Source organism: Rubripirellula reticaptiva (genome assembly GCF_007860175.1).
Taxonomy (GTDB): domain Bacteria; phylum Planctomycetota; class Planctomycetia; order Pirellulales; family Pirellulaceae; genus Rubripirellula; species Rubripirellula reticaptiva.
In genome coordinates this window covers 692,056-807,398 of record NZ_SJPX01000004.1, presented here as the reverse complement: position 1 = coordinate 807,398, position 115,343 = coordinate 692,056, and the positions used below count along the sequence as shown (strand labels likewise).

The following is a 115,343-nucleotide window of genomic DNA, read 5'->3' as shown; positions in this document are numbered from 1 at the left end:
TGGCGAAGGCAAGCTTTACATTCGAGTCTTTCCCGACAAGTCCGTAACCAGCACACCGCTGGAAACTCGGATGGGTAAAGGTAAGGGTGAGCCTGACTTCTGGGCCGCGGTCGTAAAGCCGGGAACGATTCTCTATGAGCTCGGTGGTGTGACTGAACAACAGGCCAAGGTCTGTTTCGCTCGTCTAGCGAGCAAGTTGCCGGTTAAGGTTCGATTCGTCGAACGACGTCCGGCGTAACGAGATAGGTAACAGGTATTTGGGATCTGCTTTACGGTCAAACCGGCCGATCCCCACCGTGCCTGTCATTTATTTCCTGCAAACCTGACACCTGCAAACTGATATAACCCTGCCATGAGCAACATCACTGAACTTCGCGAGATGAGTGACGAGCAGTTGGAAGCAACCTCGAAAGAGGCAGCTCAAACGCTGTTCCGCTTGCGATTCCAGTCGCAGTCTGAGCGTCTAAACACGCCCAGCGAGATCATGAAAAACCGTCGCACGATTGCCCGGATCAAAACGATTCAAACGCAACGTCAAACGGCAACCGCCAAGTAGTAGCAGAACCGCTGCTAGACAAAGAAACACCAGACTAAGAAACCTCGGACAGAAGTTCCATGCCCAAGCGCGTCGTCTCCGGAATCGTGACCAGTGACAAGATGAGTAAAACTCGTCGTGTCGAAATTGCCCGTTTGGTCAAGCACCCGAAGTACAAAAAATACATTCGTCGCCGTACCGTTTGCCACGTCCATGACGAGAACAACGAGTCCGGAACGGGTGATCGCGTGGAGATCATCGAATCCGAGCCATTGTCGAAGCTGAAGCGATGGCGTTTGGTTCGTGTGCTTGAAAAGAGCACCGAAGTTGACGTTGCTGCACTGCGTGCTGCTCGTAAGCAAGCTGAACTTGAAGCCGTTGCCGCTGCCGGTGGCGAAGAATCGAGCGAAGCATAATGCTGAAGTAGGCCAGGACTTGCCCTGGCACATTGAAGTTGCCAGGGTGAGTCCTGGCCTACGAAGGCCGCTAGAAAAGATCAAACAAGACAAACGAAAATGATTCAACAAGAAACCCGACTCGACGTAGCTGACAACACTGGCGCCCGCCAAGTGATGTGCATCAAGGTCCTTGGTGGCAGCCGCCGCCGAGTGGCTGGCTTAGGTGACATCATCGTGTGTAGCGTTAAGAGCGTTATTCCGGGCAGCGAAGTCAAGAAAAAGGCGATCGTTCGAGCGGTGATCGTTCGCACAAAACAGCCAACCCGCCGTCCAGACGGAAGTTACATCAAATTCGACAGCAATGCAGTCGTTTTGATCGACAAAGACAAAGGCCCCCGCGGAACGCGGATCTTCGGTGCGGTTGCTCGCGAATTGCGAGATCGTAGCTTCATGAAGATCGTTTCGCTTGCCAACGAAGTGGTCTAAGAGGAGAGGCAACAGCGTACAGGTGAGAGGGAACAAGTTTTGTTTTTGCTCACTGGTGTCGCCAAGCTCATCACCGCTTTAAATCCTGAAACCTGAAACCTGTTACCTAAAACCTACCCGCCATGAATTTCCGTGTTGACGACGAAGTCGAAGTGATCGCCGGTGCCGACAAAGGGCATCGCGGTAAGATCTTGAAGATCGATCGCACAGCCAACAAGTTGGTTGTCGAGGGAGCTGGCAAGGTGTGGAAGCACGTTCGTCGCAGCCAAAAGAACCCTCAGGGTGGCCGTCTAAACAAAGAAATGCCAATTGCAGCCAGCAACGTGATGTTGGTGGACCCAAAGGATGGCGGAAAGACACGCGTTGGTGTACGATTCCTCGCCGACGGCAGCAAAGAACGATACGCAAAGAAGTCTGGCAACAGCCTCGGCAAAATCGCCCCGGCACGAGCACAGCACGCGAAGAAAGACTGATCTGGTTTCTTGATGCTGATAACCGGCTGAGAGAAAACTGTTTTACGGCGTTGTATTTTCCAACGCTAACAACAAAACACCGATAACTGAACACTGAAATTTCGATGTCCGAAAAACCCCGCATGCAGGTCCGTTACGAGGACACCATTCGCAAAGCGATGGTGGAGAAGAACGGATACAAGAATCCTCACCAGATTCCAAGACTGGAAAAGATCACCCTGAACATGGGCGTCGGCCAGGCCATTGGTGACAAGAAGATTCTTGACTTGGCTTACGAAGCCATGACCGAGATCGCTGGTCAGAAACCAGTGACAACGCTTGCTCGCAAGTCGATCGCGAACTTCCGTTTGCGTGAAGGCATGCCAATTGGCTGCATGGTCACGATTCGTCGTCAACGGATGTACGAGTTCATGGACCGCTTGGTTTCGATCGTTTTGCCACGGGTACGTGACTTTCGCGGGATCAACCGCAAAGCGTTCGATGGACGCGGTAACTACACACTCGGTTTGACCGAACTATTGGTGTTCCCGGAGTTAAATCCGGATAAGTTCACCCGCCCGCAAGGGATGAATATCACAATCGTGACGTCCGCGAAGACCAACGACGAAGCTCGCGAGCTTTTGACTTTGTTCGGCATGCCGTTCAAAGCTGAGAAGAAAGCAAGCGGCGCTGCATAACCGATGGGTCTTCCATCGGTTCTACTAAACAATCATTGGACCTGTAACAAGAAACCTGAGTCACCCTGTGGCAAGTAAATCGAAAATCGCGAAGTCGAAGCGTCCGCCGAAGTTCAGTTCTCGCAAAGAGAACCGTTGCAAATTTTGTGGACGTCCTCGATCGGTTTACCGAAAGTTCGGGCTGTGTCGCATCTGTTTCCGCGAGAACGCAAACATGGGATTGATCCCAGGCGTTCGCAAGGCCAGCTGGTAATAAGGTTCAACAGGGGAGCTGACAAACATTATGATGACTGATCCAATTGCCGACATGTTGACCCGGATTCGTAACGCTGTGCGTGTCGAAAAGCCGTACGTCGATATTCCGACCAGCCGCTTCAAACGCGGTATTGCCGACGTGCTAAAACGCGAAGGTTTCATCTGGGACTGGAAGGAGATCGATGAGGAAAACCCATCGGCTACCCTTCGCCTAGAACTCAAGTATGGCCCTAACGGCGAACGTGTGATCCAAACGATCAAACGCGTCAGCTCTCCTGGTCGTCGGCTTTACAGCCGTGGCAAGGAGCTGAAGCCAGTCCTTGGCGGTTTGGGAATTCGCATCATCAGCACCAGCCGTGGTGTTTTGAGTGATCGCGAAGCCCGTCGGGACAATCTCGGCGGCGAAGTGCTTTGCGAAATCGCCTAAGCACATGAGTCGTCGGTGTTACGACGACTGACGACACGAAGACAAAACAAACCTGATTGAAACAAAGCATTAGACATGAGTCGCGTTGGAAATAAGCCAGTCGAAGTCACGGGCGGTGCGAAAGTATCGTTGTCCGGCCGCACCGTCGAAATCGAAGGTGCCAAAGGCAAGTTGTCGTTCGAACACCGGCCAGAAGTGTCCGTATCGGTCGATGAAGACGGCAAACAGTTGGTCGTCAAGCGATCAAACGACGAGCGAACTTCACGCGAGTTGCATGGTCTTACCCGTGCAGTCCTTGCCAACATGGTCGAGGGTGTCACCAAGGGGTACGAAAAGAAGCTCGAGATCGTCGGCGTTGGCTATTTGGCGGCGATTCAAGGCGATATGATTCAATTGCGAGTCGGTTATGCGAACGAACTGCATCGCAAGATCCCAAGTGACCTGACTGTCACTTGCCCGGATCAAACACACATTGTGATTCAAGGTTGCGACAAGCAATCCGTCGGCCAATTTGCAGCTGAGATTCGTTCGCTACGTAAACCTGAGCCCTACAAGGGCAAGGGCGTTCGCTACCAAGGCGAACAGGTCAAGATCAAGGCTGGTAAGTCCGCGACGAAGTAACGTTACGACCTGCTTAACAACACAAAATTACGTGGCTCGTTGCATCAACGGGACACACAACAAACCATTGCCTAGGCCGATTCACAAACGATCGGACATAAGATGGATAAGAACAGAAAGATCCAGAAGAGACGACTTCGCCGACGTAACCACGTTCGCAATAAACTGCGTGGTTCGGCGGATCAACCGCGGCTTTGCATTCACCGTTCGCTAAAGCATTTCGGTGCCCAACTGATCGATGACCTTTCCGGCACGACGCTGGCGAGTGCCAGTTCGCGTGACAGCGGCGTTTCGGTAAAGTCCGGTGGAAACTGTGACGGGGCTGCAGCCGTCGGTAAGTTGATTGCTGAGAAGGCAAGTGCCGCTGGCATCACCTCGGTCAAGATGGATCGTGGCCACAACAAGTATCATGGACGCGTTAAAGCGTTCGCTGAAGCAGCTCGCGAAAGCGGACTTAAGTTTTAATCAACGCGATTTAACGCAACCTAACAACGATCAAACGTCCTGAAAGAGGATTGATACTATCAGTAATTCATCACAAAATCGCGGCGGCGGCGGTGGCGGCGGACGCGGCAAGCGAAAGCAAGAAGAATCCAACGTACCGGAGGGCATGCTCGATCGTGTCGTGAAGATCAAACGCTGTGCAGCGGTGGTCAAGGGCGGTCGACGTTTCAGCTTTGCAGCGATGGTCGTCGTCGGTGACGGCAACGGTAAAGTTGGCTATGGTTACGGCAAAGCAAACGAAGTTCCGCCGAGCGTCCAAAAAGCACAAAAGCAGGCCAGCCGCAGTTTGATCGACGTTCCAGTCGTCAACGGCAGCATTCCTCACCAAGTCGTCGGAAAGTACGGCGCCGCGAAGGTATTGTTGGTTCCTGCAGGTGCAGGTACCGGTATCATCGCCGGTCAAGCAGTTCGTGCCGTGTGCGAAGCAACTGGCATTCACGATATTTTGACCAAGTCATATGGGACCAATAACCCTGTGACCTTGGTGAAAGCGACCGTCGACGCGCTCTCGAAGCTGCGAACGGCTGACCAAGTAGCAGCTCTTCGCGGTTTGACCGTCGAAGAATTGACTGCCTAAGTAATAAATTCAATCTACACAGATCAACGTTAAATCGGTTTTGTCATGCAACTTAACGATGTCCACCGCGGCATTTTAAAGAAACGTCCTCGCAAGCGGATCGGTCGCGGCCCAGGCAGTGGTACCGGCAAGACAGCTGGACGTGGTCACAACGGCCACAAGAGCCGCAGCGGTTACAGTCGCAAGCCTACCTTCCAGGGTGGTGCGATGCCGATGATTCGCCGAGTGCCAAAGCGTGGTTTCAATAACCGCTGGGCGTTGACTGTTTTCGCGGTCAATGTTGCTCGCTTGAACGAATGTTTCAACGATGGTGAGGAAGTCACTTTGGAAGCATTGGCTACCAAGGGTTTGGCCAAAGGCACATTCGACGAAGTGAAGATCCTCGGGGATGGCGAATTGTCGAAAAAGCTGAAAGTTTCGGCTCATCGGTTCAGCAAAACAGCTGAAGAAAAGATCGCGGCTGCCGGTGGAACGGTTAACAAGATCGTTACCCGTCGCACACCAGACGAACGAGTCGCGGCGTTGAAGGCCGAAGCAGCAAAGAGCTAGTACGCTGTTGCGTATCCAACATTTAAAGGGCAAGCCTTAGGCTTGCCCTTTTTTTATGTGTCGATCGTAAGCTTGAAGCAATCGCGTTCCAGGCCTGAACTTCGGTGGCTTACGGCGTCCCTTTGCATCGCGTTGGAACGAACCAGTTGGCGCAGCTATGATGGTGCGACATCGCGGCATCATCAGCAGCGACGGTATGTCCTTCAACGTGGGTTTGTCACATGATGCGTCTTCTTGGTCCGCTTCTGATAGCGGTTTGGTGGTGTGGTTCGCTAGCCTTTGCATCGACCCAGCCGAATGTTGTGTTTATCCTGGTTGATGACATGGGTTACGGCGATGCAAGTTGCTTCAACCCGGATTCAAAGATCGCGACACCCAACATCAATGGTCTGGCACGCGACGGGATGCGGTTCACGGATGCTCATGCCGCTGGTCCGTTGTGCCACATGTCGCGTTACGGCTTGATGACGGGACGGTATCCGTTTCGAACAGACGTCTCGAAGTGGCCGGAACAAGCGTTGATCACGTCTGGTCAAGGTACCACTGCGAGTGTGCTGAAACATCGCGGATATCAGACAGCGATGGTTGGGAAGTGGCACCTGGGTTTCAACGAAGACGGATACGAAAAGCGGCTGCCCGGCGGGCCAGTAGACTGCGGCTTTGACTCGTTCTTTGGAATTCGCGCCTCGACTGATATTCCGCCCTACTTTTATATCTCAGGCGATCGAGCGGTGGCTCCACCGACAGATCGAATCGAAGCCAACGCCAGCGAGGGATGGTCACCGATTCAAGGCGAGTTTTGGCGAGCGGGCGGGATTGCGCCAGATCTTGAACTGCACGATGTCTTGCCACGATTTACCGACGAAGCTGTCTCGGTGATCACGCAGCATTCGGCAAGCGGACCGAGCGACAAACCGTTGTTCTTGTACCTTGCCTATCCAGCACCCCACACGCCTTGGTTGCCATCGCAGGAATTTTCCGGCAAAAGCGGTGCAGGGATGTATGGTGATTTTGCAATGATGGTCGATTCAATGGTCGGCCGGGTTCTCAAGTCAATTGATGACGCCGGGATACGAGACAACACCTTGGTCATTTTTTCGTCGGACAACGGCCCTGTCTGGTACGCAGAGGATGTCGAGCGTTTTGGGCACGACAGCGTTGGGGGACTTCGCGGGATGAAGGCGGATGCGTGGGAAGGCGGTCACCGAATGCCGTTCATCGCTCGCTGGCCAGGCCATGTCGAATCCGGCACTCGCAACGACCAGACAATATCGTTTGTTGACGTGATGGCAACACTTGCCGACGTCGCTGGCGTCCCTCTTGGTGATGACGAGGGGCCAGACAGCTTTAGTTTTCTTTCGCTGCTCGAAGGCAACCACAAACCAACTCGCGATTCCCTGGCGATTTCAAGCGGGAAAGGTCTGAAGACAATTCGAAGCGGTAGGTGGAAATTGATCCTCGGGGCCGGTTCAGGTGGATTTTCAAAACCAAGTCGATCGAATTCAAACGAGGTTCAAGCAAAGGGTCAACTCTATGACTTGCATGCCGACCTTTCCGAATCCACGAACCTATACGATTCGATGCCCGATAGGGTCGCCGAACTGACTGCCATCTGGAAAACCATTGATGAAGAAGGCCGCTCGCGGTCTGGTCCGCCCTCGGTTTCGCTGCTCGACTTGTCTAACGATACCGATCGCCAAGTTGTTATCGCCGAAGGCACCACCGAGACTTACCAGGGACACCCGACGACCGAGTTGTTGGCGGACGGCAAAACCATGTTGGCCGTTTGGTGCGTCAACCACGGCGGATCGGCTGGCCCGATGGCTCGTAGCGACGACGGTGGAAAGACTTGGACACGGATCGACGAAACACTTCCACCGGGCTACTCAAGGCATCAAAATTGTCCCAGCATTTATCGGATGTCCGATCCAGCGGGCAAAGAACGAATCTGGGTTTTCTCGGCGGCCCTTGGCAAACGAGGCGGACCTGGAATGCCCAGCATCGTCAGTGAGGACAATGGCAAGACTTGGACCGAGAAACCGCCGCTGGGTTTCCCCTGCGTGATGACGTTCAGCAGCGTCGTGAAGTTGACCGACGGTCGCTATTTGGGGATGTACCACAACGGAAAAGATGGAGAGGACCAACCGCCGCTCGGTGTCTTTCAAACGATCACGGATGATGGCGGCGTGACTTGGTCCCAGCCCAAGGTGGTCGCTGAAGTTGGCCAGAAAAACCCTTGTGAACCGTTTGCGTTTCGGTCGCCGGACGGCAGGGAACTTTGTTGCCTGATGCGAGAGAACACGCACACCGGAAATAGCTTGATGATGTTCTCGAAAGACGAAGGCGAGCACTGGACGACGCCAATCGAGACATCATGGGAATTGACGGGCGACCGACATGCCGGCGTGCAACTACCAGATGGCCGCTGGTTCATCGCGTTTCGCGATGTCGCATTGGACAGTCCAACCAAAGGACATTTTGTGGCTTGGGTTGGCACCTACGACGACATCAAGAACGCTCGACCCGGTGAGACTCGAATCAAGTTGCTGCATTCCCATGCCAAGCGAGTCAACGACTGCGGATATCCAGGAATCGAATTGCTGCCTGATGGTACGATTGTCGCAACCACCTACATCAAGTATCGGCCTGGACCTGAAAAGCACTCAGTCGTCAGTGTTCGACTAACGACGGACGATTTTTAGAGTGAAATCTCCCCAATCTTTGCACCAATCTCTGCCGCTGCGCTCTTTCGCCAGCGTCGCGATCGTGGTCGCCTTGATGGTTGTGATCCTGCGTTCGATGGGGCGAACATGGTGGTGTGCCTGTGGGAGTCCGATTCCTTGGGCATGGGACATTTGGTCCTCGCATGCTTCACAGCACTTGATCGACCCTTACTTTTTCACTCACGTGTTGCATGGCGTCATCTTCTTTGCTGTGCTCACTAGGATCAAGCGGATTCCTGCTAGCGCAAGGTGGACGATCGCAACAGTCATCGAAGCCGGCTGGGAAATCTTGGAGAATTCTTCCATGATTATTAATCGGTATCGCGAGGCCACGTTCTCGCTCGACTACTACGGCGACTCCATCGGCAATTCGCTCTTCGATGTCGTCGCATGTTTACTTGGCTATGGTATTGCTTCGCGCGTGCGTCCGATTCGGGCGTTGCTGTTTTTTATGTTCGTCGAAGTGGTAATGCTAATCGCGATCCGCGACTGCTTGCTGCTGAACGTGATCATGCTGATATCGCCAATCGAGGCGATCAAGACCTGGCAAATCGCCGGCGCCTGACTCGATTTCGAGAACAATCGACTTGGCGCAACTCAAAGCGTCAAAACTCTTGGCGAGTTCCGCTACGCCAACCAAGTTTCGATGGAAACGCTACCCTTTCGCGTTCTTGTTCACGTGCGGGTGGTCTCTAAGATGTTCTTCGCAATACGCGAAGTGACCGTCGCATTGGCTGCAGTATCGAAATTCCATTTTGGGGTGCGTGTTGCTATCGATTTTACAGACATGGCAGACGTGACGAGGAACCTTTGCCTGGGCGGTCTGCTTCTTTTTCCACGTCAATTGGCGATGGAAATTTGCACCTTTGCCGAATAGCCCGCGGCCGAAGAACAGCAGGTAGTTTCCGACCGACGCCAGTACCAACATCTTCCCAGCCATTGGCGCGGCGATGAACGTCAGAACATATACAGCAGCTTGCAGCCATGCCAAGTACTTGATTTTAACGGGCAATACAAAGAACAACAGGAACTCAAAGTTCGGATTGTAGGTTGCAAAGGCCAAGAAAACCGTGGCCTCTAAAAAGAAACCGGTCACAGCTTGGTCGTGAGCAATTCCGGCCGCGATCAGGCTCAGAAGAATTCCGACATAGATGAACGAACAGTATCGAATGTTCCCCCACTGTTGTTCGAGCGCGGTCCCCATCATGTAGAAGATATAGAAGTAGAAAACTGCAAAGATCGGATTTGATGTCGGCGCGATTAGTAAAAATGTTCCTAGCCGCCATACCTCGCCGGCAATCACCAAATCCCAAACCAGTTTCCCACGTTCAATCATCGTCGGATCGACCAAAGACAGAACCCAAAACACGAACTGGCACCCGACCAATGTTATGGTCAGGTTAGGAATCGCAATCGGACGCACGATTCGGTCAATTCGATCAAGCACATTCATATTCGGAAGCAAACGTTTCGAGTGGATTTACAAGTTGTTTCTGAGCGCAGCGACGGTTTGATTCAGGACATTTGATGCTGCATTTCCGGTTAAAAGCATGTCGCCATGCCGAGCACAGTAGACCGCAATTGGACGAAAGAACCGATCGGCGACTGCTAATTCCAGCAAATCTTCGGCAGACAACGTTTGGCGTCCGGCTCGTTTCTTAAGTTCGAACTTGACGCCGCCCAAGCCCTCATAGCTTCGATAGACGACTTCTGTACACACCATACGGTCGGCACGAGTGAAATCGAAATCAAAATCGTAGGGTTTACCAACGTGCGAGTGGGCTCGAAGGATCGCTCGATCGATCAGCCCGGTTTCCAACGAGGGTCGAATCAGCGCTACGGCGTCGTTGCCGAGCGGCGAATCCATAGTCCGCACCCGAACACCGTCCTTTAACGATTCGACGACGCTATCGCTGCCGACGTACATCGCGGCATGTGGCCAGAATCCCGGCAAGAAATAATTTGTGACCGCTGCATCTTTGCGAGTCACAAATACGTCGCCTGGTTTCAACAAGTTCGACATGGCGCTGACGACGTGATCCGGCAATCGTGCGATGTGACCAGGTTTAATAGAAAAGCTGCTGACCAATCGCGAACCCCATTCTTGGATCGCATAGACGGCACGACCAAAACTTTGGGTCACGATTCGATCACGAGCATCGTGGCGAAGTTCTTTGGCACGAGCCTTCAAATAACGAGTGGGCCCAATGGAAACTCGGTCTCGTAGTCGATCAATCAGTGAAACCACAGACGCGACCTTCGCATCCTCGCCGGCCAATCGTGAAAACAGCTCGGCATGGTCTGTGTAGAACTGGTCGGCTTGTCGTACACCAATCGCATTGACCGGATTGGTCAGTGACAACTGGATCATGTCGAAACTTCCCTGTTCGATTCCATACATTGAATTTGATTCGTTCAGTTTCCGTCGCACCAACAGGTCGTCGGAATACAAATCTCGAAGCGTTCGTGCTGCGTCGATCAGGATCAGCGCGGCAGCATAGGCGAGCGAGAATTCGGCGGCGTTCTCTTCGCTTGCTTTTCCTGCGGTCGTGCGAATCGAATGCAATGTCTCGAGCAGTGCCGCTCGCGCCATGTGGTACGAAACCCACAATTGCACGACCTGATCATCTTCGGTTGGCGTAAAGAATCCACGCTGTCCAGTTTCAAATGAAGCCTTCATCGCTTGGGCCCGCAATCGCATTTCGCGCATGTGATCAGCCAAGTGGACAATCGTCGAAACATCGGATGCGGATAATGAAGTCATGGCGTTCTACTTGCCCAGCGTTCGGACGCACTCGCCGACGCTGGCAGCGCCGATCTCGGCCAGCGCGGCGGGCAATTCGTCGATCAACCGTGTCGAAACCGTCGGGTCATAGTAATTTGCCGTTCCAATCTGAACCGCACTGGCGCCCGTCACCAAGAACTGCATCACATCATCGATCGTTGCGATGCCTCCGATGCCGATGATCGGAATGTCGACTGCCGAGGCGACTTGATGCACACAGCGAAGCGCGATCGGCTTGATCGCCGGACCACTCAAACCGCCCATGCCGTTGCCCAGCATTGTCTTTCTTTTTCGCCAATCGACGGCCATCCCAAGAACCGTGTTGATCAAGCAAACCGCGTCGGCGCCACCGTCGGCAGCACCTCTAGCGATGTCGGCAATGCGAGTGACGTTCGGCGTCAACTTGGCCAAGATCGGGACTTGAGTTGCCTTGCGAGCAGCCGCGACGACGCTGCGACATGATTCGGCGTTGGTGCCAAAGTCAATTCCTCCGCTGACGTTCGGACACGACAGATTCAATTCGATCGCCGCTACGCCCTTATACTCGCCAACGCGCCGAGCCAACTGAACAAAATCGTCTTCCGTGCGACCGGCAACGCTAACCACGATCGACGTGCCCAGCGAAGTCAAATACGGCAAGTGATGTTCAATGAATGTATCAACGCCGTCATTATCAAGCCCGATTGCATTCAAGAGCCCGGCGGTTGTTTCGACCGTACGCCACGGGGCGTTACCGATCCGCGGTTCGGCGGTGATCGTTTTGGGCAACACCGCGCCAAGCCGAGGCACGTCGACGATGCCCTCCATTTCACGCGCATATCCGAACGTCCCTGACGCCACCATGATCGGATTTTTCAGTTGCAAGCGGCCGAGCGAAACAGATAGGTCCACGAGAATCGTTATTAGGTTTTAGGTTTTGAAGATTGATGAATTAAGCGATCGTCGATTTGCGCGAGTAGTCGGTCGGCGACGTGTTCTTTGGTTCCATGAATCGCCTCGATCACGATCCCATTCGAGTCAAGCAATTCGACCTCGTTCGTTTCCGCGTCAATCGCGGCGGGGCCATTGCTGACCATCAGGTCACAGTGCTTGCGTTCCAATTTGACGATCGCGCGAAAGTGTCGGTCTTCGGTTTCGAGTGCGAAACCAACGACCCACTGGCCATCACGTTTGCTTTGGCCGAGAGTTGCCACGACGTCGGCTGTCTCGACCAATTCGATAGTTAGCGGCTTGCCCGTCTTTGAAATTTTCTGGGTTTGAATTTCGCGAGGCATGTAGTCGCATGGCGCTGCGGCACCGATTGCGCCGTCGCACGTCTTGAAAGTTTCCGTCGCGGCCAGCAACATTTCATCGGTGGTGAGGACTGGAATGACGGTCGCGGCGCCGGGATACTCGACCGCCACCGGTCCCGAAACGATCACGACTTCGTGGCCAAGCTTCAGCACCGCAGCCGCCAGGGCCGCACCCATCCGGCCGCTCGATGCATTGGTGATGTAGCGAACCGGGTCAAGGTACTGACGGGTAGGACCAGAGGTAATCAGAATTCGAGCCAACTTATTGCTCACGACCTAAGCGTTTGGTCGATCAACCGTTGGACATCTGTTGTCGAAATCGACATTTTTGCAGCCGCCAAAGCGAACAATCGCTTTTCGCTTTCATCCAAGTGGCCGTCGGCAGCCATCATTCGAATCATGTCGCAAAGAAGTTCTTCTCGGGCAGCCGTGGACTGGGGCAGCTCGAGAGCCGCGTCGTCGCCTAAACCGAACTCGACGGCCTTCTGCAGGTCGTACTCATCCAGGCCAAGTTCAGCACAACGGTCTGCCACCAAGTGGACTTCGCGTTCACCCAACTGGCCGTCGGCAAACGCCATCACAACCAAGTTCCGAAGCTGCTGTCGGCGGTGTTTGATTTCTTCGATGCTCATGCCGAAATCGTACCCCGCCGGAGTCGGTCAATCCAGATCCCAAACCGCGACCTGGATCGCGATTTAGCGGTTATTGAGGGGTTCGAACGGCCTGGGACGCCAAGACATGAGGCATATTTAAGCCCGGCAGGTAGCCTGCCGTTCCAATCACATTGACGTGGCTGTTCAAATGAGTTCGCAGATTCACTCCCGGAATCGGTGTCACATAGGCAACCGTTCGTCCCGTATTGTCGGTCAACGCAAACGGGGGGCTGTTTGGACGGGCCGAGTAGACTTGGACCAATTGGCCGCTGAAGGCGGGTACAGCTTCCGACGCCGAGGGGGCCTGCGGTGCTCCCAGCCCAATGGCAGAAGCGATCGTCCCCAACCCCGACGGAATTTCCAGCGAATCGATCTCAGGCGTCTGGGCGTCGGCCAACATCAAGTCGCCTTGGTTGCGGATCATTGCGTTGCCGTCGCGGCGGTTTGCTAGGCGAGCGTATTGGTCGGCTCGCTCGGCCAACTTTCTCGCGCGAGTCGCGATCGCTGTATCATTTGCGGTACCAACCAACTGACGAGCCGCAGCAGCGACCGGTTCCGTTTCCAAACCCGACGCCTGTGCGGACATCAGCCGCGACAAAAGAAGAGTCAGCGTATCAATATCGGCGCCGCTGGCTTCCTGGCGAATTTGTTCAATACGCTGCGATGAAACCACGTTCATTGGCTTCGCGTTCACTTGGTTCAATATCGGTGCTACCACCGCAGGTGCCATCCCGTTCGACGGAGCCCATCCAGAGGCAGCCGGCGATAACTGTTGAGCCGGCATCGGCAACGATCCCGAAACTTGCATGACAGGCGACGGCGCACCAAGCGTTGCAGGTGACTGCACGGGCTCACTTGGCGATGCAAACGCTTGCATCGACGCGGCCTGAGTCTGGGGAGCCATTGGTGGTTCGGTCGTCGTCGCAGCAGCGATCCGTCGACCGATTCCGGACACCCAACTATCTTCGGATGCAGGTTCGATTTGCGTCGCGTTTTGCTCAGCACCAATCGGCCCCAACTTCGGACGCCCCAAGAAAGCGACGGATGCAATCAGCCCCTTGCGTTTGGTTGGTTCGACCGATGACGCATCGTTTGATGTCCCCGTGGAAAGGCTGGGCGGCGAATGCAACGCAGCAAGATCCTCACCCGATCCAGACTGCTGAATCGACCCAAGTGGCTGATCCGTCGTGCGGCGTATTTGGTTCGCTTGCCAAGACTCCTTCAGCCCACTGCCGATTGGCATCATTTCAACACCATTGTCATAGGCCGCATTATCCAAAACGGATTGTCCCGATGCCTGAACCAGTTCCGGTTCATCAATCACGCGACGACTCGACACCGGCTTGGTGTCTGCTACCGACGATCGCGACGCAGGCCGAGACGTCGGCACCGATTGCGGTTTTGTGTTGGCCCCGACTTGCGAACGAGGATCTCGGATTCCCGATCTTTGGCGCGATGTGCTTTCGATCGAATTGCGAGGCGAAGTGGGCCCAGCTTCGGCAAACATGATTTCTTCGCGAGGTACTTCACGATCAAGTGAGGCGATCAGTTCTTCGCTATTGGTGACAACTTGATCACGGTGAACCCAACGGAATTCGCCCGACGGTGGCACGATGCGGTACCACAATTGAGGTCCATCGGGCCCTTCACGCTCACTCTTGCCGATCACGGCAACCGGTTCACCTTCGGCCAATTGAACTTGCCATTTGTAGGAACGAGCACGCCCCAGATGGGTTCCAATCCAAGCAACAGTATGGTCTTCGATCACCAGACCGTTGTCGCCGCTGGCATCAAGCTTGACGGTTTCGGCGGGAATCCAACAAAACGCAGACTCCGGCGGACGAATGCCCAACCACCCGTCTTTGGCTTCGAAGTAGACCTCTAACGCTTGCCCATGACGAAGTTCGTCAGTCCGATAGGCGTCGGCCGACGGACCACATCGAGCGTGTGATTCTTCCTGAGCGACGTAAACCGTGTAGGGTTGGAACGTTGCGTCATCCTCGGCCGTCACCGGAGTCCCCCACAGGATCCCTAGGGTGAGGAGCAGAATGAGCATAGCAGTGGTTGTTCGACGTCGTGACGAGTGCATCGCGAGCGAGTCCTGAAAGGCGAATTTGAGCTTCTTTCAGTCCCCGATAGCCGAATCTGCAGCTTCAAAGCAAGATCATTCCCACAATCCAGCGTCTTCCGAAGCCCGGCCAACATCTCAAGCATGCGATCGATCGGCGTCTACTTGGTCGCCGTATACGCATAACGGTTGTTGACTGCGGGATCCATCAAGCCAGCCGTGTTCCACGGCGCAATGGTTTCACGAACTTGCGTTTCATATTTGTCGTTCGAGCGATCGGCGATCATTGCACACGCATTGTCCGTTGCCGCGACAAACAGCGGATCGTCGGCGTTCCACAATGCCGTCGGTGTCTCGCCTTTTTGCAACCGTTCTTCGCAGGCAATGGCACCGGCAAAATACAACATGCATGCTGCGGTGAATCGCGGAAAGTCATCCATCACGTCGTAGGCAGTACTAACCAATCGGTCCAGCAACATCGTTTCGCGATGAAAACTGGTGGCGTAATCGTTCGCCGAGTGATCATCTAAGATGATGCCCGCCACCCGTTCCACACCGGCAAGCGCATGAGCGATTCCTGTGCTATGCAGCGGATCCATCGTTAGCGCCGCGGTCGGCAACATGATCGCACGCTCGGCGCAAATGGGATCAAACCATCGCTGCAGTCGATCAGTTTGCTGCCATCCAACTCCGGGACGAACCAACCACGCAGGTTTCATCATCGCTTCGATCGACGGGTATCCCGACCATTCGAGAGGTCGCCCTACGGTTGTCGTGTAACCAACGCTTGTTATTCCGCTGACAAATCGCAGCATCCACATCCAGCCATTGCCTAATAAATGATGCTGGGCGGCATCATCGCAATTGAACGGCTCGGAACCGTCGATCCCACTGGCTTGCAGAGTTTCTTGCCAGCTAGGCACACCATGAAAGTGCGTGAAGGTACTGTGCGTTTGAGTTTGCAAACGATCCGCCATATCGCGGGCACCCAACAATCTTGCCAGCGCAGCAGATTGCCCTGACGCATCAATCACCCATCGTGCCCGCATCGTCAATTGCTTAGGACTGTCATCGGGCCCTGACAATTGCAACACCCACTGGTCGCCGGAGCTTTCAATCGATGCCACTGAAAAACCAGCTGCCAAGGCGACGCCTTCTGTGGTCGCTTGCTGACAAAGGTAGTGATCCACATCGGCGCGAAACCAATGGGTATCCGCCACATCGTCCTCAGGACTGGCAGCGGCCAATAAACTTCGCTCGCCAATATGCGATTCCGAAAACGGTTGACCTTTTGGATGAGCAAAATAACTGAAGCCTCGTTTGCGACCGCAATCCAAATCAGCATGATCCCACTGCCAACTTCCCCAGGTCGACAACGAAATCAAGTCCTTCAGTCCGTATCGCGTCCCCAGCCTCCGCAGTATCGCATCCGCGATCGGCGTCGAAGATTCACCGATCGCAAAGCGTGGATGCATCTGAGGATCGATCATCGCGACCGTCATCCCTTTTGATGCCAACACCCGAGCAAGTATCGATCCCGAAAACCCGGAACCGATGACGGCGACATCGATTTCGTTCATAGCCGCCATGCCCTTTGATTCAAATTCATTTCGTTCATCCATACAACTTCATCGCAATCGGGATCCTGATCCCAAAGATCCATCGTGACACAAGCACGACCTTTGGCATCTGCGACCGATTCGCTCAAAAGGTTCGCCAGCATTGACGGGGCGAGCGCTGGTAATTCGCCCGACTGACCGTTCCAACCGTATCCCTCTCGCGCAGGAATCAAGCTGACGTGCCGTGCTCCGGCGTGAATGGCATGTCGCACTGATAACCTTGCCCAGCGAATCGCCTCATGCTGGCCGATCCCAGGCACGCCCACGATTAAAAACACACGTAAGTCAACTCGTTCCTTGGCAAGCCAATTCGCGTAAGCATCAAAGTCACCGCGCGACATCTGTTTGCCCAGCCGACCGAGCCACCGCGGTTGGACGGTTTCCAATCCAACGGCGACCTCCAAGGATGCGTCGATTAAGTCGCGAAACTCCATTAGCCGGCGACGCCCAATCTTGGGATGATTCTCGACAATCACACGTTCATAACCGGCAACACGCTTGGCAATCGACGAATAATCAGTCGGAGGAATACTGCGTCGATCAAAAAAGTTGCCGCTGTTGTACAGCTTGATCCATCCAGCGGGTTTCGAATCACCGATCGCCGAATCAAGCTGACGAACGATTGCACCGGAGGGCGTTGGTGTTTTCAATGTGTTCTTCCACAGGTCGCACATCGAGCATCCGATCGGACACTCCGACGCCGTCAAGAACACCGTCAAGACATTGGCCAGACCACCATCCCCATCGGGCTCGCGCTCGCGGACCACCAAGTACGGCTTATCGGGCGACAGCGAAGGGTTGCGAACCATCACTTCCTGTTTCCCGCCTTCAACGTTTGGGCCAAGTATTTTCCAGTCGCATTATTCTTCGTTTTCGCAACCGTTTCAGGCGTGCCAGCAGCCAAAATTTCTCCACCACCATCGCCACCCTCGGGCCCCAGATCAACAATCCAGTCGCAAGCGGCCAGCAGATCGAAATTGTGCTCAATCACCAGCACCGTGTTGCCCGCGTCGACCAACCGCTGCAATACTCCGACCAATCGCTCGACGTCCGAAAAGTGAAGCCCAGTGGTTGGCTCGTCCAGCAAATAGAGTGTTTTACCGGTCGATACTCTTGCAAGTTCCGTCCCCAATTTGATCCGCTGGGCTTCGCCACCGCTAAGCGTCGTGCTGGCTTGACCAAGATGCACGTAACCGAGTCCAACGTCTTGCAGTGACACGAGTTGTCGATGAATCTTGGGGACGTTTTCAAAGAACTCGGCCGCGCCATCAATCGACATTTCTAAGACGTCCGCCACGCTGGCACCTTTGAAACGCACTTGCAATGTTTGTCGATTGAAACGTTTTCCACCACATCGCGTGCACGTGACGAACAGATCGCTCAAGAAGTTCATCGAGATTCGCTCGACGCCATGCCCCTTGCAAAGCTCGCACTGTCCTTCTTTTGAATTGAAACTAAACCGACTGGTCGAAAAGCCTCGCGTCTTGGCTTCGCGGGTCTTGGCGAACACCTTTCGCACCTCGTCGAGCACACCTGCGTACGTGGCCGGGCAACTACGTGGACTACGGCCGATCGGTGCTTGATCAATGGGAATTAGTTTGTCGATCTTGGTTGCGCCGCGCAGACTTTTGAACGGGCCTGGCTTTACCGACACCAATCCCAACTTTTTCGCGAGTGCCGGATACAACGTATCGTTGACCAGCGAACTCTTGCCGCTGCCCGACACGCCGCTAATTCCGACCAACATTCCCAGAGGAAACTCGGCAGTGACCTTTTTCAGATTGTGAGTCGTCACATCCGTGATCGTTAGCCAGTCTTTAGGTTCCCGCCGAGTCTTCGGAATCGGTACCGAGCGAGTGCCCAGCAAGTAGGCGCCGGTGAGGCTGTTGGGATCGGACGCGACTTCGTCGGGTGTTCCCTGACTGATGATTTTTCCGCCGTGTTTCCCCGCACCAGGACCGATGTCGACTAGAAAGTCAGCATGCCGCATCGTCGCTTCGTCGTGTTCGACGATGACGACTGTGTTGCCCTGAGTTTGCAATTGTCGAATGCAGTCGATCAATCGATTGTGGTCGGCAGGATGCAAACCGATCGATGGCTCGTCCAAGACATAACAAACACCGACCAAACCGCTGCCGATACTGGTCGCCAAACGGACGCGTTGCAATTCACCACCGCTTAACGAATCGGCGGCCCGATCGAGAGTCAGATAAGTGACGCCGACTCGCATCAGAAACTCAAGTCGCCGCGTCACTTCGCGAACAATCGGATCGGCAACTTTCGCGTGCAGCGCCGACGTGTGTTGGACGACTTGATCCATCCAATCCTTTGCGTCGCAAAGCGACATGGCCGTCAGGCGATCGATCGACAGACCACCGATCGTGACTCGGCGGGCTTCCGGACGCAGCCTTGATCCTTCGCACGACTGACACATGTCAGTGTTTTCGCCCTCGCCCATGGTGCCAAGCCCGTCGCAGGTTGGGCAGGCGCCGTAGGGGCTGTTGAAACTGAACGTCCGCGGTTCCAGTTCTTCGAAACTGGCACCACATTCGACACAGGCCATCGATGTGCTAAAAATCGTTTCGGTCTCGTCCGTCCCAGGCTTCTGGACTAACGCTGACATCAAGCCTTCGCCCAATCGCAAAGCCAAATCGACCGAATCATGCAACCGCGACTCGATACCTTCGCGAATGACCAGCCGATCGATGACTGCTTCGATCGAGTGATTTTTACGGACCGCCAACGGTGGAATGTCTTCGAGCAGATACATTTCGCCGTCGACGCGAGCCCGGACTAGCCCGGACTTCTGAATCGTTTCGAGCACTTCGCGATGTTCACCGCGGCGGCCGCGCACCATCGGCGCCATCAAAACCAGTTTCGTTTTCTCTGGCATCGCCAATAACGTTTCGCGAATGTTGTCCGCCGACTGTTGGGCGATCGCACTGCCACAGTTGCTGCAGTGTGGCGTGCCGACGCGTGCGAACAGCAGCCGGAGATAGTCATAGATCTCGGTGACCGTAGCGACGGTGCTGCGAGCGCCGGAATTACCAGCTTTTTGGTCGATCGCAAGCGTCGGTGCCAGCCCGTCGATCGAATCAACGTCGGGACGCGGGATCTGGTCCAAAAACTGACGTGCATACGCGGAAAGACTGTCGATGTATTGCCGCTGGCCCTCGGCATAAAGCGTATCAAACGCCAGCGAGCTCTTGCCGCTGCCCGACACGCCAGTGATCACGGTTACCGCGTCTCGAGGAATGTCGATATCGACACTTTGCAGGTTGTGGACGCGAGCGCCACGAATTTCGATCGCTGCGGACAAGGCGGCGTAGTCCTGTTGGTAGGGCGTTTTCAGTGTGGGCGTTTTTGAAGCCGGGTGGTACGATCGTAGGAATAGTAGGAGCCTGGGAATATTCACATCCCAGCTTCTTTCCACGACCTAGACTTCCAAAACGGCCTATTCCGGCGATGGCCGATTCAGCACCTAACATGACACCCCGAGGCGACCGTTGGAACAGGCGGAAATTCAGCCGATGATCGACCTGCGACGCTTCGCCGATCGCGAACACTTGTTGCTAGCGTCGTATGCGATGCACAGCCGTGACAGCGAAGGGCGAATCTATGACGAGCCAATCCACTCTTACCGCGGCCCGTTTGCTCGTGACCGAGACCGAATCCTGCACAGCAGCGCGTTTCGGCGACTGAGCGGCAAAATGCAAGTCTTCACCGGCGAAATGGGCATCTACCACCGCACACGTTTGACCCACACGTTGGAAGTCACGTCGGTGGCTAGAACGATCGCTCGAGTGCTGCGTCTGAACGAAGATCTTACCGAGGCTCTAGCTTTGATGCATGACGTCGGCCATCCGCCGTTCGGGCACTGTGGCGAAGATGTCTTGAGCGAAGCGATGGAATCCGTTGGTGGGTTTTCGCACAACGGTTTCGCCCTTGTGATTGTCCAAGAATTGGAACAACGATACAGCCAGTTTAGCGGCCTAAATCTGTCGCGAGAAACCTTGGCTGGCCAAGACACGCGAGCCCACAAAGCCGAAGCAGCCGTCGGACGTGCGCCGATTCTGGAAGTCCAAATCGTCGATCTGGCGGACTCAATTGCCTACGATGCGCACGACATGGACGACGCCTTACAAATGGGTCTGTTGTCGATTGACGAACTGTCGGAACTCGCCGTGGTTCGCCGAGCGCTCGAATCGATCCGTACCAAGCATGGCATGTTGCCAACGACACAGTTACGACAGTTGCTCGTTCACGAATTGATCGATTTGCAAGTCAGCGATTTGTTGCAAGTTGCGATCGAACAACTGCGTCCTTATGAAGGCCATCGATCAGGAGAAGTTTGCCACGCAGGTTTACGTCTCCGGCACAGTGACTTGGTGGGCAGCGAACGTAGCGAACTGGAAGCCTTTCTATTCGATGCCGTGTATCGCCACAAACGACTGATCCCGGTCCGTGACGCCGCCGGCAACCGACTGCGAACGCTTTTTGATCTGCTTACGGAAAATCCTGGCCGTCTGCCGCTGCGTTTTCGTGTCCGCGCCGAACGGTCGCCCATCAAAAAAGTCGTCGGCGAGTACCTCGCCGGAATGACGGACGAGTTCTGCGACAAGCAATACCAACACGTGACCCAGCACAGTACCGGTCCACTAGCGGATTGGTAAGAACCGCGGATCGCGTCTACCCTGCTCCGCAGCCCCCACCGACCCGATTGACGCGTTAGCTCGATTTCTTACGAAGCCTTGCGATGTCACCTTCGACGGATTCTCGCTGCTTGGACAAGTCCGACAAACTGTCACGTTCGGCTTGCACGACTTCGTCCGGAGCTCGCGACACGAAACTCTCGTTGTTGAGCTTCTGTTGCTTTCCGGTGATCTGCTTGATCAAATTGCCGTGCAGTTTTTCCAACCTGGCCAGTTCTGCCTCAACGTCGATGAACTTTTCCAAGTCCACATGAACGTCAACGTCAATCGATGGAATCGAAAGTGGCCCATCGGTTTCAAACGGCTTGGCATCCGGTCCAAGCTCGACCACTTCGGCACCCGCCAAGCCTTCCAGATACGTTCGCATCGGCGACAACAATTCGGTTGACGATGGACTGCACCGGATCGCAACCGGCAACGTTTCGCGTGGTGCGATGTTCTGGCTAGCACGGATCTTGCGAATTGCACCAACGACTTCTTGGAACTCGGCGAACTGACGTTCAATCGATTCATCGTGGTGTTCTGCAATCGCTTCAGGCCACGCAGCCGTCATCACAAACGGGCCAGCCTTCGTCGTCTCAGTAAGCCCACGCTCGGGCGCCAGTTCGTTCAGATAGCCCCAGATCGATTCGGTCACAAACGGCATCGTGGGATGCAGTAAACGCAACAGCGTATCGAGTCCGTACGCCATCACGGACTGCGTCAACTCGCGCTGATCATCGTCGGCTAAACGAGGCTTTGCGATTTCGACATAGAAGCTACAGAACTCATCCCACGCAAAGTCGTACAGCACACGCGTGACTTCCGCGAACCGGTACTTCTCGATGCCTTCGGTCACCTGTGATGTCACGGTCGACAATCGGCTCAACAACCAACGGTCTTCGAGCGGCAACTTTGCGACGTCAATCGCTTGCGGCTTGTATCCGTCCATATTCATCATCACAAAACGAGCCGCGTTCCACAGCTTGTTCACGAAGTTACGAGCCGTTTCAAATCGCTCGCTAACCACGGCGCCCTTCGGCAATGCCTTATCCGCTTCGGTTTCCGCCCACTGAGTCGAGAATTCTGCCTTGCATGCCGGGCAAGCCATCTTCGGCAACGAGCGATTCTTTTTCGTTTGATCGATCAGTTTTTCGCAGGCCGGGCATTCGTACTGGACCGGCATGCGAACGTCTTGCGTGTCGGTTGCCAAACGAGCCAATCCGTAACGCAGTGCGTCAGGACCGAACTTATCAACGATATCATTGGGGTCGACGCCGTTCCCCTTGCTCTTGGACATCGTCTCGCCGAGACCGTCCAGAATTTTGGGGTGAATGAACACTTCCTTGAACGGAACCACGCCCAAGTTGTTCCAGCTCATCAACACCATCCGGGCAACCCACAGGGTGATGATGTCGCGCGACGTAATCAACGTATCGGTGGGATAGAAGTATTCAAGTTCCGGTGTTTTCTCTGGCCAACCGAGCGTGCTGTGCGGCCACAACGCCGACGAAAACCATGTGTCCAAAACATCCGGATCACGTTCGAGTCCGAGCGCCTCGATCGCGGCCTCTCTCGCATCGCCTTCGAATTTCAAACAAACAAACACACCGCGCGTTCCATCGTCGGCGGTGTCAACTTGGTAGCTCGCCGTATCCGCAGCATCGCCAATCACTTCCACGATTTTTGCGACCGTTGTTTTCAGTTCGGCGTCGGACAAACCGGTCTTGGACCAGATCGGGATTTGGTGTCCCCACCACAGTTGTCGGCTGACAGGCCAATCCCGTTTTTCGCTCAACCAATCCAGATAGCTCTTGCGATAACGTTCCGGGAAAATTTGGACCTCTTCATTTCGGACTCGCTCCATCGCCGATTCGGCTAATTCGTCCATTTTGACGAACCACTGATCCGCCAAGTACGGTTCGATCGGTGTCTTGCTGCGATCGCTGTGTGGCAATTCAATGTCGCGATCTTCGATGTCACCGAGCAAGCCAAGTTCGTCGAGTGCGGCGACAACCGCGATCCGAGCCTTCGGAATGGTCAATCCTTCGAACTGGCCAGCTTCTGCGTTCAGCGTTCCGTCGGGGTTAAGAATGTTGATCATCGGCAAACCAACTCGCTTGCCCACTTCATAGTCATTGGGATCGTGCGCCGGCGTGATCTTCACACACCCGGTGCCTAGTTCCGGCTTGGCCCAAATATCCGACACCAACGGAATCGGTCGATCAACCAGTGGCAACTGCAGCATCCGGCCAGCGGCCGCCATGTCGCGCAGCACGATCAGCCCGGGCAACATCGCTTCGCGACGCGCAGCAAGTTCGTCGATCTGCTTTTGCACAATCGGCTGCTCTTTTGCCGTCGCTTCGGTGAACTTCGATTGCAATTCAGCGGCAACCTTGTCGAAGGCGCGCTCGGGATCCGGGTGCACCGCCACCGCCGTATCGCCCAACATCGTTTCCGGCCGTGTCGTGGCGATCTCGATTTGTGTGGGTTCACCTGCCTGAGGATCGATCACGTTGTAAAAGAAGTGATAGAAGTGTCCCTTGCGAGTCACATTCTCGACTTCATCATTCGATACCGCCGTTTGCAGGAACGTATCCCAGTTGACCAATCGTTTGCCGCGGTAAATCAGCTGCTTGCCAAACAGATCAAAAAATGTCGCGCGGACAGCGGTCGCACAACGATCATCCAGCGTGAATCGAACGCGTTCCCAGTCGCAACTGCATCCCATTCGCTTCAGTTGGCCGAGAATGCGTTTTTCGTACTGGTCCTTCCATGCCCAAATGCGTTTGACCAATTCTTCGCGGCCAAGATCATGCCGTGTCAGGTTTTCGTTTTCCTTCAGACGCCGTTCAACAACCGCTTGCGTAGCAATCCCGGCATGATCAGTCCCCGGCATCCACAACGCTTCGTAGCCCTGCATTCGCTTGGTCCGAACCACCATGTCCTGCAGCGTGTTGTTCAGTCCGTGTCCCAGGTGCAGTGCGCCGGTGACGTTTGGCGGTGGGATCACGATCGTGAACGGTTTCTTGTTCGGATTGACCTCTGCGTGGGCGCACTTAGCGAGATCCCACTGAGCAGCAATTCGGTCGGCTGCTTCGGAGTGTTCAAAGCGAGTTGGAATCGTCGAGTCGTCGTTCATCGTGAATCAAAATTGATAGAGGATACTTCTGGCTCCCAGACTCCTGTCTGAGAACGATTCGGTTTGGCCGTAAAAATCAATCTGGGAAGTGCTAGAAACGTTACGTCTTATGCAGCTTGTACTCCACCGCATCGGTCAAAGCTTGCCAACTTGCTGCGATGATATTGTCGCTGACGCCAATCGTGCCCCATGTCTCGTTTTCGTCGCCGCTTTCAATATTCACTCGGATCGATGCCGCTGTTCCGGCGCCGGAATCAACAACCCGAACCTTGTAGTCGATCAATCGCATGTCGTGCAGACACGGGAATGCACCCGAGAGTGCCTTGCGTAGACCAGCGTCGAGCGCGTTGACTGGTCCATGCCCTTCGGCGGCGTCGAACCATAATTCGTCGCCGACTTTCAACTTGATGATCGCCTCGGCGAACACGCTCCCTTCGACCGAATCACGATCACCGGCCACGACACGATACTTGATCGGCGTAAAGTGCGGCGTAAAGGTGTCAGACACCTTTTTGATCAGCAAATCGAAGGATGCGCCAGCGTTTTCGAACTGATATCCCTTGTTCTCTAGCCGCACCACTTCGGCCAAGATTTTGTCCATCAAAACTCGGTCATTTTGAATGTTGTGCTCGGTCGCGACTGCCACAATATTGCTGCGACCGGACAACTCGCTGACCAAAATCCGACGTTCGTTGCCGACCAGTGCCGGGTCGATGTGCTCGTATGTCTTGGATGCTTTGTTGATTGCATGAACGTGCATGCCGCCTTTGTGCGCAAACGCACTTTGACCGACAAAGGGTTGTCCGCCACGCCATTGCAAATTGGCGGTCTCGTAGACATATCGACTCAGCTCGGTCAGATGCTTCATGTCGCGACCGCCCAGCACTCGGTAACCCTTTTTCTTCAGTGCCAAGTTGGCCATCACAGAAATCAAGTCTGCGTTGCCACAACGCTCGCCAATGCCGTTGATCGTGCCTTGCACTTGCGTGGCACCTGCGTCGACGGCCGCCAGCGAATTGGCAACCGCAAGCTCGCCGTCGTTGTGAGTGTGGATACCAATCTGAACGCCGTAGTCTTTCGTTCCCTCAATCGCCGCACGAGTAATCTCGGCAACCTGTTCAGGCAACGTTCCACCGTTGGTATCGCACAACACCATGTACTTTGCGCCTGCCGCCGCAGCGGCTCGCAACGTTTCAATTGCGTACTTAGGGTTAGCGTTGTAGCCGTCGAAAAAGTGTTCGGCATCGTAGATCACTTCAGCCCCACGGCCGAGAAATTCAGCGCTCTCGCCAATCATCGCCAGGTTTTCGTCCAGCGTCACGTTCAATACATCAGTCGCGTGATAGTCCCACGTCTTGCCAACCAAAGTGATGCAAGGTGTTTCTGCGGCAACCAAGGCCTTCATGCCGGGGTCGTCTGCAGCCTTCATCGAGCGACGCCGAGTCATTCCGAACGCGCACACTTTAGTATCACCAAGGTTGTCCTTGCGAATCTGTTGAAAGAAAGCCACGTCCTTCTCGTTCGACAACGGGTAGCCGCCCTCGATGAAGTCGATACCGATTTCTGCCAAGCGACGGGCGATGTTCAACTTGTCCTGCAACGAAAAACTGACGCCTTCGCCCTGCGAACCGTCGCGGAGGGTCGTGTCGTAGATCTGAATCGTTCGATCGGTCATGGTCGCAATCTGTTTTTGGCGAGACTGTTTTTGGCGAGACTTGGTGATGGAAAATCACGGGAAAAGCAGGAATACGAAAAAACCCCCGAACCCATGGAGGCCTCGGGGGTGAAACATGAAGTTCGTCGTAAAATGGCTCTTGAATCAGTGCCGAAAGCATAAGGACGCTGGTTTCGGTGTCAATCACGGTCTAAAGCAACGCCAGGCAGGTGAACACAAAGCCACTGCAGCATCAGCGAATTTCGTGCAGTTCGACTTTGAAGTGCAAAGTCGAATTGGGCGGAATTCCTGGTGTTCCACCCGGTCCATAGCCCAAGTTGGACGGTATTTCGAGCTCGATCATCCCACCCTTGCTGACATATTGCAGTCCCTCAGTCCAACCAGGGATCACTTGGGTCAGCAAGAACGTGGTCGACTCGTTGCGGTTGTAGGACGAATCGAAAATCTGGCCATTATCGAGCCAGCCTGAGTAATCGACCGTCACCCGGTTGGTTGCGATGGGCTTTTCGCCCGATCCCTTGCGCAAAATTCGATACTTCAGGCCTGAATCCGTCGTCGTGAATTCCGTTTCGGCATCCGCATCAACGGCGCTGGGACCACGTTTGGGGCCCGAACAGGAAACAGCCGTCAAGCATGCCAAAGCAGCTATCAGAAACGTGAACCGGTGAAAAGAAAAGAAGGTTTGCATCGGAGTAGTCGGTCTATTCGTATTGGGCAATCAAGTTTGGACAAACCGTATCTTAGCAACGATCAAGGCTGGTAGGGATTCCCGGTTTCGGGTCGTGCGAGGTCCGCGGTAATCGGTTCATGCGCTGCCGGTGCCCCCCGGCCAACCACAATCGCGGCAACGATGAAGCAAGTTGCGATCATGCTGAGAATCGCGGCACCAAGATTCATCCATCCGATGCCCATCGCCATCGACTCGGCCGTCAACATTTGCCCCATCATGATCGGCGATATCGCGGTAAGCACGGTAATGAACAGTTGCATTCCGAATCCGGTAATCGCATAGGTCTTCGCAGCGGACTGATCCTTCACCTTGCTCACAATGAAAACGACTACGCCTAAGGTAAAGACGAAGCCGAGGAGAGTTGCGATACTGTAGATCCACGCAAGGGCTTGATAGTTCACGGGGTTCTCCGCTGGTGATGTTCTTCGCGTTAGTGCCGAGGTTATCCTAGCACTGCTGCTGCCCCCGCGCAATTTTCTATTTTCCGACGGCAATTCGACGCATGTACTTGGCGACCGAGCTTCTCTTTTATTCCGGGCTAATCCTGATGCTGGCCGGACTGGCGTGGTTGCTGGTCATGTTTGTGTCGGGACACTTTGTTTTGGGACACTGGGGCCGATTGAAATGGCCACTCGTCATGATGGCGATGGGCTTTGCCGCGGTCGTCACACCAGCGATTTACACGCGGATCGGTGACGTCGATCTCGGCCCGCGTGTCAAATTGGTGCAAGGTGAAAAGCACATCACTTTGACGGGCTGGGATCGGGATAGCTATGCGATACTGGCTCAACATCCCGAAACGACAGTCCTGCAAATGGCGAACGCCGACGTCACCGACCAAACACTCGACTACATCGAGGGAATGGCCAACCTTCGCGAGCTCGATCTGAACGACTCGCAAGTCAGCGACGACGGACTCGACAAACTGGCGTTGCTGACCGGTTTAGAAGTGATCCGATTGCGAGCCACGAAAGTGACGGACGTGGGACTGGAACAGCATCTTTCACGATTGCCGAATCTCAAACGGCTTGACCTACGCGGAACCTCAGTGTCGGATGCCGCGATTGCAACCTGGAAACAGGCGGGCGAAGGCCGACGCGCACTCCAGTAATGTTGCCGATTCCTTAAACCTCAAAATTCGAATCCCTGCTTTCCCTATGGCAACCTGGTACGACCACCCGCAGTACTTTGACATGGTCTTCCGCGACGAAACGGATGCCGAGGTCGCGTTCTTTGAACAAGCATTCGACAAGTTTGCCGACGGTAAAGTCAAACGACTGCTCGAACCGGGCTGCGGCAGCGGCCGATTAGTCGTCGGGATGGCGGCCAAGGGCTATGACGTCACCGGACTGGACCTCAGCAAACCGATGCTGAAATACCTGCGCGACCGGATGAAGCGTCGAAAGTTGCCGGGCACCTACGTGCTTGGCGACATGACGGAAATGAATTTCGACGAGCCATTCGATGCAACGTTTTGCACATTCAACACCTTTCGTCACTTACTGGACGAAGCCGCTGCCGAAAAACACCTGCGCAGCGTCGCGGCCAACCTGCGAGTCGGTGGGATCTACATCTTGGGTTTTCACTTGATCCCGATGGATGCCGACCCCGAATGCACCGAGCGCTGGCGAGCCAGTCATGGCGGGACGAACGTCAGCGTCACACTGCGAGTGATGGATTTCGATCGCAAAAAACGCCAAGAACTGCTGCGAGTGTCCGTCAAAGCCGTCAAACGAAACGGCAAAGTCGAAAAGATCCGCAGCGAGTTTCCGCTACGCATTTACACGCCCACCCAGGCAAAAAAACTGCTCGCGAAGGTGTCCGACGTGCTGGCGATCGAGGGCATCTACGACTTCGACTACGAAATCGACGAACAACGCGAATTCGACAACGATCTTACCGACGCGGTGTTCGTGCTGAAGAGAATCTAAGAATCGCGATCTCGCTCGCCTCTCGTGGCAGTCGAACCCAAAGACCGAAACTACGCGTAAACAAAATCGATGGGTGCATCGATGTCGGTGTGCAGACTTTGGTGGACGGGACACTTCCGAGCAGCGGTTTCTAAACGCGTCCGCATCGCTTGGTCAATCAAAACACCCGCCGGAACGGTCACAACCGTCCGCAGCGAACCAATTCGGCGGACCGGATCAGCGACCATTTCCTTTTCGACGTGGACACGAGTTCCCGTCAGGTCAAGTTCGTGGCGCTGAGCCACCAAGCCTAGAATGGTCATCACACAACTGCCTAGCGCCGTGGCGACCAAATCGGTTGGTGAAAACGACGAACCCAGTCCGCCATTGTCCGTGGGCGCGTCGGTATGCAGCTTCATTCCGCTAGGACCGTGAACGGCGTCACAGCGAAGATTGCCCGCATACTCGATGTCGATTTCAACTGCCATGTTGCGTTCCTATGTTTTGCGTCTTGATAGAGTCTCGGTTGCGACGGAGTTGCCCGCACGCAGCATCAATTTCGCCACCCTTGCGTTGACGGAACTGAACATTCACGCCGCCGTTTTCAAGGATCGAGCGGAAATTATCGATCGCTCTCTTGGTTGGCGTTTTGTACGGTAGACCTTCGACCGGATTGTACGGAATCACATTCAACATCGCCGTTCGCTTGCGCAACAGCGAGGCCAGCTGCCGAGCCTCGTCGTCCGAGTCATTCAGGCCACCCAACAAAACGTATTCGAACGTCAAGCGGCGGCCACAGGATTCAAAGTAACGATCGGCCGCATCCAAAACCGCTTGCACGCCAATCTTTCGGTTGACCGGCACCAGTTGGTCACGCAGTTCATCGTTTGGCGCATGCAAACTGACCGCCAAGTTGTAGGGCACCTCGGCGCGAGCCAGTCGATCGATCGCAGGCGGCAATCCGACCGTGCTGATCGTGATTCGACGTGGGCTGATCGCCAACCCATCTTTGCTGCGAGCAACGTCCAATGCGCCAAGCACGTTGTTCAAGTTGGCAAGCGGTTCGCCCATGCCCATCATCACGATATGGCTGAGCCGTTCACCTTCATCGAGTCGGGCCTGCAAACGAAGCATCTGTTCCAGAATCTCGCCCATCGTCAAATTTCGATCGACGCCATCGAGCCCGCTGGCACAAAACACGCAGCCCATCGCACAACCAACCTGGCTGCTAACACAGATGCTGCGACGGACTCCGTCTCGCAGCAACACGCACTCGACTTCGCCACCATCGGGCAATCGAACCAGCAACTTGTCGGTCCCGTCGGATGACGTCACCAAAGCTGCTTCACCGGTCACCCAAATGCGAAATGCCTCGTCCAGTTTCTCTCGTAACGCTTTGGGCAGGTCGCTCATCTGCGAAAAATTGCTGACGCGGCGTTGAAACACCCAGTGGACAATCTGCTTGGCACGAAAGCCGGGCTGGCCGTTGCTGACCAACCAATCCTTCAATTCGTCAAGCGAAACGTCCAACAAGTGACGCCGAGGATCGGCCGGCTGGGCGGCCACAGGCTTAGCGGAAGCATTCGAATCGATGACGGGCAGGTTCACGAGAAATTTGGCGGTGTTGAGATAGCGGCGGGAAACGGTGATGATTGAGCAAGCAATTGTCACATCACCTGTTCTCACCGAGTGTAACGTGCCCAACCCAAAGAACGAAGCTGCGAAACCCAACGAAATCGACGCCCAGGCCGCTCTGGATCGATTTATGGCCATCACCCAGATCCCCGGCAAAAGCGGCCAAGAGGGGGCCGTTGCTGCTGCAATCGTCAAACGGTTGCAGGATGCTGGCGTCGATGCGTCGCAAATCCAGTTCGACGACGCCAACACGCGAACCAAACTACCCGGTGACTGTGGCAATCTGATTGTGACGCTTCCCGGCAACGGGGACGGCACCCGAACGCTGCTTTCCGCTCACATGGATACCGTTCCCATCTGCGTTGGCAGCCAACCGGTGATCGATGGAGACGAGGTCCGCAGCAGCGTCGCGACTGGCCTGGGAGCCGACGACCGTGCCGGTTGTAGTGCGATCATGACCGCGATCATCGAGCGAATGGCGCGTGGCGACGAAAACTTCCCGCCCGCGGTGATCAGTTTCTTGATTCAAGAAGAAATTGGTCTGCACGGCGCCAAGAACATCGACAAGGCCATCATCGGCAAAGTCGACCGCGCCTTCAATTTCGATGGCGGCTCGGTTGAGAAACTGACCATCGGCGCGATCGGCGGCGAGCGGATGTCCATCAAGCTGACTGGCATTCCATCGCACGCCGGAGTAGCACCTGAAAAGGGTGCTAGCACGATCGTGATGGCTGCCAGAGCGATCGCCGACCTGGACGCGCGCGGCTGGCTGGGCAAAGTCGTTCAAGATTGCGGCGTCGGCACGGCAAACGTTGGCCTGATTCAAGGCGGCGAAGCCACCAACGTGATCACCCCCGAAGTCACCTTGCGAGCCGAAGCACGAAGCCACGATTCCGAAATGCGAACTCGAATCGTTCGTGAAATCCGTGAAGCATTCGAACGGGCCGCCGCCGCCGTCACGACGGATGATGGACGTCCCGGCAGTGTCGAATTCGATTCCAACGTTGACTACGACTCATTCAAACTCGCCGACGATCATCCTTCGATCGAAGCCGCCATGGTTGCCGTGCGGCACTTTGGCCGCACGCCGTTCACAGAAGTTTCCAACGGTGGACTCGACGCAAACTGGTTATTCCTGCACGGCATCGAAGCGGTCACCTTGGGATGCGGACAAAGCAACATCCACACGGCTGACGAACGGTTGATGATTGCCGACTATTTAGACGCGTGCCGCATCGCAACGTGGCTGATCACCGACGGCGCAAGCGGATGAACAGTGAAGACCAAGAATTGTGCCTCTGCTTTCACGTCTCGCGGCGCAAAGTGATTCAGTACATTCGCGTCAACCGACCGACCGTGGCCAGCCAACTGTCGGATTGCTACGGCGCTGGCACGGGCTGTGGGTGGTGCCGACCGCTGCTGAAACGATTGATGGAAGAAGCCAATCCGGATACCGTCGAGATACCGGATGCGGCTACCTACGCGAAGGACCGCGAAGCGTATCGTAAGAAGTAAGCTGTACTATCCGACGGAAAAGCCTCGGCATCTTGCGACGCCGAGGCTTTCGTTTTTTCCAACGTCAACAAGACGCGGAGAATTGAGCTTTACTGGGAAACTAGTTGCAGTTGGTGCAACCAGCCCCCGTTTCCATCACAGCACCGTGGCTGTGGCTGCCTTCGCTGATGATCGATTCGCCAAACCCCGAACCGCCAAAGCTTTCGCTTTCGATGGCAGGGCCGGACGACATCATCGAACTGCCGTAGCTGTAAACCGGAACTTGAATCGTTTCGGTCACGGGTCGGCAAACGCGAACTTGGACGGTGCGACTTGCTTGAACCGGCACGCAAACGGTGTATGTTTCCGGAATCTGCTCGGTCACGTTGTCATAGACGGTGACGTTGTAGTTGCGGACGCGTTGCTCAGGAACACAAACCGTGAAGTTGACTTGGCGACTTCGAGTTTGAGTTTCGGTACGAGTGCGATTAACGGTACGAGTACGCGTTTCGGTCGTCATCGTCGTATGCGGAACCATGCGAGTGCGGGTTTCCAAACGAGAACGAGTAACGGGAACCATACGAGTACGTGTCTCGGTCGACATTGTCGTCACGGGAACCATACGCGAGCGAGTCTCGGTGCGGCACTTGGTGACTTGATACTGACGAGTCCGTGTTTCTTGACGAAAGCGTTGAACCGGAACCATGCGAGTTCGGCTTTCGGTGGTGAACTCGGTGTAAGGGATCGTACGAGTACGCGTTTCGGTACGAGTACGTGCGACCGGAACCATGCGACTGCGGGTTTCGGTGTTCATCGTCACTACAGGAACTTCGCGAGTACGAGTTTCCAAACGAGTCCGTGTCACTGGAACTTCGCGACTGCGAGTTTCGGTGCGGTACTTGGTCACGTTGTACTGGCGAGTGCGTTGTTCGGTTCGGCAGCGAGTGACCGGAATCGAACGACTGCGAGTTTCCGTGTTGTACTTCGTCACGTTGATCGTGCGAGTACGGATTTCGGTACGACAGCGAGTCACAGGAACCATACGAGTACGAGTTTCGCAGGTGTAGCTAGTCGTCGTGTAGGTGTAAGGCTCTTGCGACGTTTGCGTTTGGTAGGTCGTCACTGGAACTTGTTCGCAAACCAGGTTTGGAACGTAGACTTTGCGATAAACGATCGTCGGACAACAGGCATCGCCAACGACACCGCTTGCACAAGGATCGGCACATGGGTCAGCACAAGGATCAGCACAGCAATTGCTGCACCCACACCCCAGTCCGCTCAGCAATCCACCGATCAAACCACGCCCGCGCGACAAGCACGACTTGACGGGTGCGACGGGCGTTGCAGCGACTACCGTCGCAACACATTGATAGCTGCCCATGTCACGCGTGACGGTCTTCATCGTCGTTACAGGAACGCAATGCTTGATCGTTCGGTAAGCAGTGTGAGTTTGCGTCTCAGGAACTTGAACTTGGTAGTTCTGGGCCACATGCTCGGTGTAAGGAACTTGCACGCTATAGTTTTGCGAGACTTGTTCGGTGAAAGGAACCGTTACGGTGTAAGGTTGCTCGATCGTTTCGGTGTAAGGAACTTGAACGTCGTAGACTTGCGTCGCTGTTTCAGTGTAGGGAACTTGAACGCTGTAGGTTTGCGTCAAAGTTTCGGTGTAGGGAACGGAAACTTGATACGTTTCGGTTCGGCTTGAAGTTACCGGAACCTGAACCGTGTACGACTGCTCGATTTGATCGGTGTAAGGAACCGCAACGGTGTACGTTTCTTCGCGAGTCCGTCGAACCGGAATCTGAACGGTGTAGGCCTGTTCGACTTGTTCAGTGTACGGAACGCTGACGGTGTAGTCTTGCGTTTGCGTTTCAGTATAAGGAACGCTAACGGCGTAACTCTGTTCGACTTGTTCGGTGCGAGGTACTTGAACGGTGTACGTCTGAGCGACTTGTTCGGTGTAAGGCACCGAGACTTGATAGGGCTGAGCGACCTGAGTCGTCACGGGGACTTGAACCGTGTAGGGCACTTCTTCGGTGTACGGGACCGAAATCTGAACGTCGTAGTTCTCGGTACGAGTCTGAGTCGTAGGAACATTGACGGTGTAAGTTTGTTGGCGAGTTTCAACGCGGGCGACTCGTTTAGTAACCGTTCGCATGCGAGTGCGAGTTTCGCGTTGGTGCGTGGTGTACGGCACTTCGCGTGTTTCCGTCACGTACTGTGAACGTGTCACGGTTCGAGGTTCATAGCTAACCGTCGGTGCACAGGCATCGCCCGACACCACTGACGAACCACCCATCGATGAACCGTCGATGATCATTCCACTATCGGATGACATTCCGATGCCACCGCTACAGGCTCCGCTACCACCGAGGCAAGACGAACAGCCGCAGTCACCGGCGTATGACACACCAGCCGTCGTCAGCACCATCGCCGACGTCCATACAAACTTAACGATCCGATTCACAGTCAATTTCCCGTAGGCAGTGTTGATAAATTACGGGGCAAGGCAATGTATCGAAGACTGCAAAAACTGCACTCTCCGCAAGGTCTACCCACACGTCATCAAGATCCTAGACCACCGAAACCGCGAAACAGCCGTTCACCACTGAAAATCGAATCATTCCCCCTTCGGTGGTAGCGATTGTACCGTTGGTTCGATTTTTTCTGCAGCCGGCGTCAGCCCAGGAGCGCTCGGCAACCCCGAATCGAGGATCCATAAAAACCTCGAAAGAGTGAAAAGAAATCGCCTGCGTCGTGTAGCAAACCGCACGGACAATCCGCACAATCGGCATCACCACCAGGCGATGAATCAGATTCGTTAATTGTTTGACTCGACTAGAACTTGCGAGTCACTGCAATTCGTTTGCGAGCCATGTCCACCTCCATGACCTTCACCTTCACCACGTCGCCGACCGCAACCACGTCGCTGGGGTCACTGACGTACTTGTCAGCGAGTTGTGAAATATGAATCAGACCATCTTGATGAACGCCTAAATCGACGAAGGCGCCAAAGTGAGTCACGTTGGTGATCACACCTTCCAAGATCATCCCGTTCTTTAGATCCTTCATGTCGTTGACCTTGTCGTCAAACTTGACCGCACGGAACTCGCTGCGCGGATCGCGACCTGGCTTGGCAAGTTCACTGATGATGTCCGTGATGGTCGGGACACCGAAACGATCGTTGACAAAATCTTCGGGACGAATCTTTTGACTAAGCGTCGCGTTCCCAACCAGCGATTTTGCATCGGCGCCCAGTTTTTTAGCCATCGTCGATACGACCGAATAACACTCGGGGTGAACCGCCGATTCATCCAGTGGCTGGTCGCCGCCTCGAATCCGCAGAAATCCAGCCGCTTGCTCAAACGCTTTTTTGCCCAGCTTGGCGACCTTGGTCAATTCGCTGCGATTGCGGAACCGACCGTTGGCGTCACGGTACTCGACAATGTTCTCGGCAAGCTTGGGACCAATCCCGGCGACATGCGACAACAATGGGACGCTGGCCATGTTCAAATCAACGCCAACCTGGTTCACACACGATTCGACGGTCCGATCCAAACACTTTCGCAACTTCGTTTGGTTGACATCGTGTTGGTATTGCCCCACACCGATCGATTTCGGATCCGACTTGACCAGTTCCGCCAATGGATCTTGCAGCCGACGGGCGATGCTAATCGCGCCTCGTACCGTGATGTCCAAATCGGGAAACTCTTTGCCAGCAAGTTCGCTCGCCGAATAGATCGACGCGCCAGCTTCGCTGACCATGACCTTGGTGATTGGCAACTTGTTTTTCTTAATCACCTCACCCACAAAAGCATCAGTTTCTCGCGACGCAGTACCGTTGCCGATGGCGATCAATTCCACGCCATGCTTCTGGATCATTTCCATCAGCGTCTTCGACGCGCCCTCGGTGTCGTTCTTTGGCGCGGTCGGATAGATCGTGCGATTGGCCAAGTACTTGCCCGTCGCATCGATTACTGCGACCTTGCAACCGGTGCGAAATCCAGGATCAATTCCGATCGTGACACGGGGCCCCGCGGGCGCGGCCATCAATAGTTCTCGTAGGTTCTTGCCGAACACGTTGATCGCTTCCTCGTCGGCCTTTTCTTTCAGCGACTGCAGCACTGTGTTTCCCGTCGCCGGCAACAGCAAACGCGTGTAACAGTCTTCAGCCGCTTTCACCAGCGCGTCGTGGAATTCAAAGTCACGGTTGTGAATCAGCTTTGGCTTGACTCGGCGCAGCATATCGTCATCGTCCAAGGCAACGCCGACTTTCAACATGCCTTCGGCTTCGCCACGCAGCATCGCCAGCAAGCGGTGCGAGGGAATCCGTGACGCCGACTCTTGATGATCGGTGTACAGTTCAAACTTCTCGGCCGCAGCGTCTTTTTTGCCACGTTTGACTTGCGACGTGATTCGCCCATGCCTGCTTGCCTGGTCGTTCATCCAAGTCTTGATTTCAACATCTTCGGACCAAGCTTCGGCAACGATGTCCATCGCACCTTGCAACGCAGCCTCGGCATCCGGAACTTCCTTGGCCGCGTCGATGAACTTGGCAAGCACATCGTTTTTCGATTGGCCGATTTTCTTTTGGCTAAGCAACAGATCGGCTAGCGGTTGCAGGCCGCGTTCTTTTGCAATCGTGGCGCGCGTACGACGTTTGGGTTTGAACGGCAGATAGATAGCCTCGAGTGTCGTTAGGTCTTCGCAGGATTCAATTTGTTTGGACAGCGCCGCGGTCAACAATCCTAGACCGTCAATCGTGTTCAGCACGGTTGCCTTGCGTGCCGCTAGCGCCGTTGCTTTTTCCAACAAGTCCTCGATCGCTCGCAACGCGATCTCGTCCAGACCGCCGGTCACTTCTTTGCGATAGCGGGCGATGAACGGGATCGTGTTGCCGTCCTGCAGCAACTCGATCGCTGCGGCTACCTGTTTCGGGTTTGCCCCAATCTCGCTGGCGATCGCAGCGGTAACGGCGACCAAATTCATGTCGGCTGATTTCTTCGTGGCCATGGTGATTTCTCAGGGTGCTTGTTTGATCGCTTGGTCTAAAAAGTGTCGTACGGCACGACCACTGATGGTTGTTTTTTCAACAAGTTCATCCGCGATCATCCGGACTGCCGCCGCATGGCCATCATCTCGCAAAATATGCTCGGCTTTGTCAAGAAAGCGTCTTTGGATTCGTTGCAGTTGTCGTTCGCTGCCCGGGCGTGATCGTATCAACCGGTTGATCGAACGCAGGTCGTCCGACGCACCCACGACGCAGTATTTTCCTGTGAAGTGGGATTCTGCCACCATGCCGGCAAACAGAATCAAGACTTCATCTTCTAGCCAATCATGCGAACCTCGGGCCCGTTTCTTTTGCAACTGGCAAGCGCCCAGTCGCAGACCACCAGCAATCATTTTGGCAGGCTCAATCGTCACTTTCTGGATCGGCCGGTCCAACAGAATTGCCATCACGGCATGGCCGGCTTCGTGGTACGCCGTTGCGAGGCGATCTTCGGCGTCTTCTTCGGCTTGCGTTTTTGCGTCGGTTTGGTTCATTCGCTGGGCTTTGTTTCGGTCGCTTGTTTGCGCTCGGCCTTGCGAATGGCCTTGGTCAGCAATCGATCAAAGGTCGATGCAAACGCCTTCTTGTCGCTCGGACTGTACGGCGACGTGTATCCGACGGTCATCCCTTCGCCGCGCAGGTCGTCCATGAAGTTTCGAATGGACAAGCGAGACGCGATTGTATCGTGCGAGTACTCTTCGCCGCGCGGATCGATCACGAACAATCCCTTTTCGACCAATAGACCAGCCAGCGGCACATCCGCCGTGATCGCCAAGTCACCGGGGTCGGAAGTGATGACGATGTACCGGTCGGCTTCGTCAGCCCCTTCGCGGACCGTGACACTGCGGACGTTCGCGTAGCCCGGCGCTGCGGTTACCGGCCGATTGGCCACCAAAACGGTTTCGATTCCCAACCGTTTGGACGCCCGAAAAACGATCTCTTTGACGTCAGTTGGCGCTGCATCAGCATCAATCCAGATGATCAAACGAGGGTTCTCCCGAGCAAAAAACGTGTTTCTAAAAGGGTTTTATCCAGCTTGGTCGGCTCTGGACCAGACGTGTCAATGGTCACCCCGATCATGATTCCTGTCGAGGGCAAGCAAACGGTGCTTGGAAACAACCTTGATCGCGACAGTCTCCGCCCCCCGAATCTCACAAACACGGAAAGTTTTAAGATGTCCAAATTCTACGCTCAATCGGGTACTCGTTCGATCGTGATCGCCGCTGAGAACGCATTTGAAGCCGCGACAAAGTTAGTCGACCATGTCATGGGCGACCACATTTGGATCTACAGCGACATGGAACTGTGCGAGAACGATCGCCGCGCCCACCTAACGATGGAGGCGTTATTGACGATGGACAGCCAAATCAAAATCAGCACCCGCGGCGAAGGCCGATCCGACGCCGGGTCATTCGACGTTGCCGAACTGATCAACGACTGGCACCGATTGATGACCGGGCTCAGCGTGATGTTTGGCCAAGCGGTCTAGCCGCCGGCCAATCAGGTAGCCGCCGGTTGCTTGGCCATCCGGTTGCTCGATTCCGTCATCGCTCGCATACGGCTTGCGATTTCGTCCGTCAGCACGCCCGACTGGAAACGCCACGCCCAATTGCCGTTCGCTTCGCCAGGCATATTCATGCGGGCGTCATTACCAAGGCCCAAGAAATCCTGAATTGGAACGATCGCGGTATCAGAAGCCGATTGATAAACCGAATCGATCATCTGCCAATGAACGTCCTCGTCACCAGTAACGACCGAATCCAACGGATCAGGAGCATTGGGATTTGGATGACGATTTCGGTACCACCCCATCAACGTATCATTGTCATGCGTGCCGGTGTACGCGACCGATCGTTCGGTATAGGTACACGGGCGGTGGAAGTCGTCGTCTTCGTTATCAAAACCGAACTGAAAAACTCGCATCCCTGGGAAACCGAGTTCGTCGCGAAGTTCGTGAACCGCTTCGGTGATCATTCCCAAGTCCTCGGCAATGATCGGCAACTCACCCAATTTAGTGCGAGCGGCATTGAACGGCTTGGCGCCCGGGCCGGTCACCCAGCGACCGCTGACCGCAGTCTTTGCTTTCGCCGGCACTTCCCAATAGGCTTCAAAACCACGGAAGTGGTCGACGCGAAGCAAGTCAAATTGCTGTAGCGCGCCGCGGAAACGAGCCGTCCACCAGGAATAGTCCGTTGACTCTAGAACGTCCCATCGATACTGCGGATTGCCCCACAACTGGCCTGTCTTACTAAAGTAGTCCGGCGGAACGCCAGCAACCAGCGTTGGCTTGCCAAACATGTCGAGCGCAAACAAGTCTTGGTTCGCCCAAACATCCGCACTGTCGTGTGCCACAAAGATCGGCATGTCGCCGTACATCAGCACATCGCGCTCGCCGGCGTATTTCTTCAAACGTTTCCATTGGCGATCGAAGATGAACTGCTGAAACTCAGAAAACTCAATTTCGGTTCTGAGTTTCAAGTCCCAACTATCGATCGCATCCGAGAAGCGGCGCACCAACTCGATTGGCCACTGAGTCCAATCCGAGTGCTCGAAGTGATCCATCAACGCTTCGAACCGTGCGAACTCGTCTAACCAAGGCGCACCGGCAACGAATTGATCCAACGCCACTTGCAGTAACGGGTGGTCGCTTGCTTGAAAATTGTCAAACGCTTTCCGCAGCACCGATCGCTTGAATGCGATCACCGCTTCGTAATCAACCTTGGACGGGTCGGCGGTCAAACCGTCCGGCGGATTGATGTCGGACGGTGCCAACAAACCGTCCTCGACCAACGCCTGCGGACTGATCAACAACGGGTTTCCAGCAAACGCCGAATACCCACTGTAGGGCGAATTGCAGGCCGATGGTGGGACAAGCGGCAAGAGTTGCCAGATGCCTTGGCCGGCAGCTTGCAAAAAATCGACGAATGCAAAAGCTTCGGGCCCCAGGTCGCCGATGCCAAACTCACCAGGCAGGCTGGTGATGTGACAAAGAACGCCAGAAGATCTTGGAAAACGCATCGTTGTTTTAGGCCTTTCCGTCTCGCAATGGTTTCGCGTTCCAAATTTCGTCAGCGTACTGCTGGATCGTTCGATCGCTGGAAAACCATCCGCTCGTCGCCGAATTGATGATGCTCATGCGATTCCACTTCTTTTGATCTGCGTATGCTGCTTCTGCTTCGACTTGTGCATCGATGTAGCTTCGGAAATCGCCGATGGTTAGCCACTGGTCCTGTGGATTCCGAAGTCCCTTTGTCAACAATTCAAAGATACCAGGCTCTGCCTCGTTGAAGTGTCCGCCTTCGATCAATTCCATCACACGCCGGATGTCATCGTCACCCGCAATGATAGCATCAGGGTTGTAACTCTTTTTGGCCTCGACCACACCGGCCGCATCCATGCCAAACAAAAAGAAATTGTCTTCGCCGGCTTGTTCGCGAATTTCAATGTTCGCACCATCGAGCGTTCCGATCGTCAGAGCGCCATTCATCATGAACTTCATGTTACCGGTACCGGACGCCTCTTTGCCGGCCGTCGAAATTTGTTCTGACAATTCAGTGCCGGGACAGATGATTTCCATCGACGACACGCGATAGTTGGGGAAGAACACCAACTTCAACATGTCCTTCGTCTTCGGATCCGAATTGACAACGCTGGCGACGTTGTTGATCAATTTGACGATCAGCTTAGCGACGTGATAGCCAGGGGCCGCCTTGCCGCCAATCAAAACACATCGTGGCACCATGCCGCTGGTATCGCCACGACGAATGCGATCGTACAAATGCACAACGTGCAAGACATTTAACAGTTGACGCTTGTATTCGTGAATCCGTTTGACTTGGACATCGAACATCGCGTTGGGGTCAAAAGTTACGCCGGTATTGGATAGCACGTAATCGGCCAAACGTTTCTTGTTCTTTAACTTGACCGCGGCCCACTTCGCTTGGAAAGCCGCGTCGTCGGCGAGCGGCAACAGCTTGCTCATTTGCTCGAGATTCGATTCCCATTCGGTTCCGATCGTTTCGTAAAGCAGATCACGAAGTTCCGGGTTGCAGTGTGACAACCAACGTCGCTGGGTCACGCCATTGGTCTTGTTGTTGAACTTCTTGGGCCACATGGCATAGAAGTCCGAGAACAAACCACTCTTCAACAATTCAGTATGCAGGGCAGCCACACCGTTGACCGAAAAACTACCGACGATGGATAGATAAGCCATCCGGATGTGCGGATGATCGCCTTCTTCGACCAACGACACTCGCCGACGCAATTCCATATCGCCGGGATACTGCTTGGCAACGTCCGCCAAAAAGCGTTCGTTGATTTCGAAGATGATTTCCAACAACCGTGGCAACAATCGGCTGAACAATCCCACCGACCATCGCTCGAGTGCTTCGGGCAGCAACGTGTGGTTCGTGTACGCCATGCAGTTCGACGTGATCTTCCAAGCCTCGTCCCATGACAAACCGTGCTCATCCATTAACAGACGCATCAGTTCAGGAACGGCCGATGCCGGGTGAGTATCGTTCAGCTGAAAACAGTTCAGCTCGCCAAACTTGGTGAAGTCCTCGCCGTGCTGTTCGACCCATTTCGCAAGTACGTCTTGCAAGCTGGACGAGACCAGAAAGTACTGTTGTTTCAGCCGTAGTTCTTTACCGTTTTCGCTGGCATCGTTGGGGTACAACACCATCGAAATTTGTTCGGCGTTGTTCTTTTGAACGACTGCATCGGGATAGTTGCCGGAATTGAACTCTTCCAAGTTAAACACGTCGGTCGCCGCAGCTTTCCACAAACGCAGCGTGTTGACTGTTTCGTTCTTGTAGCCAGGGATCGGCATGTCATAGGGAACCGCCAACAGGTCATGAGTCCCAACCCACTTGGTGAACGACTTGCCATTTTCGTCCAAACCGCGACGAGTGTGGCCGTAGAACTTGATCGTGCGAGTATCCTCGGGACGCTCAATTTCCCACGGATTGCCATCACGAAGCCAGTGATCGGGGCCTTCAACTTGGCGACCGTCTTTGATCGTTTGATGGAACATGCCGAACTCGTAACGAATTCCGTAACCCACGACGGGCAGTTCCAAGTTTGCGCAACTGTCAAGGAAGCACGCCGCCAACCGGCCTAGACCACCGTTGCCAAGTCCAGCATCGGGCTCGGCCTCTTCGATATCTTCCAGCTTCAATCCATAGGCGTGAAGCGCTCGGCGACTCTCTTCGTCGAGCCCCAAGTTCTGAATCGCATTGTTGAGCGACCGCCCTAACAAGAACTCCAACGAGAAGTAATGCACCTTGCGGTTCGTGCTTTCCGCGAATCGCTTGCGGGTCGTTCGCCAATGCGTCGTCACACGATCACGGATCGCATTGGCAAGCGCTTGGTAGTAATAGTGCGAGTCGATCTTATCGCTGAAATGACCGAGCGTGAAATACAAGTGACGACGAATCTCCTCCGGCAATGACGCCAGCAGCTCTGAGCTCAAATTGTTGTTCGAATTGGCTAGCTTCGATTCCTGTTTTTGGTCAAGCATCTTCGTTCGGTCACCTTGCAAGGGAAAGTTTTGCTAATCGTGAAGCAAGTCGGCGAGATTGTCGCGAAATTTCGCCGCGATGTCGACATTCATATTGGATTGCCCGATTTCAAACCGTAAGCCTCGCACAAAGGTTTATTTCGTTGACTTCTCTAAATATTTATTTCACAAAACGGCTATCTGGCGAAATTAGCGGCATGAAATCGCATGATTTCCAAACCTTGCTTCTCGTAAATACCGACCGCCGAGTGAGGCACGTCGGGTACGACGAGCCGAGTGTAGGGAACGCCGAGCGAATCAAGAAAACGCATGTACTCGAGGTTGTTTTCGTAGTTGAACCCCTTCGTCCCTACGTAAATCACCCAAGCTACCGACGGCCGCTTCGAATCTGCGGCGCGGGTTTCCGATGTTGTGGCATTGAGATCGCCTAGCTCGGGGCGTTCGGCTGCATATGCCCGCGCAAGATCCCAGACATTGTCGCCTTCGGCAAATTTCAACGTGTCAGTTTCGAAACCACCAGATTGGCTGATGCGCTTTTCAGTTTCGTACCCACCACCGCCCGGCGCGGCGCTGCAAAACAATTCGGGATACCGCAATGACAAACGCATGGTTCCACGCCCCCCCTGCGAAAACCCCTCGATGGCCCGGCCGCCTCGATCAGCAACGGTCCGGTAAGTCGAATCGATATGAGGGATCAGTTCTTTGATGAACACGTCCGCCCCGGCCGACATCGGCTTATCTGGCAAGTTGTAGTGGCTAACCGGACCGCCATTGACCATCACGACAATCATCGGCGCAACCTTGCCACCCGCCATCGCATCATGCCAATGCGGAACCAACCCCAGCGATTTCGTCTCACTGCCGGGCCGTCCGCCGTGCAAGTAATACAGTGTGGGAAACCTAGCAGTGGTTTCGGCTTCGTAGCCAGGCGGCAGCAAGATCGTGTATCCCACATCGATTTTCATCGAAGGACTAACAAACGTCGCGTGCGAAACCGCCGGATGGTGCTTCGCTGGCAACGGATTGACCCAAGCGAACAGGGTCGGCGGTTTCTTCTTTGCTTTTGGTTTTGCAGTCGCCGTTTGCGCATCTGCGTTTTCGCAAACCGAAGCGGCAACCATCATGGACACCAGGAAAACGAAGCGAATGGAAGGCGACATAGCAGTACACGCGATTGCAAAGACGAACGGATTAGCTGGGCGAACACTGCCAGCCTGACGTCTCCCAGATTACCAGCTTGCAAAGCCGAGTGTGTCCCCGGTGCTGATCGTGGAACGGCAGTAATGAACCAACAAAGCCTTCTTAGCTACTCCGATCTTGCCAAGACTACCGTTGTTGCGGTGCCTCTAAATCGGCAGGATCGCTGGCAAAGAACAGCCAATCGGTTTGCTGGTGACCTACCATTTTATTTTCGGTGGTGATCGGTTCTACGGAGACTCGGGTGAAGGCGTTTTCTAGGTTGCTAGAAAAGGAACTGCTTTGGGCATACGACCAGACGGCCAGCACGCCGCCGGGCCTGAGGTGTTGCTTCGCTTTTGCCAGTCCTGGTCCGGTATAAAACGGATGCTCGTTTTCATCAAGCGTATCGGCGGGTGAATGATCGACGTCGATCACGATCACGTCGAACAGAGTGCCGGGTGGATCCATCAAGCGACCATAGACGTCACCACGCGTGACGATCAAACGTTCGTCGCCGCTGATGGTGCTCGACAACGGAACGAGTCCATCATTCATCCAGTCAATCACGGGCTGCAGAAACTCAACCACCTCGACCGATTCAACTTGATCGTGACGAAGCATTTCGGCGGCGGTGTACCCCAACCCCAGTCCACCAATCAACGCGCTGAGTCCGCTTCCGCCGTGATGAAAGATCGCTCGGCTGGAAATCTCGCGTTCCGAGTCCGTGTTGTAACTGCTCATCAGAAACTCGTGATTGAGCGTCACTTCGGTCACGATCGTGCCGGGTTCCGAAAGCAATTCACGCCGACGTAAACACAGCGGTCCAAGCGACGTGTCCTCGTAGGCAAGGATTTCGAGCTTGGATGGTTTCATCGTTGATGCAGCAATTTGAGAGGATTCAAGAGTCCCGAAGCCGGGAGAAGTCGTTTGAGTTATACACGATGGATTTCGGCGATTTCACTTTGGACCGGTGAACCTGATCCGCGCAAGCACGGTCTAATGTCGCGATGGACACGACCAACCAAATGCTGACGATCACTGGCGAATCGACCGCCGAACTGAATGTCGGCGATACCCATAGCCCGATCCGGGTGATTGGTAACAACGCGATTCGCCAAACGTTTGACGACCAAACGCTGACGCAAGCGATCAACTGTCGCTTGGCACCGGGCGTCTCGGACGTGGTTCTGAATCCCGATGCCCACGTCGGCTATGGTGCGCCGGTGGGCTGTGTGATGGTTTCACCGACGCATGTTTATCCCGGCCCAGTTGGTGTCGACATCAAGTGCAGTATGAGCCTGCTGCAAACGAACGTTCCGGCCGACGCAATCGCAGAACCCACCGTCCGGCGCAAACTGATCCAAGCGATTGGCAAACGAGTTCCATCGGGCGCCGGTCGCGGCCAGCGCCATGTTCCCAAGAGCCGCACCGTCGATGGTCGACTCGGTTTCCAAGTCGCAACCGAAGGCGCGTCGAAGAACGTGCTCAAGAAACTGGGAATCCCTAAGGACTGGGCCGGTCGATGCGAAGATGCTTTCCACACCGCGCCGGACGGCTCGTCGGACACGCTTGCGGCGAGACTGGAATGGATGGGCCGCAAACGCGACAGCCTGGACCGCCTGGAAAGCAAGTACCGACAACTGGGCAGCTATGGCGGTGGCAATCATTTCGGTGAAGCCGAGATCGTTCATGTCGATCAGGATCCCGAAAACCGGGCTATCGCAGAGTCATTTGGCTTGCAGCACGGACACGTCGCGTTCTTGTCGCACTGTGGTTCACGCGGGCTTGGGCACGACCTGGCGATGGGTCAATTCGGATCGATGAAATCTTCGTTTCAAAAACAAGGACTCGCTTTTCCCGCCGGTGATTCGCAACTGGTGTACGCCGAAGCTGATTCCGAAAACGGCCGCCTGTACCTTTGCGACATGGCGATGGGCGCTAATTTTGCGACCGTCAATCACTTGCTGATCAACCAATTGGTGCTGGAGGCGTTTCGAGACGTTTTCCCAAGCGTGCAAGGCAATCTGGTCTACTTCATCAGCCACAACATCGTACGCCGCGAAGACGTGGGCGGACAAACTCAGTGGGTACATCGCAAAGGAGCGACGCGTGCCTTCCCTGCCGGACATCCCGGACTCGCTCGCACGCCATTCGCCGAAACCGGACACCCGATTCTGTTGCCCGGAAATCCCCGCGATGGCTCCAGCGTGATGGTGGCAAAGCCAGGTGCGTCGCACTCGGCGTTCAGCGTCAATCACGGCGCGGGTCGGCGGATGAGCCGAACGAAGGCCAAGAAGATGCTTAGCCAGTACACGATCGACAACAACCTGACCGAGCACGACGTGATGAGCAATTGCCGGCAGTACCCGCTGGACGAAGCACCGGATGCTTACAAGGACTTTGCCGAAGTGCTTGCCAGCGTAAAGCAAGCCGGCCTGGCCACCGAGGTGGCAAGGCTGCAAGCCAAGTTCGTGATCAAAGACGGCGCACCAGCCGATGACTGAGCAAAGTCAGCCAGCACCGAAACGAGCAACGTCGACGACTAAGCGGCTCGGTACAGGTGTTCGCGAGTTGGCGGCATTCCCGACAACCCTTTGCCGGCTCGCTTGGTCGCGACGACTTGGAACAACTTGATTGATCCGTTGGTGAATCCACCGGACGCACCTGCCAAGTAGGCGACCCACAAACGGTATCGCTCGGCACCAACCAAACGAATCGCTTCGTCTTGATTAGCCGACAATCGCTGGCACCAAAACTTGGTCGTCAGCGCATAGTGTTCTCGCCACGATTCAACATCGTGAATTTCGAAGCCGCTGTTTTCCATGAAGTCGGTCGTCATCCCCACGGGCGTCAATTCAGAACCGGGGAAGATGTACTTCAGCAAGAACTTGCGTTCCGGGCGAATCCGAGCGGCGGCGCGTTTGGATTTCTTGGCGCGGCGGGCGATCGCATGATTCAACATCACGCCGCGATCAACCAATAGTGAATTGATCTTGTTGAAGTAACGTGGATAGTTCGCCACGCCAATGTGTTCGGACATGCCAATGCTTGAAATCTTGTCGTACGTGCCGACGTGATCGGCATAGTCGCAGATTTCGACGCTGACCTGGTCGGTCAAACCGAGTCGCTCGATTTTGGCTTTCGCGAAATCATGCTGTGCCTGTGACAACGTGATGCCGTGCGACTTGACGCCATAGTTGCGTGCCGCATGACAAATCAATCCGCCCCATCCACAACCGATGTCCAACATCCGCTCGCCCGGTGCGAGGCGAAGCTTGCGGCAGATCATGTCCAGCTTGTCTTGCTGGGCCTGTTCAAGCGAGTTGTTCCAGTTGGTGAAGTAACCGCACGTGTACTGCATCTCGGGATCGAGAAACAACTGATAGAAGTCGTTGCCAACGTCGTAGTGAAACTGAATGTATTCGGTATTGTCCCGCTTGGTTTCGCTACGCCCCACGATGTCTTCGTTGTAGCCGTGGTTCAAATCCGTCGCCTGTGTCTTGGCGAACATGAACGGCAATGTCCGGGTGACAAGCATCCGCTTGCTGATTTCTTTCAATCGCTTACGGTTAGATCGCTTGGTGCGCAGCGCTTCCGAAAACTCGATCAGATCGCCACCTTCGAACGAGACGTGCCCCGTCGCGTAGAGACGAACCAATGTTTCAAGCGTCGGTCTTCGCATCAGCGATCCCACAACCCCTGGGCCCGATAACCCGATGATGTGCTTGCCGTCGGCTTCATTGCCAAGCGGAACGACTTCGCCATTCCAAAGTCGAACCGATACGTTCAGATCCAACGGATCGGCGACCGTGTTTAGGATTTGCTTGATCGAATTGAGTTGCGTTTGAGCGGAAAAAGGCAGTCCCATCCGTGGATTCCTTCGGCGTGTGCGTGGTGGTATTCCATCGGACGGTAGCAGCCTGCGCCAAAAAAGTTCAGATCAGTTTTGAAACACTCGATTAGCCATGCGCATAAAAAAACACCGCTAACTCGAAATCGAGATAGCGGTGTTCGGTTTCAGCTTCGGAATCAAATTCACATCACATGGACATCCATGACGCGAGTGAAAGTGAGACCGTTTTCAAAGAGATGGCAAGCACCGACTTTGACGCGAATTCTCGGTTATGGTCTTGCCGGACAGATTGCCCGCCGGTTGACCATGGTTTGGCTATTTCTAGCCTTCAATCAAGCGTACGTTTTCAGCACGTGGGCCCTTAGGACCTTGGCCAACACTGTACTCAACCTTTTGTCCTTCGCGGAGGTCGTCGTAAGCGACTCCCTCGAGCGACGAACTGTGGAAAAACATATCAGTTCCGCTTTCATTTTCAATGAATCCGAAACCTTTGTCGGTGATACGCTTGATTTTGCCTTCAGCCATCTCTTCTCTTCCAATACTCTTCAAAACAGTTGCACAATCAACGCCGAAAGAAACGTTCGTACGACGCTCGACTGCACAGGGTCAACGGTTACAGCGGGAAAGGGCAGCCGGCTTTCGGCTGTTGTCTTGTCCCGCTTTCTTAATTTCTTAAATGGAACGAATTCCATTCTAGCAGATTTGTCGGCCAACGGGGCCATCGTTTTTAATCATCCATATTCGCTTCGTCATCTTCGGATGAATCATCCTCAGGTTGGGCATGGAATGTCCCATTTTCGATTGCAAGTTTGCGGACGGCTCGTTTGGCAATTTTGTCCTTTGCCTTGAACTTCTTTTCCATCTCGCGTTGTCGCTTAGCGAACGTGTTTTGATTTTTTGCGATGGGTATTCTCCGTCAGCGTAATAAAATTGGGGATTTTTCGGGTAAGCAGACACAACTTGCCGCTCAAGACCGAGAATTTCAGGATTGAGGCGCCCGTGGCTTCCGTCCGGAACCCTTGGGGCGTGGACCGCCCGAACGACGGGCACGATTACCGTCCGTTTCCATGATTCCAGCACCAAAACTAGGTTTCCGCTTTGCCGCGGGACGACTAGCAACCGGAACGACAGCAGCCGAGACATTTGAGCCCGATGACTTTGCGACGCCCGACTTTGCGACACCTGACCGAACGGCACCCGATGTCGAACCAGCCGACTTGACTCTCGAATTGCCCGAAGGCTTTCCTGATCGCGAACGTCCGCGAGCGGCTCCGCGGCCTTGTCCACGCGACGGACGATCTTCTTCTCGCTCGCCACCTGGTGTTGATTTGGGTTGGTTAGGGGCAAGTGGAACTTTTTTGCCGATCAGCGACTCGATTGCTCGCAAATCATCACGTTCAGAGTGCGTGCAGAATGAAATAGCAATCCCTGACGCTTCCGCTCGTCCGGTACGTCCAATGCGGTGAACGTAGCTTTCCGGTTCGGTAGGCAGATCATAGTTGATCACGTGCGTCACGCCATCGATGTCGATTCCGCGAGCGGCCACGTCAGTCGCGACCAAAACATGAATCTTGTTCTTGCGGAACGAATCAAGCGTCCGCTGACGAGCATTTTGCGACTTATTGCCGTGGATCGCCGCCGAAGAAATGCCAGCTTTTTCAAGCTTGTCGGAAACCGTATTGGCACCCCGCTTGGTGCGAGTGAACACAATCACTCGCTCGGCATGATCCGATCGCACGATTTCCTTCAGCAAATCCTGCTTCTGCCCGCGTTCGCAGAAAACGACCTGCTGCTCGATCAATTGAGCGGTCGACTTTTTTGGCTTGACAGTCACGGTAACGGGGTTGAGCAACAGACGCTGCGACAGCTCGACGATCTTTGGCGGCATCGTGGCCGAAAAGAACAACGATTGGCGGCTGTCGGGCAGTTCCTTGATGATTCGCTTCAGATCCGGCAAAAAGCCCATATCCAACATGCGGTCGGCTTCGTCCAAGACGAATATTTCCAAGCGACTTAGATTGATATGACCTTGATTGATCAAATCCAGCAATCGGCCCGGCGTCGCGACCAAGACATGGACGCCACGATCCATTGCTCGGATCTGGTTATTTTGGTTCACGCCACCGTAAACCAGCGCAGTGCGAATTCGCAAGTGCTTGCCATAGGTGTCGAAGCTGTCACCGATCTGCACAGCCAGCTCACGCGTCGGCGCCAGGATCAAAGCAGCAGGCTGATTCGGAATTGGCTTGCGATTCTGCATGCCCAACCGATTCAAAATCGGCAAAGCGAACGCAGCGGTCTTGCCAGTTCCGGTTTGCGCACAGCCCAAGATATCGCAGCCGGTGATCGCGGCTGGGATCGTCTGCGCTTGGATTGGCGTCGGCGTAATGTAATTTTCTTCGGCCAGTGCCCGCTTAATAGGGGCGATCAGGTCGATTTCTTCAAAGTGATTCAACAACAATTTCCTGTAAGGATGGTTTCTCATTCCCCAATCATCGCAGTGACACAGATGCGTTTGGTGACAGACGGCGCCGAATACGCAGCGAAGAACGCAACGATTGGCGGCACGAAAGTGCAAAGCATCCCTGCATTCGCTTGAACGCACTCGGGGGTCGGCGCGGAAACGCCTAAAGTCTTTTACTCTGGACAAACAAGAAAGTCACAGAATCTGGTGCGCCACTCAGGGGACGCCGGCGGCCTTCCAGAGCGGTTTACACAACCGATGGTCAACAGCATTGAGCGCGGCGAAAATGCCGACACCGTGGAACCAAGTCTTAAGAGAATCCGAACTCGTTAGAGAACCTGGCTCGACCGGAAAACGCAAATCGAAATCTCGACTCACGCTACTCGCTTATTTCCGATCAGATCAAAACGCCGCAAACTTGCTCTCGCAATTCACGGCACCGACAGATAGTACATCCGATTTCGCGAAAAGCCAAGGCCTAAACAATAGCGAATCGCGTCTGGGGCCTTTGCAAGCCCGTAACCAACAGTATTTCCGGCATCAAACCCCATAGACCGATGTGGATTGCACAGCGAGACACGACGCCGATGACGAACAACCGCATCAACCTTCGACGTTAATGCCCATGCTGCGGGCGGTGCCTTCGATCATCAACACAGCGTGATCGATGTCCCGCGCATTCAGGTCAGCCATCTTCTTTTCGGCGATTTCGGCACATTGGGCACGAGTCACTGTGGCAACCTTCGTCTTGTTTGGCACGCCACTGCCCTTGGCGATTCCGGCCGATTGCTTCAAAAGCGATGCAGCAGGTGGGCTCTTAGTGATGAATTCGAAGCTACGGTCGTTGTACACGGTCACGATGACCGGAATTGGCGTGCCGTTGTATTCCTTGGTTCGATCGTTGAAAGCCTGAACAAACTGTCCAAGGTTTACACCGAATTTACCCAACGAAGTACCAACCGGCGGTGCCGGAGTAGCTTGGCCGCCAGGAACTTGAAACTTTGCGACGCCGGATACTTGCTTTGCCATGAGAAGAAAGGTTTTAGGTGATAGGTGTTAGGTGTTAGGAAACAGATCGCGGGCGGTGCGGTGGTCTTGGTTTGTGTTCCTAAACGCTAGAACCTAACACCTAATCCCTCGTTCTTACAGTGGCTCGACTTGCCAGTGATCAAGTTCCATCGGCACGCTTCGGCCGAAGATATTAATGATCACTGTAATTCGACCGTTCGCTTCGTCGACAGTGTCGACGTCGCCTTCTTGGTTTTCGAAATTGCCTTCCTTGACTCGCACTCGGTCGCCCACCTTGAATGGGATTCCGATCTTGATTGGCGCCTCTTCTTCGTCGTCGACGAGGGGCCGGTTGATGAATCGCTCGATATCACCAGGCTCCATCGGCATCGGCTTTCCAGCCGCACCGGTGAAGTCACTGATCCCACCGGTTTCGCGAACCAAGAACCAAGTGTCATCGTTGATTCGCATGTAGACCATGATGTAGCCCGGCAGCAGCTTTCGCTTGCTGATGCGGCGTTTGCCATCACGGTTGAATGTTGCCACGTCTTCGCTGGGAACAACGATCTCGCCGATGTCGTCAGTCATTCCTTCCATGTTGACACGCTTGCGCAGCGCGTCGGCGATGGAATCTTCGCGGTTAAATGCGACCTTCAAGATGTACCAGTGCATCGGCGCCTCGTCATCGACGGGCGGCTTGGCAGGTGCTTTTGGATCGACAGGTGCCGGTGGTGGAAGCGCCGGTGCGGAAGCATCGGCCGAATCAATCACCAGCGATTCATCGGGCTGGGGATCTTGCGAATCGTCAGATGTATCGGCTTGGTTCACGGTCTCACCGTTGGCGACAATGGAATCAGTAAAATCTAGAAGGCTTCGACCACCGAATCGCGGCAACACCAAAGCACTTCAAAAGGAGGTCGGGAGCAAGCTAGCTGGTCACGCCCAGGAAGTTGAAAATTGCTTGCCACAACACATCGAACGAAAACAAAGCAACCGCCAACAAAAAGATCGTCAAGATCACAACGATCGATGCCCGGATCAACTCGTCCTTGCTAGGCCAGGTCACCTTGTTCATCTCGGCTTCGACTGCGATCAAAAAGTCCGCAAATCGAGGCCAGTTGACCACGCGATACCCGAACCACAATCCGGCGGCCAACAACACTGCGGGAATCGCCGGAACCAAGACGGAACCGGAATCCAGCCCACCGCGAAGCGAACCGTAAAGCGACCAGCACCCAAGCGCCGCCACAACCCAGATCGCAAGCGCCGTCAACTGACGAACAATTCGCCCTTGGTTTGGCTTGTAAACCGAATTTCTAAACAGTTCGCTTGTTAAGGGAACGCTATTAGTAGAGGCAATGTCTCGGGACACCCGTCGACTCCTACGTGAGGTATTGGGTTTCTTTCCGGCTGACCGATCCGTGGTCAACCGCTGCAATTTTCTTATAAAACAGGAGTGGAGGGACTCGAACCCCCAGCCGCTGGTTTTGGAAACCAGAGCTCTGCCAATTGAGCTACACTCCTCCGCGACGATTCCGACAGGGAAAAACCCGGCCGGCAAAGCCACATTCGCTTATCGATCAACCTTCAATAACAATGACCAACGTCCAAACTTTACGGTTGAACGCTGGTCATTGAGCATTGATCGTTTCTTCTCAGTATCTTCGAGTCTCGCTATCTCACGAGTCTCGCTGACGGGGCCACTTTCGTCGACCCCACCCATCAATTACTCGACAATCTTGGTCACAACGCCCGAACCAACCGTACGGCCGCCTTCGCGAATTGCGAAGCGAACGCCGTCATCGATTGCGATCGGCTTATGCAATTCGACGGTAACGCGAACGTTATCGCCAGGCATGCACATTTCAGCACCGACCAAATTCGCAGTACCTGTCACGTCAGTAGTACGGAAGTAGAACTGAGGACGATAGCCGCTGAAGAACGGCGTATGACGGCCGCCTTCGTCCTTGCTGAGGCAATAAACCTCGGCTTCGAACTTGGTGTGAGGCATGATGCTTTTCGGCTTTGCCAAAACTTGACCGCGTTGGATGTCTTCACGCTTAACACCGCGAAGCAAGCAACCAACGTTGTCACCAGCACGACCTTCGGTCATTTCCTTGCGGAACATTTCAACACCGGTGCAAATCGTCTTCACTGGAGCTTCGCTGAGCCCAATGATTTCGACTTCTTCGCCGACCTTGACCACACCACGCTCGATACGACCCGTCGCAACGGTTCCCCGACCTTCGATCGAGAAAACGTCTTCGATTGCCATCAAGAACGGCTTGTCGTCTTCACGAACAGGCTCAGGAATCGCCGAGTCAAGTGCGTCCATCAACTCCGAGATGCACTTCGATGCTTCGGGGTCCGATGGGTTGGTCAACGCAGGAAGCGATGAACCGCGGACAACAGGCACGTCGTCGCCGGGGAAGTCGTACTTGGACAGCAATTCACGTGCTTCCAACTCGACCAATTCCAGCAACTCTTCGTCGTCGACGAGGTCACACTTATTCAAGTAAACGACGATGTAAGGCACACCAACTTGGCGAGCCAAAAGCACGTGTTCCTTGGTTTGCGGCATCGGGCCGTCAGCTGCCGAGACCACCAAAATCGCACCGTCCATTTGGGCGGCACCGGTGATCATGTTCTTGATAAAGTCGGCGTGGCCGGGGCAGTCAATGTGAGCGTAGTGACGGTTGTCCGACTCGTACTCAACGTGTGCAACAGCGATCGTAACCGTCTTGGTTGCGTCACGAACGGTACCGCCCTTGGCGATGTCCGAGTAATTCTTTGCCTTGGCAAGGCCCTTAGCAGCTTGGACGGCCAAGATAGCCGCAGTCGTTGTGGTTTTGCCGTGGTCAATGTGGCCGATGGTCCCGACGTTGACGTGGGGCTTGGTCCGATTGAAAGCTTCTTTAGCCATTTTTCTAATTCACCTGCACCCGGCAATGCCACTACTGATCAAGGATACGCCCCAACCAGCCCGAATTCACAACGACCGTGTTCACACCCACGGGGACTCGTCATCAACTCAGCCGCAATCGCCAAGCTCGTTCAACAAGGTATCAAAACGAATTACAAACTCTTCGCGACCCACCATGAGCCGCGACTGAATACTTTTTCTTCCTCAGCCAACTCGCTTTGCTCCCAAATCTGCCTGAATCGGCGACCGGGCAACACGACACCGGACTGAGTCGGTCTCGCGTTCTAACAACGCTGGTATCACTGTTGTCGCGGAAACGACGACTTTCCGCAATCGCCCGTCTAATCAGCTGGGCAAAATTGCAGAACCCGATTCCGTCGCCACCGCCTCACGACGCCGCCCAGCGGGCAAACGCAGAAAAGCTGCTGATGGGACTTGAACCCATGACCTCTTCCTTACCAAGGAAGTGCTCTACCACTGAGCTACAGCAGCGGAGAACTGGCAACAGGGAACAGACTACGGACAACAGTTTCCCTGTCCCCCCGTAGCCCGTTCCCTGCAACCTCTCCCCGAAGCGGGTGAAGGGAATCGAACCCTCGTATTCAGCTTGGAAGGCTGCTGCACTACCATTGTGCTACACCCGCGGTGGAAGCCTGAGGAGAGAAAGGTGAAGAGTGAAATTCCACACTTCACCCTTCTTTCTTCAAACTTCTACAAGTGGGGGCTACAGGATTCGAACCTGTGTAAGCAAAGCTAGCGGATTTACAGTCCGCCCCCTTTAACCACTCGGGCAAACCCCCTTGAACGTTTCTATTTCTTCGTTGTGTTCTTCGTCGCCTATCTCTTTTTCTTATTCACTTCTGTCGAAAAGGCTCTCAACAAGAGCCAGCGGAGGGATTCGAACCCGCGACCGGCTGATTACAAATCAGCTGCTCTGCCAACTGAGCTACGCTGGCTAACCGCGAGCTATTTCACTCGCGACTTCCGGGCATCACGACGACACGAAACCGCATGGCCGTGAACCGGAAGGGCAGAGTGTACCGATCCGTCCATTTCGGGCAAGGCGGATTTGGCACGTTTCGCTGCCAAAGTCTCAGGATTTTACTTTTTGCCATGATTTCCAACACGATTTTTGCCCGCAAATCGATCAACAATAAAAGCACAATGGCGAAATCGGGGTTCAGCAGCTACCGAACAGAGAATTAGAGAATGGCAAAATACCATTTGCGGCAACGAAAAAGCGAATTGCTGTCGTCGCACAAAGTCTTCGAAAATCTGCCTCAATCTCAGCCTTCGCATGCCGCCGACTAGCGAAGATCGCGAAGATCCGAAATCAAGGCTCGCATCGACTGATAACGATGACTGGGATGCTTTGCGATGCAGCGATCCGTGATCGCGTCCGCTCCCTCGGGAATATCACGTTCTGGCGATCGCTCGGACGGCAAAGGAACCTGTTTGCGTTTGATATTGTCGAACGTTTCGTCAATCGTCGCCCCACGGAATGGCTCACGGATCGCCAGCAATTCGTACAGACAAACACCGGCACTGAAAATATCGCTGCGTTCATCGATCCCGCGGTTTCCGTCGACCTGCTCGGGCGACATGTACAGGGGCGTGCCGGGGCGTTGGCCGCCGCCTGTCAACGTAGTCATTCGCTGCTCGGCAGAACCCTCGTGATCGGGATCGACACGCGGCTTCAAGACGCTTTGGCGGATCGGTTCGTTGTCATCGGCGTGCCCCCAAACCTTGGCCACACCCCAGTCAAGCAAAATGACTTCGCCAAAGTTCCCCACCCAGATATTCTCGGGTTTGACGTCACGGTGGATCACGCCGCGCGCATGGGCGTAGGCCAGCGCTTGACAGGCCCCGATCAGAATTTCGATACGACGCAGCGTCGGAAATCGCTTGATCGTTTCTTCATCGCCGCGCGCGATCCGCTTTAGAATCTCGAACAGATTTTCGCCCGAAATCCGCTTCATCACAAAGTAGATTCCGTCGGCTTCGTCGTCACCGATGTCGTAAACGGGAACGGTGTTGGGGTGCTGAAGCTGCGACGTGATACGGGCCTCACGCAGCATCCGGCGGCGTTCGGCACGGTCCTTTTTCATTTCCGGCAACAGCGACTTGATCGCTACCGTTCGGCCCGTGACGGGATCAAACGCGGAACGCAAGAGCCCCGTGCCGCCGCGAGCCATTTCGCGTAAACGCGAGTAACGCCCGATTCCAGCGGGGAGGTCACGAGGCAGATCGGGATCAGTACCCGAGAGCAAGATTGTCGGTTCTGTGGTCATGAAGCTCAGTCTACCCCATAGTGCTCAACCTCTGGCCAATACACGTCCTCGAATGCATCGGGAGCATGGAAATCGGGACTGTTGTCCAGGTCATGGCAGGTCATGCATTTCTCGCGAGCTTTTTCCAACGGCAATTTCATCGAATCACGCAGCTCGTCTCGCAGTGCAATCGTAACATCCGCGCCTTCTTGCTCGGCAGCGGCGTGCCCCGATCCAGGCCCGTGACAGTTTTCGCAACCGTTGCCAGTCAAGTGCGGTGACAATTCCAACGACAAGTACCCGGTTTCGTACGGATAATTGTCTTGCGGATTCCAGCCCGTCACGTGGCAACTGATGCACTCGGGGTCAAAGTGCCGCGAAATATCGCTGCGTTCTTTCGGCGGATGCACCAGATGCTCCGTGGCCTCAGCGTGCGCCGAACTTTCCCAAATATCAAAAGCGTTGGTGTGACACTTACCACACGCCTGGCTGCCAATAAATTTTTGGTCCGACGAGTGCTTGATCGGCGGCAACAGGCCCAGTCCGCCTAGCCCCAAATCTCGCAACTGGTTTTGGTAGTCCTTCATGACGGCTCGCATTTCTGGCGCGTCGGCGTATTCATGCGTCAAAGGGACTCGCGCGTACTTCATCGGTCCATCCGAATACAAACCGACCAACCCGGCATACATGCCCTTGTCGCCAGTCACGATGATGCGAGTGTCCGAGCCCTCGATGGATTCAGCCTGATACGTCGGTTCACCATAGCCGCCGGCCGCGACGACCAAGTCAAAACCGGGCACTTTGCGAACCAAGGCCCGAGCGTTTTCTTCTTTGCCAAAAAACAACAAGACACTGAAATCCGGTGACTCAGCAGCCAACTTTTTCGCGGCCGCCGCCAGCGTTTCAGCCGGATCACCAACCTGCATCGCATCGTCGGGGGCAACTTCCATCGAGTCGGGATCCAAAATGCTAGTCGCGCCGATCTTGATTCCGTTCTTCTCGACCATCTTGATCACCGGCAAATACTCGGGGTCGAACAGCACCACGTTGGCCGAAACAAACATTTCTTTCTCGGCCGCTAGCGCTAGCAAATCGCCAACGCCTAAACGAATGTCGTCAGGCCCGAAACCGACGGCCTGATACCCCATCTCGTCGAGCGCGCGAGCCGACTGCTGCATCTTGATCGCGGCTTGCTTTCCAAACCGACGAACTTGGTTGCCAGCATCCATGGGAACCAAGTTCCAGCCCTGTTTAGCCAGCGAATCGATAAACGTGTATCGCCGAGCCACGCCGCCCTTTTGACGATCAAGTCCCGTGCATCCACAGGGCTCGATGTAGCCATGCTGCTGGCCGGTAAAGACCAAAGCCACGGTGGGCTGCTGCCAAGTCTTGTAGTCCTCGGGACCGTCGATTCCGATCGATTCACCAGCACTCTTCGGATCGGCAATCGCAGGCGACACTGTCGGATCCGATTTTGAATTAATAACGGGCGAATTGCCGGCCACCGACGCCATCGGCGCCGCGGGGTTGCCCGAACCGCCTTGCTTGGAGTTGGGGTCAACATTTGGCTCGGCGGGTTTCATCCCCGGGACCGCCGGCGCGGCGATGGGCTCTGCTGCTGGTTCAACGCTAGGACTTTCCGGCTTTGCCATCTTAGGATCCGGCTCTCCAACGGGCGTTGGAATCAACTCCGGGGGCCCAACCGGCTTAGCGATCGGTTTAGGACGCTGGACGGCGAGCACGAAGTCTTGATAAGCATCTTGGCCAACCGAATCAGCCACACCGATCGATTCGATCGATTCAAGCGTCTCGGTCATTGACTTCGCCGAAATCTCAGGCGCGACATCTACCCGGGCACCAATTTCGCTAGCATCCGTTGAAACATCCGGGGCAGGCGAAAATCGCATTGAGACCGTTTTGGCGGTCGTTCGGTCGACTCCCACCAGCGGCGGCGGCTGAATTTCCGTTTGCGTCAGCACGCCTGGGTCGCTGGACTGCCCCGTCGGCATACCAACCGACATCTGCTTCTCGGCAACGGGCGCCGGCGGTGCACATCCGGCCAAACCGATCACTGCGGCACTGCCGAGACCGAGCATTTGCGTTGCAATCAGCCGCCTAAGCCAGCGTCGACGACACTCACTAATCTGACGCCGCCCGCAAGCATCGGAATCCACCGACCCACGTTCACCTGCCAAAGTTGAATTGCTCGACCAAAATTTCATTTCAAACATTGCGAACCAATCCAGCTTTTGACACTCCGATTGCTAACGACCCTCGATAGCAAATTTAAGCACGACCCGCATTCTCGATACTTTCGGATTGTCCGACTCAATCCATATCGAACCATAGTCGCTTCGATCTTTACCGAGACGTGAGATGAGTTTGTCACCAGCGACCAATTCGATCTCTAGCGGATACAAAACCATCGAGCCACGGCCCTTAGCTTCCCCCAGCTTTGCCTTAACGACGCCATCGGGCTTTGTTTCCCCAATCGTTAAAGTCGTATTGTCACGCTCTTTACCCTTTAGCACAACAAACGCGCGGGCCGTCAGGTCGTCGTCCGGACCAATTCGACCAAAGTTGTAGACGTATTCGCCACCTTCGAGCGTCAACTTGCTGCTCTCAAGCATCCGCAGCGTCCCAACCACTCGACCGCTAACGGGAATCGTAAGGTACCGCTGACCGTCAACAAGGCCATCGCTCTTTGGGCCATCTTCGGCTGCATCATTCGCGTCCGTATCGCTTTCTGCATCAGTTACGTCCGCCGACTCATCGTCATCGACAAAACCAACCATCAGATTTTGCGAGAAATTTCCCTGCTTCATGCCAGGTTTCAGTTTCACGACGACGCGAAAACCTTGGATCGCATTACCATTCCCAGCCGCGTACTCCGACGGTTCGAGCGGCTGAACGTCGAATTCCGCCAACTCGTTCATCGTCTCGCTCGAAAAGCGAACATCTTTGGTTTTGATCTTGGTGTCGGTGTAGTTGTAAAACGAACCCTCAAATTCGATCGGATCGCCTGTCGCAACTTCGCCCGCCGACCATGCGTCAGGCACCAACAGAAATTCCTCGATTACTTTTCCGGTGATCTTCAAGGTGATCGCAACCATCCGGGGGTCATTGGTCAACAACTGAGCGGATTGGCCAAATTCGCTCTCGCCCGACTTCACCTTCCAACTCAGCTTGATCTCCGTTTCTTCGCCCGGGTCCAACGCTTCTTTATTCAGTTCGCCAATCGTGCACTTGCACGTCGAAGCACCGACTCGCAATTTGAGCGGGCCTCCGCCAGTGTTGCGAATCTTGAAGACTTTGCTGCCCTCATCGCCGGGCGACATGACGCCGAAATCGTATTCCAGATCGCCGTCAATCTCGACTCGGCCGACTTTTTCGCCAGTCGTCACCTCATTCAGGCTGATAAATCTCTCGACATTCTCGGTCGTCACCTGACCATTGACGACAAAGGGACCGAACGCCGAATCACGGTATCCGTATCGCTTGTGGTTGATCGCCCAAGCCGCCGTTGCACCGGCGACCGCGGAGAGAAGCACGAAAATCCAGAAATTCTTCATTGTCAAACCCGATGAAACAAAAACGATGAGTGGCTGTCTCTACGCATCTCGACCCTCGCCGGTTCTACTCCCAATGCGGTCAAAATCGAATAGCATCCCCCGCCCTTCCTTGGGGCAGGCGGGGACAGGAAACGCCTGAACGGCGATGGTGCAGCTAGGGAACCAAACCCAGCAACTGGTCCGCCCGTGCTCGCACGGGACCGCCCTGAACCTCGCGGCCGATCGGACGAACGACGTAGATCGACTGCAGATACAACGCCCGTTCGAGATTGCCGCCCAATTCGGATAGTCTTTTCGCTTGATCGGCAAATTCGCGGCTGGCCTGGGAATCGCCGACAGCGCGCTTGATTTCGGCCATCTGAGCCATCGCCCACTGATTCGCGGGACTCCACCGAACAACGTCCGCAAATGTCTTTTCAGCCGCCTGCAGATCCTCGGGACGGCCAAACCGCTGATACAGGTGCAGCTGGGCGACGCCGATTTGCCGATAGACCGACGGATTTTCGCCCGACCGAACTTTGGCCGCCTCCAGCATTTCAGCCCACCGCCGGCGTGTCTCGTCGCGGTCTCCGTCCGCTTCGTCGCTCAGAATCATTTTCCAGAGATAGAAATCGGCCAGCCATAGCCTCGGCGTCACGGCCCAACCGTCGGCGGCTGCCGCTTGCTCCAAAGAGACTCGTGTCCTGCCGATTTGCCCGGTGGCCTGAGCCAACTCGGCAGTCGCCAACCAGCGTTTCTCGGCACCGACCGGACGCAGCGACATGACGTACATCGCAACCATCAATAACACACATCCCACTGGCAACGCCCAGCGACGGATCCAAGATGATTCCGATCCTAAATCGGCCCGACCGATCGTGCCTGTCGTCATCGCCGCCAAAATCCAAATCCAGACCGCGACGCCTGGCACCGTCCAACCGCCCGCCACGGACAAGTGGACCATCAGGCCCAGCAATCCGGACACGGCAATCGTGTGAACCGCCGACCGCGACAGCCGCATCGCGTCCGGCCACGCAAACCAGGCCAACGCCAACGCAAACGGCACCACCACCAAGCTAGCGTCCAAGTCGGGAACCGATCGACTGGCAAATCCAATCATCCACACCAACACAAATCCCACCGCCGCACCAACAGCAACTGGTTGCACCGAAGCACTTGCGGTTCCATCTTCTGCAGCGTTGCCTACTGATGGTGGCTTCCGCAAACTCAATCGAATGCCAACAACAACCATCGCGACCAGAATTGCGGCGGCGACCCATCCGCCACTAGCAAGCGTTTCGAAAAAAAAGTTGTGGGGATCCGATATCTGTTCGGTTGCCGTCGACTCGCGGTACCGTTCATACAACGACTGAAAGTTGCCCGGTCCGGCGCCCCACAGCGGATGATCGGCCACCATCTGCAACGTTGTTCGCCAGTACTGGAACCGAAATGCCAGCGATGCAGGCGCGGCTTCGATCCATTCACGATTTCCAAACACGGCCACGCAGGCGCCGCCAACCATGGCGACCACTGCGATTGCCGCCAAGCCTTTCAGAGCCACTCGCCGCTGCAGTGCAGCGCGTGAAGAAGCCGCCGACAACCATCCAGATGAACTCAACCACAGCCATCCGATCGCAATCACCATCGCTAACGTCGCCGACCGACTGCGCGCCGCGATCATTGCTGCGACGCCAATCAGTACGACCGCACCCCATATCCACCGACGCCACATCGGCATCTGCGAAAAACGAAAACGAATCACGCCCGCCGCGCCCGCAATGCCAACCAACAGCACGGCCGCAAACGAATTTGCCAACGCAAATGTTGCCGACGGGCCACCGTCAAACAAACGATTCTCAAACCTCATTCGCTCGGCCGTGCCCGCCGCGGCGTCCATTCCCGCCATCCGAACAACCGCATCCGGATCCTGCTGATAGGCCGCTCGATTGGCTGGCAGCGACACAAATTGTTGATGCAATCCGTGAACGGCCAACCCCATGCTGATGATGACGCCGATCGCCAACACGGCTCGCTGAACCTCAACCTGGGCGAACAATCGGCGTCCGGCAACCAAGATCGCGGCACCCGCAACCCACAACCAAGCTTCGTTCGTTGCGACACGCAAACTGCCAATCGGCGGCCTCCCATAAAAAGAAAATCCGCCGGTCGTAACCAACGCGGCCAGCATCATCCAACCGGCTAAGCCGATCGCTAAACCGTCCAACCGATCCAGTGCGATGGCGGGCGATGGCCGAGTCGCAGCCACCACGGTTGCGATCGCGATTCCCATCAGCGAGAACCAAAGCCCATCGCCCTGTTCGACCGCAATACTGTCGCTGGGGTGATAGCCGACATACACAGCCACGCCCGCAAGAATCGCGAGTGCAACGACTTGGCCCCAGGCCGAAACGGAATTCACTCGTCGTCCTTCTGCCATCCGGTCGATTCCAATATGACGACCAACAGCAACATGCAAGCCACGATACCAAGCACCATCACCGCCTGGATCACACTGACCTGAGTCAGCACGATTGCAGCCAAACCGCAGGTCCCGGTGACCAAGTAAATCGTCAATACCGCTTGAGTCCGACTCAACCCCAAGTCGACCAAACGGTGCGAAAAGTGACTGCGATCACCGACAAACAAACTGCGTCCCTCACGAGCCCGAATCCAGAGCACCGTGATCATGTCGTAAAGCGGAACCGCCATCACACACAGCGGCGCGAGCACGGCATGCGGACGCGCTTGGCCGTCACCCGAAAACGTCGCCATCAACATTGAGATCGCGATCAAGTATCCGACCAAGTAACTGCCCGCATCACCCATGAAGATTTTCGCAGGCGGACGGTTGTGCCACAAAAACCCCAATAACGCCCCCAGTACGACCAACAACAGAGCCGCCACAAAGAACTGTGGCCGCGACGTTCCTGGATCCGGTGTCATTAACATCACGACCGCCATCGTTGCGGCAATGATCGCCGCGACACCACCGCTTAGCCCATCCATGTTGTCCAGCATGTTGAACGAATTGATCAACCCAACAATCCAGATCACCGACAACAAATTGGTCAGCCACGCGACACCGATAAAAGCCGTCAAGCCAAAGTCGAGCGCGTACACCACAAACGCCGCGACCGCGAACTCGATCGCCAAACGAACCCATTCATTCACGCCACGACGATCATCCGTCACACCAAGGATCGCCAAGACCGTGCCAGCACCTAGCACTGCCCACAACTGACCAGCCTTGGACCACACTCCGTTTAACAGCGGAACCATCGCAGCCGGCATCCTGGCTTGCCATTCGGGTGCATGCCGAGCAAAAGCAACGGCCAACGTGCCAATCGCGAACGTCCCAACAATCCCCATCCAAATGCCGATGCCGCCGCCAAGCGGTGTCACGCGAGTATGGGTGCTATGGCCGCTCATCGGCGCCATCAACCCCAACCAAACAGCGAACCAGCGAACCGGATACAGGACAAGCACGCAAATCACCATCGGCGGGACGACGGTCACCGCCAACAACCATCCGATCCACTGAGACAGGTCTGACAAGAGTTTTCACGCGCGGGAGAAACGCGTCCAGGAAGCGGAATGGACAGGAGGAGGAGTCGACGGTTGAAGCATAATAGCGTACGTCCGTCATGCTCGAACAGTTCAGACGCGGCGAGCGAACGACCGGTTACGATTTGCGATACAGGCGAATGTCGTTCGGGCCACAGAACATCATCAACAGAGCACCGCGAGCGGCATAGCGGTCAAAAACGGCTTCATGAAAATCGTCTTCGCCGGGCCACGGATACGAGTAGACCATCGCAAAGTCATCCAGATCCAACCCCAGCGATTCATACGCGTTTTCGATTTTGTGCCCCAAGCTGGGCAACATCGGATCGTCGGCCAGCGATTCGGCCCCCGGCGGCAAAAAGTTGCCGTGAATCAATTCAACAGGGACGCCCCAGTCTTTGACCGTCGTTTGACCTTGAACCAGCAGCACGTCTTCCGATTCGATACCGATCACGTCGAGACCAAGATGAGCCGCGCATGCGCTGACGATCGCGAATCCGCAGCCCCATTCGACAAACCGTCGCCCGATCGTCATTTGAGTTTCAAGTGTCCAGTCGAGAGCTTGAAAAACGTGGCTGTAGTCCGCAGCCACAAACTGTTCGATCTGCGGCCGATCCCAGCGGTCTTGAAACGTTTCGATGCGTTGTTTTGCCAGCTCGATGGATTTAGCGATCGCATCAGGGACCAGACGCGAGTCAACACCCGAGGGAATGTCTATCTTATGAAGCACGGTGGTTCTCGTACGGTTTGACCAGACGTGTCCGAACTCGTTCGAACGATGAATTCATGAGCAGCACCAACACCATTGCACGCCCAAACGCGTGCGACGAAGACGAACTGGACAGCCGAACGCTGGAAAATTGCGAAGCGATGATCGTGTGCTTGAACACGCGGCGGTTCGTCATTGTCCGGCCAGGCGAAGCAATCAATGTTTGGCCGTGCGACCGCGGCTGGGACGACATCCGCAACCTGCATCCGGGCGACAAAGTGATCTATAAGGGGACCACAACACAGGTCAGCGCCGTGGAAGTCTATCGCTAAGCAACCTGACGCAAAGAAACAACAGCGACCCAAACTTGCGGGCCAAACAAGCAACCTAAACCGTACCTTCGTCCAAGTTCGTGTCCAGGTCCGGATTGACGGCAAACTGCCACCCCAAGGTGTCAATGTCATCCGCATTGGCCCAACGACTTTGGGGCCCCCACAACGGATCATGACAGATCGGACACTGCGCGTCCTCGACAGCCGGGTATTGATGTGGCGTCGTAATGTCGGGCGCTAACCAAATCGCTTCGCATTCGTCACAGACGATCAAACCATGCGGCTCCGTCGATCCGGTCACGATGAATCGGGCGTCCGAATCGCTTGCATGATCACCTGCCTGATCGCTGACTTGACCCTTGGCATTCGCATTGGCGACACCACAAATTCGAATACCGCACAGGCCGCCGCCGCAGACGGGACAAAAGTCGATGGAATGTTTCGGGCTCACGCGAGCATGCTCCGGTGAATCGTGTTGAATTGCATGATAGAAAAACGGGACAAGCAGCGAAGAAAACTCGGCTACGACGAAATTGCCTACATCGGATAGGCCGTGATCACACGATTTCCTTCGACGACCAAACGAACTCGGCGAGCCATCGGTTTGCGTCTGCGATTGCCGTCACGGCCCCCCACATAACCGACTCGCCCGCCCATATCGACGGTGTAGACCGTCCGCCCATCGTCGACTGTCGTCGTCGTTTTCTGCTTCTTCTTTGCGCGATCAAAAGCACGATCGATCGTCGTTAACGCGCCCTCCATGCCGCCATCAAACACTCCATGACTGCCGGGGCGTCCGGGGTCATCCTCGGTGTGACGACGCAAGTGTTCCAAGCGGTGGCCTTCGGCGCTGCCGGGCGTGTACAGCAATCCGGCTGGAGACACGAATCGATCGCGAGAAACTTCTCGCAAGATTCCGTATTCAAGATCCGGATCGGTCCGGTCAACGGACTTGGCCTGAGCCGGTACCGAAGAGTTCGCAGTCGGCTTAGTGGTTGCCTTTGCAGTTGAGGCCGGCGACTGCCCGCCCGTCGGCATCTTGCCGGACAACGGCCCTGGTTTTGGCGAAAACTTTGACGATGAAGTTGAAGGCGAAGACGAGGTCACCGGACCGGAATTGGCCGTCTGTCCGGGCCGACTGGATTCCAGCGATTTTGATTCCGTGGACCGGCTTGCCGTCGGTTTTGGATCGCCATCGGCCAGCCGAACATTCCCTGCACGGTCGGTTTTCACCGCCGGCAACGACCATCCAAACCGCTCGTTCAATCGAGGCGCCGAAAACGAGTAGATCGCCACCATCGCGATGACGGCTAAACCACCGACTTTCGACTTGCTAGATCTCTTCCCAGATTTGGCCCCCAATCCAACCGATCCATTTGCTTGGTTTGAACCGTGAGTTGGTGAAGATGCGTCGCGATCAGACGACTCGGTCATGCGGTTTCCTTTTCATTTCAAACAACCGGCAGGTGTACATCTGCTGGGCGACGGCGATTGTAGACCAAGCCGCCGGCTTTGACGTGCCGCACCGACTAGGCCAGCAACTGAACAGATTGCTGACCAAGCAGTGCGTCGACTCAACAAGATGCCGACTGGCATAGTCATGACGGGTGACGAGCTAAATTTTTTGCTTAATCCGTTGAAGTGGACCTGTGCAGCTTCAGAGACGTGGTACTTTTGTTAGGACGAGTCAAGATACGACGACTGGGCAAAACGTACAGTCGTCGCCACTTTCAATTCGATTCAGTGCCTCAGAATGACGACGAGGCCCCTCCATTCACGAAAAACTCTGACCTTCAAGGGCGTTTGATGCGTAAGTTTGCTGGTTTTCTGGTCGCTGCTGCGGTTGTTCTCGGATCCACTCAGCACGTTTCGGCTGAGCCAGGCTGGTCGCCAGTGATCATCGCTACAGGTGCGTACCGCCAACAGATTGAGTCGACACCAATTGAATTTCGGCCCTATCGTCCTCTTCATTTCTATGGCAACGCAGTTCGCCGCAATTATTATCGCGGAAACGCAGCCCCGATCCCGCGGTTCAGTGGCCCAGAAATCCTGCCGCCAATGACCAGCGGAACGCCCATCCGAACCTACCGCGGATTCTGATCTGGCCGATTTTGAACTGGGGCAACGTTTGTTCTGCCCTGTGCGGATTGGTCACATCATTTAGAATCCTGCTCCTGCGTAGGCACTTGCGCCCGCGGAATGCCTGCGTCACTCACCGTGACGCAGCGGATTTGAATCGTCTGACCTAAAGGTCCCCATCAGAAATGGCACCTCCCGAACTCCTTGCCGCGACCACATTCGCCCAGTGGATCGGGAAGCGTGCCGAACTTCATGGCGATCGAATCGCGGCCACTTTCTTGAATGACCAGCCGACCGCCGGCCATCCGAGAGAGGTTTCGTGGAGCTATGCGGACCTTTGGCGACGCTCCTGCCGAGTCGCTTTGCTGTTGGCGGATGCGACGAATCGACCTGTCGCTGACGCTCGGATTACAGTCGCCGACGCCCATCCTCCGCGAGCCCTGTTGCTGTACCCGCCGGGAATCGAGTTTTTAGCCGGCTTTCTGGGCTGCCAAATCGCTGGCTGGATTCCGGTACCGACCAGCTATCCGAAACCCGGACGATCGATGCCGCGACTCGATTCGGCCGCCGCTGACTGCTGCCCCCAGGCGATCCTGGGCGACCAAGCCACCATCGATTCCATCGACCCCAGCAAACTCTCGCCTGCAGCCGGGTCGATTCACCGGATCGTCACCAGTGGCGATTTGCCAGACCAGGCAAATCAATCCTGGATCGCTCCCGACTCGCTACCCGATTCACTGCCGAACGCCCCGGACTCACTGGCCCTGCTGCAATACACCAGCGGCAGCACCAGCGATCCGAAAGGCGTGATGGTTAGCCATCGCAACTTGCTGGCCAACTTGGAAGCCATCCGCCGCGGATTTGGGATCGAGTGGCAAGATCCGTCCGACCCAAATGCGAGTGTTGCCACCGGAGTGTTCTGGTTGCCGTTTTTTCACGACATGGGCCTGATCGGCGGAATTTTGGCGCCGCTGTACATCGGCGGCAGAACCGTCTTGATGAGCCCGACTTCGTTCTTGCAGCGACCGATCCGATGGCTGCAAGCAATCAGCGACTACGACGCCCAATTCAGTGGCGCACCGAATTTTGCATACCAACTTTGCGTCGACCGAATCTCGCCTGACCAAACCGACAACTTGGATCTCAGCCGGTGGCAAGTTGCATTTTCGGGCGCCGAGCCGGTATTGGCAAGAACTCTGCAAGACTTTGGCAGCCGGTTTTCGAGCAGCGGCTTTTCATCATCCGCATTCTACCCATGCTACGGATTGGCGGAAGCAACGTTGTTAGCTGCCGGTGGCGACGGACCCGCAGAACCAAAACCGATCATCGTCAAACGTGACTCAGTCCGATCGGGAAAACCAATCATCACCGAGACTGGACGCGGATCGGAATTCCAAAAACTGGTCTCCTGTGGCACCGCGTCACACGAATCCGAATTGCGAATCGTGGATCCCGAAACATGCATTGAGGTCAGCCCAGGAACCATCGGCGAAATCTGGCTGCGCGGCACTGCGATTACGGCCGGTTACTGGAACCGCGATCAAGAAAATGCCGAGATGTTCAACGCATCAATCGCTGGCGATTCAAGCAGTGAAAATTCGTCAGGCTTCTATCGCACCGGCGATCTGGGATTCCTGCATCAGAGCGAACTGTTTGTCACCGGCCGACGAAAGGACTTGGTAATTCTTCGCGGGCGAAACCTGTTCCCTCAGGACATTGAATCCACCACGCTTGAAACGATTGGCGCCGGCGCGGGCCGATGCACGGCGTTTGCCATCGATAGCGGACGAGGCGAAGCGCTCGCGATCGTTGCCGAACTTCCCCGTCACTACGACGACGCTGACCTACCCGAGATGGTCCGATCGATTCGCCGAGCCGTCATTGATGTTCACGAAGTCGATCCACGACATGTTTGGCTAGTGCGTCCAGCAACGGTTCCCGTCACCAGCAGCGGCAAAGTTCAACGCCACCTCTGTCGCGAGCGTTTCGACGCTGACGAGATCAAGACACGCTACCGCTACGATCGGGCATCCGGCAGCGAACAAGTGCCGATTCCGTTGCCAACGATTTCGGCCCATCCCAAACCAGACGAACGCGCCGACATTCTGTTGGCGACCCAGAACTGGATGAGCCAGTGGCTGATCGCTCGAGCCGGCGTCGACCCAATCGATGTCGCGTTAGAAAAACCATTCACCGACTACGGTCTCGACTCGATGACCGCGGTCGAAATGAGCGGCGAAATCGAAGACTGGTCAGGCGTTGAATTGACACCGATAGTTGCCTGGAATTATCCCAACACAGCCAGCTTGAGTGAGTTCATCGCTGACCAGATCATTGAATTGGCCTGCCACAACTCAACCTAACCGGTCACAGCGCAGCGTAGCATGGGCAACCAGACTCTGGCTGCAAAACCTATTTCGAAGCTTTCAGTTCGGCCGCTTCGGCTTCCAATGCCGCAACTTCGTCTTCCAACTGCTTCAGTTCTTGCGGATCGTCCGCTTGCTCGCGTGATCCTGCCAATCGAGGACGCAGGGTTTGCAGTTTCTTGTTGATGATGTCGAGCCGTTTTTTCGCTTTCTTGTCCACAGTTTGCCTGAGCCTGATGAGAGATCGTGAAGGGCTAGCCGCCCACTAAAATTCCATTAACGCCACGATGAAATGGACCAACAACACATACAGCGTTGTCCACAACACCGTCGATGTGATCGCGTCACTGACGTCGCCCGCCGAAAACTTCGGCGACGCTCCACGATAGTAACCGATCGCGCCGGTGCCGATACCACAGGCCAAGTTCTTGATCGCCACCCAACCCCAGCCCTTGGACCACGACATCCATCCACCAACAGCGTCCGAATCGGTCAAGTTGCGATAAAAATGCTGTTCCCAAAAATAAGGACCGATGTCGGGATACATCTGCGTGAAGGTCAGCAACGAAACCAGCCGCGCCGACGTGAACGCCATCCACTGCAAGATCGGTGACGCCACCACAAAGGCCATCACGATACACGCCAACAAATAAGACGTCGGCCGCACACCGAGCGTTCGCATTGCGTCGACCTGGCCGCCGTACTGTTTGACGCCTACGTCGGCGGCGACCGCCGCACCACAACGCGCGGCGATCAAAATCGTAGCCAGCACCGGTACCAACACACGGTACAACGCAAACCCAATCGATGACAGCAACTCGTCAATCAATAGCGGCTGGGTGTACATTCGAAACGGCAAGAATCGAAACGTGAAATACGTTGCCGTGAACCCCGTGATCACTCCCGCTAGAATCAGGTACACCCACGCCGAAACTCCGCCGATCAAACGAAGATAGTGAGCGAAAAACCTCAGCCCCCACGTCAACTTGGGAAACACCGGAAACGCATCAAACGGCAATCGCAACGCCGCGACCACAACGGCACCGCTGGCAGTCAAAAAGTCGTCAACTTTCGCCATTGCCCAAGCCGCCTTCCCACGTCCCGGCCGATCGACCGCCTCTGCCGTCACAGGTTTCATCCGATCAGGGATTTCGGCCCATTGATCGCGAGGCACCGAAACCAGACGTTTCTGGTGGCTGTCCAATAACAGGACTTCATCGGCGATGGGCAGCAATGTTTCGTAGTCGTGAGTAACGACGATACTGGTGCGACGGTGCAACGATTGGGTACGGCGAATCAAATCCGCAACCTTTCGTCCACTCGCCGTATCGAGCCCCGATGTAGGCTCGTCATACAACACGATGTCGGGATTCGCCGCCAATGTCCGAGCGATCGCCAGACGCTGTTTCTGACCACCACTCAAATTGGCAACTTGGCGATTCGAGGGAACCCCCAGCTCATCAAGCCACTGCGCCGCCGTCTGGCCCGGTGGCTGGTCAGGATCGCTGCGATGGTCGATCCCGAACTGCACATTGGCGATCGGCGAGAGCTCGTCAAAAAGGGCAAACTGCTGGAAAACGATTCCCACTCGCGGCGTCATCATCGGCGACGCATCGCCACGCGACGGTTCCCACTGGATGTCACCGCACCAACGAATTTTCTCGCCATCTCGCGGAAGCAATCCCGCCAAAACTCGCAGCAGCACCGACTTGCCCGCGCCGCTGCCGCCAACGATGACAGTGATCTTGCCGCCCGGCAACGTCACGTTGGTTTCGGCCAACAACGTCATCGCACCGATGCTGACGTTCAAATCGACCAACCGCAACGGATGCTGCGCGGGGGTCAATTCTTGACTAGGTGATTGAGCATTGGTCATCACGGCTTCTCGCTTTCGTCGGCCATGTAGACCACCGGGTAAGACGCCGTTTCACGAGAAGGAAAAATCACAATCTCGCCATCATCAACGGGCGGACCGGAAACGTTGCGAGTTGCCACGATCCAGCGTCGATCTTTTCCCAGTATTTGATTCCTCAGCACGCGAGCGAAGTTTGGATTGATTCCAGTTTCGCGCGTCCCGAACAGATCGTCACCGATTTGCCGCGCGATCGGCTCCAAACGGTCACCTGTCAACGCGAAGGCTTGGCGAGCATCATTGCTCGTCCACACTTCGGTCCAAACTTGGCGTAATCGAACGTTGTCAACAAACGCCTCTTTCAAGATCACGCGAACCAAATCGCGAGCCTGCGGATCCGCGGCAATCTCCGATGCGACAGCCGACAACTCGGACCGTATCGACTGGTTCGCTGCAACGTCGGTCACGATTTCCTGAACCGCAACAACCACCTCGTCCATATGCGACTCGAAAACAGGGATGGCTTGCTCTTCGACAAAGCGATCCCACTCTTCTTGCAACAGATCTTTCTTGGGCAGCGGCGATCGATCGTAAATCGCTCGCCAGCCAAAACGCCAAATCGATGCCTTGTCCCACAACTCACGGCCGATCCTTTCGGCTTCGGGTTCGCCATGCTCGCGAACAATCGGCAATATTTCTCGCCGCGCAAGCGGAATCAGACGGTCTCGCACCACTTGATCGTTCCAACGCGCAAGCAGTGTGTCGACTTCGCCGCGGTGCCTCTCGACCGACCTGCGAAACTCATCTTCGATGATTGGCAAAGACCGCTGCAGACTCAATTGAACCAGCGGCACGTAGGCCGCCGAAAGCTGCTCGCCATGCTGGGCCATCGCGTCGGTCAATCGCTTCGTGATCTTCTTGCGCTGGTCATCCGGCAACATGGTTGCGACGATGTCTTCCAGACGACCGCTACTGCGATACTGAGCCAATCGAGCTTCGTGCGGGCTCAAATCAGGCGCGTACCAGGCAATGCGTACTTCGCTGCGTACTTCGCTGCGTACTTCGCTGCGTCCTTCGCTGCGTCCTTGCGACGATCCAGACTCGGACACCCCAGAGTCAACCGATTGGACATGCCCGACTTGGGACCAAACGCCACCATTGTCCTGAAAAAAAACCGGATCACCGATCTGCAGACGGGACGCTGGGTCAATGGCGGCAACCTGATCGGTTGGCCCCGTCATGTATCGAAGCAGTGTTCGGTGAATCGGAACAGCCCCCGAATCGGAACTCGATCGCAATGCCCCAAAAACCAACACCGGCAATAGCACCCAAAACAGGATCCCGATGCCGCGCACCGTACTGCGGCGTTCAAGTCGCCGTTGAAATTGCTGAAAGAGACCATTCATGGGACTTAAGATAACGGAAGATCGAAACGATTGGCGACTCCGATAAACTTGCAATTTCCAATTGCGACGGCCACCTCAGCATTCGCAAAGCAGTGCCGAAGACGTAAAAAACGGAAGCATGATCAAATCCGGATTGCAGATTGCTTCCGGGTGCCCGCCGATCGACTACGCTAATGCCCGCTCAAACGACCACGATCCCGGCGGTCCCTTCACACCTCACCCCCAGAGCCCTCAACATGAAACGCAGTCTTTTCGTTTTCTTGACAACACTTCTTCTTGGCGTCGCCAATTCTGCATTGGCACAGTCGGACGTTAAGCCAGTCCGCATGGGCTGCGGCTTGATGACCTTTGACACGGTCCCGGGCTGGGGACTTCGCCCCGACGGCCACTCGGCAATTGGATCGACGCACGGCGGAGTCGTCATCGACAAAGCGGGCAACATCTACACCAGTGCGGCCGCAGGCGTGTTTGTGTTTTCGCCGGACGGAAAAGTTGTTCAGTCGTATCTCGGCAAGGAGTACTCGAACATTCACGATATGGAAATTCGTGAAGAAACCGAGGGTGAATTCATCTACGGCGCCCGTAACAAAGACGCCGAAGGCATCAAGTTCAACGCGCACTCGGGCGAAATTGTCCTGCACCTTGGCGTGCCCGCCGAATCAGGACTAAAAGACAAAATCAAGTTCAGCCCAACCGCGATCACCGTTGCGTCGAACGGCGACATTTTCTTGTCCAATGGTTATGCCAGCAACCACATTTTTAAATACGACAAGGCGGGCAAGTACCTGATGCACTTTGGCAGCAAAGGGAATGGCATGAAAGAGTTCAACACGGCCCACGGAATGACGCTGGACACCCGATACGAACCAAACCGGCTGTTGATCTGTGATCGCAACCACACCCCGCGAGGCCGACTACTGCACTACTCGCTTGACGGCGAATTCATCGACGAAGTGATTCGCGACATTGGTGAACCAACCTCGGCTGCCATTCAAGGCGACTACGTCTCGGTGCCTGATCTGAAGGGCCGACTTGTAATTCTAGACAAGACCAACACGATCATGGCAGTTGTTGGTTTCAACCCCGATCCCGCCAAGGGCCGAAACTACAACGTGCCTCAATCCGAATGGGTCGAAGGCATCTTCAGCGGCACTCACGGATCGTATTGGGATGCAGACGGCAACTTGTACGTCCAAGATTGGAATGTCGACGGACGTATCATGAAACTAGTCCGTGTGAAGAACTAACTGTTCAACGCATCCGCTACAGGAAGTGAAACTCATCAAGAGTTTTGTTGATTAAGTGATTCTCGCCATATCGCGGCGGCCTCCGCCGCGACCCTCGGGGCAAACCACCCAATGCCGAACACGAAAGACACCTTTGTCCATGCAAACGAACGATTCGAATGTTCCTGAAATGCTGGTGTACAGCGAGGGCGTATACCGCACCGCACCGACTCGCGTGTCTTGGCTCTCGCGTGTTTTTCCGTCACTGAACTTCTATCGCAAATTTGGCTGGAACGTTTACAAATCCAGCATCAAGGCACGACAGGGCGAGTACGACGATGCCGAGTGGAGCCGTAGCAGCCACGAAGTCATAACGGCACTGGAGTCCGTTGGGGTAAAAACCGAAGTCAGCGGCATCGATAATGTCCGCTCGCTGAATTCGCCGTGCGTCTTTGTCGGCAACCACATGAGCACGCTGGAAACGATCGTCATGGCATCGATCATTCGGCCAGTTCTACCAGTCACCTTTGTGGTCAAACAAAGCTTGATTGACTATCCGATGTTCCGTCACATTCTGAGATCACGAAATCCGATCGCCGTTTCTCGCGACCATCCACGCGAAGACTTCAAGGCTGTGATGGAAGGCGGACTCTCGCGACTAAAAGCCGGAATCTCGATCGTCGTCTTTCCACAGACCACTCGCAGCGTCACGTTCGACCCAGCCCAATTCAACAGCATCGGTGTCAAACTCGCTCTGCGTGCAGCCGTCCCGGTGGTGCCGATCGCACTGCTGACCGACGCATGGGGCAACGGCAAACGGATCAAAGAATTCGGCCGCATCGACCCCACCAAAACCGTTCGCTTCGCGTTCGGCGAACCAATCACGATCGAAGACCGCAGCGCAAGGCAACACCAACAAGTCATCGAATTCATCGAATCGAAACTCGCCCAGTGGCGGTAGGCAGCAAGCCTAAGTGCGAGAGGCCTATGCAACACAGACTGGCCGCCCGCCCTACGTTCTTTAGCCCACCGTGACGTCGGCGTCTCTTGAATAAACCGCCAGCGCAGATTCGAATGTTTCGCCCTTAATCTTGAAGATCGGTTGGGCATCCGTGTGTCGATTGCAATGGTCGACCAACACACGGTACAGCAATCGAAACAAATGACGGGGAACTCGCAGCGATTGAAACGCAGCCAGCAAACGTTCGTAACTGATGTCGTCACCGAACAAGTCTTTCGGTTCTGGCGATCGCCCGTCGGCGGCACACGCCAACATGCGGGCGCGAGCCAAATCGTAAAGCGCCTCGCCAGTCCACTGAAATGCTGGAATCACGTTCTGCTTATCAAGTCGCGCCCGCTCATGAAATTCACGAGTCTCGCGTTCAACGTCACGGTGCAATTCCTGTGGCAAGAAAAGCTTGAATCCGATGCCTTGGTGCTTTAGCAACTTGTTGTCCAACATCGGCCATACAAATCGCTGCATCAACTCGGGCTTGCCGCCAATCAAGTCGGGCTCGTCGACCCGGTCCATCAAAACGGTCACGCTGGTGTATCCCAAACGCGAAAGGATGCCGCGAAACTTGTTTAGCATTTCGTAGCGATCGTCCGTGCGATCGTAACGCGGCAACGGTTGGCTGGCCAATTCCTTTGACGGGAACTTCATCAGCACGCTCCGCAGCGTCCCGGTTTCACGCTTGCCGACCCGCATGTGCTTGCGAATGCCGGACGCGGCCGACTGGCTCTTGATCCACTTGATCCAGTATGGCATGCCACCGATCAGCGTTACCAACGGGATCAACCACAACCAGTGCGGGCTAACCGGAATGGCTTCGCCGTCGGCACCCTGGCCGCCGCCGCGCATGAACAGCCATCCAACCAACGCAATCGACGCGACAAACGAAGCCACCGCCAGGATTAACGGCCAAGCCGCCGAAGCATTGCTGTATCGCAGTCGTTTGCGAAGCTTTGTCCAGCGATCAGTAAACGCCAATGCCGTCGACTGGTCGTAACAATTGGCCAGCAACAACAAATCACGCGCCGATGTGCGATCGACGTTCTTCAAATCGCCGCCGTCAAGACGCGGGCCCTTACTGCCGTCGCCTTCGTCGCGAAGGACACGGTCCACTAAGTCGGTGACGCCGATGCAAAGGATCGAATCCATGTGATCCCACAACCGCCACGCTTCGAAGACGCGTTCGGTTTTCTTGTTTGTCCGACGACTCATCCGTTCACAGAAATGATCCAAGAACGGATTAAAATCGTCATAGCGAATCAAGAAAACTCGCGAGTCGGGGTTCTCTTGATTGAACCTTTGAATGTGACGGTCAATCTGTAATCGCATCGCCGTTTTCCCAGAGCCCTTGGGGCCGAAGACGATCGACGTCGACGGCTCCTTGGGGTCACCGTACACTTTGTCCCAAATCGGATGATAAGCGCTGCTGATACAATGCTCTTTGAACACTTGGTCAGTTTGTGCGTCCTCCTCTGCAAACGGATTTCGGACAATACCGTGGTGTTCCAAGAAACTCTGGATATTCATGCTGGCGCGGCGTTCGAGGTGACTGTACTGGGTTTCGGTGCGAAGAAGCTACTTTAGGTTCTTAACCATTTTGACGAACTCATCGCGATTGGCTTTCACAACGGGCGCAGGACCAATCATCTTGATGAAGTAAGTCTTGCCGTCGGGGTTTGCCAAAATTGCGGCCGTCATCGCATAGTCAGGTTGCTGAACGACTTTACCACCGCTGAACGGACCACCGCCCATCGAGACGCCGAAGCTGCCGTTGAGATCGACGACATAGACGTCCCACTTGCCAACCTTCAACTTTTCGGTCTTGTTGGCCTCTTTGTTGCCGCCGGCAAACTGGCCCTTCCAGCGAGCGATATTTGGCTCGATCCCGCCGGTTGCGCCCATCATCGTGACACGGCCGGTGGTCACATCATCGCCTTCGCCCGTCGTGACTTCGAACTCATGCTCGATCATGCCCATCTTCGGCTTAACACGCTTGAAGTCGGCTGGTATTGCCAACTTGCCTTCGCCAAATACTTCGACCTCTTGGGCCTCGGCCGTTTCAGCGGCCTGGGTCATCACGACACACACGGGCGTTGCCGAGGCAGCGAATAGTGCGACTAAACAAACGATCAAACGCATGGTGGACTCCATCTCTGGGAAAGATTGGCTACTAGATTCTTAGCTACTCGGTTCATCGGGCATGCCTTCACGAGGCCACGCCTGAACAAATACTCTAGTGTGCCATCCGCAAAGCGGGTAGTTGGCCAACCGGAAGCTAAGATGCCGAACGATTGATTAAAAAGACCAGAACCGCGGCCAAGACGATCGCGACCAGCGACAGCACGCCCACCCAGAAAATGCGTTTGAGATTCCGCGACCGCCGCTCGGCGCCAATGCTCGACTGCCCCGCCAAATTCGGGGTTTCGGCTTTTATACCGCCCGCCGCGACGCCGGCCCCCGCCACGCTGGGTGAAGCGACCGATGGGTTAGATGGGTTAACAGACGCCGGCCCGCCCGAGTCCTGCGCCGCCCGAGGGAGCGTCGATGCGATCTCGGCCAACGCCTCGTCGGCTGATCGCCACTGAGGCCAACCGTCCCTCCAAATCAGCGCCGTCGACGCCACCCGCCCCTCGGCGATCCACTGCTTCAGCAATTCGCCAGACGCGGGCCCATACTGGCCGCCGCTTGGCGGACGGACGTACCAAGTCGCATCGGGATCGTTCGCGATCAGATCAATTTTGACGCCCGATTGGCCGCTCTTCGATCCGTCGGTATTGCTGGCGATCGTCGACCGCAGCGCTGGATCCGGCGGTGAATCCTCAATCGCAATGGAAAAGGGAGCGTCTTCCCGCGGGATGCGAAACTTGGCCTGACATTTAGGGCAAATGCCACGCCGCCCCGCGAGTTCTTGTTTGATGTTCAGTTGCTTGCCGCAAACATGACACGCGAAGCGAACGCCCATGGAAGATCCAGGCCCGAGACAAAAAGAAGAGGAAGAGAGAAAGACGAGACTCCGATCATAACTGAACGATCGCCAACGCACCGCATTCTCGCAAACCCTGCGATGTCACCAGAGCCCAAAACGGCTCCAAATATTCGACTTGGTGACCGCAGAATCCTGCCATCCCCCCCAATTCCGCGAACATTCGCACGCTACATCAGCGATTCGGCAAAGGCTTTCTTCAGACTGTCGGTGGCTTTAGCCGCGTTGGTCGCATCGATGACCGCGTTGACCTGCAACTCGCTGGTATTGATCATTTCGACGTTGATATTGTCAGCCGCCAATCGATCAAACAATAGCGTCGCAACGTGCGTGTGACTGCGCAGACCGATGCCGCTGACCGTGATCTTGGCGATATGGTCAGCACTTTGCAGATCACGCATGCCGTGCTTTGCCTGGATCGTTTTGGCGACCTCGATCGTTTTTGCTAGATCCTTTTTCTCGACGGTCAACGAAACGCTGGTCGATCCATCTTCACCGTCATAACCCTGCACAATCATGTCGACAAAGATGCTGGCTTGACCGATCATTTCGAACATGTCCGCGGCAATCCCTGGCCGATCAGGAACACCGTGCAAAGTCACTCTCGCTTGATCGTTGGTCAACGAAATGCCAGTCAACGTCAATGCCTCCAGTGCATCGGCTCGCAACCGATTGACCAGCGTTTCAAAATCGGCTTCGCTGCGGTCCGCTTTGATTTGTTTCCAGTTCTTTGCGTCGGCGGGACGAATGTGCAAATCAAACGCTTCGTGAACGGCACGAAGTGCGTCGGCGGATTGGCGTTTGGACACCAAGGCTGAGATCTTGATTTCGCTGGTCGTGATCATTTGGATATTCACGTTGGCGTCAGCAAGCGCGCGAAACATCCGCGAAGCCACATTCGCCTGCCGCGCCATGTTCATTCCAACGACCGACACTTTCGAAACCTCGTCGTCGTGTGTGATTCCCTTGGCACCGACCGACTTCATCACCGAATCCAACGCCGCAAGCGTTGCGTTTAATTCGCCGCGCGGCACGGTAAACGAAATGTCCGCCGATCCATCTTGTCCGACGTTCTGAACCACCATGTCGACCGCAATCTTTCGCGCCGCGATGGCCGAAAAGATCTGCAAGCTCTTACCTGGCACATCCGGCACGCCCAACACTGTCACGCGAGCCTCGTCGGCGGTCATCGCCGCACCGCTGACAGGCTGAGTCATCGATTCGGGCTCGGCTACGATCATCGTACCTTCGGTGTCCGAGAAACTGCTGCGAACGTGAATCGGAACACCAAACTTCTTAGCGAACTCAATCGAACGACTGTGCATGACGCCGGCACCAAGGCTGGCCAGTTCAAGCATCTCGTCGTAACTGATCACTTCGACGCGGCGGGCCTCGGGCAGTTTCCGTGGATCGGTCGTGTAAACGCCATCAACATCGGTGTAAATTTCGCAGGCATCGGCACCCAGAACCGCGGCCAAGGCAACCGCCGTCGTGTCGCTGCCACCGCGGCCAAGCGTCGTGATGTTCAGGTCGTCGTCGATGCCCTGGAATCCAGCAGCAACCACGATGTTTCCTTCGGAAAGCAAACGCTGGATGCGCTCGGTCGAAATCGACTGAATCCTTGCCTTCGAAAAACTATTGTCCGTCTTCATGCCAATTTGACCGCCCGTCAAACTGATGGCCTTGGCACCGAGTTCGTGAATTGCCATGGCGACAAGTGCAACACTGACCTGCTCGCCCGTACTGAGCAGCATGTCCATTTCACGCGCCGGTGGGTTCTCGCCAATTTGACCTGCCAAATCCAACAATACATCCGTATTTTTGCCCATCGCGCTAACCACCATCACGACTTGGTGACCTTGCCGCTGAGCCCGGATGGCTTTGCGAGCCGCCGCGCGAATCTTTTCAACATCGGCAACACTGGTGCCGCCAAACTTCTGAACAATCAAAGACATTTCGAATCGGTGCTTGGTAACAAGTGTTGAGGTAGCAATGACAGTGGAGAAAAGGGCGCGGCAGCACGCCGAGTGAATCAAGCGATCAGTCTTGAACGAACGCTTGCATCAGATCCCATCCCTTGGCGAACGTTCGGCCTGATGCTTCGGCAGCGACTTCGTCATAGGTGGTTTGACCGTCCGGCTTGATGCCTGTTCCGGCCATCACCAACGGCACCATTCCATGCGAGTGTTTTTTCGTACGACAGAAAGTTGGGTGATCCGGCAAAACCAAAATCCGGTGTTCGCCATGCTTGGCCAGCGCGTCGGCGAGCGGACCAACAATGTGATGATCAATCTGCTGAAGAGCCTCGATCTTTGCGTCGGCGCGGCCTTCGTGCGATGCTTCGTCGGGTGCTTCGACGTGCACGCATACGAGGTCGTATTTTTCCAACGCCTCGATCGCAGCACGCCCCTTGGCGGCGTAGTCGGTGTCCAGGTAACCGGTTGCACCTTCGACTTCGATACGCGGCCATCCAACAAGCGCCCCGATCCCGCGCAGCAAATCGACTGCCGTGATCATCACCCCTTGGATCCCAAACCGTTCTTTGACCGACGGTAAACTCGGCGCACCGCCAAGCCCCCACAACCACAAGTTGGTCGCCGGACGCTTGCCCTCGGCAACTCGTTTCTTGTTAACCGGATGATCGGCAAACAGCTCGAACGAATCACTCATCAACCGGACTAGTAAATCGCTGCCTGGGCCACGCGGAAAATCATCAGCGACGCTTGTGTCGGTCAAATCGTGTGGCGCACGGCTGCGGGTGTCACGTGCAAACGGAGCCGTCTCGCCGGCTACTCCGCGATAGATCAACAGATTGCGATAGCTGACGCCGGGAACAAATTCCAACCGAGCGTCAACGCCAGTGCCAGACAACAGTTTCTCCTGCGCCGACTTCAGCAACTCGGTTGCCTCGCCCGTCGAAATGTGATCCGCCGTAAAGTCGACCATGATTTGATCTTCGACTGTGACCAGATTACAGCGGATCGCCCAGTCGTCTGGCCCCAGCGTGATGCCCTGGGCGGCAGCTTCGAGCGGTGCTCGACCGGTGAAATAGACGTCGGGGTCGTAGCCCAGCAAGCAAAGGTTCGCGACTTCGCTGCCAGCTGGCAAATGGCTTGGCGTATTGTTGGCCAATGCCTGACACCCACGCGAGGCAATCGCGTCCATGGCCGGTAATTTAGCAGCCTGCAGCGGTGTTTTTCCGCCAAGCGACTCCATTGGCTCGTCGGCACATCCATCAGGGATCACGATTACGTACTTCAAGGCGTGACTCCGCCAGAGCGTCGAGAAACAAAACACAACCGAAAGGACGCAAAAGCCCGTTCGCTCGGGTAGTTTCCTTCACCACTCGATTGGACGAAAGGGGGGCCAAAACGAGGAATCGGCCCAACCGTAGCGTTAAGCACGAACCCGAACTTTGACACCCACCTATCCCCTAACGCCGGCACGACCCGGCTAAGCCACCAAGTCCCCGCCATGGTGTGACGAAATCGCACGTCCCCGCCGATGGGGAGCGACGAGGAGCGGCATCGCGACCTACGGTTGTGAAAGTGCCTAATCCTTACGACCGAGTCCGTCGATGCGTGTTTTGCTCCCTCTACTAGTCTTCTGTGCCGTCGGCGGTGGTATCGCCTATAAGTTCTCGGGCGTGGTTCAGTTTGATGAATCCGCCACCAATTCGGTCGCAACCTCTGCTGACCCGTACGCACCAGAAACGTCATCTTCGCTGGGATCTTTGTCTTTGGGATCGTGGATGCGAAAAACGATGGAGCCCTCGGACGAACCCGCTCGCCCCGAATACAGCGGCAAAGCATTCGCCAAACCAAGCTGCTGCAGAGCTAGCGTAAAGAGCGCCCCGTCGCCCAACGGCCTGCAAGACTTTTTCTTCAAAACCAAAGAATCGGCTGAACCCACCGTGGTTCAAGCCAACCCGTTCATGACCGAGACCGATTCGCAATGACCGCTCCCGATCCGAATTGTTGCGAACCCAATCGCCACGAACCGAATCCGAACGACTCGACTTCCACCGATTCAACCCCCACCGGCACGGCCTCAATCCTGAAGCCTCACCGACGGATCGTCGAACTCGATTCGCTACGCGCGCTCGCCGCAATCAACTTGGTGCTGTTTCACTTCACGCTGGTGTACACCAACAAGTACGGATATTCGTCGCCGCTGGGTTTCCAGTGGCCATTCGGTGCCTACGGTGTCGAGATGTTTTTCATTCTCAGCGGATTCGTCAACAGCATGTCGCTGATGCGGCGTGGCAAGCCCGTGGACTTTGTCGCCGCACGCTTGATCCGGATCGTTCCTGTGTTCTTGTTGGTGATCATCGCCAATCTATGGATCCTGCCGCTCGCTCCGATGAATCAATCAGTAACGACCAGTCAATTCCTGGCCAACATGACCCTGCTGCCACGAGTGCTTGGCTACGAATGCGTTGATCCCGTCATGTGGACTCTGCAAATCGAAATGATGTTCTACGTCACGCTGGTGACACTGTTCTTGATCGGCGGACTACGACGCTACTTCATCGGCTGGGGCAGCCTGCTGGCGATGTCGATCACCGTCTGCCCTTTGATGGACGCACTCGAATCCACCTACGGCAGCCAACCTTGGTTCGCCGTCGCAACAGGCCTTCGCCGAATGATGCTGCTGGACTTTGCGCCGCTGTTCGCGATCGGGTTCCTGCTTTACATGATCAAGACCAAGACCGGCAAACGCTGGCAAAACATCCTAGGCATCACAGTAGCCGCCGCCGTGTTCCATTCGATCGATCACGGAAAACACAACCCGGCCGCAACGGCACTGATCATCAGCCTGGTAACCCTTTGCGCCTACGGCAAAGTACCGCCACTGAGACTAAAACCACTGGTCTACATCAGTACGATTTCATACGCGTTGTACCTTTGTCACAACAACCTGGGGTGCGCACTGATCCGTCGTTTTGATGAGGCCGGATTGCCACCGGTGGCCTGCTTTGCCATCGCGATCGCATTCTCGTTCTCAATGGCGATCATCATCACGCACCGCATCGAACAACCGATCACCAACGGTCTAAAAAAGATGTGGACACATTACCGCACTCGGTCGCATTACGAGCCAACCGTCCCAGCATCGGCCTAGCGTCGCTATCTCGACTTAGAACCCCGCAGCAAAACTCGTCAACATTTCCCGCAGTTTTGACAGTTTCGGCCTTCCCCGGTCACCGCCAAGATTTTGCGGCTTTCGCTTTGAGACTCTTATCGTAATTTGAGCCGCATTCGCGGCGCAAGCAGGCGCGTGAAGCGAATCCCCTATGCTGAACTGGTGCCGGCGGCCTGGAACGCAACGGATGAAATTGACGGATTCGCTTCAATGGTCCAGCAACGGTTCAGGCAAAAGTCAAAAACGCGAGGATTCGCAGGTGCGGTGATTTGGGAACGATTGCAGGACACGCCGCAACCTAAACGGTCTTCGCTAAAAGCCATCTGCGATGCAGCAGAATCCCATCAGTAACAGCACACCGTCGTACCACCACATTCGAAACGGCCACTAAACGCTAGTAAACTACTTATAAAATCCGTGTCGACGGATCGACGATCCATTTCCTTCTTTGCATCTAGACGATTGGTTGCTATGTGGCCGACATTTAAATGGTTTGGCGTGATCACCTTGTTTTTTTGGGGCGACGCCTGCGCTAGCGACGGGCCTCGACCGAATGTCGTCATTATCCTGACCGACGATCAAGCTGCTTGGACGGTTGGAACAGCCGTGCAACGCGGATGGTTCGATGATGTTCCCGCGGCGCAAACTCCCAACATGGATCGGCTCGCAGCGGAGGGAGCGATGTTCCGAAACTTCTTTTGCACGACGCCGGTTTGCAGTCCTGCCCGAGCGACGTTCATGACGGGTCGCTATGCAAGTGAATTCGGAATCACGGACTTCATTCCGCAGCCGGGCCACAAGTTGTACGACACGGAAAACGAAGTCGCGATGGATCCCAATAACAGCGTTACGTTCGCCGAGGTTCTGCAACAAAACGGCTACGCAACTGGACTGATTGGAAAGTGGCATTTAGGTGACTGGACGGCGAAGGGCAACGAACGTTTTCATCCGACCCATCACGGATTCGATTACTTCATGGGCCTGACCGGCGGCGGCACGACACCAAGCAACCCAGAACTGGAGGAAGAAGGCAAAGTTCGCAAGTTCACTGGATTGACGGTCGACATACTGACTGACCGCGGTTTGAAATTCATTCAACGATCGAAGGACAAACCGTTCCTGCTGTGCCTGAACACTCGAGCGCCGCATGGACCGTGGTTGCCTGTCGATCCGGAGGACTGGAAACCCTACGACGGACAGGATGTAAAAATCCCCAATCCCGATTACCCAGACCTAAATATCGCGAATATGAAGAAGCAGATGCGTGAGTATCTGGCCAGCACTACCAGTGTCGATCGAAATATCGGACGGGTGATCGGGCTGCTCGATGAACTGCATCTCGACGACCACACGATCGTGATCCTAACGTCGGATCACGGATACAACCTGGGACACAACGGAATCTGGCACAAAGGCAACGGCATCTGGGCTACTCACCAACCGCCGAAAGAAACACACCGTGGAACACGTGTGATCTCGCCGAAGTATCGTCCTAATCTTGACGACCATTCTTTGCGAGTTCCAATGATCGTTCGTTGGCCAGGCGTGGTCAAAGCGGGAACGGAAATCGATGCTACAGCGACGGCGCTGGATGTCTTTCCAACCATCATCGGCATGGCGGGCCTTGCACTTCCGAAGACACATTCGCAAAAACCGCGTGAAAGCTCACCATGGCGAGGTCGCAGCTTGCTGCCGTTGCTAATGGGAACGACTCCGCCCGACTGGAACCAAGATCTTTACGCTCAGTACCACATGATCAACTACGCCGATGCAGACATGCGTTGCTATCGAACACTCCAGTTCAAACTAGTCGTTGATTCTGGCAACGCGGGACGAAACGAGTTCTTCGATTTGATGGAAGATCCCGGCGAGACTCGCAACTTGATCGCCGACGAACGTCCCCGGATCCAGTCGGCAATCAAAGAACTTACTCAGCGACTCGAATCTGCGCGAGACGCAATTGAACAGGGAACACCATGAAATCGATTCTTGTGTTAGTTGCTATGGTGCTTGCCTGCGACACCGTGATCGTCGCGGGCGATGATCCCAAACGACCGAACATGGTGTTCATTTTGGCGGACGATTTGGCTTGGTCAGACCTTGGTTGCTATGGACATCCGTGGCACAACACGCCGCACCTGAATCGACTTGCCGAACAAGGCACCAAGTTCAACAACGCCTATGCGGCCGCTCCGATTTGCTCTGCGTCACGAGCAAGTCTGTTGACGGGAAAGACCACCGCTAGGCTTGGGTTTGAGTTCGTGACCAAGAATGAACCTGGACACCAAATGCTTGACGCCGAAACTCCGCTGCGAGCACCGCCCCTAACGCTAAACCTTCCGCTCGAAGAGACGACGATTCCTGAAACGCTACAGCAGGCTGGCTACGAAACGGCGTTCTTTGGCAAGTGGCATTTGAACGCTCACCACCAGCATTACTTGGGCTGGAGCCCTACACACGGACCGCGGCAACAGGGATTCGAGTTTGCGGTCGAGGACTTCGGCGGCCATCCGTATTCGTGGGGCAAGCAACAACCAGAATCGATCACCAAGCATGGCCAGTTCCCCGCCGACTCAATGATTGACCGGACGACCGAGTACTTGCGGCGCCAGCATGACCGACCATTCTTTGCGATGGTTTCGCAGTTCTACGTGCACACACCAGTAAAAACACGGTGTCGTTGGCTGGTCGAGAAGTACGAGCGACTGATCCCAGACGACTCTCCGCAACGCCAGAGTCGTTTGCAGTACGCGGCGTTTGTTGAGACGCTTGACCATTACGTTGGGCAACTTTTGTCGGCGATAGACGAATCAGGGATGACAGACGATACGCTGATTGTTTTCACCAGCGACAACGGCGGGCATCCGGAATTCACTGCCAACGGGCCGCTGCGCGGGTCGAAATGGAATCTCTACGAAGGTGGCATTCGCGTGCCGATGCTCGTTCGCTGGCCAGGACGAATCGCCGCCGATGGCGATTGCGACGAACCGGTCGTTGGCTATGACCTGCACGCAACCTTCGCTAGCGCTGGCGGTGCATCGCCGCCAACAATGACGGACGGCCTGAACCTGATGCCGCTGTGGACCGAGCAAGAAACACTACCTGAGCGACCATTGATTTGGCATTTTCCGTATTACCATCCGGAAAGAGGGTTCGCGAAAGCGTCAGACGCGATCGGAGTGAACGATTTCGTCACCAGCCGAACGCGACCGCATTCCGCGATGCGAATGGGACCGTACAAGTTGGTGAAGTTTTACGAAAACAAGACCGCCGAATTTTACAACCTCGACGACGATCCAGCTGAGCAGAGAAATCTCATCGACGAGCAAACGGACATCGCTTCGCTACTGTCGCGGCAACTTGACCAACAACTTTCGTCGATGAAAGCACGGATGCCCGCACTGCGCGCACCCTGAACTTGCCCTATCCATGCAAAACTCGCCTCCTCAACTTAAAACATTGACCTGACTTGAAAGTGAATGCCAATCAAATGCGCCGAAGAACTTTTATCCACCAGTCTGGACTTGCATCGCTTGGCTTCGCGTTCAGCTCCGCGTTTGCCGCGGAATCGAATCCTACTCCGCGAATTTTGCTGAGGTCTTCGTGGCAGACCGTCAACATTGGCGACATCGCCCACACACCCGGCGTGCTTGGTCTTTTGCGGACTTACTTACCGCAAGCTGAGATCACTTTGTGGCCGTCGAATGTTGAAAACGGCGTCGAAGAGTTACTTCGTAAAGAGTTCCCCACACTAAAAATTGCGAAGCCGCGAAGCGAGGCCTTAGAACGTGCGTTTGAGGAATGCGATTTTCTGCTGCACGGCAGCGGAGCGTCGATTGTTGCCGAGCGGGACTTGATTCGCTGGCAGAACGAAACCGGCAAGCCATATGGAATCTATGGCATCACCTTTCCAAGAATCCAGTCTTCCTCGACGAGTGCTCGCACAAAAGAAGCGATGGCCCGATCGATCGAAGTGTTGAGTCAGGCGAAATTCGTGTTTTTCAGAGACAACAAGTCGTTGGAGCTGGCAAAGTCACTTGGCGCCAAGTCGCCGGTCATGGAGTTCGGGCCGGACGGCGCGTTCGCGTGTGATTTGCGGGATGCGAATAAAGCAGACGCATTCCTCGCAGCAAACGGACTCGAATCAGGAAAGTTTCTGTGCTGCATTCCGCGATTACGGTACACCCCTTACTGGACGATCAAGAAAGGCGTTGCGTTTGACGAAGTCAAACATGCTCGAAACGAAGAAATGAAAGAGCACGATCACGCTCCTTTGCGTGCCGCCATCGAGGAGGTTGTGAAGCAGACGGACTTGAAAGTCTTGATTTGCCCGGAAGACCGCACGCAAATGGCCGTGGGCAAAGAGATGCTTTACGACAAACTGCCGACGAACGTGCTCAAACGTGTGGTGTGGCGTCCCGATTACTGGATGACGGGCGAAGCGATCAGTGTCTTCATTCGCAGCGCTGGCTTGTTCGGCAATGAAATGCACTCGCCCATCATGTGCATCGGACATGGTGTTCCCGCAATCGTTTGCCGCTTTGCTGAACAAACCAGCAAGGGTTATATGTGGGACGACATTGGGCTGAGCGACTGGCTGTTCGATCACGATTCCCCAGCCGACCAACAGCGGATCGCGGCAACTGTACTGAAACTGGTCACCGATCCCCAGGAAGCGAAGAGAAAGGCAGCGGCGGCAAAGGCGATGGTCCAGCGCAGACAAGCGGAAACCATGCAAACGCTTCGCGAACAATTCAAAGCTTAACACGGTGCGTTCCGACGAGAATACTCGTGTTCCGCACAATCCCAGATGCCCAAGGTCTAATCGTCGGTTTCCAAACGGGTTTTGAAAACCGTGGTCAGGAAATCGATCTGCATCGACCGGATCTCGGGTTGGGTGAATTGCGGTCCGCCGTGCCCGGCTCCCTCGATGAGATGCAGCTTGCTACTAACACCAGCAACCTTTAGAGCCTCGTGAATGGCTTCGCTTTGGTTGGCCGGCACGGTTTTGTCGGCCGTTCCATGAATGATCAGAAATGGTGGATCGGCTTTATCGATGTAAGTGATCGGGTTCACGCGTTTGACGCCTTCGGTGTTGCTTGCTACTTCACCGCCACCAAGCAATTTTGATTCTGGCGATCCCGCGCGATTGTGACTTTCGAACCCCTTTGTCGTCACGAACGCTTTGAAGTCGGTCGGGCCATACAAATTCACAACGGCCTGGACGGCGCTCGACCGATCTGCCCACCCGCCGCTTCCTTCGAACTCTTTGACCCCGGCGGAAGTGCCCATCAGTGCAACCAAGTGCCCACCCGCCGAACTGCCGCCAACGGCGATTCGATTGGGATCGATGTTGTACTTCTCAGCATGGGCACGCAAGTAACGTATCGCGCATTTGCAGTCTTCGATCTGTGCAGGAAAAGCAGCTTCGCCGGTCAAACGGTATTCAATCGTGGCTCCGACAAATCCTTCGCGCACCAGCGGGACAACCTGACCAACGCCACCGTCTTTCGTGCCGCCCTGCCATCCGCCACCGTGGATCCAAACATATGCGGGTGCTGGCCCCGGCGATGAGGCAGACGCTGACAACTTTGGCAACACGATGTGCATCGTCAAGTCTCGTCCGCCACCAGTCCCAAACACGACGTCTCGCAGAACGTTGACGTCTTCGGGTGCATTGCCACCGTTTCGTCCAGGAATTCGTTCACCGTTTGGACGTGCTGGTTGTCCCGCGAAATCTTCGCTGGTCAACACGTTATCCTTGTTGCGGTCAAACCGCTCAAACAGGCGAGGCGCGGCTTTGAATTCCTCCTTCGTGACCTTTCCATCTTTGTTTGCATCTTCACGCCGCAAAACCTCTTCGAACGAAATGCGGGGACGAGCTTCCCGTTCCTGAGCGGTCGCAAGCGAGAAGAAAGCTACGAATGCGAAACTAATCACGGCACATCTGATTGTCATGGTTCTAATCCGTGCACAACTTAGTTTTGGTGAAATGATTCTGAAACAAAGCTTAGCACGCTGGGTAAAGCCGAACGCCAGTAGCTCCATCGGTGCTCGCCATCGCGGACACGATATTCGTGAGCAAAATTTCGTTTTCGCATCGCAATGTGAACCAGCGAATTGCCTTCGTACAAGAAATCATCGTCTCCGCAATCGATGTACCAACGGACGCTCTTGACGTCGTCTTCTGGCATGCTCTCCATCAGTTGCACGGCGCTATGTCGTTTGAAATACGCTTCAATCTCATCGTCCGGGACTGGTTCCGATTCGACATCCTGCTCGTTCCGGCTCGGACGATTATATCGCCGCTTCGCATCTTCGACGTTCAACGGCCCGACGCTGGCACTCAGCGGGCATGCCGACGAAAACAACTCGGGGTGGTGCAAGGCATACATAAACGAACCGCCACCGCCCATCGAAAGTCCACCTACTGCCCTATAGCGTTTGTCGGACTTCACGCGGTACGTCTTCTCGATGTGCGGCATGAACTCGTTGAAGAAAAAATCTTCATAATTCCAGCCGCCGCGGATGTCGTTGAAGTAACCTCGCTGGCCCGTATTCGCATCCGGCATGACGATTACCATCGGCGTCGCTGTTCCATCGGCGATGGCTTTGTCCGCGATGTGCTGAACCTCACCAAACTGCACCCAACCGGTTTGATCATCTCCGGAACCATGAAGAAGATACAAAACTGGGTAGCTGCGCTGCGACGTTTGGTAACCGGGCGGCAGATAGACGGCGTAATTTCGTTCACCCGAGAGGATCTCGCTTGGCAAAGTTCGAGCGTCATAAACGACGCTGCGATCCGTCACCTGCGCGCAAGCATGACTTGACGAAAGCACTGCGTAAACAATTAGGATGGTCAGTATCGATTTCATTTTTTATCCTTTGTTACTTGTTAATGCACCACGACATGCGAAGCGCGAAGTCGTTCTGAAACTCCAACCGCCATCTGCTGACGGTCTCTCGGTGATCCATTGTCGACTGATCATCGCGATACCAACCATCAGACGCTTGAAAGAACTGCCCGCCCCATCCAGGTTTTGACGGATTGGTGGGGTTGTTGTGCCCATTCGGAAGAAAGAAGAACCACGATGGCGTATCGCCCTCTTTCATACAGCCATGCGGATTTGGGCTCGTCCACGTTTTTGTTGGATACAGTGCACCCAACGGGCCGGTTGATCGCACATTCGTGTCGATCCATTCGCGAGAAGTCAACGATTCGTCGCCGGTCAGGTACATGCCACGAAACGAAGCGTTACGTTTGTCACTTCCTTTTTTTGCCTTACTCAGGATGTAGTACATGTCCGGAAACTCGGCTTGCATCCAATCTGCGATACCGTCTTGATCGGCGATGTCATAGACTCGAAAACGCTTGACGAAATCAGCCAAACCATCCACGCCACGGTCCTCTCGTACTCGCCAAAGTGCCTGAGCAAGGTCGGTCTGACCGCCCCAGATCGCTATGTTCAAGGGGTGATTTACAGAACCCGCATCAACACGCTCGATCAACAACGTAGAGCCGCTTGTGTCGTGTTCTTCGCCGACATACTCAAGCCCACGTTGCGGATTTCCGGACTGAATGACCTCTAAAAGAGTTTCCGTTTCGGGCCACCCTTTTGAGTGCCGAGCAAGATTTTCGCGAACCTTTCCGTAGGCTGATACTATTTCGCGGATCAAATCCGTTCTTGTTGTAGCTACCTTCAACTCACCGGGAGTCCCTGACGCGGAAGCGACGAGACCTTCGATCTGAAGCTCGTTGCAGTAGACCATTAGACGAACGAGCGACTGCTGGTCGTCGGGGTCACCACCGATATCCGTCAGCACGAACAAACGCGGGCGTTCATCGGCAGCAGCAGCCTCGGTTACGGAGCAGACAAGCAGCATCGCGACCAATAGGAAACACAATCTAAACATTTTTACTCCGGAAGTCGAACAAGAAAATCAAACCGTTGGTCGCATCCGTGCTGGTCGCACGTAATCTCGCTCGACCAATCTCCCTCGTTGCTGGTTTCGGACGCAAGATCGACTCCTACGTAGCAAACTTGATTACGCAGATACTTTGCAAGAGCTTCGCCTGCGAGAATCAACAGAGCTACCCTAACACGTCTCGGCAATTGTTGCTCGGTGGAATGTTGGCGCGGATCATGACGGAAGTTACGAACCGGAATGGTTACCTGCTACGATTCACTTTCAGTCGAGCCAATGCGATACCGAATGATCACGATTGCTACTCTGGCCAATCTTTTACGCCGTTCGCCATTTTATGAAGCAGCCGATCGATCTCGCTACTAACACTTGCCTCTAATGGGCTGACTCGTGTGTTCAAGAGTGCGATAAAGTTCTTGCCATCATGCCGGCGAATCATGACAGATGCGGTGCCATTGAGCGAACCGCTGTGCCAATGATTAATTTTGTCACCATCAACAACTCGATTGCTCCACCCCAGAGAATAGTAGCGCGCCTTCTGCTTGCCGTCGGTATCGTGCCCTGCCAAACCTGGCGGACGACTATACATCTTTTCGATACTGTTGCGACTAAGAATTGGACAAGCATCAGGATCGTCGAAGGCTGCAGCGAACTTCGCTAGATCAGTCGCTGAGGCGATCCAACCGCCGTGCGAATCCATTGCCTCTAGATTCCAAGCCCCATAGGGCCAGGGCACCCTACCACCCAAGTCTTCCGAGAAAACGGATCGACCGGTACCAGGGTGATAGTAGCGAACTTCTCGATCGGCTCTGCCACTCAGACGAGTCGCACCAATTCGCATGGTGCCAATACCGACCGGTTCAAGGACATTCTTCTTGACGTAATTTTCGTAAGTCATGCCACTGATCTTTTCGACGACTCGCCCCAGCAAACAGTATCCGAAGTTTGAGTAGGCGTGCCGATGACCAGGTTCAAAATCGAGTTCTTGTTGCAGCATCGCCTTGATAACCGCCGACTGATCAGCTGGTGGTGGAAGTCCCACTTGTTCAGCGAAGCGAACAGACTGAAACATGGCGTCGAACGATTTGTCACGATCCCAACCGCCGCGATGTTCTAGCAAATGCCGAATCGAAATTCCACGACACCGCTGATCGAACGCGTCACCTGCGGCGATGATGTCGACTTCGTAGTCCAAGATCGCGAACACACAGTCATCTAGACTCAACTTCCCTTTCTCGATGAGCTGTAAAATCGCGACTGCCGTGATCGGCTTCGAGATACTTGCGATACGAAACAAGCTATCTGGGTTCACCTGCTCTCCATTGGAAACATCGGCGTATCCATATCCGCGAGCAAAGACGACCTTTCCTCGGTTCGTGACCGCGATGGACGCACCGGGGATGCGATGTTCCTTCATAAATTCGCGCATCGAACGATCATAGACAGCGAACCGTTCGTCTTTCGGTCCTGACGAAACGTTGTAAGCCGCCTCGCCGGATCCAAAGACACTTTCACTAAGATCAGGATCAGGACGAGTCCCAGTGGACGTGTCGTTATCCAAAACGATCGGATCATTGACTACGCCCTGCGTTTCATTTTCCGAATGGACATCCCCCAGTGCCGTCGTTCCGTGTTGAACCAAGGGGTGATCCGCAAAGGCGGCTCCAAAGAAAGAGCCTGCAACAAGAGCACAGGCAACACCAAACGTCTTGATTCGAGTGATTGGACACATTTGCTTCACGCAGTTCCTGAGACATAGCTTTGAAAACACCCATAGATCGACCATTTACTTGCTCACGGCACGCTTGTTCACAGCACGCGTACTCGCGACCGCATCGTGAGCGACGCCGCGAAGAAACAACGCATCAGATTGATTGACTCCGTCGGGTACGTATCGAATATCGCGGGCGTCGTTGCCGGTGAGGGTTTCGTACCACACAAGCCCCGCAAGGTAACAACCACTCGCGTTGGCGTGCTTGAAATCTAACCAAAGCGATCGCTTGTCATTTTGAGAACGCCAGTGCCAACCGACGACAAGCGAATGCTGTTGATCCGGAAGATTCGGATAGACAGGATTCAAGTAGTCAAAACTCGGATCCGGAACCACAACCTCGCGGCCATCTGCCGAGCGAGCTATTTGAAACGCCAAACCAACCGGCATGATTTTTGCGCCGAACTGTTCTGCGACTTCCGCATATGCTTCGGAAAGCCCCTCGTGCATTTGATCCTGTGTGATGTCCCAGCCTTTCAGTAGAGGAGAGTCCGCGCGATACGCCCAGGTCTGGTGCATCACAATTTCAGCATTTGACGCATGTTTACCAATCAAAGCGACTAATTCATCAATGTAAGGATGATAGGTCTCGCTTTGATGGCTTAACGCGCTCATTTGCTGCAATGTGACGAAATCCCAGGGCTGCGCGACCAAGTACTCCTGCAGACTCAGTCTCGTTTCGTCCGATTCCGATGAGTAGGAGTAAGGTCGGCTTTTAGAATCAGAAGCAAATTGCTTTGCCAACGTCGCATGCCGCTCAAGCGTGCAACCACCAAGATTCGCCGTCCCAATCACAAGTTCAATACCGCCATCTGACGCGATCTGCTTTAGGTACTTGCAAGCATTGCCGGCAAAGCTGTTTCCGATCGACAGCACGCGGATGATTCGCGCCGATTGATCCGCATGATGCGATTTGACAGTCAATCGCTGGGCAAGAAAGGCGATCATAGTGTCGCCGGACGACTCGTAGTATTTGCCAAAATTGTGATTGGTGTCTTCTAGGGTGACCGTCTGATGCGAAATGCCAAGCAGTTGCAGTATTTTTGCCAACGGAGTAAATCCGTCCGGTCGATCGCCGTCTCCGTTAACGGTCAGAAGAGCGAACGCGTTTTGCTTGAGTGAATCTGCGTTTTCCATCGCCGCTGGCAATAACGGGCTGTCTTCGCCATTGCCTTGCCGCGACAGAGCTCCGCCCCAACTGCCAGCAGCACAAAACAGATCGGGATGCTGGATCGCCAGCGCAACCGCCCCCGATCCGCCCATCGAGAATCCAACGATCGCCCGCGCGGATGGCGTGCAGTTGGTCGGATAGTCGGCGTCGATCGATGGAATCAATTCGTCGACAACCATACGCTCCACATTGCCGCGATATCCACTCATGCCGCCGTTCGGAAATACACAAATCGCTGGCGGAAACTTGTTCCTCCCAATCGCATCGGCAAGGCGTGATGCGAACCCACCTGAGTCCGACGCCTCCGATCCGCCCGCTCCGTGCAAAAAGTAGACAACTGGATATCGCGTTACCTCCGCTTCGTTGAAGCCGGGCGGTGTCCAGACAACGTAACCAACGTCATGCCCCAGAGACTTGCTGGCCAGGACTTTGTGCTCAAGTCCCTTCACGCTGGGAATATCAGCGTTAACCCATTTGACTTCACGATCTCGCTGCGCCAAAGCGTTTGGCGTTATTAGAAATGCTGTCAGTATCAGGAAGAGCGTTCGCATGTGTCGTCATTTCCTATGCATTCGAGTCTGTTGTAATTCAGTTCGTGTTGGTCCATCGCGTGAACATTTGACCGAGCACTTCCAATTCAAGATTGCGAAAACGAACTCGCAACTTTGGCAATTCGCCAAGATCAACCTTTTACGGTGCAACCGAAGGAACAAGAATGGAACCAGCGACAAACTTTCCATTTGCCGTTCTGATTCGCAGGTAGTCGAGCGCAAATAGGTAAGCCTTCGCGGCTTTCGGATTTGCGCCGACGATTTGGACACGCAGCGTGTGTTTATTGCCGTCGACCGACTGTTTCGGAAACGAAAGCAGGCCGGTGGTGACGACGCCTGTTTCGTACAGGTCAATCGGATCGCCTAGCGAATGGTCATCCAAAGACAATTGAACGATGCCATAGTCACTCGCGCACGTCAGCACGATCTCCAAGTCAACCACGCCGGTGAATGGTGGCAATTCCAGATCCAGCGTGTCACCGGGCTTCGCACCTGTCCACCATAGCTGCGAATTGCCGCTCCACTTGTCAGCACTAAATCTTGACATGTCCTGTGCTTTCACGCTCCCACCGCTCGCATGACACTTCAGTACTTCGCCTTCAATCCCGCCTTCGACAAGGCCCATCTTAGGATCAGTCTTCGACTTTGGTCCTCGCTTAGCATTTGCATTTTCCACACTCGGAAGCTTTGGGCCGGAATATACCTTTGGCTCAGCGGCATCCCACGCTTCCTTTGTGACTGACTGCTTTGTGTGAGCCAGAACGTGAGCCCCCTTCATTCCGCCGACGACAATATCGGGCAATCCATCAGCGTTCACATCGCCGATCGAAATCTGCCTCCCAATACCTGCTTCACTATCGACTTTGTATGGAATCCAATCGACGCCGTCGTCGCGTCGGACCAGTTTGAACCAATAAACAACGGCTCCCGCGTTCCACATCGGGCTCTGCCGATGATGCGACCAGTAGGTCTTGCCTGTGACAATGTCCTTTAACCCATCGCCGTCGATATCAGCCAATGCAACCGAATGCGGTTCACTGAACAGCACGCCGTATTTGTTCTCGGACGGATGGGCCCCCATGATCTGATGCTGCTCGAACTCGATTCCATCTTCACCTAGCACTTGTTCGTACCACGACAACCCAAAATCATGTGCACGATCGCTAGTGATGACATCGTTATCTCCATCGCCATCCACATCGTAGGCATGCATTTCTGCACCGCCGTAACCGGACGACAGTTTTGCTGGTTGATGCCTCCATCGCGAAGTGTCAGCTTCTTTTTTGGGTTGTTCGTACCATCCGCCAGAATGGATAATGTCTTGTCGACCGTCGCCATTGATGTCACCGATCCCGAGCCCATGACCAAACTTCGTTGCGGTCACCTGTTCAGAAATCGGATGGAAATCCCAAGTGCCCAGCGGTTCATTTGGATCCATGGTCACGAAGCCGAAGAACCCATCGCGAGTACAAACAAGCTCGGGTTTATCGTCGCCGAAAATGTTGACCAACTGAGGAGATTCATTCGACACCCAATCGAAAACCTGATGCTTCTTCCAGTGGGTACTCCATCCGTCCTGCTTCGGATTCTCGTAGACATAGGCTGGCGTGCCAGGAAAGCCGACAACCAACACGTCGTTCCATCCGTCGCCGCTGAAGTCATGAATCCACGAAAAGAAGTTGTCCGCATAACGGTCCATGTTTTGGGGAACCGGCTTGTAAATCTCGTGCTTCGCATCGTACTTGGGTCCAGCAAACCAATATGGTCCATAAACCACGTCCACCTCACCATCACCATTGACGTCACCGGCACTAGCACCTTCCGAGAAATACGTTCCCGTCAGTTGCGTTCGCTCAAACAAATGGACAGTCAACTCATTTGCGTGCGCGTATCTGACTGACACAATGCAAAACGACACCAAGAGAAATCGAGTGAATCGCATATTGAAAACCTTGCAATTTGCCGTTAGGTGGGACGTTGCTCGACGATGGCTGCGGGCTATTGAGTGAAACAACCACGACATCCAACGGGGGATTTGGGCGTGAAATCGTCGAGACGCAGCTTGCCTCTAGGTGTACCAGCCTAGCGAGACGTCATTCCACAAACAATCGAAAACAATTAAAGCAAGTGGCGAGGTCACTTTGCCTGTCCCCATGCTGATATGATTACCCAGCGCACTTTCAGTCACTTCCCTCGTTCACACTCGAGCCGGCGACGTTGATTCAGGAGGTGCCCATATCGAAATGGAATCGCATTTGAGATCCGGCATGAATCGCGAGATTCTATCCCGCGATGAAAATGAAGATAGCTTCGGTTTCGATGAACTAAAGTACGATCGCACTTGCGTAGACCAGCAATGAATCAAATCGAATTGCAGTCCCGTCGAAACTTTCTTGCAAACGCGGGTGGCGGCATGGGGATGCTCGCTTACGCCTCGCTGGCTCAGGCTGAATCGAGTTCGAGTGTCATTCAGCCTCATTTCACGCCGCGTGCTAAGCGAGTGATTTGGCTATTCATGCATGGCGGCCCCAGTCATGTTGATCTGTTCGATCCCAAGCCAATGCTGACGAAGTACAGCGGCAAGTCACTGCCGGCAAGTTTTGGCGATGTCATGACGCGGCGGGACGTGAAGAAGAATCCGTTACTGGCGCCAATCCGACGCTTCCACCCGCGTGGACAATCAGGACTAGAAATCAGCGACTTTCTTCCGCACATTGCGCAGCACGCGGACGATCTATGTGTGATTCGTTCCATGCACGGCGACAGCGTGAATCATCCGCAGTCGGTGTATCAGATGAATACAGGCAGCACCTTGATGGGCTGTCCGAGTGTTGGAAGTTGGGTCGCTTATGGGCTGGGTTCTGAAAACCAAAACATGCCGGCGTTTGTAGTTCTTCCCGACCCCGGTGGCGGTTTGAAGGGTGGCCCGCCCGCTTGGGGAAACGGGTATCTTCCGGCTTCATATCAAGGCGTCACCATGCGACCGGGAGCTTCGCCGATCCTTGATTTGCAGCCACAACCCGGCGTGAGTGCCGGGCAGCAGCAGCGAGACTTGGCACTGATCGACAAACTAAATCGGCGGCACAGAGAGCAACGAGATTCGGACGATCGCTTGACCGCACGCGTCAAGGCTTACGAACTTGCGTTTCGCATGCAAACGGAAGCACCGGAGCTTGTCAGTATCCAGAACGAAACCGCGTACACAAGGAAGATGTATGGCATCGACAGAAAAGAAACGCGAGAGTTCGGTGAGCGGTGTTTGCTGGCTCGCCGCATGATTGAAAGCGGTGTTCGGTTCGTGCAATTGTATTCCGGCGATACGAATGGATGGGACGCACACGCGGACGTCGAGAAGAATCACACCGAACACTGCCAGCGCACTGACAAACCGGTCGCTGGGCTACTGCAAGATCTCAAACAACGCGGTCTGCTGGACGATACCTTGGTGATCTGGGGCGGCGAGTTCGGGCGAATGCCGATGAGCGAACAGGGAAAAGGTCGCGATCACAACCCATGGGGCTACAGCGTCTGGCTCGCTGGTGCTGGCATTCGCGGTGGACGAGCCCACGGCGCGACCGACGAGTTCGGGCTTCGAGCGGTCTCCGATAAAGTATCGGTCAACAATTTCCATGCCACGCTGCTACATCTGCTGGGAATCGATCACGATGACCTGACGTATTTTCACAACGGGCTGCACAAGCGATTGACCGGCCCCGACGAAGCTGAATCCATCGAAGGACTGATCAGTTGATGCAAGTGCGACGCCCAATGAAAACGACCATTTTTGGCGGCCGAACTGCCGCAAAAATCTTGATGGCGCACGTGGTGTCGTATGCAATCGCTTTCGCTGCAACGGCGCACCTGCGAGCGGAAGATTATCCAACCGAGTACGTGGAAGTGCCGATCGACACGTACGATCGTGATCACTGGGCGTTTCAGCCAATCGAAAAAACTGATGTGCCGTCGCCAAATGAATCTGGATGGCGAAGGAATCCGATCGACGATTTCATCCAGCACGAATTAAATCAACGCAATCTGCACCCACAGCCTGAGGCGTCACGCCGAACACTGATTCGGCGATTGAGCTTTGATCTGACGGGGTTACCGCCGACTTCCGATCAAATTGCTGAATTCGAATTGGACGCGAACGTGGATGCTTACGACCGTTTGGTCAATCGGTTACTTGAGTCTCCACGACACGGTGAACGTTGGGCACAGCACTGGCTAGACCTTGCACGATTTGCCGAGACGGATGGGTTCGAGCACGACAAACTTCGGCCTGAAGCGTGGCAATATCGAGATTGGGTGATCGCGTCCCTGAACGAGGACATGCCATACGACGAATTCATTCGGCGTCAAATAGCCGGCGATGAGATCTATCCGAACGACAAATCAGCATTGGCGGCAACACGGTTTTGCTTGTCAGGACCGGACATGCCCGACATCAACTTGATAAAAGAGCGCCGTCACACGGTGTTGAACGAATTGACATCGACCGTTGGTGAGGTCTTTCTAGGATTGCAAGTTGGTTGCGCGCAATGCCACGACCACAAGTACGATTCAATCAGCCAAGCAGACTTCTATCGCTTGCGAGCCATCTTTGAACCCGCAGTGAAGCTGCAAAAAAACCACTCGCTTTCGATGCTTCAGGAATCGTTTCCTTACGAGCAGCCAAGCCACTTAATGCTGCGGGGCGACTTCCGCAGTCCCGGTCCGAAAATGGACCCCGGCGTGATCCGTGTCGTGTCGTCCAAACGAAATGCATTCGCGCCAAAGCGATCGGACCAAACCGCTGGACTTCGCACAGCTTTAGCAAACTGGCTGGTCGCCGCAGAAAATCCGTTGACCGCGCGTGTCATGGTCAACCGGGTATGGCAGCACCATTTCGGTGTCGGGCTGACAGATACGCCCAGCGATTTTGGTGTTATGGGGTCTGAACCCAGCCATCCCGAGTTGCTGGACTGGCTCGCGTTAAACTTCATTCAACAAGGCTGGAGCCTAAAGTCGCTGCATCGATTGATCGTGACCTCAGCAACCTATCGTCAACGAAGCCGTCTCGCCGACGATGCAACTAATTCAGAACGAATCGCGTGGGCATCCACATTAGAAGAGGACCCGCGAGCGGAATTTCTTTCGCGTTACCCTCGCTGGCGATTAGAAGGCGAAGCAATTCGTGACGCCATCCTGGTCGCTTCCGGTCAAATCAATCTGAAAGCCGGTGGCCCCGGTGTGCGTCCACCGCTGCCAAAAGAACTGGTAGGGACTCTCCTAAAAAATCAGTGGGACGTGACGAAAGACAGTTCCGAGCACGGTCGCCGTAGTGTTTACGTTTTCGCACGTCGAAATCTGCGATACCCGATTTTTGAAGTTTTCGACCGTCCCAACGCCAATGCGAGTTGCTCAAGTCGTGGCAACTCGACAACAGCACCTCAGTCTCTGCATTTACTGAATTCGCAGTTTTCACTTCAGATGGCACAGCTGATGGCCAATTCGATACTGAACGCGCATCGAACAGCGGATTCACAAATCGAACATGCCTTCGTTCGCTGTCTCGGACGAACGCCTTCGCCCCAAGAGCGAAGTGAGGTAATCGCATTCTTCCAAGCAAGCGAGACAACCGACGTGGATCAACTATCCCACCTTTGCCTGTCGCTTTTCAACTGCAACGAATTCGTGATTGTAGACTGAGAATCAGTTGGCCACGCGTCACCAAAGGCTCGCCTTAAACACTTTGTTAGATCGTTCTACCGCTACTCCCATCAAAAACCATGGCGGACATCAAACGTGATGCGTAGTTCAACTTCGACAGCGTGGTTCAGCGTTATATTTTTTGCACTGGGCGTTACTCAGGCCTGGTCCGAAGATCTGTGCCGGATCCAGATTGTTGACTCGGACAACGGTTGGCCTGTTCCGCTAGTTGAACTGCGCACGACGCACAACGAAAGGTTTGTTTCGGACAATGCGGGAGTGATTGCGTTTGACCTTCCTGAATTGATGAACGTGCCAACATGGTTTCACGTCGCAGGACATGGTTACTCAGTTCCCAAAGACGGCTTTGGCTATCGGGGCGTGCGTGTCACGCCGCAGCCTGGGAAATCAATCACAATCAGCGTTGATCGCCAACTTCCCGCAAAACGTCTGGGCCGGCTTACTGGTGGCGGTTTGTTTGCAGAGAGCCAAAAGCTTGGCGAGCACCTTGATTGGACCGAGCAAGGAATTCTAGGTTGTGACACCGTTCAGAACGCGGTCCACAATGGGAAGCTGTACTGGAGCTGGGGTGACACGACGGTACCGGGCTATCCACTGGGACGATTCCACATGACCGGCGCGACGACTTCGCTGCGGCCAATTTCGTCTTTCAAACCGCCAATCCAACTTCGCTACGACTATGTCACGAACGAGACGAGCGTTCCACGAGACATCGCCAAGTTGCCCGGCGACGGCCCTACTTGGCTTGGCGGATACGCAAGCCTTCCGAGTCGCGATGGGAAAGACCGCCTGGTAGCGACTTATTCAAAAATAGAACCACCGTTAACCGAATACGAACGCGGACTAAGCGTATGGAACGAAGACACAGAGCATTTTGAAAACGTCCAAGTCCTTTGGAAACGATCTGATGGAGAGTTAAAACCACCACCGTCGCCTCATGGGCACGCGGTGTTCTGGATCGACGACGCGGGAAAGCGATGGGTCTTGTTTGGCGATCCGTTTCCGACGTTGAAATGCCCGGCTACGTTTGAGGACTGGAAGAACCCGGCGACATGGGAACCACTTCATCCGCAGCCATCGGTCCCTGCATTGGGATCGCCCGAGCGAATAACGCCACACCGAGGTGCAATTGCATGGAATGCGTTTCGCAAGAAGTGGGTGACGATCTTTACGCAAATGAAGGGTGAAACATCACTGCTAGGCGAAATTTGGTACGCCGAGTCTGGCGGACCACTGGGCCCATGGGGCAACGCCATCAAAGTTGTCACTCACCAAAATTACACGTTCTATAACCCAACGATGCATCCGGAATTCACGGATTTACAGTCATCGATTCTTCTATTCGAGGCTACGTACACGCATACGTTTTCTCGCACAAAGACGCCGACGTCTCGCAACGATTACAACCAAGTACTCTATCGTCTTGATCTCGATCAGTTGCAACGTGACGAGTCAAACGCGACGAATGACTTGCCATAAACGTTCCGGCTGATGACGCGGGAAATCAGCGACCTGCGCGGGACACACGGGACTGCTGATGTTGCCTAACGCCTTCGACACGGCGATGCATGGACCAATCCCAATAACAGGATGCAACCAGGTTTTAGCGGCGGCTATTGGTCAGTCCACCGATTTGGACATCGCGATCGACCCACCCGCCGGATCCCCAACCGCTGCGTCCGAGGACACGCCACTTGTCGGGCTGGATCGGTGATGGGCTGGCGTCGATGCGTTGAATCATTTGCCGCGCAGCTGGGTGAGGAATCGAGACGACCGTCATTTCGGTCAGCGGCGTCTTTCGAAAGATTGCGATGTGCTTGCCGAAACTTTGCCGCTGCGTCCCTGCGACGTCATAGCGCCAAATGGGAACACCGCGATGCAGGCTGACCAGCGTGCCGTCGTCGGTCAGCAGCAGGTCGTGATCAATCCACAGCGGCGTGCCGAGTCCGAGACTATTGAGCGAGCGAACGTCACCGGCCAAGGCTGCCGACGGCAAGTCCCACGCACGAACTCGGCGAGTCGTCGCAATCGCCAACATGTCACCTTGTGGCGAGAAGGCGACTCCGGGAACTTGTTTTTCAACCTTGATTCGCCCGAGCGATTCGCCCGTTTCTGTGGCCATCAGATCAACACCGCCTTCGTACGGAATTGCAAGATAACGTCCGCCACCGGATAGCGCGGGCATTGATCGGGACTCGATGCCATCGACGCGATAGAGTTGCTTGCCGGACACGATGTTCCACAAGCCGAGCGACTGGTCGATGATCGCCAGAACGTGTTCATCGTCGATCCACTTTGCAAATCGAAGTTGGTGCATCGCACCGGGGTCCGCCTTACCGCTAACAGGCCGACGACGCGAAAGTTCCAACGAGCCGCCCGTCCAACCGTCGACCACGGCTAGATCGCCGCCGCGGCCAAGCGAATTGAATCCAACCAACACTAACGACTTCCCGGTATCCATCCGATGATCGAGTAACCGAATCGTTTCGCTATGCTGCATCGGTACACTAACTCGCTGATTAAGAATGTCGAAGGCGACTAATTCTTGGCGAGTCTTTTCACCCGGCAAACGAATGTGATGGCTAACGGACATCGCCAAAGCGATCGTCTGTTTGTCTTCGTAACCCGACATTGTGATCGCACGGGGCTCCGAAACCGTGGTGTTGAAATCCACTCGCGGTATAGCGATCCGCCTGGCCGTCAATCCAACCTCGAAGAGCGAACGGTCCGCTGGAAGACTTTTCGGTAACGAATCCAGCTTGACCGACTGGACGGTGCCATCCATTGCCATTGGCGAGCCGGGCGTGTCCGCGGGATCGCCAAGCTCATCTGCGGTCGGCAAGGTCAATGGCGGCAGCGGATCGATGGTCGGCGCAACCGGTGGACCACCACGAAGTTTGTTCAGAGCACTGCCGGTGACTTTTCGTTCGGCAACGTAGACTTTGTCCTGCTCGCTAAGCTGACTGAGCGAAAGCCGAACTTCGCCTCCATCCGAACGCAGCAGTACCACCGAATCGCCGGTCCAATCGATCAATGTCGCCTGGACAGAATACGTGCCGCCGGCATCCACCCAAATGCGTTCGTCCTGTTGACCCTGGGCCGCGCCGGTGAAAAAAGATGCAACCGAAATGGTTGTCCAAGCTACGGCGCGAGCCAACGTGTCATTTTTTTGGCGAAGAGATGGGCTCATGTCAAACGAATCGATTGTTGTTGAAGGCGATTTCACGACAGCGCGAAAAATCGAGGATTGACGCTTTACTGGGCGGGCTTGATCGCGAGCGAATAGTCACGAGTGTGCTCTAAAACACGGTCTCCGGTCTTAGTAATCGGCTGGGCTGCAGGCTAGCAGTCAGCACTAGACGCAACAAAACTAAGACGCAACAAAACTACGGCCAGCCGAGTCGACGCAGTTTTCGTTAAAACAAACCTCGGATTCGGTCTGCGATTCGGGTTTCGGGTTCGGATGTGGGCTTGCCGTCGAGTGCCGCGATCCAGACATCTGGATTGCTTCCGTAATTCTTGCCTGTGACGCCGCGCAGTGACGCGACTGCCAAATCTCGTGTCGCCGGATTTCGATCTGACAAGGCCACGCGTAGCGAGTCCAACGCGATCGGACTTTTGTGGTTTGCGAGCGCTTCGATGGCGGTGTGTTTGACGTCTTGACTGGTTTCGCTGCCCAGTGTCGCGGCCAACAAACGGGCTGCATCATCGCCCGGCCGCCGTCCAAGTGATTCGCAGGCTTCCATCCGCACTTTCATGCTCTCGTCATCCAGCCCGGTTTCAATCAACGCCAGCGACGATGCATCCTTGAGAGCGCCGGCCGCACGAACGGCTAGTCGTCGCATCTCGGGACTCTGGTCATTCTCGATCATCTGCTTCAATTGACCGGTCCAGAATTGCTGGCGGTTAGGCGGCAGCGCTGCGATCGTTTCCGCCAGATCCGAAAGTTGCTGCATCCGCTGATGATCGGTGACCCCAATCGCCTCGTCCTTTTTCCATTCGTTCATCGAATAGTAAGGATTGGCAGCTTTGATTGCGTAGAGCGGCCCGTCTTGACACCCCATGATCGAGGCACTGGCGACGACAACACCAACACTCATCAACCACTTGGCACCAAAAGCTCTGCGACCATGATGATGCGCCGAGGGCTCGGCGAGTGCTTGATGATCCATTGGCCGTGACATAACAACTTTCGACATTCGGTAACTCGATCCTTCGTGAGACGTCGTCCACATCGGCCTGTAACAAAGCCAGCGGCACGCATCCAATACCAGTTATCGGCAGCCAAGTGCCGCGGATGCAGCTAACCGCTGGTTGTTTGCTGTGCCGAACCCCGGAAAAGCCCGCAGTCTCAGCCCCAGCTCCAATCGCTCGGCAGCGCCCCGACTCTCGCCGTTTCGGTTTTTCTTTTTGGTTCTACAGTTCGTTGAGTTCCCCGCCGGTGCAATCAAGCTGAGCAAGGTGAACACGCAAAGCCGCTGAAAAGTACGTGTCTATCGCAGTTTAAGGCAACGCGATTGAACTTCGCCGCGACACCTTGGCATGAAAAGAATATCTCTTTTCGTGAAACACCCATTTCGACTAAAGTTGGTGAACATCCGCGAATTAGACGGTGACCGCGAAGGGAATTTTAAGGCGAAGACATCGCCATTCTTTCACGAACAACCTGCAATGAATGCAATTTGTTGGGTTTTGACCCGCGTGGCCATGGAGGGGCCAAATCATGTTGTTGGACCGAATCGACATCGACGCCCACGGACCGCTCAACGGCGTTGAACTAGGGCCGTTTTCCGAACACCTCAACGTGGTGACCAGCCCTGACGGATCCGGAAAGACCGCGATCGTCCGCTTCATCCGCGACTCGTTGGTCAACCGCGAATACCCACTGGGCATGATGAGCTCGTCGACCGGACGAGTCGTCTGGGCCGATCGCCATGGCATGCTACATTGCCGCCGCGAAAAAGACGGCACGGCCGGTGGTCGCCGTTCGGTCCAGTTCGAATCACGCGGCGATAAGATGCCGCCTTCGACTGGCTTTCATCATGCAAGCTGGGCCAGCGTGACTAGCCATGCGGGCTTTTCCGATTCCGCTCTGGCGATGAAGTCGATTCAATTGCCCGAGAGCTTGGTCGATGGAGTGATCACCGATGCGACCGTCACCTCCGTCTCTCGAGTCGTTTCGGCATGCGTCCGCAACGGACTGGATTCACCAGAAACCTATCGTTCAATTCCACTTGGCCGCGACTCGGTTTATGCCGACCGTGACGCCAACTTCGATTCGGTCGGTGGCTATCGCCGCGAACATGCCGGTGACCGTCGCTACGAAAACAACCAACAACTACGCGAAGAACTGGCGTCGATTGAAGCCGAACTGGGACGACTGCGCAGTCATCGCCCGATCCACCGAACCAGCGCGTCGAACGCAGGCACTTACAATTCGCACCGCGAACACGAACTGAATCGACTGCACGACCAAGCCCGTGGCCTGCGCTGCCACCAAGCTGAACTGCGCCGCTGGATCGACGAAATCGACAACGAAGCAAGCCGTCACGGCGGATTGGCTTCGTCGGTGCAAGCAACGCCCGACTACCACCACTACGCTGCGATCTCCGACGAGTCCCTGCGCCGCGCGCTTGACGACTTGGACACGCAAATGATCCGCTGGCAACGGGCGATGCTAGAAGTCCGCGGACTTCGCCAAGCGATGTTGGCCGGACGTGACACGTTCGCTCGCTATGCTGGTGGCCCGATCGACGAAGCCGCTCTGCGTCAAATGCGTTTGGACGGCTTCTATCGCGCGGTCGATCGGTACGAGCCTTCTCGTGGATGGGACGATCTGTATCACAACGTGTACAGTGGGGCTGGCCGACCACTGGTTCACCTTGACGAAGTCGAAGCACGCATCGACGCGGCAACTCGCAACATCGATTGGTTGCTTAGCCGATACACCAGCCCCGACAAACTGCAACACGCGTGGTTTGAAACCATTCCGTCGTCGGTCGGTTATCGCAGTGCGACATCGCTCGAAGAAACCCTGCGAGTGATTCGCCAAGACCTTCGCAGCGTGCAGCTTTACACCAAGACCAGTGCAGCCGCACGTCCAACTGAGTCGGCGGGATCACTTCGCCGCGACGAAGAATTGGCCGAGCTATCGCATAGCGAATCCTGGTTGGTTGCCGCGATCGAGGGGCTCAATCGCCATCGCGATTCGCTGCTGCGTCAGCATTCGGCTGGCCACGAATCCAAATTCACTCAGTGGTCGGATGCAGCTTACCGCCCGAACTGGGTCGGGCTGCGACGCGAACGCGATCAACGCTCGGCCGAACTGGCACGCGTTTCTGCCGAACTTGACCATTGCCTTCGCACTGCGTCGGAACTCCGCCGATCCATGCGATCGTTGCCTGTGATCGATTCGTATCTCGACCACACGGATGCTGCCTACGTTCGATCGGATTACCGACCCGCGTCCGATTCACGAATTCAGTGGCTCGAACAACGTCGCCAAACGATTCTCGAACAACTGCGAGCTACCGAGCGTTCTGCGGCATCGCGTTCGCCGCTATCGGTGGTCGCCAGTCGTTGGTTGGTACGTTTGTCGGCAGGCCGTCTGCAAACCGTCCAGTGGCACTACCAAATCGTGTCGCATCAAGACGTTGGCGTTACTATCAACGGTCGCGCAGAGGACCAATGCACGGCAGCGGACCGAGCAATCGCGTCGATGGCTGTCCGCATGGCCGCCGGTGAATTGCTGGATCAACTCGGACGACCAGTTCCGTTGATTCTGGAAACTCACCGCGAATTGTTCCAAGACGCTGACTTTGCTGGCTACGCGGCACCAATGGCGTACTTTGAACACGGCGAACATGGCCGCAGCAACCATCCGATCGCAGCCGCCCTGCGTGACTATGCCCACCGCGGACGTCAAATTGTTGTGCTGACCAGCCACCAAGGCTTAGCCGACCAACTCGCCCGGGTTGGTGCCCGCGACTTCGCAATTCGCGGCGAACGCGTTGTTCACGCTCACCGCCCAATCTGGCGTCCTCAGTACGCAGCCGAAAGCTATGTCGGACCACATCCCCATACAAACGGCGAAAACGTTGTCCACGCGCACTATGCCGTCGACGGCCGCGCCGATGATGTCAATCGCGACTTCGACATGGCCTGGCGAGAAGCCTACGGCCTGTACGACAACCCGGAACGTCGCCACCAAGCGGCTCCGCTGCAACAACATGCGCCGGCAGTGCATCCGGTTGATCCATCACCGGTCTACGGCAACGCGGCTCGCACCGACTGGGCGCGTGATGGAGTTGACTATCGCGATGGATACTACTTTACGGACAACTACACAACGGACAGTGTGTCCGCCAGCGTCAATCCAAACGCCAGCGCCAACGCCAGGATGCAAAGGAGTCTCTATCCAGAGACGACCTTTCGTGCGACCGATGGTCCCAACGGCCATGTGGCGTCGCCAATGGTAAACGGAACTCATATTTCAGCGGCGACTGCGCCTGCCGCGACACCTCAGAGCCCGTTTTTTCTGTCCGTCGACAGCCCCATTGACCAGGCTCCGTCGATTGACGCCGTCGCCGCAGCACGTCTGCGTGGGCTAAGCGTCACTCACATCAATCACTTGATGCAACAAGACTCCAACCGATTGGCTGACGCACTGGGACTGACCAATGTGGTCGCATCGACGATTCGCCGCTGGCAAGCAGAATGCCGTTTGGTTTGCCGAGTCCCCCAACTACGTGGCTTTGACGCTCGCGTGTTGGTCGGATGTGGAATCTTGACGCCGGCTCAATTGGCATCGATCCATCCTGTTGATCTGCTGGAACGAGTTGAGGATTTCTTGGCGACGGACCGTGGCCAACAACTGCTGCTCTCCGGCAGCAGCCACGAACTGTCACGACTAACCAGTTGGATTGCAGCAGCCAACAGCAATAGTGACCGCGAATTTGGCGGGTTCGCACGCGGCCGAAACGGTGTCCGTTATGACGTCAATGGAAACATCCACCGTGGGCCTGGCCGCGCAAACGTCGTCCGTGCCGCTCGTGGTTCGCGTCGCAGCTACTATCGCGACGAACGTCTGACCGAATCCAACGACCGCGATGCCGATTTCGTTTTTGACAGCGATCGCTACGAGTACGAAAACAATGATGGCTTGCCATCCCAACGCGGCCGCCGACGCAGATCGATTCGCACGGTTGAATCAATCGACCGTGATTCGCTGATCGACGATTCGCTGGAAGGTTCCGTGCGACGCGAACGAAACGCCCATGCAAACCGCAACGGCACGTCAAGAAACGGCTCGTCACACAATGGCACATCGCGAAACGGATCGCAGCAAAACCGTACTAGCCGAAACGGTTCTAGCCAAAGCAACGGCTACGGATTGGGATCAGGTTATGGTTCGGGTTACGGATCAGGTTCGGGTTCAGGTCAAGCCAATCGACGCAACGGCAGCCGATCCAGTTCGTCCTCGGAATCGACACCTCGCGAAACGGTTCGCTACGAACAAGACCTGCAAGAACGACTCGAGCGTGAACCACGCGAGACTCGCCAGCGACGTTCTCGCAAAAGTAGCCGCGAAAACGGTGAGGCCCGAAGCGAGCGTCGCCGCGACCGAGAGCCTCGCGTACGCGAAGAGCGATCATCACGCGATTCAGAAAACGAACTGAGATTCTATCTGCAACGTGACAGCCCCATCGTCGATGCACCCTCGATCGGTGCTCGGATGGCAGAACGACTGCATGCCATCGGCATCTACACCGTCGACGACCTGTTAAACGCAGACTCTGAATCGGTGGCCGAGCAGTTGGGGCATCGCCGCATCGACGCCGACACGGTACTGCAATGGCAACAACAAGCGACGTTGGTTTGCCGAGTCCCCATGCTTCGCGGGCATGATGCACAACTGATGGTCATGGCCGAAGTCACGACTCCCGAAGAACTCGCCGTCCAAGATGCCGACGACATGTTCGCCATCATCGACGCGATCGCCAGCAGTACCGAGGGCAAGCGAATCATTCGCAACGGCAAGGCACCCGATTTGGCCGAAGTCACCGAGTGGATCGGATGTGCCCAACACCACCGAGAATTAAGAGCCGCCTAAACAGCAGTTCAAATCTCGATCAGATTCGCCAAGCGAGTGAGACCAGGTCTCACTCGCTTTTTTCGTTGAAAGATCATCGCAGAACGAGCCGCTCACGCCGGCTGAACTTCACAGCACCAATCAATGCACGGCTGCATTGACAAGCGACGAGTTCGCGACAATTGCGTTCAAGAAGACGCGGCGGATTGCGTCGTAGCCTCGGTCATTGGGGTCCTCGATGTTGGTGAAGAACCAATAGTGCGGATCCTCGGCGTCGTAGGTTGATCGCCAGAACTGACGACAATGTGAACCGTGCCCCATGAAATTTTTGTGCAGCGGCACGACGAACACCTGCGGAAACTCTGCAGCAACCTCTCGAATCACATCATTGTATTTGGCGTGGATCGCCAATCCGTCCGGCCAATCGGGCAGAAAAATGCTGGGTGCATCGCCGACACCATCGGTTGGATCATAGATGTCACCAATAAAGATTTCACAACCGAGCGGAAACTTGCCGACCAGCCCGTCGAACATATCTCGCAAACGAATTCGGAAGTTGTCGATCCAAGGCTCGGCCTCTGCGAGTGTCGCGCCGTACATCGCGCACTCACGTGGGGCGCTGCGTCCATAACTATGGATCAGATCGTTGCCGCCCGAAGTCATCAGCACGATGCCAAAGGCGTCTTCGGTGACCGGAATTTGCTCGGCGATGACGTCTAGGTGCATTTGCGACTCGGATCCCGATACCGCGTAGTTTTCAGATTCGAGGTTAGGGACAACCGCCGACAAACAGACGCCGCGGAGTTCATCGAATTCGTCGTCCGGATTGGTCAACAGACGGTTGAAGAATGTGTGCGATGCCGACTTTGCTCCCAACCCGGCGGTAATGCTGTCGCCGACGCCCATAACGCGGATCTTGCGATCGGTCCAGATTTGGCTAAATACGGCAGCGTCGACCGCTGGCCCGGCCGGCCCCTCGCCAATCGGCCGAGCCAGATAGAACTGGATGTAACCGACCACGCCAACGGTGATCACGATGGCGAGCCCGATCAAGACAGACAAGCGACGATGATTTCGAGGACGTTTCATCTGTTTTCTACGACTGCGGCTCTCCGCCGGTTCGACGAGACCGTTACCGCTCCGGTCCAACAGCGAAGTATTGCTCAGCGAATGATCCGCCCTGCGAATTGAAGTAAACTGAGACGACTGGCCTTTCGTCCCATCCCCCACTTCTCCCGCCCAGAATGATTGATTCATGAAAAATTTGCTCACAGCCCTCGCGTTGACTGCGACTACCTTCCTGCCGAACTGCGTTTCAGCCGACGAACCCCCAGCCACCGGCACCGCGCCGCTTAAAGTGCTGTTGATCGCGGGCGGTTGCTGCCATGACTACCCGGCTCAAACCAAACTGCTGAAGTCCGGCATCGAAGAACGTATCAACGCGGTTGTGACAATCGAAACCAGCGAAAGCTCGAACACGGAAGCGAGATTCGAAATATACGAGTCCGACAATTGGTCCGACGGCTATGACGTCATCATTCACGACGAATGTTCCGCCAACGTGACCGAAAAACCGTACGTCAACCGAATTTTGGCGGCTCACCAGAACGGTGTTCCTGCAGTGAATCTTCACTGTGCCATGCACAGCTATCGCTGGGGCGACTACCGCAGCCCAGTCGAACCCGGTGCCGACAACGCACGCTGGTACGAAATGATCGGCGTTCAATCGACAGCGCACGGCCCCAAGACACCAATCGACGTCGTTTACAGCGACTCGGATCACCCGATCACCAAGGGGCTGATGAACTGGACGACAACCGACGAAGAACTTTACAACAACATGCGAGTCTTCAGCGGCGCTTCGGTCTTGGTCAAAGGCGACCAGATGACGTCGCCCAACAAGAAGGAATTGAAAGCGAATCCGAAGGCCGAGCCCAAGAAGTCGACGGCTGTGATCGCGTGGACGAATCAGTACGGACCTAAAAAGACGCGTATTTTCAGCACTTCGCTAGGCCACCAAAACGAAACCGTCGCTGACGCTCGTTACATGGACGTCGTTGTTCGCGGATTGCTGTGGGCGACCGACCATATTAACGAAGACGGCACGCCCTCCGCTGGCTACGCCAAGCAGTAGCGAACTGGACGCGGCACTTGCGATTGCTGCGACGGCCAGTTCCCTTGGCGGAACTGGCTTTTCTTACAACCCGAGGCGTGCGTCGAATCGTCACGCTCGGGCCGCGTTGTCCGCTCACCAGTGCCTGCGGTTCTTACCCAGTCCGCTGAGTCGCTAGGATTTTGGACGCCCGCTCGAGAAATCTGTGCGACAGAATGTCGCTCACCCAAGGGTCGGCATTGCCAGCTTGCTACCAGCACCGCCATACTGCGGCCCGATCGGGCAACGGACGCCTTCTTTTTCTTACTCCCGCCCCCGCGAATTGACTCGTGACGCTCTGACGTCGGCGACGATATTGCTGGGCCAGACAGTATTATTATGCAACGGTTCTTGTTTCCTCGCTGGATCAATCCCCTCCTCGGCCTTTTGGCTGTCGCTGGCGCTGCAGGCGCAGTGTTCGCTGGCGCGATGGGCGGATTGCTGACCGACCCGGTCACTTTGAATATCGGCTACCAGCCGACTCAACCGGTTCCTTTCAGCCATGCGATTCACGCAGGGCAATTGAAAATGGATTGCCGGTACTGCCACAACACAGTCTTCGACGCCGCACACGCTGCGATCCCGCCGACGGCAACGTGTGTGAATTGCCACTCACCGGCCAATGACCAAGGCGTCACAGCTTTGTCGGCGGTTCACCCGGAAAGTCCCAAACTGGCACCGATTCGAGAGAGCTGGGAAACCGGCCGCAGCATGGCTTGGAAGCGAGTCCATAACCTGCCCGAATTCGTGTACTTCAACCACGCCGCCCACGTGAACTCGGGCGTCAGTTGCAAGTCTTGCCACGGCCGTATCGACCAAATGGAAGTTGTCTACCAGCACGAAGAGTTGTCGATGGCATGGTGCATTACCTGTCACCGCAACCCCGAGCCTCACCTGCGTCCGAAGGAATTCGTGACGAAGCTGGACTGGGAATTCGAAAGCCCAGAAGCTCAGGCGACCTTTGCCAAAGAATGGCGCAAAGAACACAACATCAACCCGCAAGTCCACTGCGCCGTTTGTCACCGCTAGATCACGACCAAACGGCTTGGAACGCAGTCTTCGCGTTCGACAAAGCGTTTGGCGTCTGAATTGCAAATCACTTCACCTTTTTTCGTAATCTCTCGACATGACCTTGAACCATCCGGAACCTTCGACATCCGAAGCCACCCAGGAAAAGTCGCGACCGCAGTATTGGCGAAGTCTGTCGGAATTCCGCGGCGGCGAAGAATTCGAACAGTACCTCGACCGTGAATTCCCGGTCGCAGCATCGGAGTTCCCCGAGGGTGTTTCGCGTCGCCGTTGGATGCAGTTGATGGGTGCATCGCTGGCACTCGTCGGAGCCGCTGGGTGCCGATATCCTGAAGAAGAAATCCTGCCATTCGTGATTCGCCCCGAAGGACGTATCCCAGGCGAAACTTACAGCCGGGCTACCAACTTCGAATTGGCCGGCCGTGTCTACAACTTGCTGATCACAAACTTCGACGGTCGCCCGCTAAAGATCGAACCGAACAAGGATCACCCAGGCGGCAGCGGCACCGACGTGTTCTCGCAAGCGTCGATCTTGGGATTGTACGACCCCGACCGTGCTCGCGGCGATGGCGGCTTCATTCTGAAAAAGGGCGCTGAAAACCGCGAACAAGTCGGCTGGAGCGAATTTGATTCGTTCGGCAAAAACCTCGTCAATTCGGCTGCGGCAAACGGCAACGGCGCCAAGTTCGCCGTGCTGATGTCACCGACTCATTCGCCATCAACGGCGCGGATGTTGGCGGCACTGAAGAAAAAACTACCTAGCTCGACGATCTGTCGCTTCGATTCGATCGACGGCGGCGTCATGGCGGCAGCCACTAAGTCGGTCTTTGGCAAGTCGGCGGACCAAGTCCTGTCGCTTGACGAAGCGGACGTGATCATCACGATCGAAGCTGACATCCTGGGCAAACACAAGTCGATGATCTCGTCGGCTCGCAGTTTCTCGAAACGCCGCGACCCGATCGCGGGCGAAATGAACCGGTTGTATGTCGTCGAGGGCGGCTACACCGGCACCGGTGCCAGTGCCGACACTCGATTGGCGATCCAACCGAGCCAAATGACGGCATTGCTGGCCGAACTTGGCCGTCGCGTCGACGAACTGGCTGGCGGTGCCGAACACGACCATTCCGGCGAAGGCGACAAAGCCTACAACGAGATGTCGCCTGCTGAACGGCTGGAACGATTCTTGGACGTGGCCGCACACGACATCGCCGAAGCCGGTGAAAAAGCAGTGGTTGTGGTTGGCGAATCGCTGGGTGCCGAAGCGGTTGCCGCTGGCATTCGCATGAACCAAAAACTCGGTTCGCTTGGCAAGGCTCAAAAGTTTGTTGCCACCGCAGACGCCGACTTGGGCGACACGGTTTCCATCGGCGACTTGGCCACCAAAATTAACGCGGGCGACATCGATTCACTGCTGATTCTGGGTGACAACCCAGTCTTTTCAGCTCCTGGCGATGTCGACCTGGCCGGCGCGATTGGAAAGCTCGAACATTCGATTTACCTTGGCGAATACGACGATGAAACCGGCTACGCCTGCGAGTGGTCGCTGCCAATGGCGCACCCGCTCGAATCGTGGGGCGACGTGATCGCCGATGACGGTCACTACGGCGTTTGCCAGCCACAGATCCTTCCTTTGCTGGGGGGACGCGTTGCCATCGAAGTCATTGCGTCGATGCTGGGCGAAAAAGAAACCGAAGGAATGCAGATCGTTCGCCGCACGACCGACGAACTGGCCGGTTCGGCGCTAAGCGATCGCGAGTGGCAAGCACTTTTGCACGATGGATACGCCGACAACCTTGTCGTGAAAAGCGACTTGAAACCCAGCGGCGAAGCCAAGCCCCTTACCGATGCAAAACCTGTTGCCGCTGAAGAAGCCGACAAAGACGCAATCGAAATTCTGTTCGTACCAGCCGACGGTTTGTACGACGGGCGCTTTGCCAACAACGGTTGGCTGCAAGAACTGCCACACTCGTTGACCAAGATGTCTTGGGACAACGCGGCTGTGATGAGCCCGCGGACGGCAGCCGCATTGAGCGTCAAGCATGAATTGATGACGGCCTTAGAAATCGGCGACACACGCGTCGAACTGCCTGTCTATGAAATGCCGGGGCTCGCACCAGGCGTCGTGGTCCTGATGATCGGCTACGGCCGAACACGAGCCGGAATGGTCGGCGGCAGCTTGGCCAAAGACGTGCCAGTCGTCGGCATCGACGTTTCACCGCTGCGTTCAAGCGATTCAATGTTGGTAGCGACTGGCGTCAAGGGACGTCCGCGTTTTGTCGAAACCGAAATCGCGACGACCCAGGACCACTGGGCGATCGACGAAGGTGGCCGGGACGAAACTCAGCAACGTAGCTTTACGCTGGTTCGCGAAGGCACGACCGCCTTGCTTGCCAAGGTGCCAGAGTTTGCCGAAGTGAAGGGACCACACGTTCCCCACGTTGGCCGAGCTGGATCGCCGTGGGAAGAACCGATCAACACGATCGAAATTGAAAAGCCAGACTTGCCTCAGTGGGGTATGTCGATCGACTTGACCAAGTGCATCGGCTGTAACGCATGTGTGATCGCTTGCCAAAGCGAAAACAACGTGCCAATCGTGGGCCGCGAGCAAATTCTTAATAGCCGCGAAATGCACTGGTTGCGAATCGACCGCTACTTCCAAGGCGACGAAGACAACGCCGACGTCGTCCAAGAACCTGTGGCCTGCATGCACTGCGAAACAGCCCCATGCGAACAGGTTTGTCCGGTTGCTGCGACGGTTCACACCGACGAGGGCTTGAACGCGATGGCGTACAATCGATGCATCGGAACTCGGTACTGCGCTAACAACTGCCCGTTCAAAGTTCGCCGCTTCAACTACTTCAACTACAACGCCGAAGTCGGCGTTGGCTACGGCATCGACGCGTATCCAAGTGCGATCGAAAAGGCCAACCGCAAGCTGCAAGCGTTGGTGATGAACCCTGACGTGACTGTTCGCGGTCGTGGGGTCATGGAAAAGTGCACCTACTGTGTCCAACGCATCGAAAAAGGCAAAATCACCGCTCGCAAAGAAGACCGCAAGGTTCAAGACGGCGACATCGTGACCGCTTGCCAATCAGCTTGCCCGACCAACGCCATCAACTTCGGCAACATCGCCGATCCCGAATCAATTGTCGCCAAGAAACGCAAAGATGTTCGCAGCTATGGCATGTTGGGGCAATTGAACGTGAAGCCAAGGACCGAGTACCTCGCTCGCGTTCGCAACACGCCAAAGCGTTTGATGACAGCGGCTCAGCTTGAAGACTTGGCAACCATGGAAGCACCTCATCACGGCGGCCACGATGATCATGCCGGTCATGAAGCACACGGCCACGATGATCATGCGAAAGACGATCATGGTCACGAAGATCATGACAAAGAAGAAGCACACAAAGAGTAGCCTTGCCGATCTCTGGTAAAGCGTCTCGGACTGATTGACAGCCCGAGTCCGCCAGAGCCGACCCGGACCTACGTTTTCCTAATACCTAACTCTTAGACCCTATCCCTCCATGT

97 protein-coding genes and 5 tRNA genes (2 of these 102 only partly in view) are annotated in these 115,343 nt (G+C 55.3%); 41 read left to right on the top strand and 61 right to left on the bottom strand.

The genetic code is table 11. From position 1 onward, the window contains the following. The 14 genes from rplP to Poly59_RS20110 all read left to right on the top strand — a co-directional run. On the top strand, positions 1-238 hold the 3' portion of the coding sequence (rplP, locus tag Poly59_RS20175; protein WP_146456357.1) for a 50S ribosomal protein L16. 179 nt of this gene lie to the left of the window's left edge; only the last 238 of its 417 coding nucleotides appear in the window; its start codon lies beyond the left edge, outside the window; the stop codon is at positions 236-238. A 114-nt stretch (positions 239-352) separates the two neighbouring features. Next, complete coding sequence (rpmC, locus tag Poly59_RS20170; protein ID WP_146535879.1) at positions 353-556, top strand: 50S ribosomal protein L29; 204 nt, start codon at positions 353-355, stop codon at positions 554-556. 59 nt (positions 557-615) lie between these two features. Beyond that, positions 616-951 (top strand): 30S ribosomal protein S17, encoded by a 336-nt coding sequence (gene rpsQ, locus Poly59_RS20165; RefSeq protein ID WP_146535878.1) that lies wholly within the window; start codon positions 616-618, stop codon positions 949-951. A 99-nt stretch (positions 952-1,050) separates the two neighbouring features. Then, on the top strand, positions 1,051-1,419 hold the full coding sequence (rplN, locus tag Poly59_RS20160; RefSeq protein ID WP_146456363.1) for a 50S ribosomal protein L14: 369 nt from the start codon (positions 1,051-1,053) through the stop codon (positions 1,417-1,419). Positions 1,420-1,541: 122 nt separating this feature from the next. After that, the gene (gene rplX, locus Poly59_RS20155) at positions 1,542-1,892 is read left to right on the top strand and encodes a 50S ribosomal protein L24 (protein ID WP_146535877.1); all 351 of its coding nucleotides are present in this window, start codon (positions 1,542-1,544) and stop codon (positions 1,890-1,892) included. Positions 1,893-1,996: 104 nt separating this feature from the next. Continuing rightward, positions 1,997-2,569: a 50S ribosomal protein L5 gene (gene rplE / locus Poly59_RS20150; RefSeq protein ID WP_146535876.1), complete on the top strand. Its 573-nt coding sequence runs from the start codon at positions 1,997-1,999 to the stop codon at positions 2,567-2,569. Positions 2,570-2,636: 67 nt separating this feature from the next. Further along, positions 2,637-2,822 (top strand): type Z 30S ribosomal protein S14, encoded by a 186-nt coding sequence (locus Poly59_RS20145; RefSeq protein WP_146456370.1) that lies wholly within the window; start codon positions 2,637-2,639, stop codon positions 2,820-2,822. Between the two features lie 30 nt (positions 2,823-2,852). Next, positions 2,853-3,251: a 30S ribosomal protein S8 gene (rpsH, locus tag Poly59_RS20140; RefSeq protein WP_146535875.1), complete on the top strand. Its 399-nt coding sequence runs from the start codon at positions 2,853-2,855 to the stop codon at positions 3,249-3,251. Positions 3,252-3,326: 75 nt separating this feature from the next. Then, positions 3,327-3,872, top strand: coding sequence for a 50S ribosomal protein L6 (rplF, locus tag Poly59_RS20135; RefSeq protein ID WP_146535874.1), 546 nt, complete (start codon positions 3,327-3,329; stop codon positions 3,870-3,872). A gap of 102 nt (positions 3,873-3,974) precedes the next feature. Then, entirely contained in the window at positions 3,975-4,337 is a 363-nt protein-coding gene (gene rplR / locus Poly59_RS20130) for a 50S ribosomal protein L18 (RefSeq protein WP_146535873.1), read from the top strand. Positions 4,338-4,482: 145 nt separating this feature from the next. Further along, positions 4,483-4,953, top strand: a complete 471-nt coding sequence (rpsE, locus tag Poly59_RS20125) for a 30S ribosomal protein S5 (protein ID WP_146535872.1) — start codon at positions 4,483-4,485, stop codon at positions 4,951-4,953. Between the two features lie 45 nt (positions 4,954-4,998). Beyond that, a complete protein-coding gene (gene rplO / locus Poly59_RS20120; RefSeq protein ID WP_146535871.1) occupies positions 4,999-5,502 on the top strand; it encodes a 50S ribosomal protein L15 in 504 nt (167 codons plus the stop codon). Between the two features lie 221 nt (positions 5,503-5,723). After that, positions 5,724-8,204, top strand: a complete 2,481-nt coding sequence (locus Poly59_RS30270) for a sulfatase-like hydrolase/transferase (RefSeq protein ID WP_146535870.1) — start codon at positions 5,724-5,726, stop codon at positions 8,202-8,204. Between the two features lies 1 nt (position 8,205). Further along, positions 8,206-8,790, top strand: a complete 585-nt coding sequence (locus tag Poly59_RS20110) for a DUF2585 family protein (RefSeq protein WP_146535869.1) — start codon at positions 8,206-8,208, stop codon at positions 8,788-8,790. 90 nt (positions 8,791-8,880) lie between these two features. Here Poly59_RS20110 and Poly59_RS20105 read toward each other — a convergent pair whose 3' ends face one another. From Poly59_RS20105 to uvrA, 9 genes are all read right to left on the bottom strand, one after another. Beyond that, complete coding sequence (locus Poly59_RS20105) at positions 8,881-9,672, bottom strand: rhomboid family protein (RefSeq protein ID WP_186776401.1); 792 nt, start codon at positions 9,670-9,672, stop codon at positions 8,881-8,883. A gap of 33 nt (positions 9,673-9,705) precedes the next feature. Further along, positions 9,706-10,989, bottom strand: coding sequence for a YiiX/YebB-like N1pC/P60 family cysteine hydrolase (locus tag Poly59_RS20100; RefSeq protein WP_146535867.1), 1,284 nt, complete (start codon positions 10,987-10,989; stop codon positions 9,706-9,708). Positions 10,990-10,995: 6 nt separating this feature from the next. Beyond that, positions 10,996-11,901: a dihydroorotate dehydrogenase gene (locus Poly59_RS20095; protein WP_146535866.1), complete on the bottom strand. Its 906-nt coding sequence runs from the start codon at positions 11,899-11,901 to the stop codon at positions 10,996-10,998. 11 nt (positions 11,902-11,912) lie between these two features. Further along, positions 11,913-12,551 (bottom strand): phosphopantothenoylcysteine decarboxylase domain-containing protein, encoded by a 639-nt coding sequence (locus tag Poly59_RS20090; protein WP_146536116.1) that lies wholly within the window; start codon positions 12,549-12,551, stop codon positions 11,913-11,915. Positions 12,552-12,571: 20 nt separating this feature from the next. Next, entirely contained in the window at positions 12,572-12,934 is a 363-nt protein-coding gene (locus Poly59_RS20085) for a tellurite resistance TerB family protein (RefSeq protein WP_146535865.1), read from the bottom strand. Between the two features lie 70 nt (positions 12,935-13,004). Then, positions 13,005-15,011, bottom strand: coding sequence for a hypothetical protein (locus tag Poly59_RS20080; protein WP_146535864.1), 2,007 nt, complete (start codon positions 15,009-15,011; stop codon positions 13,005-13,007). Positions 15,012-15,184: 173 nt separating this feature from the next. Continuing rightward, positions 15,185-16,645 (bottom strand): NAD(P)/FAD-dependent oxidoreductase, encoded by a 1,461-nt coding sequence (locus tag Poly59_RS20075; RefSeq protein ID WP_146535863.1) that lies wholly within the window; start codon positions 16,643-16,645, stop codon positions 15,185-15,187. Further along, a complete protein-coding gene (locus Poly59_RS20070; RefSeq protein WP_146535862.1) occupies positions 16,600-17,451 on the bottom strand; it encodes a radical SAM protein in 852 nt (283 codons plus the stop codon). Before Poly59_RS20070 ends, Poly59_RS20075 begins: the two co-directional genes overlap by 46 nt. Further along, complete coding sequence (uvrA, locus tag Poly59_RS20065; protein ID WP_146536115.1) at positions 17,451-19,961, bottom strand: excinuclease ABC subunit UvrA; 2,511 nt, start codon at positions 19,959-19,961, stop codon at positions 17,451-17,453. Before uvrA ends, Poly59_RS20070 begins: the two co-directional genes overlap by 1 nt. A gap of 211 nt (positions 19,962-20,172) precedes the next feature. On the opposite strand from uvrA, the gene dgt reads away from it, so the two are divergent. Further along, positions 20,173-21,315, top strand: coding sequence for a dGTP triphosphohydrolase (gene dgt / locus Poly59_RS20060; RefSeq protein ID WP_146535861.1), 1,143 nt, complete (start codon positions 20,173-20,175; stop codon positions 21,313-21,315). A 55-nt stretch (positions 21,316-21,370) separates the two neighbouring features. Here the strand turns inward: dgt and Poly59_RS20055 are convergent, their stop codons facing one another. From Poly59_RS20055 to Poly59_RS20040, 4 genes are all read right to left on the bottom strand, one after another. Continuing rightward, positions 21,371-24,475: a valine--tRNA ligase gene (locus tag Poly59_RS20055; RefSeq protein WP_146535860.1), complete on the bottom strand. Its 3,105-nt coding sequence runs from the start codon at positions 24,473-24,475 to the stop codon at positions 21,371-21,373. Positions 24,476-24,575: 100 nt separating this feature from the next. Further along, entirely contained in the window at positions 24,576-26,150 is a 1,575-nt protein-coding gene (gene cimA / locus Poly59_RS20050; RefSeq protein WP_146535859.1) for a citramalate synthase, read from the bottom strand. A gap of 232 nt (positions 26,151-26,382) precedes the next feature. Beyond that, complete coding sequence (locus Poly59_RS20045) at positions 26,383-26,838, bottom strand: FKBP-type peptidyl-prolyl cis-trans isomerase (protein WP_146535858.1); 456 nt, start codon at positions 26,836-26,838, stop codon at positions 26,383-26,385. Positions 26,839-26,900: 62 nt separating this feature from the next. Continuing rightward, entirely contained in the window at positions 26,901-27,281 is a 381-nt protein-coding gene (locus Poly59_RS20040; protein WP_146535857.1) for a hypothetical protein, read from the bottom strand. 101 nt (positions 27,282-27,382) lie between these two features. On the opposite strand from Poly59_RS20040, the gene Poly59_RS20035 reads away from it, so the two are divergent. After that, positions 27,383-27,991, top strand: a complete 609-nt coding sequence (locus Poly59_RS20035; RefSeq protein WP_146535856.1) for a hypothetical protein — start codon at positions 27,383-27,385, stop codon at positions 27,989-27,991. A 46-nt stretch (positions 27,992-28,037) separates the two neighbouring features. Further along, positions 28,038-28,811 (top strand): class I SAM-dependent methyltransferase, encoded by a 774-nt coding sequence (locus tag Poly59_RS20030; RefSeq protein WP_146535855.1) that lies wholly within the window; start codon positions 28,038-28,040, stop codon positions 28,809-28,811. A 50-nt stretch (positions 28,812-28,861) separates the two neighbouring features. On the opposite strand, the gene Poly59_RS20025 is transcribed toward Poly59_RS20030, so the two are convergent. Continuing rightward, a complete protein-coding gene (locus Poly59_RS20025; protein ID WP_146535854.1) occupies positions 28,862-29,278 on the bottom strand; it encodes an OsmC family protein in 417 nt (138 codons plus the stop codon). Beyond that, positions 29,268-30,398, bottom strand: coding sequence for a 23S rRNA (adenine(2503)-C(2))-methyltransferase RlmN (gene rlmN / locus Poly59_RS20020; protein WP_186776433.1), 1,131 nt, complete (start codon positions 30,396-30,398; stop codon positions 29,268-29,270). The genes Poly59_RS20025 and rlmN overlap by 11 nt, the downstream gene beginning before the upstream one ends. Before the next feature lie 40 nt (positions 30,399-30,438). On the opposite strand from rlmN, the gene Poly59_RS20015 reads away from it, so the two are divergent. Together Poly59_RS20015 and Poly59_RS20010 are read left to right on the top strand one after the other, a co-directional pair. Beyond that, positions 30,439-31,698, top strand: coding sequence for a M20/M25/M40 family metallo-hydrolase (locus Poly59_RS20015; protein ID WP_146535852.1), 1,260 nt, complete (start codon positions 30,439-30,441; stop codon positions 31,696-31,698). Beyond that, positions 31,695-31,940, top strand: coding sequence for a (2Fe-2S)-binding protein (locus tag Poly59_RS20010; protein ID WP_146536114.1), 246 nt, complete (start codon positions 31,695-31,697; stop codon positions 31,938-31,940). Before Poly59_RS20015 ends, Poly59_RS20010 begins: the two co-directional genes overlap by 4 nt. A 100-nt stretch (positions 31,941-32,040) precedes the next feature. Here the strand turns inward: Poly59_RS20010 and Poly59_RS20005 are convergent, their stop codons facing one another. The 4 genes from Poly59_RS20005 to Poly59_RS19990 all read right to left on the bottom strand — a co-directional run bounded on the left by Poly59_RS20005 (position 32,041) and on the right by Poly59_RS19990 (position 37,954). Next, positions 32,041-34,257, bottom strand: a complete 2,217-nt coding sequence (locus Poly59_RS20005) for a hypothetical protein (protein ID WP_456238992.1) — start codon at positions 34,255-34,257, stop codon at positions 32,041-32,043. Positions 34,258-34,757: 500 nt separating this feature from the next. Beyond that, on the bottom strand, positions 34,758-36,932 hold the full coding sequence (locus Poly59_RS20000; protein WP_146535851.1) for a Tex family protein: 2,175 nt from the start codon (positions 36,930-36,932) through the stop codon (positions 34,758-34,760). Between the two features lie 9 nt (positions 36,933-36,941). Continuing rightward, a complete protein-coding gene (locus Poly59_RS19995) occupies positions 36,942-37,463 on the bottom strand; it encodes an ATP-dependent metallopeptidase FtsH/Yme1/Tma family protein (RefSeq protein WP_146535850.1) in 522 nt (173 codons plus the stop codon). Then, on the bottom strand, positions 37,460-37,954 hold the full coding sequence (locus Poly59_RS19990; protein ID WP_146535849.1) for a YaiI/YqxD family protein: 495 nt from the start codon (positions 37,952-37,954) through the stop codon (positions 37,460-37,462). Before Poly59_RS19990 ends, Poly59_RS19995 begins: the two co-directional genes overlap by 4 nt. Positions 37,955-38,143: 189 nt before the next feature. Here Poly59_RS19990 and Poly59_RS19985 point away from each other — a divergent pair, with 189 nt between their 5' ends. Beyond that, positions 38,144-38,458 carry a hypothetical protein gene (locus Poly59_RS19985; protein WP_146535848.1) on the top strand — a complete coding sequence of 105 codons (315 nt, stop codon included), beginning with the start codon at positions 38,144-38,146 and terminating at the stop codon, positions 38,456-38,458. Between the two features lie 11 nt (positions 38,459-38,469). Here Poly59_RS19985 and malQ read toward each other — a convergent pair whose 3' ends face one another. The 4 genes from malQ to Poly59_RS19965 form a co-directional block, all read right to left on the bottom strand. Continuing rightward, positions 38,470-39,987, bottom strand: a complete 1,518-nt coding sequence (gene malQ, locus Poly59_RS19980; protein WP_146535847.1) for a 4-alpha-glucanotransferase — start codon at positions 39,985-39,987, stop codon at positions 38,470-38,472. Positions 39,988-39,994: 7 nt separating this feature from the next. Then, positions 39,995-42,490: a glycogen/starch/alpha-glucan phosphorylase gene (locus Poly59_RS19975; protein WP_146535846.1), complete on the bottom strand. Its 2,496-nt coding sequence runs from the start codon at positions 42,488-42,490 to the stop codon at positions 39,995-39,997. 176 nt (positions 42,491-42,666) lie between these two features. Beyond that, positions 42,667-43,614 (bottom strand): alpha/beta hydrolase, encoded by a 948-nt coding sequence (locus tag Poly59_RS19970; protein WP_390621507.1) that lies wholly within the window; start codon positions 43,612-43,614, stop codon positions 42,667-42,669. A 202-nt stretch (positions 43,615-43,816) separates the two neighbouring features. Beyond that, a complete protein-coding gene (locus tag Poly59_RS19965) occupies positions 43,817-44,542 on the bottom strand; it encodes a spermine/spermidine synthase domain-containing protein (protein ID WP_146535844.1) in 726 nt (241 codons plus the stop codon). Positions 44,543-44,676: 134 nt separating this feature from the next. Here Poly59_RS19965 and Poly59_RS19960 point away from each other — a divergent pair, with 134 nt between their 5' ends. Next, positions 44,677-46,173: an RtcB family protein gene (locus Poly59_RS19960; protein ID WP_146535843.1), complete on the top strand. Its 1,497-nt coding sequence runs from the start codon at positions 44,677-44,679 to the stop codon at positions 46,171-46,173. A 38-nt stretch (positions 46,174-46,211) separates the two neighbouring features. Here Poly59_RS19960 and Poly59_RS19955 read toward each other — a convergent pair whose 3' ends face one another. From Poly59_RS19955 to Poly59_RS19945, 4 genes are all read right to left on the bottom strand, one after another. Further along, complete coding sequence (locus tag Poly59_RS19955; protein ID WP_146535842.1) at positions 46,212-47,537, bottom strand: SAM-dependent methyltransferase; 1,326 nt, start codon at positions 47,535-47,537, stop codon at positions 46,212-46,214. A 306-nt stretch (positions 47,538-47,843) separates the two neighbouring features. Beyond that, positions 47,844-48,047, bottom strand: coding sequence for a cold-shock protein (locus Poly59_RS19950; protein ID WP_145173941.1), 204 nt, complete (start codon positions 48,045-48,047; stop codon positions 47,844-47,846). 202 nt (positions 48,048-48,249) lie between these two features. After that, positions 48,250-48,384 carry a hypothetical protein gene (locus Poly59_RS30440; protein WP_261343510.1) on the bottom strand — a complete coding sequence of 45 codons (135 nt, stop codon included), beginning with the start codon at positions 48,382-48,384 and terminating at the stop codon, positions 48,250-48,252. A gap of 120 nt (positions 48,385-48,504) precedes the next feature. Beyond that, positions 48,505-49,977, bottom strand: a complete 1,473-nt coding sequence (locus Poly59_RS19945) for a DEAD/DEAH box helicase (RefSeq protein ID WP_146535841.1) — start codon at positions 49,975-49,977, stop codon at positions 48,505-48,507. Positions 49,978-49,995: 18 nt separating this feature from the next. On the opposite strand from Poly59_RS19945, the gene Poly59_RS30435 reads away from it, so the two are divergent. Beyond that, a complete protein-coding gene (locus Poly59_RS30435; RefSeq protein WP_261343509.1) occupies positions 49,996-50,121 on the top strand; it encodes a hypothetical protein in 126 nt (41 codons plus the stop codon). Positions 50,122-50,589: 468 nt separating this feature from the next. On the opposite strand, the gene rplK is transcribed toward Poly59_RS30435, so the two are convergent. From rplK to Poly59_RS19870, 15 genes are all read right to left on the bottom strand, one after another. Continuing rightward, positions 50,590-51,015 carry a 50S ribosomal protein L11 gene (gene rplK / locus Poly59_RS19940; protein WP_146535840.1) on the bottom strand — a complete coding sequence of 142 codons (426 nt, stop codon included), beginning with the start codon at positions 51,013-51,015 and terminating at the stop codon, positions 50,590-50,592. A gap of 114 nt (positions 51,016-51,129) precedes the next feature. Next, entirely contained in the window at positions 51,130-51,768 is a 639-nt protein-coding gene (gene nusG, locus Poly59_RS19935; RefSeq protein WP_146536112.1) for a transcription termination/antitermination protein NusG, read from the bottom strand. A gap of 154 nt (positions 51,769-51,922) precedes the next feature. Continuing rightward, a complete protein-coding gene (gene secE, locus Poly59_RS19930) occupies positions 51,923-52,366 on the bottom strand; it encodes a preprotein translocase subunit SecE (protein ID WP_146535839.1) in 444 nt (147 codons plus the stop codon). 79 nt (positions 52,367-52,445) lie between these two features. Beyond that, a tRNA-Trp gene (locus Poly59_RS19925) sits at positions 52,446-52,518 on the bottom strand. A gap of 202 nt (positions 52,519-52,720) precedes the next feature. Beyond that, complete coding sequence (gene tuf, locus Poly59_RS19920) at positions 52,721-53,917, bottom strand: elongation factor Tu (RefSeq protein WP_146535838.1); 1,197 nt, start codon at positions 53,915-53,917, stop codon at positions 52,721-52,723. Between the two features lie 420 nt (positions 53,918-54,337). Then, positions 54,338-54,409: transfer RNA gene (locus Poly59_RS19915), tRNA-Thr, on the bottom strand. An 81-nt stretch (positions 54,410-54,490) separates the two neighbouring features. Continuing rightward, positions 54,491-54,561: transfer RNA gene (locus tag Poly59_RS19910), tRNA-Gly, on the bottom strand. Positions 54,562-54,635: 74 nt separating this feature from the next. Continuing rightward, positions 54,636-54,717 (bottom strand) — tRNA-Tyr (locus Poly59_RS19905). A gap of 83 nt (positions 54,718-54,800) precedes the next feature. Beyond that, positions 54,801-54,873: transfer RNA gene (locus tag Poly59_RS19900), tRNA-Thr, on the bottom strand. Between the two features lie 351 nt (positions 54,874-55,224). Further along, complete coding sequence (locus tag Poly59_RS19895; RefSeq protein WP_146535837.1) at positions 55,225-56,208, bottom strand: serine/threonine-protein kinase; 984 nt, start codon at positions 56,206-56,208, stop codon at positions 55,225-55,227. A 5-nt stretch (positions 56,209-56,213) separates the two neighbouring features. After that, positions 56,214-58,418 (bottom strand): multiheme c-type cytochrome, encoded by a 2,205-nt coding sequence (locus Poly59_RS19890; protein ID WP_146535836.1) that lies wholly within the window; start codon positions 58,416-58,418, stop codon positions 56,214-56,216. A gap of 33 nt (positions 58,419-58,451) precedes the next feature. After that, positions 58,452-59,759 carry a DUF1573 domain-containing protein gene (locus tag Poly59_RS19885; RefSeq protein ID WP_146535835.1) on the bottom strand — a complete coding sequence of 436 codons (1,308 nt, stop codon included), beginning with the start codon at positions 59,757-59,759 and terminating at the stop codon, positions 58,452-58,454. Positions 59,760-59,913: 154 nt separating this feature from the next. Beyond that, positions 59,914-62,175 carry an O-antigen ligase family protein gene (locus Poly59_RS19880; RefSeq protein ID WP_146535834.1) on the bottom strand — a complete coding sequence of 754 codons (2,262 nt, stop codon included), beginning with the start codon at positions 62,173-62,175 and terminating at the stop codon, positions 59,914-59,916. Then, complete coding sequence (locus Poly59_RS19875; RefSeq protein ID WP_246151783.1) at positions 62,154-63,293, bottom strand: MraY family glycosyltransferase; 1,140 nt, start codon at positions 63,291-63,293, stop codon at positions 62,154-62,156. The genes Poly59_RS19880 and Poly59_RS19875 overlap by 22 nt, the downstream gene beginning before the upstream one ends. Positions 63,294-63,420: 127 nt before the next feature. Beyond that, entirely contained in the window at positions 63,421-64,032 is a 612-nt protein-coding gene (locus Poly59_RS19870) for a class I SAM-dependent methyltransferase (protein ID WP_146535833.1), read from the bottom strand. Between the two features lie 56 nt (positions 64,033-64,088). On the opposite strand from Poly59_RS19870, the gene Poly59_RS19865 reads away from it, so the two are divergent. Beyond that, the gene (locus Poly59_RS19865) at positions 64,089-64,343 is read left to right on the top strand and encodes a hypothetical protein (protein WP_146535832.1); all 255 of its coding nucleotides are present in this window, start codon (positions 64,089-64,091) and stop codon (positions 64,341-64,343) included. A 55-nt stretch (positions 64,344-64,398) separates the two neighbouring features. Here Poly59_RS19865 and Poly59_RS19860 read toward each other — a convergent pair whose 3' ends face one another. Both Poly59_RS19860 and Poly59_RS19855 read right to left on the bottom strand, forming a co-directional pair. Continuing rightward, complete coding sequence (locus Poly59_RS19860; protein WP_146535831.1) at positions 64,399-64,794, bottom strand: hypothetical protein; 396 nt, start codon at positions 64,792-64,794, stop codon at positions 64,399-64,401. 86 nt (positions 64,795-64,880) lie between these two features. After that, positions 64,881-65,777: a hypothetical protein gene (locus tag Poly59_RS19855; RefSeq protein WP_246151782.1), complete on the bottom strand. Its 897-nt coding sequence runs from the start codon at positions 65,775-65,777 to the stop codon at positions 64,881-64,883. A gap of 372 nt (positions 65,778-66,149) precedes the next feature. Between Poly59_RS19855 and Poly59_RS19850 the strand changes: the two genes are divergently transcribed. Together Poly59_RS19850 and Poly59_RS19845 are read left to right on the top strand one after the other, a co-directional pair. Then, positions 66,150-66,443: a hypothetical protein gene (locus tag Poly59_RS19850; RefSeq protein WP_146535830.1), complete on the top strand. Its 294-nt coding sequence runs from the start codon at positions 66,150-66,152 to the stop codon at positions 66,441-66,443. Positions 66,444-66,607: 164 nt separating this feature from the next. Continuing rightward, positions 66,608-68,785 carry an AMP-binding protein gene (locus Poly59_RS19845; RefSeq protein ID WP_146535829.1) on the top strand — a complete coding sequence of 726 codons (2,178 nt, stop codon included), beginning with the start codon at positions 66,608-66,610 and terminating at the stop codon, positions 68,783-68,785. Between the two features lie 49 nt (positions 68,786-68,834). On the opposite strand, the gene Poly59_RS29705 is transcribed toward Poly59_RS19845, so the two are convergent. From Poly59_RS29705 to Poly59_RS19835, 3 genes are read right to left on the bottom strand one after another with little or no spacing between them, the layout of a single operon-like run. Continuing rightward, a complete protein-coding gene (locus Poly59_RS29705) occupies positions 68,835-69,008 on the bottom strand; it encodes a hypothetical protein (RefSeq protein ID WP_186776399.1) in 174 nt (57 codons plus the stop codon). A gap of 45 nt (positions 69,009-69,053) precedes the next feature. After that, positions 69,054-70,664 (bottom strand): ABC transporter permease, encoded by a 1,611-nt coding sequence (locus tag Poly59_RS19840; RefSeq protein WP_246151781.1) that lies wholly within the window; start codon positions 70,662-70,664, stop codon positions 69,054-69,056. Further along, the gene (locus tag Poly59_RS19835; RefSeq protein WP_146535828.1) at positions 70,664-72,046 is read right to left on the bottom strand and encodes a hypothetical protein; all 1,383 of its coding nucleotides are present in this window, start codon (positions 72,044-72,046) and stop codon (positions 70,664-70,666) included. The genes Poly59_RS19840 and Poly59_RS19835 overlap by 1 nt, the downstream gene beginning before the upstream one ends. Positions 72,047-72,282: 236 nt before the next feature. Between Poly59_RS19835 and Poly59_RS19830 the strand changes: the two genes are divergently transcribed. Together Poly59_RS19830 and Poly59_RS19825 are read left to right on the top strand one after the other, a co-directional pair. Further along, positions 72,283-73,293, top strand: coding sequence for a 6-bladed beta-propeller (locus Poly59_RS19830; RefSeq protein WP_222436141.1), 1,011 nt, complete (start codon positions 72,283-72,285; stop codon positions 73,291-73,293). Positions 73,294-73,432: 139 nt separating this feature from the next. Continuing rightward, positions 73,433-74,233, top strand: a complete 801-nt coding sequence (locus tag Poly59_RS19825; RefSeq protein WP_146535827.1) for a lysophospholipid acyltransferase family protein — start codon at positions 73,433-73,435, stop codon at positions 74,231-74,233. 60 nt (positions 74,234-74,293) lie between these two features. Here the strand turns inward: Poly59_RS19825 and Poly59_RS19820 are convergent, their stop codons facing one another. The 5 genes from Poly59_RS19820 to Poly59_RS19800 all read right to left on the bottom strand — a co-directional run bounded on the left by Poly59_RS19820 (position 74,294) and on the right by Poly59_RS19800 (position 80,528). Continuing rightward, a complete protein-coding gene (locus Poly59_RS19820; RefSeq protein ID WP_146535826.1) occupies positions 74,294-75,811 on the bottom strand; it encodes a hypothetical protein in 1,518 nt (505 codons plus the stop codon). 48 nt (positions 75,812-75,859) lie between these two features. Next, positions 75,860-76,423, bottom strand: coding sequence for a hypothetical protein (locus Poly59_RS19815; protein ID WP_146535825.1), 564 nt, complete (start codon positions 76,421-76,423; stop codon positions 75,860-75,862). Between the two features lie 136 nt (positions 76,424-76,559). Beyond that, the gene (locus Poly59_RS19810; protein WP_146535824.1) at positions 76,560-77,246 is read right to left on the bottom strand and encodes a DUF4339 domain-containing protein; all 687 of its coding nucleotides are present in this window, start codon (positions 77,244-77,246) and stop codon (positions 76,560-76,562) included. A 191-nt stretch (positions 77,247-77,437) separates the two neighbouring features. Beyond that, positions 77,438-79,222 carry an aspartate kinase gene (locus Poly59_RS19805; protein ID WP_146535823.1) on the bottom strand — a complete coding sequence of 595 codons (1,785 nt, stop codon included), beginning with the start codon at positions 79,220-79,222 and terminating at the stop codon, positions 77,438-77,440. Positions 79,223-79,307: 85 nt separating this feature from the next. Further along, positions 79,308-80,528, bottom strand: a complete 1,221-nt coding sequence (locus tag Poly59_RS19800; protein ID WP_146535822.1) for a cofactor-independent phosphoglycerate mutase — start codon at positions 80,526-80,528, stop codon at positions 79,308-79,310. Positions 80,529-80,844: 316 nt separating this feature from the next. Between Poly59_RS19800 and Poly59_RS19795 the strand changes: the two genes are divergently transcribed. The 6 genes from Poly59_RS19795 to Poly59_RS19770 all read left to right on the top strand — a co-directional run bounded on the left by Poly59_RS19795 (position 80,845) and on the right by Poly59_RS19770 (position 87,177). Beyond that, positions 80,845-81,225 (top strand): hypothetical protein, encoded by a 381-nt coding sequence (locus Poly59_RS19795; RefSeq protein WP_146535821.1) that lies wholly within the window; start codon positions 80,845-80,847, stop codon positions 81,223-81,225. Continuing rightward, on the top strand, positions 81,222-82,391 hold the full coding sequence (locus Poly59_RS19790) for an acyltransferase family protein (RefSeq protein WP_146535820.1): 1,170 nt from the start codon (positions 81,222-81,224) through the stop codon (positions 82,389-82,391). Before Poly59_RS19795 ends, Poly59_RS19790 begins: the two co-directional genes overlap by 4 nt. 156 nt (positions 82,392-82,547) lie before the next feature. Then, positions 82,548-82,763, top strand: a complete 216-nt coding sequence (locus Poly59_RS19785; RefSeq protein WP_146535819.1) for a hypothetical protein — start codon at positions 82,548-82,550, stop codon at positions 82,761-82,763. A 120-nt stretch (positions 82,764-82,883) separates the two neighbouring features. Next, positions 82,884-84,392, top strand: coding sequence for a sulfatase family protein (locus Poly59_RS19780; protein WP_146535818.1), 1,509 nt, complete (start codon positions 82,884-82,886; stop codon positions 84,390-84,392). Beyond that, the gene (locus Poly59_RS19775) at positions 84,389-85,828 is read left to right on the top strand and encodes a sulfatase (protein WP_146535817.1); all 1,440 of its coding nucleotides are present in this window, start codon (positions 84,389-84,391) and stop codon (positions 85,826-85,828) included. The genes Poly59_RS19780 and Poly59_RS19775 overlap by 4 nt, the downstream gene beginning before the upstream one ends. 74 nt (positions 85,829-85,902) lie before the next feature. Next, positions 85,903-87,177 carry a polysaccharide pyruvyl transferase family protein gene (locus tag Poly59_RS19770; RefSeq protein WP_146535816.1) on the top strand — a complete coding sequence of 425 codons (1,275 nt, stop codon included), beginning with the start codon at positions 85,903-85,905 and terminating at the stop codon, positions 87,175-87,177. 56 nt (positions 87,178-87,233) lie between these two features. On the opposite strand, the gene Poly59_RS19765 is transcribed toward Poly59_RS19770, so the two are convergent. From Poly59_RS19765 to Poly59_RS19740, 6 genes are all read right to left on the bottom strand, one after another. Further along, positions 87,234-88,370 (bottom strand): alpha/beta hydrolase fold domain-containing protein, encoded by a 1,137-nt coding sequence (locus Poly59_RS19765; RefSeq protein WP_146535815.1) that lies wholly within the window; start codon positions 88,368-88,370, stop codon positions 87,234-87,236. 20 nt (positions 88,371-88,390) lie between these two features. After that, positions 88,391-89,290, bottom strand: a complete 900-nt coding sequence (locus tag Poly59_RS19760; protein WP_146535814.1) for an alpha/beta hydrolase — start codon at positions 89,288-89,290, stop codon at positions 88,391-88,393. Between the two features lie 13 nt (positions 89,291-89,303). Beyond that, positions 89,304-90,329, bottom strand: coding sequence for a DUF1593 domain-containing protein (locus Poly59_RS19755; RefSeq protein WP_146535813.1), 1,026 nt, complete (start codon positions 90,327-90,329; stop codon positions 89,304-89,306). A gap of 313 nt (positions 90,330-90,642) precedes the next feature. Beyond that, a complete protein-coding gene (locus Poly59_RS19750; RefSeq protein WP_186776398.1) occupies positions 90,643-92,073 on the bottom strand; it encodes a serine hydrolase domain-containing protein in 1,431 nt (476 codons plus the stop codon). A 54-nt stretch (positions 92,074-92,127) separates the two neighbouring features. Beyond that, on the bottom strand, positions 92,128-93,834 hold the full coding sequence (locus Poly59_RS29700; RefSeq protein WP_186776397.1) for a DUF4886 domain-containing protein: 1,707 nt from the start codon (positions 93,832-93,834) through the stop codon (positions 92,128-92,130). A 139-nt stretch (positions 93,835-93,973) separates the two neighbouring features. Continuing rightward, on the bottom strand, positions 93,974-95,695 hold the full coding sequence (locus Poly59_RS19740; protein WP_246151780.1) for an FG-GAP repeat domain-containing protein: 1,722 nt from the start codon (positions 95,693-95,695) through the stop codon (positions 93,974-93,976). A 495-nt stretch (positions 95,696-96,190) separates the two neighbouring features. On the opposite strand from Poly59_RS19740, the gene Poly59_RS19735 reads away from it, so the two are divergent. The 3 genes from Poly59_RS19735 to Poly59_RS19725 all read left to right on the top strand — a co-directional run bounded on the left by Poly59_RS19735 (position 96,191) and on the right by Poly59_RS19725 (position 101,022). Further along, positions 96,191-97,585 carry a DUF1501 domain-containing protein gene (locus Poly59_RS19735; RefSeq protein ID WP_146535810.1) on the top strand — a complete coding sequence of 465 codons (1,395 nt, stop codon included), beginning with the start codon at positions 96,191-96,193 and terminating at the stop codon, positions 97,583-97,585. Positions 97,586-97,602: 17 nt separating this feature from the next. Beyond that, complete coding sequence (locus Poly59_RS19730) at positions 97,603-99,522, top strand: DUF1549 and DUF1553 domain-containing protein (protein WP_246151779.1); 1,920 nt, start codon at positions 97,603-97,605, stop codon at positions 99,520-99,522. A gap of 99 nt (positions 99,523-99,621) precedes the next feature. Further along, positions 99,622-101,022 (top strand): hypothetical protein, encoded by a 1,401-nt coding sequence (locus tag Poly59_RS19725; RefSeq protein ID WP_222436140.1) that lies wholly within the window; start codon positions 99,622-99,624, stop codon positions 101,020-101,022. A gap of 124 nt (positions 101,023-101,146) precedes the next feature. Here Poly59_RS19725 and Poly59_RS19720 read toward each other — a convergent pair whose 3' ends face one another. Continuing rightward, a complete protein-coding gene (locus Poly59_RS19720) occupies positions 101,147-102,733 on the bottom strand; it encodes an SHD1 domain-containing protein (RefSeq protein ID WP_146535809.1) in 1,587 nt (528 codons plus the stop codon). Positions 102,734-102,959: 226 nt separating this feature from the next. Next, entirely contained in the window at positions 102,960-103,742 is a 783-nt protein-coding gene (locus Poly59_RS19715) for a HEAT repeat domain-containing protein (RefSeq protein WP_246151778.1), read from the bottom strand. Positions 103,743-104,266: 524 nt separating this feature from the next. Between Poly59_RS19715 and Poly59_RS19710 the strand changes: the two genes are divergently transcribed. Further along, positions 104,267-108,655, top strand: coding sequence for a DUF4332 domain-containing protein (locus tag Poly59_RS19710; protein WP_146535808.1), 4,389 nt, complete (start codon positions 104,267-104,269; stop codon positions 108,653-108,655). Positions 108,656-108,775: 120 nt separating this feature from the next. Here the strand turns inward: Poly59_RS19710 and Poly59_RS19705 are convergent, their stop codons facing one another. Further along, positions 108,776-109,723, bottom strand: coding sequence for an SGNH/GDSL hydrolase family protein (locus Poly59_RS19705; protein ID WP_146535807.1), 948 nt, complete (start codon positions 109,721-109,723; stop codon positions 108,776-108,778). Positions 109,724-109,889: 166 nt separating this feature from the next. On the opposite strand from Poly59_RS19705, the gene Poly59_RS19700 reads away from it, so the two are divergent. The 4 genes from Poly59_RS19700 to nrfD all read left to right on the top strand — a co-directional run. Then, the gene (locus tag Poly59_RS19700) at positions 109,890-110,768 is read left to right on the top strand and encodes a ThuA domain-containing protein (protein WP_146535806.1); all 879 of its coding nucleotides are present in this window, start codon (positions 109,890-109,892) and stop codon (positions 110,766-110,768) included. A 357-nt stretch (positions 110,769-111,125) separates the two neighbouring features. Next, positions 111,126-111,815 (top strand): cytochrome c3 family protein, encoded by a 690-nt coding sequence (locus Poly59_RS19695; protein WP_146535805.1) that lies wholly within the window; start codon positions 111,126-111,128, stop codon positions 111,813-111,815. 97 nt (positions 111,816-111,912) lie between these two features. Beyond that, positions 111,913-115,230, top strand: coding sequence for a TAT-variant-translocated molybdopterin oxidoreductase (locus Poly59_RS19690; protein WP_146535804.1), 3,318 nt, complete (start codon positions 111,913-111,915; stop codon positions 115,228-115,230). Between the two features lie 109 nt (positions 115,231-115,339). Continuing rightward, a protein-coding gene (gene nrfD, locus Poly59_RS19685) for an NrfD/PsrC family molybdoenzyme membrane anchor subunit (protein ID WP_146535803.1) crosses the window boundary here: on the top strand, positions 115,340-115,343 show its beginning. The gene runs 1,403 nt beyond the window's last position; 4 of the gene's 1,407 nt are visible here — the first part of the coding sequence; it begins with the start codon at positions 115,340-115,342; its stop codon lies beyond the right edge, outside the window.

Coding starts and splice junctions, on each gene's coding strand:
- Poly59_RS19720 (WP_146535809.1), bottom strand. CDS start 102,733: ATGAGCCCATCTCTTCGCCAAAAAAATGACACGTTGGCTCGCGCCGTA.
- Poly59_RS19760 (WP_146535814.1), bottom strand. CDS start 89,290: ATGAAATCGATACTGACCATCCTAATTGTTTACGCAGTGCTTTCGTCA.
- Poly59_RS19880 (WP_146535834.1), bottom strand. CDS start 62,175: ATGGCAGAAGGACGACGAGTGAATTCCGTTTCGGCCTGGGGCCAAGTC.
- cimA (WP_146535859.1), bottom strand. CDS start 26,150: ATGACCGATCGAACGATTCAGATCTACGACACGACCCTCCGCGACGGT.
- Poly59_RS19695 (WP_146535805.1), top strand. CDS start 111,126: ATGCAACGGTTCTTGTTTCCTCGCTGGATCAATCCCCTCCTCGGCCTT.
- Poly59_RS19805 (WP_146535823.1), bottom strand. CDS start 79,222: ATGTCTTTGATTGTTCAGAAGTTTGGCGGCACCAGTGTTGCCGATGTT.
- Poly59_RS19705 (WP_146535807.1), bottom strand. CDS start 109,723: ATGAAACGTCCTCGAAATCATCGTCGCTTGTCTGTCTTGATCGGGCTC.
- tuf (WP_146535838.1), bottom strand. CDS start 53,917: ATGGCTAAAGAAGCTTTCAATCGGACCAAGCCCCACGTCAACGTCGGG.
- Poly59_RS19885 (WP_146535835.1), bottom strand. CDS start 59,759: ATGAAGAATTTCTGGATTTTCGTGCTTCTCTCCGCGGTCGCCGGTGCA.
- Poly59_RS19970 (WP_390621507.1), bottom strand. CDS start 43,614: ATGATGGTTGCCGCTTCGGTTTGCGAAAACGCAGATGCGCAAACGGCG.
- Poly59_RS19965 (WP_146535844.1), bottom strand. CDS start 44,542: ATGAAACCATCCAAGCTCGAAATCCTTGCCTACGAGGACACGTCGCTT.
- Poly59_RS19780 (WP_146535818.1), top strand. CDS start 82,884: ATGTGGCCGACATTTAAATGGTTTGGCGTGATCACCTTGTTTTTTTGG.
- Poly59_RS19790 (WP_146535820.1), top strand. CDS start 81,222: ATGACCGCTCCCGATCCGAATTGTTGCGAACCCAATCGCCACGAACCG.
- Poly59_RS20085 (WP_146535865.1), bottom strand. CDS start 12,934: ATGAGCATCGAAGAAATCAAACACCGCCGACAGCAGCTTCGGAACTTG.
- malQ (WP_146535847.1), bottom strand. CDS start 39,987: ATGCGTTTTCCAAGATCTTCTGGCGTTCTTTGTCACATCACCAGCCTG.
- rplK (WP_146535840.1), bottom strand. CDS start 51,015: ATGGCAAAGCAAGTATCCGGCGTCGCAAAGTTTCAAGTTCCTGGCGGC.
- Poly59_RS19730 (WP_246151779.1), top strand. CDS start 97,603: ATGAAAACGACCATTTTTGGCGGCCGAACTGCCGCAAAAATCTTGATG.
- Poly59_RS19845 (WP_146535829.1), top strand. CDS start 66,608: ATGGCACCTCCCGAACTCCTTGCCGCGACCACATTCGCCCAGTGGATC.
- Poly59_RS20005 (WP_456238992.1), bottom strand. CDS start 34,257: ATGTCATCCGATAGTGGAATGATCATCGACGGTTCATCGATGGGTGGT.
- Poly59_RS19835 (WP_146535828.1), bottom strand. CDS start 72,046: ATGAATGGTCTCTTTCAGCAATTTCAACGGCGACTTGAACGCCGCAGT.
- Poly59_RS19830 (WP_222436141.1), top strand. CDS start 72,283: ATGAAACGCAGTCTTTTCGTTTTCTTGACAACACTTCTTCTTGGCGTC.
- Poly59_RS30270 (WP_146535870.1), top strand. CDS start 5,724: ATGATGCGTCTTCTTGGTCCGCTTCTGATAGCGGTTTGGTGGTGTGGT.
- Poly59_RS19755 (WP_146535813.1), bottom strand. CDS start 90,329: ATGTTTAGATTGTGTTTCCTATTGGTCGCGATGCTGCTTGTCTGCTCC.
- Poly59_RS20025 (WP_146535854.1), bottom strand. CDS start 29,278: ATGGCAGTTGAAATCGACATCGAGTATGCGGGCAATCTTCGCTGTGAC.
- Poly59_RS19820 (WP_146535826.1), bottom strand. CDS start 75,811: ATGAATATCCAGAGTTTCTTGGAACACCACGGTATTGTCCGAAATCCG.
- Poly59_RS19825 (WP_146535827.1), top strand. CDS start 73,433: ATGCAAACGAACGATTCGAATGTTCCTGAAATGCTGGTGTACAGCGAG.
- rpsQ (WP_146535878.1), top strand. CDS start 616: ATGCCCAAGCGCGTCGTCTCCGGAATCGTGACCAGTGACAAGATGAGT.
- rplN (WP_146456363.1), top strand. CDS start 1,051: ATGATTCAACAAGAAACCCGACTCGACGTAGCTGACAACACTGGCGCC.
- Poly59_RS19955 (WP_146535842.1), bottom strand. CDS start 47,537: ATGGGACTGCCTTTTTCCGCTCAAACGCAACTCAATTCGATCAAGCAA.
- rplF (WP_146535874.1), top strand. CDS start 3,327: ATGAGTCGCGTTGGAAATAAGCCAGTCGAAGTCACGGGCGGTGCGAAA.
- Poly59_RS19715 (WP_246151778.1), bottom strand. CDS start 103,742: ATGTCGAAAGTTGTTATGTCACGGCCAATGGATCATCAAGCACTCGCC.
- Poly59_RS20035 (WP_146535856.1), top strand. CDS start 27,383: ATGTACTTGGCGACCGAGCTTCTCTTTTATTCCGGGCTAATCCTGATG.
- Poly59_RS19710 (WP_146535808.1), top strand. CDS start 104,267: ATGTTGTTGGACCGAATCGACATCGACGCCCACGGACCGCTCAACGGC.
- rpsE (WP_146535872.1), top strand. CDS start 4,483: ATGCTCGATCGTGTCGTGAAGATCAAACGCTGTGCAGCGGTGGTCAAG.
- Poly59_RS29700 (WP_186776397.1), bottom strand. CDS start 93,834: ATGCGAACGCTCTTCCTGATACTGACAGCATTTCTAATAACGCCAAAC.
- Poly59_RS19850 (WP_146535830.1), top strand. CDS start 66,150: ATGCGTAAGTTTGCTGGTTTTCTGGTCGCTGCTGCGGTTGTTCTCGGA.
- Poly59_RS19815 (WP_146535825.1), bottom strand. CDS start 76,423: ATGCGTTTGATCGTTTGTTTAGTCGCACTATTCGCTGCCTCGGCAACG.
- rplO (WP_146535871.1), top strand. CDS start 4,999: ATGCAACTTAACGATGTCCACCGCGGCATTTTAAAGAAACGTCCTCGC.
- Poly59_RS20015 (WP_146535852.1), top strand. CDS start 30,439: ATGATTGAGCAAGCAATTGTCACATCACCTGTTCTCACCGAGTGTAAC.
- Poly59_RS19855 (WP_246151782.1), bottom strand. CDS start 65,777: ATGACCGAGTCGTCTGATCGCGACGCATCTTCACCAACTCACGGTTCA.
- Poly59_RS19840 (WP_246151781.1), bottom strand. CDS start 70,664: ATGACCAATGCTCAATCACCTAGTCAAGAATTGACCCCCGCGCAGCAT.
- Poly59_RS20000 (WP_146535851.1), bottom strand. CDS start 36,932: ATGGCCACGAAGAAATCAGCCGACATGAATTTGGTCGCCGTTACCGCT.
- Poly59_RS19700 (WP_146535806.1), top strand. CDS start 109,890: ATGAAAAATTTGCTCACAGCCCTCGCGTTGACTGCGACTACCTTCCTG.
- Poly59_RS20080 (WP_146535864.1), bottom strand. CDS start 15,011: ATGCTCATTCTGCTCCTCACCCTAGGGATCCTGTGGGGGACTCCGGTG.
- rplE (WP_146535876.1), top strand. CDS start 1,997: ATGTCCGAAAAACCCCGCATGCAGGTCCGTTACGAGGACACCATTCGC.
- Poly59_RS20100 (WP_146535867.1), bottom strand. CDS start 10,989: ATGACTTCATTATCCGCATCCGATGTTTCGACGATTGTCCACTTGGCT.
- Poly59_RS19765 (WP_146535815.1), bottom strand. CDS start 88,370: ATGACAATCAGATGTGCCGTGATTAGTTTCGCATTCGTAGCTTTCTTC.
- Poly59_RS19775 (WP_146535817.1), top strand. CDS start 84,389: ATGAAATCGATTCTTGTGTTAGTTGCTATGGTGCTTGCCTGCGACACC.
- Poly59_RS19810 (WP_146535824.1), bottom strand. CDS start 77,246: ATGGGCGTTCGCTTCGCGTGTCATGTTTGCGGCAAGCAACTGAACATC.
- Poly59_RS19690 (WP_146535804.1), top strand. CDS start 111,913: ATGACCTTGAACCATCCGGAACCTTCGACATCCGAAGCCACCCAGGAA.
- Poly59_RS19960 (WP_146535843.1), top strand. CDS start 44,677: ATGGACACGACCAACCAAATGCTGACGATCACTGGCGAATCGACCGCC.
- dgt (WP_146535861.1), top strand. CDS start 20,173: ATGATCGACCTGCGACGCTTCGCCGATCGCGAACACTTGTTGCTAGCG.
- rpmC (WP_146535879.1), top strand. CDS start 353: ATGAGCAACATCACTGAACTTCGCGAGATGAGTGACGAGCAGTTGGAA.
- Poly59_RS19795 (WP_146535821.1), top strand. CDS start 80,845: ATGCGTGTTTTGCTCCCTCTACTAGTCTTCTGTGCCGTCGGCGGTGGT.
- Poly59_RS19985 (WP_146535848.1), top strand. CDS start 38,144: ATGTCCAAATTCTACGCTCAATCGGGTACTCGTTCGATCGTGATCGCC.
- Poly59_RS30435 (WP_261343509.1), top strand. CDS start 49,996: ATGGTTTCTCATTCCCCAATCATCGCAGTGACACAGATGCGTTTGGTG.
- Poly59_RS20055 (WP_146535860.1), bottom strand. CDS start 24,475: ATGAACGACGACTCGACGATTCCAACTCGCTTTGAACACTCCGAAGCA.
- Poly59_RS19770 (WP_146535816.1), top strand. CDS start 85,903: ATGCGCCGAAGAACTTTTATCCACCAGTCTGGACTTGCATCGCTTGGC.
- Poly59_RS20010 (WP_146536114.1), top strand. CDS start 31,695: ATGAACAGTGAAGACCAAGAATTGTGCCTCTGCTTTCACGTCTCGCGG.
- Poly59_RS20045 (WP_146535858.1), bottom strand. CDS start 26,838: ATGCAAACCTTCTTTTCTTTTCACCGGTTCACGTTTCTGATAGCTGCT.
- Poly59_RS19890 (WP_146535836.1), bottom strand. CDS start 58,418: ATGTTTGAAATGAAATTTTGGTCGAGCAATTCAACTTTGGCAGGTGAA.
- Poly59_RS19725 (WP_222436140.1), top strand. CDS start 99,622: ATGCGTAGTTCAACTTCGACAGCGTGGTTCAGCGTTATATTTTTTGCA.
- rpsH (WP_146535875.1), top strand. CDS start 2,853: ATGATGACTGATCCAATTGCCGACATGTTGACCCGGATTCGTAACGCT.
- Poly59_RS19895 (WP_146535837.1), bottom strand. CDS start 56,208: ATGACCACAGAACCGACAATCTTGCTCTCGGGTACTGATCCCGATCTG.
- rplR (WP_146535873.1), top strand. CDS start 3,975: ATGGATAAGAACAGAAAGATCCAGAAGAGACGACTTCGCCGACGTAAC.
- Poly59_RS20075 (WP_146535863.1), bottom strand. CDS start 16,645: ATGGATGAACGAAATGAATTTGAATCAAAGGGCATGGCGGCTATGAAC.
- Poly59_RS19975 (WP_146535846.1), bottom strand. CDS start 42,490: ATGCTTGACCAAAAACAGGAATCGAAGCTAGCCAATTCGAACAACAAT.
- rplX (WP_146535877.1), top strand. CDS start 1,542: ATGAATTTCCGTGTTGACGACGAAGTCGAAGTGATCGCCGGTGCCGAC.
- Poly59_RS19750 (WP_186776398.1), bottom strand. CDS start 92,073: ATGTGTCCAATCACTCGAATCAAGACGTTTGGTGTTGCCTGTGCTCTT.
- Poly59_RS20070 (WP_146535862.1), bottom strand. CDS start 17,451: ATGGTTCGCAACCCTTCGCTGTCGCCCGATAAGCCGTACTTGGTGGTC.
- Poly59_RS19735 (WP_146535810.1), top strand. CDS start 96,191: ATGAATCAAATCGAATTGCAGTCCCGTCGAAACTTTCTTGCAAACGCG.
- Poly59_RS19865 (WP_146535832.1), top strand. CDS start 64,089: ATGAGCAGCACCAACACCATTGCACGCCCAAACGCGTGCGACGAAGAC.
- Poly59_RS20030 (WP_146535855.1), top strand. CDS start 28,038: ATGGCAACCTGGTACGACCACCCGCAGTACTTTGACATGGTCTTCCGC.
- Poly59_RS19995 (WP_146535850.1), bottom strand. CDS start 37,463: ATGAACCAAACCGACGCAAAAACGCAAGCCGAAGAAGACGCCGAAGAT.
- Poly59_RS19950 (WP_145173941.1), bottom strand. CDS start 48,047: ATGGCTGAAGGCAAAATCAAGCGTATCACCGACAAAGGTTTCGGATTC.
- Poly59_RS30440 (WP_261343510.1), bottom strand. CDS start 48,384: ATGGAAAAGAAGTTCAAGGCAAAGGACAAAATTGCCAAACGAGCCGTC.